This window comes from Streptomyces sp. NPDC001068 (assembly GCF_042897315.1).
GTDB lineage: Bacteria > Actinomycetota > Actinomycetes > Streptomycetales > Streptomycetaceae > Streptomyces.
Window position 1 is genome coordinate 1 of the sequence record NZ_JBIAYD010000021.1, and the last position, 103364, is coordinate 103364.

Annotated in this window: 89 protein-coding genes and 1 pseudogene; 66 read left to right on the top strand and 24 right to left on the bottom strand. The window is 70.1% G+C overall.

Annotation, left to right across the window (positions count from 1 at the left end; genetic code table 11):
* The 3 genes and pseudogenes from ACFY3I_RS39900 to ACFY3I_RS39910 form a co-directional block, all read left to right on the top strand.
* Positions 1-187 (top strand): annotated as a pseudogene (locus tag ACFY3I_RS39900) (hypothetical protein); the annotation flags it as partial.
* Entirely contained in the window at positions 177-779 is a 603-nt protein-coding gene (locus tag ACFY3I_RS39905) for a DUF4913 domain-containing protein (RefSeq protein ID WP_390865842.1), read from the top strand. The pseudogene ACFY3I_RS39900 and the gene ACFY3I_RS39905, both read left to right, overlap by 11 nt.
* Positions 780-851: 72 nt before the next feature.
* Entirely contained in the window at positions 852-18797 is a 17946-nt protein-coding gene (locus tag ACFY3I_RS39910) for a DUF6884 domain-containing protein (RefSeq protein WP_390865843.1), read from the top strand.
* A gap of 64 nt (positions 18798-18861) precedes the next feature.
* Here the strand turns inward: ACFY3I_RS39910 and ACFY3I_RS39915 are convergent, their stop codons facing one another.
* Complete coding sequence (locus ACFY3I_RS39915) at positions 18862-19824, bottom strand: recombinase family protein (protein WP_390865844.1); 963 nt, start codon at positions 19822-19824, stop codon at positions 18862-18864.
* Positions 19817-20437 carry a hypothetical protein gene (locus ACFY3I_RS39920; protein WP_390865845.1) on the bottom strand — a complete coding sequence of 207 codons (621 nt, stop codon included), beginning with the start codon at positions 20435-20437 and terminating at the stop codon, positions 19817-19819. Before ACFY3I_RS39920 ends, ACFY3I_RS39915 begins: the two co-directional genes overlap by 8 nt.
* A gap of 378 nt (positions 20438-20815) precedes the next feature.
* Between ACFY3I_RS39920 and ACFY3I_RS39925 the strand changes: the two genes are divergently transcribed.
* On the top strand, positions 20816-21403 hold the full coding sequence (locus ACFY3I_RS39925; protein WP_390865846.1) for a hypothetical protein: 588 nt from the start codon (positions 20816-20818) through the stop codon (positions 21401-21403).
* Positions 21404-21446: 43 nt separating this feature from the next.
* Here ACFY3I_RS39925 and ACFY3I_RS39930 read toward each other — a convergent pair whose 3' ends face one another.
* Entirely contained in the window at positions 21447-22637 is a 1191-nt protein-coding gene (locus ACFY3I_RS39930) for a hypothetical protein (RefSeq protein ID WP_390865847.1), read from the bottom strand.
* 890 nt (positions 22638-23527) lie between these two features.
* Here ACFY3I_RS39930 and ACFY3I_RS39935 point away from each other — a divergent pair.
* The gene (locus tag ACFY3I_RS39935; RefSeq protein WP_390865848.1) at positions 23528-23728 is read left to right on the top strand and encodes a hypothetical protein; all 201 of its coding nucleotides are present in this window, start codon (positions 23528-23530) and stop codon (positions 23726-23728) included.
* A 53-nt stretch (positions 23729-23781) separates the two neighbouring features.
* Here ACFY3I_RS39935 and ACFY3I_RS39940 read toward each other — a convergent pair whose 3' ends face one another.
* Complete coding sequence (locus ACFY3I_RS39940; protein WP_390865849.1) at positions 23782-25188, bottom strand: Twin-arginine translocation pathway signal; 1407 nt, start codon at positions 25186-25188, stop codon at positions 23782-23784.
* 204 nt (positions 25189-25392) lie between these two features.
* Here ACFY3I_RS39940 and ACFY3I_RS39945 point away from each other — a divergent pair, with 204 nt between their 5' ends.
* From ACFY3I_RS39945 to ACFY3I_RS39965, 5 genes are all read left to right on the top strand, one after another.
* Positions 25393-25539, top strand: a complete 147-nt coding sequence (locus ACFY3I_RS39945) for a hypothetical protein (RefSeq protein WP_388654269.1) — start codon at positions 25393-25395, stop codon at positions 25537-25539.
* 15 nt (positions 25540-25554) lie between these two features.
* On the top strand, positions 25555-26754 hold the full coding sequence (locus ACFY3I_RS39950; RefSeq protein ID WP_390865850.1) for a JmjC domain-containing protein: 1200 nt from the start codon (positions 25555-25557) through the stop codon (positions 26752-26754).
* The gene (locus ACFY3I_RS39955; RefSeq protein ID WP_390865851.1) at positions 26751-27662 is read left to right on the top strand and encodes an aldo/keto reductase; all 912 of its coding nucleotides are present in this window, start codon (positions 26751-26753) and stop codon (positions 27660-27662) included. The genes ACFY3I_RS39950 and ACFY3I_RS39955 overlap by 4 nt, the downstream gene beginning before the upstream one ends.
* Positions 27663-27678: 16 nt before the next feature.
* Positions 27679-28506: a hypothetical protein gene (locus ACFY3I_RS39960; RefSeq protein WP_390865852.1), complete on the top strand. Its 828-nt coding sequence runs from the start codon at positions 27679-27681 to the stop codon at positions 28504-28506.
* 318 nt (positions 28507-28824) lie between these two features.
* A complete protein-coding gene (locus tag ACFY3I_RS39965; protein ID WP_390865853.1) occupies positions 28825-29055 on the top strand; it encodes a hypothetical protein in 231 nt (76 codons plus the stop codon).
* 47 nt (positions 29056-29102) lie between these two features.
* Here ACFY3I_RS39965 and ACFY3I_RS39970 read toward each other — a convergent pair whose 3' ends face one another.
* A complete protein-coding gene (locus tag ACFY3I_RS39970; RefSeq protein WP_390865854.1) occupies positions 29103-29459 on the bottom strand; it encodes a hypothetical protein in 357 nt (118 codons plus the stop codon).
* Between the two features lie 108 nt (positions 29460-29567).
* Between ACFY3I_RS39970 and ACFY3I_RS39975 the strand changes: the two genes are divergently transcribed.
* Complete coding sequence (locus ACFY3I_RS39975) at positions 29568-30104, top strand: hypothetical protein (RefSeq protein ID WP_390865855.1); 537 nt, start codon at positions 29568-29570, stop codon at positions 30102-30104.
* A gap of 1 nt (position 30105) precedes the next feature.
* On the opposite strand, the gene ACFY3I_RS39980 is transcribed toward ACFY3I_RS39975, so the two are convergent.
* The 10 genes from ACFY3I_RS39980 to ACFY3I_RS40025 all read right to left on the bottom strand — a co-directional run bounded on the left by ACFY3I_RS39980 (position 30106) and on the right by ACFY3I_RS40025 (position 39712).
* Complete coding sequence (locus ACFY3I_RS39980; RefSeq protein ID WP_390865856.1) at positions 30106-30978, bottom strand: RNA ligase family protein; 873 nt, start codon at positions 30976-30978, stop codon at positions 30106-30108.
* Positions 30979-31299: 321 nt separating this feature from the next.
* On the bottom strand, positions 31300-31515 hold the full coding sequence (locus ACFY3I_RS39985) for a hypothetical protein (RefSeq protein ID WP_390865857.1): 216 nt from the start codon (positions 31513-31515) through the stop codon (positions 31300-31302).
* 763 nt (positions 31516-32278) lie between these two features.
* Positions 32279-32803 carry a hypothetical protein gene (locus ACFY3I_RS39990; RefSeq protein ID WP_390865858.1) on the bottom strand — a complete coding sequence of 175 codons (525 nt, stop codon included), beginning with the start codon at positions 32801-32803 and terminating at the stop codon, positions 32279-32281.
* Positions 32800-33189: a hypothetical protein gene (locus tag ACFY3I_RS39995; protein ID WP_390865859.1), complete on the bottom strand. Its 390-nt coding sequence runs from the start codon at positions 33187-33189 to the stop codon at positions 32800-32802. The genes ACFY3I_RS39990 and ACFY3I_RS39995 overlap by 4 nt, the downstream gene beginning before the upstream one ends.
* Positions 33186-33938, bottom strand: coding sequence for a hypothetical protein (locus ACFY3I_RS40000; protein ID WP_390865860.1), 753 nt, complete (start codon positions 33936-33938; stop codon positions 33186-33188). The genes ACFY3I_RS39995 and ACFY3I_RS40000 overlap by 4 nt, the downstream gene beginning before the upstream one ends.
* Positions 33939-34292: 354 nt before the next feature.
* On the bottom strand, positions 34293-35192 hold the full coding sequence (gene trpA / locus ACFY3I_RS40005; protein WP_390865861.1) for a tryptophan synthase subunit alpha: 900 nt from the start codon (positions 35190-35192) through the stop codon (positions 34293-34295).
* Entirely contained in the window at positions 35189-36559 is a 1371-nt protein-coding gene (locus tag ACFY3I_RS40010) for a hypothetical protein (protein ID WP_390865862.1), read from the bottom strand. Before ACFY3I_RS40010 ends, trpA begins: the two co-directional genes overlap by 4 nt.
* A 151-nt stretch (positions 36560-36710) precedes the next feature.
* Positions 36711-37958, bottom strand: a complete 1248-nt coding sequence (locus tag ACFY3I_RS40015) for an MFS transporter (RefSeq protein WP_390865863.1) — start codon at positions 37956-37958, stop codon at positions 36711-36713.
* A gap of 166 nt (positions 37959-38124) precedes the next feature.
* Positions 38125-38508 carry a hypothetical protein gene (locus tag ACFY3I_RS40020; protein ID WP_390865864.1) on the bottom strand — a complete coding sequence of 128 codons (384 nt, stop codon included), beginning with the start codon at positions 38506-38508 and terminating at the stop codon, positions 38125-38127.
* A gap of 19 nt (positions 38509-38527) precedes the next feature.
* Entirely contained in the window at positions 38528-39712 is a 1185-nt protein-coding gene (locus ACFY3I_RS40025) for an MFS transporter (RefSeq protein ID WP_390865865.1), read from the bottom strand.
* 1757 nt (positions 39713-41469) lie between these two features.
* Here ACFY3I_RS40025 and ACFY3I_RS40030 point away from each other — a divergent pair.
* From ACFY3I_RS40030 to ACFY3I_RS40050, 5 genes are all read left to right on the top strand, one after another.
* Entirely contained in the window at positions 41470-42174 is a 705-nt protein-coding gene (locus ACFY3I_RS40030; protein WP_390865866.1) for a TetR family transcriptional regulator, read from the top strand.
* A 325-nt stretch (positions 42175-42499) separates the two neighbouring features.
* Positions 42500-43789 (top strand): cytochrome P450, encoded by a 1290-nt coding sequence (locus ACFY3I_RS40035; RefSeq protein ID WP_390865867.1) that lies wholly within the window; start codon positions 42500-42502, stop codon positions 43787-43789.
* Positions 43790-43817: 28 nt separating this feature from the next.
* Positions 43818-44573, top strand: a complete 756-nt coding sequence (locus tag ACFY3I_RS40040) for an enoyl-CoA hydratase/isomerase family protein (protein WP_390865868.1) — start codon at positions 43818-43820, stop codon at positions 44571-44573.
* 191 nt (positions 44574-44764) lie between these two features.
* Positions 44765-45148, top strand: coding sequence for a hypothetical protein (locus ACFY3I_RS40045; protein ID WP_390865869.1), 384 nt, complete (start codon positions 44765-44767; stop codon positions 45146-45148).
* Positions 45148-46377, top strand: coding sequence for a hypothetical protein (locus ACFY3I_RS40050; RefSeq protein WP_390865870.1), 1230 nt, complete (start codon positions 45148-45150; stop codon positions 46375-46377). Before ACFY3I_RS40045 ends, ACFY3I_RS40050 begins: the two co-directional genes overlap by 1 nt.
* A gap of 587 nt (positions 46378-46964) precedes the next feature.
* Here ACFY3I_RS40050 and ACFY3I_RS40055 read toward each other — a convergent pair.
* A complete protein-coding gene (locus tag ACFY3I_RS40055; RefSeq protein ID WP_390865871.1) occupies positions 46965-47540 on the bottom strand; it encodes a GNAT family N-acetyltransferase in 576 nt (191 codons plus the stop codon).
* The gene (locus ACFY3I_RS40060) at positions 47537-48862 is read right to left on the bottom strand and encodes a hypothetical protein (RefSeq protein WP_390865872.1); all 1326 of its coding nucleotides are present in this window, start codon (positions 48860-48862) and stop codon (positions 47537-47539) included. The genes ACFY3I_RS40055 and ACFY3I_RS40060 overlap by 4 nt, the downstream gene beginning before the upstream one ends.
* A gap of 200 nt (positions 48863-49062) precedes the next feature.
* Here ACFY3I_RS40060 and ACFY3I_RS40065 point away from each other — a divergent pair, with 200 nt between their 5' ends.
* Positions 49063-49488 (top strand): DUF6415 family natural product biosynthesis protein, encoded by a 426-nt coding sequence (locus ACFY3I_RS40065; protein ID WP_390865873.1) that lies wholly within the window; start codon positions 49063-49065, stop codon positions 49486-49488.
* Positions 49485-49925, top strand: coding sequence for an ATP-binding protein (locus ACFY3I_RS40070; RefSeq protein WP_390865874.1), 441 nt, complete (start codon positions 49485-49487; stop codon positions 49923-49925). The genes ACFY3I_RS40065 and ACFY3I_RS40070 overlap by 4 nt, the downstream gene beginning before the upstream one ends.
* Positions 49926-50146: 221 nt before the next feature.
* Here the strand turns inward: ACFY3I_RS40070 and ACFY3I_RS40075 are convergent, their stop codons facing one another.
* Both ACFY3I_RS40075 and ACFY3I_RS40080 read right to left on the bottom strand, forming a co-directional pair.
* On the bottom strand, positions 50147-51226 hold the full coding sequence (locus ACFY3I_RS40075) for a zeta toxin family protein (RefSeq protein WP_390865875.1): 1080 nt from the start codon (positions 51224-51226) through the stop codon (positions 50147-50149).
* Positions 51223-51516, bottom strand: a complete 294-nt coding sequence (locus tag ACFY3I_RS40080) for a hypothetical protein (RefSeq protein ID WP_390865876.1) — start codon at positions 51514-51516, stop codon at positions 51223-51225. The genes ACFY3I_RS40075 and ACFY3I_RS40080 overlap by 4 nt, the downstream gene beginning before the upstream one ends.
* Before the next feature lie 300 nt (positions 51517-51816).
* Here ACFY3I_RS40080 and ACFY3I_RS40085 point away from each other — a divergent pair, with 300 nt between their 5' ends.
* The 4 genes from ACFY3I_RS40085 to ACFY3I_RS40100 all read left to right on the top strand — a co-directional run bounded on the left by ACFY3I_RS40085 (position 51817) and on the right by ACFY3I_RS40100 (position 57105).
* The gene (locus ACFY3I_RS40085; RefSeq protein WP_390865877.1) at positions 51817-52797 is read left to right on the top strand and encodes a ParA family protein; all 981 of its coding nucleotides are present in this window, start codon (positions 51817-51819) and stop codon (positions 52795-52797) included.
* The gene (locus ACFY3I_RS40090) at positions 52794-53726 is read left to right on the top strand and encodes a hypothetical protein (RefSeq protein ID WP_390865878.1); all 933 of its coding nucleotides are present in this window, start codon (positions 52794-52796) and stop codon (positions 53724-53726) included. The genes ACFY3I_RS40085 and ACFY3I_RS40090 overlap by 4 nt, the downstream gene beginning before the upstream one ends.
* 2275 nt (positions 53727-56001) lie before the next feature.
* Complete coding sequence (locus tag ACFY3I_RS40095; protein ID WP_390865879.1) at positions 56002-56646, top strand: hypothetical protein; 645 nt, start codon at positions 56002-56004, stop codon at positions 56644-56646.
* 45 nt (positions 56647-56691) lie between these two features.
* On the top strand, positions 56692-57105 hold the full coding sequence (locus ACFY3I_RS40100) for a hypothetical protein (RefSeq protein ID WP_390865880.1): 414 nt from the start codon (positions 56692-56694) through the stop codon (positions 57103-57105).
* 1185 nt (positions 57106-58290) lie between these two features.
* Here ACFY3I_RS40100 and ACFY3I_RS40105 read toward each other — a convergent pair.
* The 3 genes from ACFY3I_RS40105 to ACFY3I_RS40115 all read right to left on the bottom strand — a co-directional run bounded on the left by ACFY3I_RS40105 (position 58291) and on the right by ACFY3I_RS40115 (position 61390).
* Positions 58291-59673 (bottom strand): hypothetical protein, encoded by a 1383-nt coding sequence (locus ACFY3I_RS40105; protein ID WP_390865881.1) that lies wholly within the window; start codon positions 59671-59673, stop codon positions 58291-58293.
* A 407-nt stretch (positions 59674-60080) separates the two neighbouring features.
* On the bottom strand, positions 60081-60659 hold the full coding sequence (locus tag ACFY3I_RS40110) for an AAA family ATPase (RefSeq protein ID WP_390865882.1): 579 nt from the start codon (positions 60657-60659) through the stop codon (positions 60081-60083).
* A complete protein-coding gene (locus tag ACFY3I_RS40115) occupies positions 60656-61390 on the bottom strand; it encodes a GntR family transcriptional regulator (RefSeq protein ID WP_390865883.1) in 735 nt (244 codons plus the stop codon). The genes ACFY3I_RS40110 and ACFY3I_RS40115 overlap by 4 nt, the downstream gene beginning before the upstream one ends.
* A 261-nt stretch (positions 61391-61651) precedes the next feature.
* On the opposite strand from ACFY3I_RS40115, the gene ACFY3I_RS40120 reads away from it, so the two are divergent.
* From ACFY3I_RS40120 to ACFY3I_RS40285, 34 genes are all read left to right on the top strand, one after another.
* Positions 61652-61939: a hypothetical protein gene (locus ACFY3I_RS40120; protein ID WP_390865884.1), complete on the top strand. Its 288-nt coding sequence runs from the start codon at positions 61652-61654 to the stop codon at positions 61937-61939.
* Positions 61936-62199, top strand: a complete 264-nt coding sequence (locus tag ACFY3I_RS40125) for a hypothetical protein (protein ID WP_390865885.1) — start codon at positions 61936-61938, stop codon at positions 62197-62199. The genes ACFY3I_RS40120 and ACFY3I_RS40125 overlap by 4 nt, the downstream gene beginning before the upstream one ends.
* Positions 62200-62281: 82 nt before the next feature.
* Positions 62282-63724, top strand: a complete 1443-nt coding sequence (locus ACFY3I_RS40130) for a hypothetical protein (RefSeq protein ID WP_390865886.1) — start codon at positions 62282-62284, stop codon at positions 63722-63724.
* A gap of 104 nt (positions 63725-63828) precedes the next feature.
* Positions 63829-66177 carry a hypothetical protein gene (locus ACFY3I_RS40135; RefSeq protein WP_390865887.1) on the top strand — a complete coding sequence of 783 codons (2349 nt, stop codon included), beginning with the start codon at positions 63829-63831 and terminating at the stop codon, positions 66175-66177.
* A gap of 203 nt (positions 66178-66380) precedes the next feature.
* A complete protein-coding gene (locus ACFY3I_RS40140) occupies positions 66381-67193 on the top strand; it encodes a hypothetical protein (protein ID WP_390865888.1) in 813 nt (270 codons plus the stop codon).
* 104 nt (positions 67194-67297) lie between these two features.
* Entirely contained in the window at positions 67298-67687 is a 390-nt protein-coding gene (locus ACFY3I_RS40145; protein ID WP_390865889.1) for a hypothetical protein, read from the top strand.
* 122 nt (positions 67688-67809) lie between these two features.
* Positions 67810-68364, top strand: coding sequence for a hypothetical protein (locus ACFY3I_RS40150; RefSeq protein ID WP_390865890.1), 555 nt, complete (start codon positions 67810-67812; stop codon positions 68362-68364).
* Positions 68365-68487: 123 nt separating this feature from the next.
* Positions 68488-68760 (top strand): hypothetical protein, encoded by a 273-nt coding sequence (locus ACFY3I_RS40155; protein ID WP_390865891.1) that lies wholly within the window; start codon positions 68488-68490, stop codon positions 68758-68760.
* Between the two features lie 20 nt (positions 68761-68780).
* Positions 68781-69428, top strand: a complete 648-nt coding sequence (locus ACFY3I_RS40160) for a hypothetical protein (protein ID WP_390865892.1) — start codon at positions 68781-68783, stop codon at positions 69426-69428.
* Positions 69429-69592: 164 nt separating this feature from the next.
* A complete protein-coding gene (locus ACFY3I_RS40165) occupies positions 69593-70237 on the top strand; it encodes a DUF6919 domain-containing protein (RefSeq protein ID WP_390865893.1) in 645 nt (214 codons plus the stop codon).
* A 258-nt stretch (positions 70238-70495) separates the two neighbouring features.
* Positions 70496-70726: a hypothetical protein gene (locus ACFY3I_RS40170; protein ID WP_390865894.1), complete on the top strand. Its 231-nt coding sequence runs from the start codon at positions 70496-70498 to the stop codon at positions 70724-70726.
* A gap of 90 nt (positions 70727-70816) precedes the next feature.
* Positions 70817-71122, top strand: coding sequence for a WhiB family transcriptional regulator (locus ACFY3I_RS40175; protein ID WP_390865895.1), 306 nt, complete (start codon positions 70817-70819; stop codon positions 71120-71122).
* Positions 71119-71745 (top strand): GGDEF domain-containing protein, encoded by a 627-nt coding sequence (locus ACFY3I_RS40180; RefSeq protein ID WP_390865896.1) that lies wholly within the window; start codon positions 71119-71121, stop codon positions 71743-71745. The genes ACFY3I_RS40175 and ACFY3I_RS40180 overlap by 4 nt, the downstream gene beginning before the upstream one ends.
* On the top strand, positions 71742-72410 hold the full coding sequence (locus ACFY3I_RS40185) for a histone-like nucleoid-structuring protein Lsr2 (protein ID WP_390865897.1): 669 nt from the start codon (positions 71742-71744) through the stop codon (positions 72408-72410). Before ACFY3I_RS40180 ends, ACFY3I_RS40185 begins: the two co-directional genes overlap by 4 nt.
* A 110-nt stretch (positions 72411-72520) precedes the next feature.
* On the top strand, positions 72521-73399 hold the full coding sequence (locus ACFY3I_RS40190) for an AAA family ATPase (RefSeq protein WP_390865898.1): 879 nt from the start codon (positions 72521-72523) through the stop codon (positions 73397-73399).
* Complete coding sequence (locus tag ACFY3I_RS40195; RefSeq protein WP_390865899.1) at positions 73396-73821, top strand: hypothetical protein; 426 nt, start codon at positions 73396-73398, stop codon at positions 73819-73821. The genes ACFY3I_RS40190 and ACFY3I_RS40195 overlap by 4 nt, the downstream gene beginning before the upstream one ends.
* A gap of 292 nt (positions 73822-74113) precedes the next feature.
* The gene (locus ACFY3I_RS40200; protein WP_390865900.1) at positions 74114-74866 is read left to right on the top strand and encodes an NUDIX domain-containing protein; all 753 of its coding nucleotides are present in this window, start codon (positions 74114-74116) and stop codon (positions 74864-74866) included.
* A gap of 310 nt (positions 74867-75176) precedes the next feature.
* Positions 75177-75794, top strand: a complete 618-nt coding sequence (locus tag ACFY3I_RS40205) for a hypothetical protein (RefSeq protein WP_390865901.1) — start codon at positions 75177-75179, stop codon at positions 75792-75794.
* A complete protein-coding gene (locus ACFY3I_RS40210; protein WP_390865902.1) occupies positions 75791-76027 on the top strand; it encodes a pRL2-19 in 237 nt (78 codons plus the stop codon). The genes ACFY3I_RS40205 and ACFY3I_RS40210 overlap by 4 nt, the downstream gene beginning before the upstream one ends.
* Complete coding sequence (locus ACFY3I_RS40215) at positions 76024-76332, top strand: hypothetical protein (protein WP_390865903.1); 309 nt, start codon at positions 76024-76026, stop codon at positions 76330-76332. Before ACFY3I_RS40210 ends, ACFY3I_RS40215 begins: the two co-directional genes overlap by 4 nt.
* On the top strand, positions 76329-76628 hold the full coding sequence (locus ACFY3I_RS40220; RefSeq protein ID WP_390865904.1) for a DUF6247 family protein: 300 nt from the start codon (positions 76329-76331) through the stop codon (positions 76626-76628). Before ACFY3I_RS40215 ends, ACFY3I_RS40220 begins: the two co-directional genes overlap by 4 nt.
* Positions 76625-76879, top strand: coding sequence for a hypothetical protein (locus tag ACFY3I_RS40225; RefSeq protein WP_390865905.1), 255 nt, complete (start codon positions 76625-76627; stop codon positions 76877-76879). Before ACFY3I_RS40220 ends, ACFY3I_RS40225 begins: the two co-directional genes overlap by 4 nt.
* 269 nt (positions 76880-77148) lie before the next feature.
* Positions 77149-78615 carry a DUF2637 domain-containing protein gene (locus ACFY3I_RS40230; RefSeq protein ID WP_390865906.1) on the top strand — a complete coding sequence of 489 codons (1467 nt, stop codon included), beginning with the start codon at positions 77149-77151 and terminating at the stop codon, positions 78613-78615.
* A gap of 544 nt (positions 78616-79159) precedes the next feature.
* On the top strand, positions 79160-79480 hold the full coding sequence (locus tag ACFY3I_RS40235; RefSeq protein ID WP_390865907.1) for a hypothetical protein: 321 nt from the start codon (positions 79160-79162) through the stop codon (positions 79478-79480).
* Positions 79481-79578: 98 nt separating this feature from the next.
* Positions 79579-80097 carry a hypothetical protein gene (locus tag ACFY3I_RS40240; protein WP_390865908.1) on the top strand — a complete coding sequence of 173 codons (519 nt, stop codon included), beginning with the start codon at positions 79579-79581 and terminating at the stop codon, positions 80095-80097.
* Between the two features lie 96 nt (positions 80098-80193).
* On the top strand, positions 80194-80796 hold the full coding sequence (locus ACFY3I_RS40245) for a hypothetical protein (RefSeq protein WP_390865909.1): 603 nt from the start codon (positions 80194-80196) through the stop codon (positions 80794-80796).
* A 194-nt stretch (positions 80797-80990) separates the two neighbouring features.
* Complete coding sequence (locus ACFY3I_RS40250) at positions 80991-81974, top strand: hypothetical protein (RefSeq protein WP_390865910.1); 984 nt, start codon at positions 80991-80993, stop codon at positions 81972-81974.
* Between the two features lie 167 nt (positions 81975-82141).
* Entirely contained in the window at positions 82142-82423 is a 282-nt protein-coding gene (locus ACFY3I_RS40255; RefSeq protein ID WP_390865911.1) for a hypothetical protein, read from the top strand.
* An 86-nt stretch (positions 82424-82509) separates the two neighbouring features.
* Positions 82510-82872: a hypothetical protein gene (locus ACFY3I_RS40260; RefSeq protein ID WP_390865912.1), complete on the top strand. Its 363-nt coding sequence runs from the start codon at positions 82510-82512 to the stop codon at positions 82870-82872.
* Positions 82873-82955: 83 nt separating this feature from the next.
* Positions 82956-83600 carry a hypothetical protein gene (locus ACFY3I_RS40265; RefSeq protein WP_390865913.1) on the top strand — a complete coding sequence of 215 codons (645 nt, stop codon included), beginning with the start codon at positions 82956-82958 and terminating at the stop codon, positions 83598-83600.
* A 157-nt stretch (positions 83601-83757) separates the two neighbouring features.
* Entirely contained in the window at positions 83758-84357 is a 600-nt protein-coding gene (locus ACFY3I_RS40270; RefSeq protein ID WP_390865914.1) for a hypothetical protein, read from the top strand.
* Between the two features lie 180 nt (positions 84358-84537).
* Entirely contained in the window at positions 84538-84999 is a 462-nt protein-coding gene (locus tag ACFY3I_RS40275; RefSeq protein WP_390865915.1) for a hypothetical protein, read from the top strand.
* A 266-nt stretch (positions 85000-85265) separates the two neighbouring features.
* Positions 85266-87782, top strand: coding sequence for a DUF6248 family natural product biosynthesis protein (locus ACFY3I_RS40280; protein ID WP_390865916.1), 2517 nt, complete (start codon positions 85266-85268; stop codon positions 87780-87782).
* Between the two features lie 424 nt (positions 87783-88206).
* Positions 88207-89901 carry a DNA cytosine methyltransferase gene (locus ACFY3I_RS40285; protein ID WP_390865917.1) on the top strand — a complete coding sequence of 565 codons (1695 nt, stop codon included), beginning with the start codon at positions 88207-88209 and terminating at the stop codon, positions 89899-89901.
* A gap of 79 nt (positions 89902-89980) precedes the next feature.
* Here ACFY3I_RS40285 and ACFY3I_RS40290 read toward each other — a convergent pair whose 3' ends face one another.
* A complete protein-coding gene (locus ACFY3I_RS40290) occupies positions 89981-90352 on the bottom strand; it encodes a hypothetical protein (protein WP_390865918.1) in 372 nt (123 codons plus the stop codon).
* Positions 90353-90602: 250 nt separating this feature from the next.
* Here ACFY3I_RS40290 and mobC point away from each other — a divergent pair, with 250 nt between their 5' ends.
* Genes mobC through ACFY3I_RS40305 form a run of 3 tightly spaced genes read left to right on the top strand, consistent with a single transcriptional unit; the run spans position 90603 to position 93930 of the window.
* Entirely contained in the window at positions 90603-91004 is a 402-nt protein-coding gene (gene mobC, locus ACFY3I_RS40295) for a plasmid mobilization relaxosome protein MobC (protein ID WP_390865919.1), read from the top strand.
* Positions 91001-92770: a relaxase/mobilization nuclease domain-containing protein gene (locus tag ACFY3I_RS40300; RefSeq protein WP_390865920.1), complete on the top strand. Its 1770-nt coding sequence runs from the start codon at positions 91001-91003 to the stop codon at positions 92768-92770. Before mobC ends, ACFY3I_RS40300 begins: the two co-directional genes overlap by 4 nt.
* Before the next feature lie 17 nt (positions 92771-92787).
* Entirely contained in the window at positions 92788-93930 is a 1143-nt protein-coding gene (locus ACFY3I_RS40305; RefSeq protein ID WP_390865921.1) for a hypothetical protein, read from the top strand.
* 68 nt (positions 93931-93998) lie between these two features.
* Here ACFY3I_RS40305 and ACFY3I_RS40310 read toward each other — a convergent pair whose 3' ends face one another.
* Positions 93999-94985 carry an NlpC/P60 family protein gene (locus ACFY3I_RS40310; RefSeq protein WP_390865922.1) on the bottom strand — a complete coding sequence of 329 codons (987 nt, stop codon included), beginning with the start codon at positions 94983-94985 and terminating at the stop codon, positions 93999-94001.
* 582 nt (positions 94986-95567) lie between these two features.
* On the opposite strand from ACFY3I_RS40310, the gene ACFY3I_RS40315 reads away from it, so the two are divergent.
* The 7 genes from ACFY3I_RS40315 to ACFY3I_RS40345 form a co-directional block, all read left to right on the top strand.
* A complete protein-coding gene (locus tag ACFY3I_RS40315) occupies positions 95568-96044 on the top strand; it encodes a hypothetical protein (protein ID WP_390865923.1) in 477 nt (158 codons plus the stop codon).
* A gap of 2 nt (positions 96045-96046) precedes the next feature.
* Positions 96047-96343, top strand: a complete 297-nt coding sequence (locus tag ACFY3I_RS40320) for a hypothetical protein (protein ID WP_390865924.1) — start codon at positions 96047-96049, stop codon at positions 96341-96343.
* A 10-nt stretch (positions 96344-96353) separates the two neighbouring features.
* Positions 96354-97157: a hypothetical protein gene (locus ACFY3I_RS40325; protein WP_390865925.1), complete on the top strand. Its 804-nt coding sequence runs from the start codon at positions 96354-96356 to the stop codon at positions 97155-97157.
* Entirely contained in the window at positions 97154-98662 is a 1509-nt protein-coding gene (locus ACFY3I_RS40330; protein WP_390865926.1) for a hypothetical protein, read from the top strand. Before ACFY3I_RS40325 ends, ACFY3I_RS40330 begins: the two co-directional genes overlap by 4 nt.
* Positions 98663-98688: 26 nt before the next feature.
* Positions 98689-100110 carry a PrgI family protein gene (locus ACFY3I_RS40335; protein ID WP_390865929.1) on the top strand — a complete coding sequence of 474 codons (1422 nt, stop codon included), beginning with the start codon at positions 98689-98691 and terminating at the stop codon, positions 100108-100110.
* Between the two features lie 2 nt (positions 100111-100112).
* On the top strand, positions 100113-101714 hold the full coding sequence (locus tag ACFY3I_RS40340) for an ATP-binding protein (RefSeq protein WP_390865927.1): 1602 nt from the start codon (positions 100113-100115) through the stop codon (positions 101712-101714).
* A partial coding sequence (locus ACFY3I_RS40345) for a type IV secretory system conjugative DNA transfer family protein (RefSeq protein WP_390865928.1) occupies positions 101711-103364 on the top strand: 1654 nt, incomplete at its 3' end. The genes ACFY3I_RS40340 and ACFY3I_RS40345, both read left to right, overlap by 4 nt.

The window sequence follows — 103364 nt, forward strand, 5'->3', positions numbered from 1 at the left end:
CATGAAGAAGGGCACCGCGCTGCTGCTGGCCACCGGAATGCCGGTCGCGCAGATCGATCTGCGCCCCTGGTACACCGAGAAGGAGATGACCCACATCGGCCCGCAGAAGCTGGCCGAGGAGAAGGCCATCACCAAGCGGGCCGTGGCCGCCTACGAGGATCGGAAGGCCGCCCGCAGTGACGGATGAACACGGCGACCCGGGTCCGCCGCTGGACGTGCCGGTCACGATGTTCGAGGACGTCGAGGACCTCAAGGCCGCCGTGGCCCGGCTGACGGCCCAGGTCGAGGCGCTGACCAAGGTCGAGGGCCAGAAACCGGGCGAGGCCTCCGCCGAGGTCGAGGAGACGGCCGGCGAGGACGCCGTCGAAGCGGCCGACGAGGGCGACCAGGAGTGGCAGTACCCGCCGCTGATCCTGCTGTTGGACTCGCCCGCCTACGACGACGAACTGCGCGCCCTCACCGAGTGGGTGGAAGGCGTCCTCGTACCCGGATACCTCGCGGAGCCGTCTGCCGACGCCCGCTGGTGCCACCTGTGGTTCGAGCACACGCCCGCTGTGGCCCGGCTGCACGCCCTGTGGCTTGCCTGGCAGGAGTGCACCGACCCGGTGAGCTGCGGCTACACCGGACCCAGCGTGTGGCACCGAGACCACCTGGACCCGTGCATGCGCGAGCTGCGCGGGCCCATCGGCCCCTTCGCAGGGTGCACCAAACGCGAGCACGGAGTCGTGCACCGGATGCCGGTGCTCGTGCCCAGCGCATGGCGCCAGGACGGCGCCTGAACGCCCGCAGCTCGCTGAACGCCGGGCATGCCCGGCCCGACTTCGATCACGTACGGCACGGGGAGAGAGCACATGGGGGAACGGTTCGCGACGCCGGAAGACGTACTGAGCTACTGGCGCCTTGAGGAAGGCGACCGCTTCCGGATCGCTGAGACGAAGGACGAGGCAGCCAGCCGCCGACACAACGTCCGCCGCCGCGGTGAACAGGCCAGCGACGCCGAGCTGGTCGGCGAAGCGCTGGTCGTGGCCCGGATCCACTACCCCGACGCGAACCGGTACCGGTGGGGCGTCTTCCACGCCGAAACCGCGCAACCCGTCCTCACGCTGGAGCTGGAGGACGTCAGGCCCTCGGACAACGGTGACAGGGCCCGGGAGCTAGCGCAGGCCCTGGACCAGTGGCGGGACGCGGCGACGCAGGAGCCGTTCGACTGGACGAGCGAGGGCCTGGTCGACCGGCTCCGCTCGCCGTACGGCCGCGGCATGCTCGACCAGGTCCGCGGCACGGACCCCGGGAGCCGCTGGGTGGGCACCGTGTCCGCCGACCCGACGTCCTGGGAGACCGACGACGGGCAGACGTACCGGTACGACCACGACGCGGACTCCGTCTCGGTCTTCGACCCAGACGGGCTGCTGATTGCGCGCGGCGACCGCAAGTTCGACGTGAAGACGAAGAAGAGCGCGACGATCGGCGAGATGCGCGACGGCCGGCACATCGCCGGACAGCGCGTCAGCGACTTCGTCAGCAACGCCGTGTGGCAGCACCGCATCGCCCAGATGGAGCCCGAAGCCCGGGACGACGTCTGGATCTACTACCGCGACCACCGGCCCATCGTGCACGGCACCGACAAGTACGCCGACGACTGGCCCGCCATGAAAGCCCTGCTGCGCTCTGCAGGCTTCACCTGGAGCGGCTACGCGAAGGCCTACGTCACCGCAGGCACCACCCGGAACATCTCCCGAGCCCAGAGCGTCGACCGGCTCGCCCGGGCCCTGTACGAACAGGGGCGCATGGTGGAGATCCGCGCGGATGAGGACCGGCTGCGCGGTGTCCTCGCGCCCGCCGCACCGCCCCCGTCCGCCGCCCCGGTCGCGCCGGCGCCGCAGGCCCCGCCGCTCACTCCGCAGGACCTGACGACCGAGCAACTCACCGCCGAACTGGCCCGGCTGGACGAGGAGCGCCGCAGCGCCGCGTACGGAAGCCCGCGGCACGCGCAGATCGACAAGCAAGTCGCCCTGCTGAAGGCGGAGCACGACGAACGCCAGGTTGTGCAGTTGGCGGACCGGCCCGACCCGGCGGGGATGGGCGACGCCGAGATGGAGGCAGAGCGAGAGGAGCTGCAACCGGCCCTGCGCACCCGCATGTACACGCATGCGTACGCGGACGACACCCCCCTCGGGGCGGCCCGCCGGGAACGGCTCGAACTGCTGCGAGCCGAACACGGACGACGCACGGCCGTCGAGCTGGAAGCCCGCACGCCGGTCAACCAGATGAAGGACGAGGACCTCAAGGCCGAGGGCGTCCAACTCGCCAAGGACCGGCACGCGCCGCCCCGGGAGGCGCGGGACGCCATGGACAGCCGGGTATCAGCGGTCGGCAAAGAACTCGCCGACCGCCGCCTCCAAGTGTGGGGAGAGCAGCCTCCCGTCGACGGGTACGACGACATCGAACTCTCCGAGGCCCTGGAAGCCGTCCGCGGGACGCGGCTGTCCGAGGCCGAATTCGCGGGCTCGCCCCCGGCGAAGGAGCGCGTGGAGAAGGCGATCGATGCACGCCGGAAGGCGCTCCAGGAAGAGATCAAGAAGCGGGACGAGAAGGCCTTCACCACCCTGCTGGAGACGGACGGCCGCATCCGCCTGGAGACCTCCTCCTACACCAGTGACAGCAACACCAGAGTCAAGATCGACAACCGGTGGTACGGCTCCTTCACCGACTTCTACCCGGGGTGGCGGGCGCGGCTGTGGCGCGGAGTGGAGATCACCCACGACGAGGTGTGGCGCACCGATGCCCTGCGCTGGCTGATCGAGCAGTACGAGAAGGACCCGGAGACCCGCGACACCCGCACCTGGGGTCCCTACGCCGACGTCGAGCTGCTCCCGGCGTTCGCCGAGCAGCTCACCGCCCACCAGTACAACGGCCTCTCGCCCTCCGGGGCGGAGGAGAAGTACCTGATCGAGGAGATCGCCGACTCCTCTCGCTCCCAGACGTTCGACGCGTACGGCAACAAGCGGATGATGCACCTCCTCGATCTGCCCGAGCGCACCCTTCCCGCTCTGGAGCAGATGGGGCGTCGCCTGCTCGCATTGATCGACGAAGAGCTGGACTCCGACGACCGCAAGGTACGGGCGAAGGCCAAGTCGGTCCGCCCGAAGATCCTGGCCACGCTGGACGACCTCGTGTCGCTGCTCGGGACACACCGCCTGGAACCCCTGACGGCGGATAATACGAACACTGGTACATCTCAGGACGGAGACACAGACGGTGAGCGACTACGCGAGGACGGCCCGTCGGCACTGGGAGACCTTCCGGCCCCAGGAGCTGGGACAGATGGAGGACCCGGAGGCGTTCTTCCAGGACCTGGAGAGGGACGTACAGCAGCGGATCGCGGAGCTGACCCAGGAGAAGATGGGCGAACCGATGCTGGAGACGGACCCCCAGCGGCGGGCGGGCAAGTTGAAAGCAGCCCAGCAGATGGCCCGGGAACAGGCGCTGAGGGAGATCGTGTTCCTGCCGCCGGAGGAGGAGAGCCGGGACGCGGAGCTGCCCCGCTAACCTTCCGCCCCACCTCCCAGGACGACCTGGCTCCGGCCGGCGAGCGGGCCAAGGCCGCAGCCAACCTCGAAGCCGTCCGCGTCCTCAAGCGTGTACGGGAAGAAGCGCCCCGGCCGGCGACGGCCGCCGAACAGCAGATACTTGCCCGCTGGTCCGGCTGGGGATCGGTCCCCGAGATCTTCGCGGCCCGGCCCCGCGAGGACGACCCCGCGTTCGGGCCGGGCGGCGAGCGGGACGGCGGCTACGCGGCCGCCGCAGCACGCTGGGAAGCCCTCGCGGACGTCCGCGACCCCCTGCGCACGCTCCTCAACGATGACGAGTGGAGCGCGGCCGCCGCCTCCACCCTCAGCGCCCACTACACCCCGCCCGAGATCACAGCCGCCCTGTGGGAGGCCCTGACTGATCTCGGGTTCGACGGCGGAGACGTCCTGGAGCCCGGCTCCGGCGCAGGCGTCACCTTCGGCACCGCCCCCGACACGGCCCGGCTGACCGGCGTCGAGATCGACCCGACCAGCGCCGCCATCTCGCGCCTGCTGGCCCCCGGCGTGAGCGTGCTGAACGAGTCGTTCGCCGACACCGTCGCCCCCGACGGAGCGTTCGACGCCACGGTGGGAAACGTGCCCTTCGCCCGCGTCGCGCTGTTCGACCCGAAGCACAACAAGGGCCGTTACCGCATCCACAATCACTTCCTGGTCAAGAGCGTCGCGTTGACCCGTCCCGGCGGCATCGTCGCCCTGATCACCTCCCGGCACACCCTGGACGCCCTTCTGGCAGCCGCACGCCAGGACCTCCTCGGCGATGCCGACCTGCTGGGGGCAGTGCGGCTGCCGAACAAGGCCTTCGCCCGTTCGGCGGGCACCGACGTCGTCACCGACATCCTGATCCTGCGCCGCCGCATCGAGGGAGAGGGGACCTTCGACCCGGGCACGGAGGGATACCAGGACTCGGACTGGGTGAGGTCCGTCCAGCACGAGATCGGCGAGCACACCCTGCCGGTCAACAGCTACTTCCTCGCCCACCCCGAGCACGTACTCGGCACTCTGACGACGCGCATGGGGGCGCGGGGACCCGAGGTCGCCGTCGACGGCGACCCCGACGTCTCCATCGCACTGCGCACCGCGCTGCGGCAGATCACCGACAGGGCCGTTCTCGCACGGCGCTCGTACACCCCGCACCCCGAAGGACCGCACCGCCCGCACCTCCGGTTGAAGCCCGCGGCCGACCTCCAGGACTTCACCGGCCGCCTGTCCGCAGACGCGGACGGCAAGCTGTGGCAGGCCTCCAGCGACGGCGAACAGACCGCCGTCGACCTGCCCGCCGATCAGCACGCCCAGCTGGCCGCGCTGATCGAACTCAAGGACCTGGTACGCGGCCTCAATGAGCTGGACCGCTCCGGCTCGGACCGGGCCCTTGCCGACGACCACCGGCGCCTGACCAAGCAGACCTACGAGCGGTACGTCGCCGCCCACGGGCCGCTGTCCCGCCCACGGCAGCAGCAGCACGTCACGACCACGACAGACGCCGGCGACGTCACCGGGCTGACCGGCTGGGGGTACTTCCTCAACGACCCGCAGGCCTACGAGGTCCTCGCGCTGGAGATGTGGGAGGCGGGCACCGAGACGGTTCACGTCTCGGAGGTCCTCGATCACGCACCCGCCGCCCGCAGCAGCCTCTTGGGGCAGCACACCGACGACCCGCAGCTAGCGCTGGACACCGTGGTCGCCGAACGCGGCCGCGTCGACCTTCCCCACATCGCCTGGATGCTCCAGGTCGACGAGGACGAGGCCCGCCGGCGCCTGGGCCGCTCCGTGTTCAACGACCCGCTCACGCCCGAACTCCACTACAGCGCCGACTACCTATCCGGCGACGTACGCACCAAGCTGCAGATCGCCCGGCAGGCCGCCCGGCGCGACCCCTCCTTCCAGGTCAACGTCGCCGAACTCGAACGCGTCCTGCCGCGCGAGATGCTGCCCGGCCAGTTCGCCGTCAGCCTGGGCGCCGCCTGGATCCCCGACGACCTGGTGCAGGAGTTCTTCCGGTCGTACCTCGGAGACGCGCACCTGACGATCCAGCACTCCGGCAACGGCAACTGGCACATCCTCAAAGGCCGCGGCCTGAGCGAAGAGGACGAGGTCAAGCACACGGCGGGCGGACTCGCCCCGCTTGCCCTGCTCAACCGGGTCCTCAACGGCGGCGCCATGACCGGCCGCCCGTCGGACGACGAGGAAGCCGCCCGCGCCGTGCGGGTCAAGGCCGAGGAGTGGCGCGACGCGTTCCAGACGTGGGTCCTGGACGACTCCGTTCGCGCCGCCCGGACCGCAGACGTCTACAACCGCCAGATGAACAACCGGGTGGTCCGCGACTTCACCGGCTCGCGGCCCTCCCTCGCCGGACTCGATCCCGACTTCGACCCGTACGACCACCAGTTGGCGGCCGCGGCCCGGATGGCGCATGAGCGCTGCCTGGTCCTGTCCCACGTCGTCGGCGCCGGCAAGACGGGCGCGCTGGCCATCGGCATGATGGCCATGAGGAACAGCGGCCAGATCGACAAGCCCATGGTGGCGGTGCCGAACTACCTGGTCGAGCAGTGGGAAGGAGAGGTCCGACGCCTCTACCCGACCGCCCGGATCCTCACGCTGACCAGCGCCGACCTTGCCGACGGCAAGCGTGACCGGATGCTCCAGTACGTCCGCGCCAACAGCTTCGACATGATCATCGTGTCGCACTCGCTGTTCGACTCGCTCCCGCTGAGCCCGGATTTCTACGAGTTCTACAACAACACCGAACTGCAGAAACTCGACGCGCAGATCCTCCACGAGCGGCGCCGCGAGGGTAAGTCGATCAGCCTCAAGCAGCTCCAGGAGCGGCGCCAGCAGTACGAAGAGGAACTCAAGGCCAAGGCGGCCGCCTACCGCGTGCCCGGCCAGGTCTACATCGACGACCTCGGCGTGGACTTTTTCGCGATCGACGAGGCGCACGAGTACAAGAACCTCGCCGTCCGCTCGAAGATCCCCGGCGCCCGCGTCTCCGGATCCGCCAAGGCCCAGCACCTGCACGCGGTGCTGGAGTGGGCCCGCATGAACAAGCCCAAGGGGCCCATGGGCTGCCTGGCCACCGGCACGCCGCTCTCGAACGCCATCGGCGAACTGCACTCCCTCCTGCTGCAGGCCTACCCGGAACTGCTGCGGGCCCTGGGCATCGAGGAGTTCGACGCCTTCGCCAGCATGTACGGGCGTCTGGTCGAGCGCTTGGAGATGACCGTCGACGGGAAGGGCTTCAAGTCCGTCGAGCGGTTCGCGTCCTTCCACAGCGTCAACTCGCTGCTGCGTCAGCTCTGGCTGCCCGCCGTCGACTACAAGGACGAAGAGGACCTCGGCCTGGTGCTGCCGAGTCTCGCGGGCGGCCAGCCGGAGCTGATGCTGGTGCCCCCCACCGCTGACCAGGAACAGCGGATGCACGAACTCGGCGAGCGGTACGAGGCCTTCCACAAGGGAGGCGTCGACAAGAGCATCGACAACCCGCTGAGCATCAACAACGACGCCCGGGTCATCGCCCTGGACCCCCGGTTGATCGACGCGGAGGCCGAGCCCGGCAACAAGCTCCGCGTGCTCGCCGACCGGGTCGCCGCCGAGTACCACGAGACGAAGAACAACCGCTACACCTACAGCACCGAGGACCTCCGCCCGCACCCCGTAGCCGGCGCCTTGCAGATGGTGTTCCTCAACCACGGCACGCCGGGCGCCAACAACCGCGGCCACTTCAACGCCTACCAGGAGTTCAAGGACCTCCTGATCGCGCGAGACGTACCCGCCGACAAGATCGACTTCATCCACGATGCGTCGCGCGCCGACCAGCGCCGCAAGCTGGTCGCACGCGCCAACCACGGTGGCTGCAACGTCCTGATCGGTTCCACCCAGCGCATGGGCAAGGGCCTGAACGCGCAGAACCGCTGCACCGCCCTCTACCACGCGGACCCGGACTACCGGCCCGCCGACATGAAGCAGAAGGACGGCCGGGCACGTCGGAAGGGCAACCAGAACAAGAACGTCAAGATCGTCTGGGTGGCCACGGAGAAGACCTTCGACTCACGGATGTACGGCATCCTCGCCACGAAGGCCAAGGGTTTCGACCAGCTTTACAAGGCCCGGCTCGACGCCGGTACGGACGAGATCCAGGAAGTCGACGAGGCCCTCGTTCCTTACGAGGAAGCCATGGCGATCATCTCCGGCAACGTGTATCTGATCGCACAGGAGGAACTGCGCAAGCAGGTGCGTACCCTCACCCTGGATCAGAACAACCGGGCCACCCAACGGGCCATCGTCCACCAGAGGGTCGAGCGGCTCAACAAGGAGATCAGCTCCCTGGCCCGCGACATCAACCGGCGAGGCGCCGTCCTGCCGTCCCTGCGCCCGGTCCTCGGGGACGACTTCCGCATCACCCTGAGCGGCCTCGAATACACCAAGCACAAGGACGCGGCCGCACCTCTCACCGATGCTCTGGCAGGGGTCCTGCGGGACCTGCCGGAGAGGCGAGCCTTCAACCCGGAGACGACCCTGGGACAGCTCGGCGGCCGCGACCTCGTCGCGGTGGCCTTCCGCGACGACCGGGGGGAGCCCTTCCTCCGTGTCCACCTGGACGGCCTCCCCGGCTCCCTCAGCCGCTTCGACTCGGCCGAACTGGCCATCCTCAAGGGCGAGACACTCCTGCGGCGCCTGACCAAGACCATCACGGACGCCCCAGAGCGGCAGATCGAGGACCAGGGGAACCGCAGGGCCAAGCAGGAGAGCCGCCACAAGCTGCTCGTGCAAGGCGAGCAACTGCGCGGCCAGGTGCCCGGCCTCGCACGGGTCCGGGAGCGCCTGAGCCTCATCGATGCGCTGGTCGTCGCGCAGATCGCTGTGAACAAGGCAGGCGAGCCCGCCAAGGATGAGTCGGCAACTGCTGCCGAGCAGCGCGCCAAGGCCCTCGCCCGGCGCGATGAGCTTCAACAGCAGTTGGACACCTTCAACGCCACCCCACCGCCGGAGGAGTCATCCGAAGCAGGGGAAGCCCTGCTCGATCTCGATGACCTGCGGCCGCGCGACCCGGCCTCCCTCTCCGCCGATGCGAGGGAAAGCGAAGCCGCGATCCTGCGCGCCCACATCACAGTCCACGGTGACCCGGACGGCAGGGTTACCGACCGTCTCGCGGAACTCGATGTCCCGGAAGTCGCGGGCGCTCTGATGGAGTCGATGGACGGTTTCGTGACCGCGGCGCCGCGCGAAGCGGCCGGACCTTCCCTCGAACGAGCCGACGAGGCCGCCAGCACACCGGCAGCGCCCGACCCAGCGGCCGCCGACGTCACGACCGCCAGTTCGGCACGTTCCGACGAAACGAATCCGGCCGAGGAGCAGCCGACACCGGTGCCGGAGGGGCAGACCGAGGCGACCGACACGGGCGTCGTCACCCCGCCCGCTGCACCGCGGCCCCCCGGCGTTCCTGCAGCGCCAGCCGACAGCTTCTCGGCTTCGGACGAGGAACTGTACAACCAGGTCCCCGGCCTCGTTGCCGGGCCGGGCGTGGTCGAGCCCGGCATGCATGTGGAGTTCTTGCCTGGGTTCAGGCCGGGGGCACGGACCCGGTACCCCCACGGCGGCGAGATCGTGAGTGTGGGCACCACAAACGTCCGGTGGCGCCCTTACAAGTGGCACCAAGACGTCCGCACCCCGCTGGAGCACATGCGCATCGACGCTGGAACCCACCTGAACATGAGGGAGGATGTCCGACGCTTCAAAGCAGCCCGCGACGCCGGGCAGCCAGTGCCACAGACTCCCGACTGGTGCTTTTGGAGCCTTGCCGAGCACCTGGCTTATGCCGGCCGGACCGCCGAACAGCGCCCCGGCCCTTTGGTGATCATTCCGTGCGGGTCCTCGAAACTGGACCACGCGGCACCCGCCGGTGAGCTGTACGTGGGCTCTTACCACCGGAGTTGCCGGGCGGCGGCGGACGCTCTCACCGCGGACGGGGGGACCGTCCTCATCCTGTCCGCCCTGTACGGCCTCGTGCCCTTGGAGCAGGAGATCGAGCCGTACGACCTCCGCATGGGTCAACTGGGATCCGTCGCCGTCGAGAAGCTGCGCGAGCAGGCTCAAGAGCTGGGTGTCGACGGCGCGCAGGAGGTCGTCATCCTTGCCGGGGAGACATACACCGACGCCGCACTTCTGGTGTGGCCGGAGGCCTCAACCCCGCTGGCGGGACTGGGCGGGATGGGTTACCACCTCCAGTACCTGGCCAGGCTTGCCGCCGATCCTTCCGCCACGGTGACTCCCCAGCCCCCGGAGGAGCGGCCTCAGGAGGAGACCACCGAGAGCCCAGGGACCGGCAGCCCGCTGCAGGAGCTGATCGACGGCTTCGGGGACCGTGTGGTGATCGGACACATCGGAGGCCCCCAAACGGGTGCTACGCCCCCCAAGGAGCCTGCGCAACCCCGCACCGAAAAGCCCGCCCTCACGGACGAGACGACCTCCGAGGTGTCCGGAGGGCCCGCGCCGGAGTCCACCGAACACCCGACTGGTGGCGTGGACGACCAGAACCCCGGATCCGGCGGGGACGGGATGGGCACGGCTGACCTGTTCGAGACGTTCGGCCTTCCCCAACCTGCCCGTGTTCCAGCTCCGTCTCCGGAAGTCCCGTCCGAGACCCCGCCCGAGGAGGAGGCCAGCAGCGCCCCGGTCGAGCAGGAAGAGGTCCTGTTCCAGGTGCCTACGGGCGAAGGGGCGTCGGGAGCCGACGGCCAGCCCGGGCCCACGGTTGGTGTTGAGGACCTCAACGCCGCGGCGGTGCTGCGGCACTACGAGCCTCTCCTCGCGGTAGTCGGGCTCAGCGGCGCCGATGCAGCCGCCTACCTCTCCGGTGAAGCCGCCGCCGATCCCGGTTCCGACACCCCCTTCGACCGCCTGATGGACGACATCGGGCGCCGCGCGGACCGGGCCGGAGGCATCTCCCAGCAGGGGCGAGCGGTCACGATGCGGGACGTCAGCGAGGACCGGCACACCCTGCACCGGCACCTGACAGACCTCGCCATCGGGGCAGCCGACGTACGGCAAGGACGCAAGGAGCCGTTCGGGATCGACCTGGCGAGCATCCTGGCCGACCCCGACTCCCGGCTCTCCCTGCCCGACACCCCCGAGTGGCGCCTTGCCGCAGCCGTCCCCACCGGCCAAGTCGTCGTGGCCCACCACCCGGAGACGGGGTACGCCGTCTACAACACCCTCCGCCGGCGCAAGGCGGGGGAGGTGCTGCGAGCGCAGCGCTTCCGGTGGGATCCCGACACCGTCCCGGAGGGGGTGTGGCGCCCACGGACCGGCCAGTCCGAGGACGAGCAGCGCGAGGCTGTCCGCGCACTGCTCGATGCCTTGGCCGAGGCAGGCGTCACGCATGCGACACACGGCCAGATGCCCGGCCCGGCAGAACCGTCCCAGGAGGCATCGCCCACCCCCAGTCCGGCGGAGACAGGAGAGGAGGCCGCCTCCGTCGCCTCGGGGCAGCCTACTGAGGCAGAGGCACAGCTTGAAGAGGCGGCCGCGCGGCCGGGCTCGTCGGCTTCACGCGGTGCCGGGCGGGAGCGCCTGGTCAGTGCGGACGGACGCCTGACGTTCACTCTGCCGGTCGTCCCAGAGGACGCTGGATTCCACCAGGCGGCCGTGGAGGGCTATCAGCGGCGACGTGCCGAGTTTGCCGCCGTCGTCGAGGCGAAGGACGTGCAGGCGGCCCAGACTCCGGAGGAGCGAACCGAACAGCTCACCGAGTGGCGCCGTTCCTTCTCCGGCGTCAACGGGCTGGAGCCTTTCCGGCCGTACGCCGCTCCGCGCCTGATCAAGGGGACGCAGTCGCGCGGGTTCGCCCCCCAGTCGTTCACTGTCGGCTCGTCACTGACCTGGCGGGACGAACAGAGCGGCCTGCAGGTGACCGGGCAGGTGATGTCGCCTGGTGCCGCCCACGACACCTGGTACGTCAGCACCGACCGCAGCGGCCACACGGGTGAGTACCACGTGCTGACCCGGAGCGGGAAGAAGAAGTCCGGCTACCACTACTCCATCAACGGCGCCGCCGTGGACGTGCAGCCCGCAGAAGGGCTCGGGGAGCAGATGCCGTTGGAGGACCTGGCGGGGGTGGACTCCATTCCCGCCCGGCCCATCACCTCGTACGCCGATTACATTCCCGGCGGCATTTGGGCCCCCGTCCGAGAATCGATCCCGGTGACCGTAGGCAAGGCCCGGGCCGACACCGAACTCGGTGAGGTGGCGATCCCTGTCACCGCCGACGGCATCCCCTTCTCAGTGATCGTGAACCGCAACGACGACACGGGCACTGAGACCTTCCAGCCGTGCGTCGTGGTCGACGGCGAAGTCCGTCGTGCCCTGCGGCCGATGGAGACCAGAGGCGAAGCCGTCGACGCCTGCGTGCGGCTGGCCAGAGACGCACGCGAGAACTTCGACAAGCCCCTTCGAGGGCGTGGCCGCGACCACGAACTCACCCTGGCCGCGGACGGCGTGTGCGGCGCCTGCAGTCTGCAGGAGGACAACAACGCCACGAACAGCCTCTACCGCGTCGACAACGGCGATCCCCAGTGCATTGACCACGTCGAATCGTCCTACGGCGTGGAGAAAGCAGATCTGCACGCCCTCGCCGAAGCCGTGCAGCTCTGGACGCTTCGCGTGGCTCCCCAGCAGCCGGCCGAAAACGACACCGTCCCCGAGTCACCCACAGAGGAGACCGCCGAGCAGATGACGGCGGCTGCGCCGGACGAGCCGCACGAGGTCGATCGCGAGGCGCTCCAAGGCGGCAACCGGATCACGGCAGTCGTGAGCGGACTGAGCATCGAGTGGGACGGAGAGGCCTGGGGCCTGCCCCGGCCGGAAACGGCCACCGTCACCGGCACCGTCTTCCCCGGGTACCGCGACTACCGGCAGAACGCCACGCTCCTCGATGCCGTGATCGTCGACCAGACCGGAAAGGAGGTGGCCGCTCCGGACCGCCTCTACCTCAGGAACCTGCCCGCGAAGGTGCAGCTCCTCCCGGCCGAACACCGTGACGACCTTCGGCCCGAGCCCCGCACCGTGGCGCAGGTCCGCCTGGGGGACCTCATCGCAGAGGGCGGGGCGCGAGGCGAGTCCGTCACCGAACTGCGGTACGGCAGCAACCGCAGGGGCAGCGTCACGGGGTTCTCCACCCGCGACGTGGCCACAGGCGCCGCAAACGGCTTCGCCCTGGACTTCACGGACGAGGTCCAGATCGTGCCCCGTGAGCGGCGACGACCGCAGGACGTCGCCGCGGTGTTCGGCCACCACGGCAGCGACCACCGGGTCGCGGTAGAGACCCGGCAGACGTACGAGCTGCACACTGCCGTCACGGAGGTCGCCTCGCGTGTCTGGCCGAACGGCGACACCGGCCCCCAGAGCGAGATCCAGGCACTGAGTGCAGCGATCGGCGCGATCGACGCGGCCGCGAAGGGCGTGGACGCCTACCGGGCCAACGCCGCGGCGATGGAGGCCGCCGACGCTGCCGCGGCCGCGCTATTCGCCGCCACCGACGACGACATGCTCATCCACTATGTCGGCGAGCCGCTCCACCGACTGCGCCAGCACCTGGACGTTCAGGCCCAGCGGCTGCACGCGGACGTGGCCCACCTGATCCAGCGGGCGGCCGCCGCGCCGGCGGCGAACCCGAGCGCCGCCGACGTGTCCACCCCGCACACCCCTGACGAACAGGGCGCACAGGACCAGCCGACCCAACACACCAGGGAAGGGGAAGACGTGGCCTCCCATGGCACGGGCGAGACCGAACAACTCGGCCTGTTCGGCGACCCGGAGCAGGACCCGTCAGTGGGCCCGACGGAGCCGGAGACGGCACCGGACAGCGGGGACCTTGGGGCGCAGCTTCAGGCGGCGCTCATCGAGGGCGAGACGATCGCCCCCGCATCGTTCACCGACGGGCGCGAACCGGCAGCGGGCTGGATCCTGACAACGGCGGCCGGGCACACGTTCCGGCTCCGCCCTGTGACGCACTCCCTCGCGGGTGCGGACCAGTGGGATGCCGGTCACGATGCTGACGCCTCCTACTGGTGGGGCGCGAACGTGGAGGACCGGCCCCTTGCCACCGTGCTGGCGCGGATCCGTGAGGACTCGGCGACCCGCAGCCGGTTCGCTTCCCTGTGGGCCCGGTACGGGCACCTGACGGCGCAGGCCCCCGAGTTCGAGACGACCACGGACCGCCTCCAGCTCGAAGAAGGGGTGTACCTGGTCCACCGGTTCGGCCGCATCGGCCTGATCGCGTCGTGCCGGTGGGGCTGGGAACACCTGACCGACCCGGACGGCGCGGAGGGCCGCACCGGCGAGGAGTGGTCCCGGAAGGGCCCGGACAAGAGGCAGTACGTCTCCGAATGGAAGATCTGGAACTCAGCCCAGGACGACATCCCGAACACGCGGCTACGCGTCTTGGCCCAGCTCACGGACGACATGGCCGACACACCGGACGCGTACTGCGATGCGTCGGCCCCGTACGTGGGCAAGTGCAGCGCGAAGCGCTCGGGCAGCCGGTACACGGTCTCCGTCGTCGATGACCAGGGCAGCGAGCTTGGCTGCTACACCGTGTGCGCCCGGTGCCTGTCTCACCGGCTCCTGCGCGACGAGGACCAGCAGATCGGTACCCGCGACGTACTCAGCCTCGCTGAGGACCTTGCCAAGGGGGATCCGAAGGTCAGCGACCTGCACTGGAACCAGTGGCCCGACCGAATCGCCGAGGTCACCGGGCAGATGCTGTCGGCCGCACTGGAAGCCGGAGAGACCGCCCCGTGGCCCACGCAGGCACTTACGGCTCAGATCATCGCCGAAGCGTGCGAAGCGGGTGATGACCGCGCCATGCGTGAGGCGCGAGCGGAGGCGAGGGTTGCGGGCGGGGACGCGAAGGCGCAGAAGCGGGCGGCGAAGGAGGCGCTCGCAGCCCGCCAGGACAGGCCTGGGCTGGTCGCCCGGCGCGGCGTGACCGACAAGGAAGAAGCGGACGAAGCCGACCGCACGGCCGTTGCGATCCTCGAACTCGCAGGATCGGGATGGGAGGGCAGCGGCGCGGCGCCGGAGTCTGCCGAGCAGGCGACCGAGGCCGTCGCCGTCGACATCAGCGCGCTGACCGTCAGCCCGCGGGTCCACAACGGGGAGCCGTCCTCGTACGAGTTCACCGTCACCGGCCCTGGGCTGACCGTCGGCACGTACAACATCTCCCACGACTGCCAGGGCCCGGGCGCGCGGGGGATCATGTGGCGCGCGTACTGGCACGGCGTAGAGCCGTCGGGTCAGTGGGACGTGATCGGCATCGGTATCGGCAAGGGCGAGAGCGCGGCCCTGGCGGCCGTCGCTGAGCATGCGGCCAACGCCGGCGGGGACGTGACCGCCGGGTTCACCGTCGCCCGCCGCATGCACTACGACAGCGGAGAGTGGCTCCTGCCGGACGTCGGGGAGTCGGAGGCGATCGAGTACAACCCTGACGGTTCGTGGACGATCACCGCCAAGACAGGCGCCCCGTACACGGTCCGCTATGAGTGGGAAGGCCGCACCGCTTCCGGTGATCTGGCTCCGCTCGTAATCGAGGACCAGGCGGGGTCCCTGGTCGCATCCTGCAAGGCCGTCGACGGCTACATGTCCGCATGGGAGCCGATGCTCGAACGGCTTCGCCTCCACGCCACGGCGGTTGCCGAGGAGGTGCCACACGCGACGGTCGTCACCCTTGGCGGGCCGACCCAGGAGTGGGTCGAGGCCTGGTGCGTGTGCACCTGGACCGAACGCGCCGATGTCACCGGATACGCCTACGTCGACCGTTCCCCCGCCGGTGAGGCACTGGCTCTGGCGCACCACCAGGCCCGCCACCTGGAGGCGGCGACAGCGGATGCGGCTCCGCAGCCTGTCGCAGCCGTGGTGACGCCGACGCCGGACGACGCCGCGCAGACCGAAATCGCACAGGCACCGGCCGTCGCTGAACTGCCGGAGCTGGACGCGGTGCTCCTGGACGTGGACCTGCCGCAGCTCGATGCCGCCGAGCCGTACGGCACCGACGAGGAAGCAAAGACAGACATCGACCGGCTGGGCAAGGCGTTCGCGCGATGGGACGCGTTGCCCACGGTCCAGCGCTACTACGACGCCGACCGGCAGCAGCGTCCCGACGGCAGCGACGAGCCGACCAACCCCGTGGCTCAACTCGCGGCGGCCTACCAGGACACCGCGCAGTTCCTGAGCGACAACCCGGCAGGCACGCCGGAAGACATGGTGCGCCAGGTCCACACGGTGGCGGTCTGGAGCGGCGCCCTGGAGGCCGTGGCCGCCGAGGACCTGCGGGGGCCGCTGCGAGAGGTGCGGGAGGCCGCCGCCCTCCTGGCCTCTCGCTCGCAGGCGACGGTGGAGGCCTTCGAGGCAGAGCTGGCCGCCCTCGCCGCGAACTCCGGAGAGCAGGCCGCCGTCGACCTGGAGAGCGCGGCCGCCGAGCCGGGCCCCGACGAACAGGTGTCCGCGGACGTCGACAGCGAGCCGAAGCCCGAGGAGAGCAGCACCGAGCCGGGTCTTGGCGAACCGGCCGACGACACCGATGCAGCAGAGTCGGGAGGGGAGACGCCGATCACGACGGACTCCGACTCGGACGATGCCACAGAGGACGATCCGAGGACGGAGCCTGAGGAAGCCAGCGCACCGTCCTCCACGACGGCCCCCGGACCAGCGGAGGTTCACACGCCGGACCCGGAGGGCGCACAGGAGCCCGCCGCACCGCCGATCGAACCGACCCCGGCGGACGCCGAGACGGACAGTGACGCGAACGACGAGCAGGCACCCGGCCCCCAAGAGGTGCCGCAGCCGCTGGCCGACGACGTGGCAGTCCCAGAGAACGTCCTGCCGGACGCCCATCAACCTGCGGCAGCGACGGACGAACTCCCCGTCGGCCAGGACGACGAGGGTGAAGAGCCCGACGGCACCGACACCCCGAACTCCGCGCCCTATGGCGCCCCCGAAATGGAGGACACAGCGATGACCACGCCCCCCGTGTCGGAACCGGAAGCCGCCGAGGCAGATGCGGTGACGGTGGAAGATCCGCCGGAGCCCCAGCGCTGGACCGACTCCCGTCCGTTCCCTCTCGACCCGGACTTCGAACTACGTCTGTCGGGCTTCGATGGACAGGAAGCCGACTCGGGTGAAGTGTGGTTCCGGGGCGGCCCCGTCGCGGACCTGCAACAGAATGACGACAGGTGGTGGATCGGGAGGAACAGGGACTACGCCCTTCCTCACGACGCCACCGCACCGCTGGCCACGGTCTTCGACGCCGCCGAACAGATCGCGGTCCAGTACTCCGCCGTCATCGGTCACCCCTACGGAGAGCCACCTGTCGCGGCCGTAGGAGACAGCCCCAACGCACTCGCGGACGTTCTGCGCTCCGAGTTGAGCGAAGCCGCCGCGCGGCATGGGCGGTCACTCGTCAGCTTCGCCGAGTTGGTCGCAGACGGGTACAGCACGAGCAACCCCCACGCCGTCGAGATGCTTACGCGGTTGAACACCATGGCCCAGGCCACCTCGAACGCCTACACGGCGCCGCAGATGGCCCACGCCCTGTCCGACGTCTGGCAGGCAGCCGAAGGCTGGCGCGAGAGCCTCCCGTACGACTTCGACAACACTGAACGACAGCTCCTCGGCTACCCGCTCGCCCAACTCCTCGTTGACGTCCGCCGACTGGAAGAGCGGCTGGAGATCACCGGGAACCAGGCCCGTGCAGAAAGGGCCGCCGCTGAACGTGCGGCCGCCGAAGCTGCCCCGGCCGTCTCCCCGCCGGCGCAGGATGCGCCCCAGCAGCCGGTCGAGCCCACCCCGGCAGCAGACACCGGCCGCCCCACCGAGAACCCGACGACCGAAGCACTGACGTCGCAGGACATGCCGGAGGTGACATGGCACGACGTGACGGAGTCCCCGGACGCTGAAGCCTCGGCGCCCGAGGGCGCCGACGTCGAGGTGGACGCGCCCGCTGACGTGCTGCTGAATCCCGAAACCGCCGCCCTCCAGACGTCCGCAGGAACGTCGGAGGCACCAACAGAGGACAAGGACGCGGTCGCCGAGGTAGGGGACGCAGCGACCACCCCGCAGGCCCCGGCCGAAGAGGCAGCGGAGGAAGCCGCACCCGACGAGGATGACGGCCCAACTCCCGACCACGCCGTCAACGCCATCCGTCAGGCACTCGAAGACGCCCTCCAGCAGGCCGACGACCAGGCGGCGCCATCAGTGCAACCCGGCGACCTGCCCCTGTGGACTGGCTCCGAGACTGCACACGCCGACACCGCGGCGGTGGAGGCCCCGAGGGAACCGATAGACGTCCGCGCCGCGTTCGAACCGGTCCTGGAGGCCTGGCAGGAGCACGTGCCGCCGGAGCGCGGCACAGTGAAGGACCTGCTTGCCGACCTCAACGCCGACCTCGACGCGATGCAACGGTCCCTCGCTGAGGCCGCATCCACGGTCCCGCCAGCAGCGCCACCCGCGATCGAAGGCCCGGCAGACACCACCATCGGGGAGCCAGAGGAAGCGACGGTGACCGCGTCACTTCCTCAGCAGGCCGCCGCCGTCAACGTCGCCCTCCAGCAAGCCGATACACACGCCGCCGCGCTCCAGGACTTCCCGGAGTGGCAGAAGATCCAGACGTTGCGCGGCGCGTTCGGCCACCTGGTCAGCGTCATTAAGGAGCGGGCCGGGGAGCAGTTCGACCGGCTGATGGAGGACAACCGCGTCGGCGAGTTCTTCCGCAAGGTCTCAATCAAGGCTTGCGAGAAGGTGGCCGGGTGGGCCCAGGCCGGGGCCGACTGGCTCCGCCGCCGAGGCGAGGGGGCCGACGCTCCAGGCGTCGAAGCGCTGCGGAACGTCGCCGATACTGCCACCGCCTACCGAACTCCCGGCGGGAGGCGAAACGGGCCGCCCCCGCCGGCGGCGCGGGAGCCTGCATCCGCCACGGTGGACATCCCGGCGATGAATCAACTTGGGGAGGCACTGTCCCGGCCGATGCCCGGCGCCAGGGACGGGCGGGGCACACGCGTCTCCGCTGCGGCCGCGCGGGGCAAGTCGACCACGCTCGCCGCAGCGATGGGCCTCGGCTCCGGGAAGAAGAAGCCGGGCGGCCCCACGGAGCAGGCGGGACACCTGCGCCGCAGCGGTGCTGACCCGCAGCAGGATGCGGCCAGGCCGACGCAGCGGTAGGCCACAGACGAGGGCCCGGACCGCCGACGTCGGCGATCCGGGCCCTGATGCTGCCGGTCAGCGCCTACGCTGACATGGCCGTCCCAGCGGTCATCCCCCGTGCTGCTGGGGCGGCTTCGACGCGATCGGCGTACACCCGGTAGGCCTTCCGTCCGGCCGGTGACGCCCCGTCGGCGGCGAGCGCGGCGCACGCTGCCAGAGCCGCCTGGTGCACACCGAGCGGTGCGGCCACCCGCAGCGAGTAGCCCTGGCCCCGGCGGACGGTCTGCCCAGCGGCGAGCGCGATACGGATCGAGTCGTCGTCAACGACGCGGAGTTGCTCGGCGACCAGGCCCGGCACGTCGATCACCACGACCGGATCGGCGGCTGCAGTCTCGTCGTCGGTGACGCCGTCCTGGCCTTGGTCGTCAAGCAGCGCGGACAGGTCCTCGGGAACCTCGCGGACCCCGGCGTCGTCGAGGACACGCCTGATCGTCTTGGGCGACGTGCCGTACTGCCGTGCGAGCGCCTTCACTGCGGCGCCCTTCTTGTACGCGGCGACGACCTTGGCCGCCTGGTCCTCGCTGAGTGCGGTGGGCCGGCCGATCGTCTTCCCGGCGGCCCTGGCGGCGGCGACGCCTTCCACCGTGTTCTCCGCGATCAGCTCGCGCTGGAACTGCAAGACGCTCGCGAGAACGTTGACGACCATCGTGGTCCCCGAGTCGGTGGCCGCGAGGTCGATCCCGGAGAGCAGCCCGGACTCGACCCGCAGGTGCAGGCCCCGCCGGGCGAGCACGGGGCGAAGAGCCAGGACGTCGGCCACGGACCGGAACAGCCGGGCCGCGTCGGCGATCCGAATGGTGTCGCCGACGGCGGCCTCGTCGAGCAGCCTCTGAAACCCGGGGCGGTCGATGGACAGGATGCGGCTGGAGGTCGCTGGATCCTCGTAGACCGGGGCGCCGGCGGCGAGCAGCGCCGCGAGGGAGTGCCGCTGCCGGGCGTCGGTCTGCTTGTCCGTGGAGTGCCGCAGGTACAGGCGGTCAGCCACGGCCTTCACCGAGCAGGCGCGCGACCATCGGGCCTGCGTGGTGGTTGATCTGCTGCACGACCTCGCGGACGACTTGCTGTGCGTCGTCGGTGAGGCCGCGTCCCCGGGTGTGCCGGGGGAGGGGGAGGTCCCAGTCGGCCGCTGGGATCAGCAGGTTGGCGACGGTGAGCACGGCCGGGCTGCCGGGCTTGAGGACGGGTTCCCACACGCGGCTGTACTTGTCGTCGCGGGTCGAGATGTCGTACCGGGTCGTCCAGTCCTGCCACGGGTAGCTGGGCCGGTGATTGACGTTCAGGTCATCGAACCGGAGCGGTACCGAGACCTTGAAGGCGAGGGAGCCGTCGCCGTCCTCGTTCTCGTTCCAGACAGCCTCGATCGACTGGACGTCGGGGCGGAACACCACGTAGTCGATCAGTACGGGCGGTGTGGCCACGCGCCAGGCAGCCGCGGCGAAGTTCTCGGTCGTCAGGGGTGAGTCGGTGCTGTCGTAGTCGTGGAACTCGTCCAGGCGCTGGCTGAGGTAGACGCCGTAGCGGCTGTGGCCGTCACTGGCGCCGGAGCGGTCGCCGTCCTCGTCGACGCGGACAAGGTCGGTCGGTGCCCATTCCGTCATGGTGATCCCCTCGGGTCGGCCTCGCCGGACTGGCGTCGGCGTCCGTTCGCCACCCTAAGGGGGCGAAATAGGGGGGCGCAATGAGTGTTTGGAATCCATTGGATGGAGGACCGGTTTTCACTCTTTTGGTCGACTTGCCGCATTGGATCGGTTCAGGGGGGCGAATCCGACCGTTTCCGCCCCCCCTGCACATCGGAACGCGGCTTTCCCCCCTGTTGTGTCGACGCAACGACCGCCTCACGGGGCGGCCTGCATCGTTGTGTCGACGCAACGAGCGGTCGCGAGACCTGATCTTGCCGTGAATTGTCAGGGGTGCCTGACGGGCGATCAAGTGTCAGGCTAGCCTGACAACTCACGTTGCCGATGCAGGAGGAAGCCATGTGGGATGACGGCCGCGACGGACGCCGTGAGCACGAGGGTCTGGCCCGCGCCCTGGACCAGAGCGGGGCGCCGGACGGAAGAATCTGGAACGGTCACGCCTGGCAGGAGTGGGACTCCTGGGGTGAGACCGGTTTGGTCACCTTCCCGCTTCACGCCGACGGGCCGACCATGATGCGCGCCGAGTGCCAGTGTGTTTGGCACGGTCCGGCCCGCCAGCTCGACGCGGATCCATCGGTCACCGCAGTCGCGGTGAAGGCCGACTGGGAGCAGCACATCGCTACGGTCACCGCGGCGATGTATCCGGTGGACGTCGCCGACGAGCTGGACGACCTGATGAGTCGGCTGTACGCGCTGACCCAGGAGCGGCCGCTCGCCGCCCTGACCGCGCTGTGTGAGCTGGAGCAGAAGATCGAACCGTTGCGGGTGGTCACCGTCGCCCACGCCCGGCACCTGTCGCTGTCCTGGCAGAAGGTCGCCGACGCGCTCGGCGTCACCCGCCAAAGCGCCTGGGAGAAGTACCAGTTCGCCGGGACCGGAGCGGACGTCGAAGCTGCCTACGCGAAGGCTGCCCCGCCGACGTCCTGACGCTCCGCCCCACGAAGGCGGTCCCGCCCGCACGGGAGTTGCCCTACTGCATTGAGACCGTCCCCCAATCCGCGGGTGCGGCAGGAGCGGCCACGTCCTCGTATGTGGCCCTGTATGCCGCGATGTTGTTGGCGTAGTGCGCCCGGCCCGCATCGGTGACGTGCAGGATTCTCAGGCCGTCCGGGTAGGGATCCGTCTCGTGGAAGCTCCGGTAGGGCCGGAACCAGTGGGGGACCTCGGTGTACGCCGCGAGCGCACCCCCGCGGTACTGGAGCAGCTTCGTGGGCGCCGTGGTGCTGCGGGTGATCTGGGTGACCTGGGCGGGGTTCGTGATCCCGTAGGGCAGCGCGGTCAGCTCTTCCGGGGGCGTACTACCAGGGTGCGTGTCGATCCACTGCTTTCGGACCCAGAGGCGCCGGGCGATGTGGGCGTCGACGATGGCGACCAGGAGCAGGAAGGCCGGTCGGGCGAGGAGGCCGCGGGGCTTTCGAACCTTGTGGTCATCAAGGCTGGTATGCGCGTCTACTGGCAGTTCGTCGGGCACTGGAGCGTCGATGTCGGGCCACAGTTCGGCGTAGCAGCGGACGTGCTGTTCGTAGTGCGTCCGGCCGGCGTCCGTCAGCCTGACCCTGTTCTCCGTCGGGGTGATGAGGAGTCCCGGGTTGAGATGGCTTTCGAACGGCTCAGCTCCGGTCTCGACCCGCTTGGTCTCGACGAGGCGGCCGCCCTTGCGGTCCATCTGCTGCAGGAAAAACAGGGCCTTGTGGGAGGGCGCCCGGTCCTCGTACGGGGTGCCCCGGGGCGCGTAGTCGGGCAGTCCGTGAGGCCCGGCCCGGTACAGGCGGACGAGGTTGGACCACAGCCACTCGGAGAGCATTCCGCGCGGGGCGGTCTTCGGGGCGGTATGGCCGAGGCCCGCGCGAGCGGTGGCGCGTCCGATCGTGGTCAGCTTCACCCTGACGCGGGGCACCATGCCGAGGATGGTGTGCACGAAGTCCTCCATCACCTCGATCAGGCCGCGGCGGCGGAGCGCGGCGAGGGATGATCCGGCGCCCTGGTCATGCTCGTCTTGTCGTTCGAGTGCGTACTGAATTCGTGTACGGCCGACGAGGTCTTTTGAGGCTTTGATGCTGAACGTCTGCCAGCGCCATTCGCTGGCTGGTGGGCCGTGGCCCCAGTCGAATGCGCCGCCCTTCTGGGTCGCCTCCGCGTCCTGGTCCGCGTCATAGATCACCGTGAGATAGATCTGCTGGCGAGGGTTCAGTTCGGCCCATAGTTCTGCGGGTTGGGGACGTGACATCCCAGCACGGTAGCGCTGAGCACTGACACTGCTAGACCTACACCGGAATCTATGGGCGCTGTTCCGTGCCTTGCCGGTCCTCCGATGGCGGGGGCGATCCGGCAAGGTTCTCGGAGAGTGCGGAGGCAGCGGCCGGATAGCCTCGGGGTGTGAGTGCCCACACTGAGGGTGTCGTCGCCCAGGATGACGCCGTGTTGAAGTGCAAGACGTGCAAGACGACGATTGTTCGGCCAGCGCCCTGCCAGTTCGCGCCCTTGTGGGATGAGGGCTGGAGGTGGCTGGGCAGTCTCGGCCTCTACTCCTGCCCGGCGTGCCCGCCCGTCGTTGTGGTCGATGAGAGGGGCGTGCACAAGGTCGGTCCGGGAGCCGACATCCCGCGTGGGTGCTCGGCTCTGGGGGAGACCCCCTTGCTGCGGCCGTAGCTCGCGGGGGAGGGGTACCTCGAGGAACGCCGCTCCGCGACGTGCCTCGTGACACCCCTCCCGTTCCGGCCCCCGCCGAACGCGAAGCGGCTGTGCGGATGCCGTCGCTGTTGCCGCTGGGCGGACCGCACCGTCTTGCGAGATCGCGGGTGTCTCCCTTGACCTGCACAGTGGGGGAGACTGGATGGGAGCCCCGGCGGTGTGCGTGTCCGGCCGATGCTGCCCGCCGCCGGGGCCACTGGCCCTTGCCGCCTTGGGGCGGGGGCGTACGTCACCTGCCCGTCGCTTAACGCGGGGGGACATATCGTCACGGTATGGGGTCGGACGGGCATCCAGTTCGGACCGGGATCGTTCTATTCTTCGTTCGAGGTGCCCGCGTGCACCGTGAAGGAAGGGAGATGCATGACCACGAAGGTGCCCCCGGTGGCCGATGCCGATCCGAGCGTGATGGCCTGCGCGGGCAGTCAGGTGGGTCCGTGCTCGGGATGCGGCCGCAAGACGCATAGGTACGGCTCGGGCGGTTTGCCGCTGTGCTCGTACTGCTTCGCTCCGCAGCAGGAGCGATGGGGCAACACCGTGCGCTTCAAGAGCACTCGGGTCTAGCGAGGGGCAGAGGGCTCCCCCTTGCCGCCGTAGGGCCGCGCGGCGCCACCGGATCAGCCGGCGGCGCGGCCATGGGCGTCGACGGGGGGCGTCAGCGTGCGGAGGCGATCTGCCAGGCCTCCGGCAGCGCGTGCGTTGCCCTCGGTGAGCTGACTGGTTAGTCGGGTCAGCCGAGTTCGTGCGGTGGAGCGAAGTCGGGCGGCGGGAACCCGGTCGAGGACGTCGTGGGCCCGCTGGATCGCGTCTTGAGGAGTGTCGAGGGCTTCGGCTTGCGCGAGGACGAGGGAGGCCGCCGCCCAGCCGGGTGTTCCGGGGACGCAGTCGGCCAGGGAGGCTTCCGCGCGGGCTCGCGCGGCGGGCGCCCGGGCGAGGGCCAGGTAGGCCTCCGCCTGGTGGAGGGCGAGTTCGGCGGCATCGAAGCCGAACCGGCCCGGAGTCTCGGGATCTGCGGCCGCTTCGAGTTCGGTCATTGCCGTGGCGAGCGCCCGGTCTGCGTCGTCGCCCCGGCCGGCGGCCGCGAGGGCGGGCAGCAAGGCCCAGGCGTGGAGTTGGGCTCGGACCCGGCCGGTGGGTGCGGCCGCGACACCGCGTTCCGCGTGGCTGACGGCTGCGTCGAGGCGGCCCGCGCTCCGGGCGACCATGCTCTGTGCTCCCCATGCCCAGGCTTCCAGCCGTCGCTCGCCCAGGCGTGCCCCGTACGCGGCGGCCGTGTCGAGGTGGACGCGGGCCCCGCTCATGTCGTCCAAGTGAAACGCGAGGTTGCCCATCAGGGCGGAGAGCCAGCCGACCTGCCGTCGGACGCCGTCGGTGTCCGGGCCGCCCTTGAGGGCGGGCGTCAGGAGCTTGCGGACATCGCGGACCTGCTCGAACAAGATGTGCGGCGGGTGCTTGCTATAGCCGAGTGCGTAGTGTTCTACGGCCGCTTCGGCCAGGTCGACGACCAGGGGACCGCCCTCGGGGCTGGCGAGGAGCGCGAGGTGCAGGCTCTCGCGGACCGCTGGCAGTCCCGCGTCCGTGGTCATCCTCGGCTCCTGTTCGTGCGGGCTGCGCCCGGCGTCGGCGCTGTGATCTAGACCGTAGCGGACCGGGCCCGGTCCGGACGTGCGCCGGTCCAGGCCGAGTTGCCCGGGGCGTGCGCCGTAGGCCCGGCACAGCATCACGGCGTACTCGCCGTCGGGCCACTCGCCGGGATCGTGCTCCCAGCGGCACAGCATCGCCTCCGTCAGGCCGCGTGCCTGTAGGCCCTGCGCCCGGTAGAGCGCGGCAACCTGCGTGAGGGTCTGGGCCCGTGACCAGCCAAGGGCCAGCCGCCAGGCCTCCAGAGCGGTGACCTCCGGCAGCGCCGTCCGGATCTCGGTGACCGTCCTCTCGACGGTGTGGTGCTCGCGCTGGCAGCGCATCCGCAGCCGCTGCGCCGCACGCTGGATCTCGGCTCGTCGAGCACGGGTGACGGTGGCCATGCGATCCCCCGAAGGCAGGCGCGGACGACACAGGCGGGCGCCCGCCCACGGTAGTCGTTCCGTCGCTCTGCGGACGGTGAACGGCATTGCGGGCAACCCGCAATGTCCCTCCCCCGGCACGGCAATGACGGCACGTCACCGGCCGGGCGAAGGTGATGGAGCGGCCGGAGACCCGGCCGCACTCGCACGATCCAGGAGGACACCATGCCCGCGAACATCACCACGACAGGCAGCGCGGCCGGAGAGCCCGCCGGGCTGCTCCGCGGCCGGCGGGCCATCACCGCCGCCCGCAGCCGCTCGGCCATCCCCTCGGACGGCGGCGGCACCGGCAAGAGCGACGGCAACGACTGACGGACTCCAACAGCGATGAGCGAACTGCGCATCGCGGGGCGCCTGGGCCGGGACTTCCTGGCCCAGGCGCTGCACCGCGACTACCGCCACGTGTCCGGCGCCCTGACTCCCCGTGAGCTGGGCGCTCTGTGTTCTTTCGACGTCCTCAACGACCTGGTCGCCCGCCACCGGCTGGAGCCGCCCAGGCTGCGCCTCGCGCACGACGGGGAGATGCTGCCGCTGCACCGGTACGCGGCCGCGGTGACCACCCGCCGCTCGACGGTGTGGCAACGCGTTCATCCCGCCGAGCTGCACGAGCGTCTCGCGGAAGGCGCCTCCCTGGTGGTCGACCAGGTCGACCACTTGCACGAGCCGATCGGCGACCTGGCCGCCGAACTGGAAGGCTGGCTCCGCTCCTCGGTCCAGGTCAACCTGTACGCGTCCTGGACGGCCACCGAGGGGTTCGGCACCCACTGGGACGACCACGACGTCGTCGTGGTGCAGGTCGAGGGTGCCAAGCGCTGGCGTCTGTTCGGGCCCACCCGGCGGGTCCCGCTGCACCGCGACGTAGCCGACCCCGAGCCGCCGCCCGACGTCCCCGTCGCTGAACTAGTCATGGAGCCCGGCGACGTGCTCTACCTGCCACGCGGGTGGTGGCACGCGGTCACCGCCGACCAGGGCCGCTCCTCGTTGCACCTGACGTGCGGCATCACCCCGCCGCACACCGGGAACCGGCTGCTCGCCTGGCTCGCCGACGAACTCCTGGCGAGCGACACCTTCCGCAGGGACCTGCCGCTGCACGCCGACTCCACCGCACGCGAAGGGTTCCTGGAGACCGTCGGCAAGGAGGTCGCCGCCGCGATGGCAGACCCCACCCTGCTGGACCGGTATGCGGCCGCGCAGGATGCCGCCGACCTGGGCCGTATGCGTCCCTCCCTGCCGTACCTGAACGCCGTTCCGGCCGAGCCGGACACGCTGGTTCGACTGACCTCCGGCCGGGCCCGTATCACCGACGTCGCCGTCGACGGCGAGGACCTGGTGCGCATCCGCGCGGCCGGACAGGAGATCGACGCCGCGGCGTCGGCCGCCCCGTTGTTCCGGCGGCTCCTCCACGTCGGATGGCACCGGCTCGATGACCTCGCGGCTGACGCCGGCGTCACGGTCGCGGACGCGGCTGCCGTGGTCACCGAACTGGTCCGGGCCCAGATGGCGAGCATCCGCAGGGGGGCAGCGTGAACGCCACTCTCGCTCTCGGGACGTACCGGATCCCTGCCGAAACGCTCACCGCCGCCGTCCGGCGCGCGGCCGGCGCCCCCTCCGGCTGGATCGACACCGCCCCCAACTACTGCGGCGGGCGTGCCCACCGGCTCCTTGCTCCCGTCCTTGCCGACCATCCTGGCCTGCCCGTCGCGACCAAGGTCGGATACCTCACCGCGCCCGTGGCCCGGGCCGCCCACGCCGCCGGTGTCCTGCCCTCCGCAGGCCTGCGGCACAGCCTCGCGCCCGCGTACGTGCGCTGGCAGACCGACCGCAGCCGGACCGAACTCGGCCGACCACGGCTGGACGGCATGTTCCTGCACAACCCCGAGCACCACCACGGCGACGACCAGGCCGTGACCGGCATACTCCGCGAGGCCTTCGCCGTGCTGGAGGAGACCGCGCAGGCCGGTGGTATCGCCGGATACGGCGTGGCCACCTGGTCAGGGTTCAGCGACGGGCTGTTCACGGTGCCGATGCTGGACCGGCTCGCGGCCGAGGCGGCCGGAAGCTCCGAGCACCACCTACGTCTTCTGCAGCTGCCCGTCAGCCTGGTGATGGCCACTCACCTGGACGAGGCACTGGACGAGACCGGGCCCATCGCGGCGGCCGCCGAGCGCGGATGGGAGGTCCACGCGTCGGCACCGCTGCACGGTGGGGAGCTTCTGTCACTGGCCACACGCGAGATCGCCGACCTCGTGCGCCCCGACGTTTCGGTGGCGGCCGCGTGCCTGGCGGCCGCCGTGTCGTGCCCGGGCGTCACGAAGGTGCTCCTCGCCACGGGGGAGGCGGCACACTGGGAGGAGGCCCTCGCCGTGACCGGCGGGCCCGCCATCCCTCCCGCGACCCTACGGACGGTCCTCGATGTACTCGCCGCCCCCGTCTGACGACGACCGGCTCCGGATGGAGGCCGCACTGAACCGTGCGGCCTCCACGCTGGGCGCCACCGTGCGAGGACCGCAGGCCTGGGGCTGGCACGGCCGCACCCTGGGACACCGCGCCGACCACCCCGAGCACGGCTCGTGCTGGCTGCGCCTGCTGTCCGTCCCGACCGGCAAGGCCGGAGGGAAGCTGTGGGAGGGCACCGAGAGGGCGGCCGCCGCCTTCCCCGCCGTCCGGAAACCGGCTCTGCACGGCATCTACGACTGGACCGGCGACGGGGCCGCCTACCGCGCGGAACTGACCAGCTTCGTCGACGAGCCGGTGCTGTCACCTGAGCCGGTCCTGCACCGCGAACTCGACCTGCCGGAGGCTTGGTTCGCGACGGTCCGCACCACGCTGACGACGATCGCCGCGACCCCCACCGACCGCACCGCGGTACGGCAGCAGTGGATCGACCGCGCCGTCCCCCAGTTCACCGGCCAGCCCGCCCCGGTCATCGAGCACTGGGACTGTGCGCACGGAGACTTCCACGCCGCCAACCTCACGGCCGGCGCCACCCTGCTCGACTGGGAGGGATGGGGCAGCGCGCCTCGCGGGTACGACGCCGCGATGATCTACGCCTACGCCCAGCTCGCGCCCGGAACCGCCGGACGCATCCGCGAGGAGTTCGCCCCGCTCCTCGATGGGCCCGACGGCCGATCGGCCCTCCTGGTCGTCTGCGCCGAACTCCTCCAATCCGCGTCCCGGGGTGACCACCCCGACCTCACATCTGCGCTCAGGGCCCTGGTCAAGGAGGCGACGGCTGGTCACGTGGACCAGTTCGACGCGGCCGCGCAGCCGCTCACCTGACGCCCTGGTGCGTACTGCGGAGCCTGTCGGTCCTTCGACGTCCGTCAGGCCCTCAAGCGCGCCGACGGGCCGTGCCCCTGGTCCGCGGGCGGGAGCACCGCGTGGTGCTCCCGCCCCGGAGGTCACACGACGCGGCGGACGCAGTCCAGGAGCAGAACCGCGACGGAAGTCGTGACGGCCAATGCCCCGGCTACCAGACCACCCGGCAGCACGCCCCGAATTTTCGGCCGACTGCTGTCCGCGAGGGCCGTTCCTCACCTAAGGGGTACAGGGAGGCCCACCGGGGGCCGCCCGCCCCGCACGGAAGGCCCAACGGCCATGCGTACCCTGCGTATCTTCAAGCTGCTCAATCCCGAGGCGCTCCCGGGCGGTCGCGTCGAGGCGCCGTTCCTCTTCCCCGCCACCGAGCGGCCCGCCGGCGCGATCCTCACCTTTACCGTCGACGGCTCCGACGACGTCGTCCGCGTCCGTGTCCTCGGGTGCCTCGTCGACGACGACGTGCACGGTTCCGTCGAGGCCGCCGAGGTCATCGTCGAGGGCGCCCAGTAGCCCATCTCGTACACGCGCCCGGTCTCCCTCGCGGGGGCCGGGCGCTGTCACGCGCTGGGGCGGAGCTTGCGGGGCGCGGGGCGCGGCATGTCGCCCTGGTTGGCTTCGTCGACGCCCCGGGACGGCTCCATGCTGCTGCCGTGCGCGACGCGGAGGCCGGGCTGCGGCCACGCATACCGGTGGACCGTGACCGTCGTGTCCCCCCGGAGGTCGGCCTCCACCAGGTAGATGACCCTGCCGTCCGCGTAGTTCTGCCGGGCCTGGACTCGCGCGTACCGCCACGCCCCAGACGCCCATACGTACAGCGCCGGACAGTCCACGTTCGGCCAGGTCCACACTTCCGGCTGCGGCCCGTCCTCGGTACGCCACGGGCGGGACTCGGTCGGCTCTTCGATCGTGCTCACACATCGACTGTATGCACGCCCCCGCCGACGCCTCTGCCGGGGCCACAGACGCACGGCGCGTGCAGGGGACTCGAACCGCGTTCGGGGGCGCAGCGCTACCGTGGCGCCATGGAACGCCCCACCTTGGACGACGTGCTGTCCGCCGCGCGGGAGATGCTCGTCATGGCGGCGCGAGACGCCACCGGCGAGGAGCTGGCCGCGCCCATGGTGCGCCTGGGAGGGGGCACCCGCGAGGGGCAGGCCCACGTGAATCTGCTGCTCGCCGAGGCGTTCGCCGGTCTCCTTGACGAGGACTGTCCGACCACGTGGCGCACCCTGGAGGGCGTGCCCGACGTGCAGGCCCTCTACGAGATCGCCCACGATCCGCGTGAGGCGCACCGGTACGTCGCCTTGAAGGCGGCCGACGGGGAGGAACTCTCCCTCGCGGACGCGAAGGCACGGATCGCCCGGCACTCCAGCGCCGTCGACCTCGCGATGGTGTACCTGCGAGTCCGGCACCTCGACCCCGAGCAGCTCCCAGTGTTCGTCGACGATGCGCGGAGGGAAACCCCGCTGATGGTCGACCAGGTGTGGGGCGCCCTGTGGGTCGCGTGCAGCACGGTGCGCGCGATGAACGCGTGGCGGGCCGCAGCGGAGACCGACTGAGTCACCGGAGTCGGGTCACCGTGACCACGGCGTGCCGCGTTGTCCCCGACAGGACCTCCACCATGACGTCGGTGTCGACCGCGTCGTACGGCTCCCCGGCGGTCGTCCACGCCCGCCGTCCGGGCGGAGCCCCTTGGAGGAGCTGCGACACCTGCGCGGCGAGCGGCGCCTTCAAGGCCTGCGACAGCCGGATGCGTCCACCGGAGAGGCGTACGGCGAGATGCCGCGGGCGGGCGGCCGGACCGGTGAACCCGACGACCTTCGCGTCCACAGTCTCCGCGTGCCTCAGCTTGCGCCATTGTCTGGTCCCGCCGCGGTAGGTGGAGGAGCCGACCTTGATGACGAGACCTTCCACGCCTTGGTCCTGGAGGACGTCGTACCAGGTGCGCGCCAGGTCGACGTCCGTCGTGGTCGGCACGGCCTGGATCGGCGGACCGATGCCGTACTCCTCCAGGAGGTGCTCCAGAAGCTCCCTGCGGCGCACGTACGGCCAGCCCCGGGTGTCTCCGTGCTCGGGATGGTGCAACACGTCGAACACGGCGTAGTGCGCGGGGTGAAGCCCGGCGAGGCGACGGGCCCGCGCGGGTGTGGAGTTCGCCCGCGACTGAGCCGCGCCGAAGTCGATGCGGCCGTCGACGTACACGATCCCTTCCCCGTCCAAGATCACCTCGGCGGGGAGCTGCATCCCAGCGACCGCAAGATCCATCCACACCGATGTGACGTCACGGCCGGACCGCGTCTGGAGACGCACCGTCTCCTTGTCGCGCCACATGGCCAGACGGTGGCCGTCCACCTTGATCTCGTAGTGCAGATCGGCCCCGATCGGCAGGGTCTGCACGGCCTGAGCGAGAGCGACGGAGACGGGCCAGTCCACGCCCTCCACCTTGCCGCTCGCCTGGGTCGCCCGCCCGCCGGCATGCGCTGTCCGGCTGATGACCGGAGTCGTCGCTACGTGGGGTGCGCCTGGTTCGACGAGGGCTCCGCCGACTTCGCGGCGGTGGAGCCAGGGACTCATCGCCGTGAACGACGATGGCACCTTGTCCGTCCCGATTCCTGTACCTGAGATCGAGGACATCACCGTCGTGGTCGACGCCTTGGAGCGTGCCTGCGACGCGGAGCGGTCGAAGGGCTGAGGCGCGGAGGTGACGTGACGCGGCGACGGCTCAGATTGCCGCGTCACGTCACCTGTTCGCGACTAGTGGGCGACGGCCCAGATCGTCCAGGCCAGGGCGGCAAGCGCCACCACGGAGCCCATGACGAGCGCTCCCATCGACAGGGCGGCCGGAAGGTTGCCGGTCTTGGTCGGGACGCCGAAGTCGTTCCGTGCCTGGGACAGGACCCAGACCTTTCGGGCTGCCCACCATGGGGCGCCGATGACGGCGGCCGCGGTGAGCAATATGCATGCGAGCACGGCAGTGCTACCTCTTCTCAGGGGTGAGGGGAAACGCAGGGCTGGCCTTCGGGCCGATCGCGGAGAACCGCCGTCCGTCGCTGCGTTCGACGATCTGAGTTGCGGTCTCGGCCTCGCTGCTGTCCGGATCAGCAGCGCGGCATCGGTAACCTAGGAGATTTCGGCCCAAGCTGGTGCGCGGAACGCGAGGGTGACGCGAGGGGGACCTGAGCGGCTGCCGAGAAATACCTGGTGAGGGCCCATGGACCGGCGCAAAATTCACGTCGTGGATGGGACGCGGGTCTTTCCCCTCGAATACGCGAAATCGCCTGCCCTGGAGCAGTCCATGCCGGGAAGAACGCGCTGCTCAATGACCTGATGCTCAGGCATGGAAGCAGAACAAAGCCGAGGTCAGACGACCGTCCGGGGGCCGGCGGTTGTGTAGAGGGTCTTAGCGAAGAGGTACTGGTCGCCAGGCGGTGGGCCGGATTGTGCCGTCGACGTCGGTGAAGTCGATCAATGCTTTGCGGTGATGTTCCGTCGCCGCTCAGTACTCCTGGGTATCGGAGCTGTGTTCAGCGACTTTGGGTCAGGCCGGAGGCGAATCGAAGCCGGTCGCCCGGTGTACTCGCGGGCGTCTACAGCTCGGTCACGTAAGAGGTGCGGGCCGCGGCATGTTGCCGCGGCCCGCACCTTCGCCCAACGTGTGCCCCGCGAGCGCCGCCGACAACCGTTACCTGTGACGGCCGTGTCGGAGTTGCCGCTCGCTCGGTCGGAGCTGGAGTCAGGACGTGGCCGCGAGGGCGTACACGAGGAGCGCGGCCGCGAAGGTCACCGGGATGAGCGCCGCGTACGCCGAGGGCCGACGCGATACAGGCTTCCCCAGCGGGAGCGACAGCCGCCCCGGGGGCGGTGTCGACGCCGACAGGCGCGTGAAGCGCCGGTACGCCCGCACGTTCTGCAGGAGGGCGGCCGGGGCGTGGACCAGCAGACTGAGCGGACCCCACCAGCCTTGTTCCAGCGTCCTGGTGGTCATGCTGCGCACGGTGGAGATGCCGCACTGGCGGCACAGGGGATCAGAGACCGTCCGCGTCCGGCCCCACAGGATCGATCCGGCGTGGACGCTGACCTCCGCCTCGATGACCGGCTCGCTGCCGCAGTAGTAGCAACTGGGCCCGGGCGGCCGTCCGACGGAGTGCCAGGGGATCGAGCTACCCGGCGCCCCTTCGGCGAGCAGGCCGGTGTACCAGGAGGGGGGCTCGTAGACCGGCTCCCACTCCTCCTCGGGACCGGCGGCTGGACTCGTCATGACCCCTGCTCTCGATCGCGGCCGTGCCGTGCGCTGGGCTGCTGGTAGTCGGCCTGGGGGTGGAAGTCGGCGGACCACTCGGGATGGCGGTGCCAGGCGCTGTGCGCCGCCAGACGGAGAATCCAGCCCAGGGCGTCGACACGTAGTTGCATCGCGGCATCGGGCAGGTGGCCCTTGCGGGCCTCCCGCCACTGAGGCAGGACGTCGAGGATCCAGAAAAGCGCTGCACGCTCCGCCCGGCACCCGTTCCGTTCAACCTCGCGCATTCGGGCCGCGATGAATTCGCCGAGCCGCTGGTCGCGCTCGCGCTCCCAGACGTCGTGAGCGGAGGCGAACGCGGCCTCGCGCGCAGGATCGGGCTGGAGGTGATCGGCCTCATCCCTCACCGGGAGTCCACCATCCGGTACTCGGCGGTGATGACCTCCGCCTTGCCGCCGGGGTTCAGCCTGGCCAGGCCCAGGTTCTGGAACTCGTCGACGATCACAACGCGGCCGGTCCTGTCGTAGACGGCCTCACTGTCGCTCGGGTTGATCTTGTAGCTGCCCATGTATGGGGGCTTGAGCATCGTCTCCGCCGTGTGTGAACTCGGGAAGACTGCCAGGACGCTCCCGCCGGCGAGGCGAAGGGCGTACACCTCCGGGTGGACGGGCTGCTTGGCGAAGAACCGCTTCGTGCTGAACCCGCTCATCTTGCCCTTGCCGCGGTCCGCGTAGACCTTGCGGGCGCTCGTCGAAGCCGTAGTCGCAGCGAGCCTGGCCCCGGTCTTCTTGCCGCCGGTCGCGAACAGATCGGAAAGGGCGGCACCGACCTGATTCGGCGCCAGGTCACCGACGGCCTTCGCAGGGTCGGCGGGGGTGACGAAGCCGTCCCGGTCGACGGGGATGGAGGGCAGCGGGTCCTTCTTGTCGGTGTAGAGCGAGGCCACGAGCTTGTACGTCGCGCCGACCTTGTCGAAGACCAGGAAGGCCCGGTCCTTCGAACCGGTCGCGGTCGCCGCCACCGCGAACCAGTGGACACCGCTGCTGGCAGCCGGGATGAAGAACTGGCGGTCGCGGTAGAAGAAGGGGCTGCCGTACTGCTTCCGGTCGGCTGCCGACCAGGTCTTCCACTGCCGGTAGTCCGCCGCCGACTGCAAGTTGACCTGACCTCCCTCCACCGTGGACAGAAGGGAGTTCGAGCGCCGGGCGTTTGACTCGTTATTAACCTTTTCGTACCGGTCTATGGTGGCTTGGGCGTTTTCCCTCGTGACGACCCCTGTGGGGGCTGCTGACTTGCTCGGCTTGGCAGCCGCGTCCTGGTCAGTGGCCCCGGGGTTGCATGCGGACAGGGTGAGCGCTGCGGTGCTCATGCCGAGTGCAAGGGCTGCCATCCGGCGACGGCTGATGGGGGCGGATACGGATCGGGCCATGGTGCTGTGCTCCTCCTGGAACGACGGGTGGGGGGAATCGGGTGGTCGGTGAACCGGGACGGCGAGGAACCGTTCCGGAGGTCAGGCCTGTGTTCGCTGCGCCCGCGCCCGGTGGCGGCCGGGCTGGTGTGCGGGGAGCAGCGCCTCGGTGAACGCGCGGCTGGTCGCGGCCGCGGCCGCCACGGGGTCGGTCGGGTTGGCCTGCATGGATCTGATGACGGCGGAGCCGACGACTACGAGGTCCGCCCATCGCGCTGCGGCGCGGGCCTGCGCGGGCGTGGAGATGCCGATCCCCGCGGCGATCGGCAGACTCGTGAGGCTCTGGAGCTGTGCGATCAGGCCGGGCAGGCGCGGGCTGATCGGCTGCGGGTTGCCGGTCACGCCGTCGGTGGCGGGTGCGTAGACCATGCCGGTCGCCGCGGCGACGATGGCGGCCAGCCGGTCCGGTGCAGTCCGCGCAGAGACCAGCGGGATCGCGGCCAGTCCGGCTGCCCGGGCCGCGTCGAGCCACTCCGCCGCTTCTTCCAGAGGCAGGTCGGGGATGAGGACGCCGGAGATCCCGGCGGCCGCCGCCTGGGCGGCGAAGCGGACCGGGCCGAAAGCGTGCACGGGCTGCCAGTACGTCATGGTCAGGAGCGCGGCGGACGAGCTCGCGGACAGTTCCTCCGCCGCCTCGAACAGGTGCTGCATCAGGAACCCGGCGTCGAGCGCGGTGCGGGAGGCCGCCTGGATGACCGGCCCGTCGAAGTGGCCTTCGAAGGGGACTCCCAGCTCGATCACGTCTGCCGACTGCGCCAGCCGATGCAGGGTGTCCATGCTGGTGATCCGGTCGGGGAACCCGACGGGCACGTAGGTGGCGAGGGCGCACCGCTCCTGCGCCTGCGCGGCCGCGATAGCGCGAGTCAGGCCCTCACCCGCCGGCGTCGTTGACGGCCACCACGGCAGGGCAGACGCCGGAGCGGATCCGGCAGCGGCCTTCACTTCGCCGCCTTCACGTAGAGGCCGTCTGCCTCCAGGTCGCGGATCGCCTCGCAGTCCGCGTCGATGGCGGCGTCGGTGTCCGCGACCAGGGTCAGCCGTCCCGGCGAGGTCAGCAGGTCCACGGTGCGGGTGACGCGGGCGCCGGGCCGCAGGGCGCCGACGTGCCCCTTGACCGTCGGCAGGGCGAGCAGGGTCTCCAGCACCGTCGGGTCGAGCGTGCCGTCGTGCGGCGCGATCAGGGAGACCTTGGTGATGCTGCGGCGAGGGCGCCGCCCGTGGGCGTAGAGCCCGGGCCGACCCTGGATGACGGTGTCGACGGCGTCGCGGACGTGGTCGCTGCCGGTGGCCTCGCGCATCGCGATCGGGTCGTAGGAGCCCTCCGGGCGGGCGCCGGTCTCGATCAGCACCGGTCCTCGTCGCGGCACGTACATGACCTCGGTGTGCGCCGGGCCGTAGCTGATGCCCAGGACGTCGAGGACCTTCGCGGTGTACTGCGCGAGCATGCGTGGGATCAGCTTGGAGGGCTGGAGCATCACGAGGCGGTCGTAGAGGTGACCGGTGGTGCGGTGGTCGGCCCAGATCTCCGTGAACGCGTGCCGGGTGATGCCGCTGCCGGGGGCAGGCGAGGACACCGAGTTGACGACGTACTGGGTGCCGCGCAGCCGCTCCTGCAGTATCAGGAACTCGTTGGTGCCGCCGAGCGCGTTGGGGACCTGGTGCAGCTGGTGCCAGGCGGCCTGGAGCTGCTCGGGGCTGCTGACGAAGGCGACGCCGTCGCTGCCGCCGCTGTCGGCGGGCTTGAGGACGAACTCCGCGCCGCTCTGCATGCTGGCCCAGGCCAGTGCGTTACCCAGGTTGTCCGTGCTGAGGCTGCGGGGAGCTTCGAGGCCCGCGTCGTGGAGCGCGGCCGCCATGGCGCCCTTGTCCCGGCGCAGGTGGGAGGTCTGCGGGTCGTTGCCGGGCAGGCCGAGACGGTGCGCGAGGATCTCCGCGATCGGCACGCCGATCTCCGTCCCGGCGACGATGGCCGTCACCCCGGCCTTCCGCAGCGCAGCAGACGTCGCCTGCATGTCACCGTTGTGGACGACGACCTGGCGGTAGCCGTCAGGGTCGAGAGCGCCCCGGTACATGGGCGGCAGCAGAGCATCGGAGGGCCTCACCGCGATGCAGTCCCACCCCCGGGCCACGATCTCTGACAGGTAGTGCTTGCCGGTGCCGTAGGGGGCGACGACGGCGAGGACCCCGTGCGTCGAGTGAGTTCCAGCAGGGGTCTCGACACCTGCGGTGGTGATCGTGGGGACGGTCATCATGTGCTCCAGGTCGGTGAGGTAGGGGCGGACGCGAGTGGGTCCGGTCAGCGCACGCATGCGGTGGTCCGGGGTGCGCCCGGTCCGTATGGGACGGCGGGTGCGGGCAACTTGGGCGGCCGCGCGGCGGCCGGCGGGAGGGGCTCGGTGCTGCCGACGGCGTGCGGTGCGACCGCCGCGGCGTCCTCGGTCTGGTGGGTGCTGGGCGGGTTCATCGGACTCCTCCGGAGGTGGAGCGGGCGGGCGCGGGCGGAAGGCCGTCCGCGATGCGCAAGTGGCGGTGAGCGGCGACCAGGACGAGGGCCCCGAGTCCGGCCCCGGCGGCGAGCAGGGACGCGCCGGGCAGGAGGCCCGCGCCTGCAGCCCCGGCCGCGCAGCCGACATCGAGGGCGGCGACGAGCAGGGCCTGGGCTTCGGTAGCGGTGCCGTGCGGCGCCAGTTCGGCGACGACGGTGAATCCGGCGCTCAGGAGCGGCGCCATCAGCAGGCCGGGCAGGGCGGCCGCCGTGAGCACCGTCGCCGGGGTGGCCGCCAGCGTCATCGGTAGCCAGCTCAAGGCGAACGCGACGGTCAGGACGAGGAGATGCAGGCTGGCCGCCCCGGCCCAAAGGCGCGCTCCGTACAGGAGTCCGCCGATCAGGGCGCCGAGCGACAGGGCGGCAGGCAGGGCCCCGGCGAGCCAGGGAGCGTCAAGGGCGTCGCCGGACTGCGCCGCGAGGGGGGTGATGGCACCCATCGGGACGCCGACGCCGACCATCGCCGCGTACAGGACGGCCAGCCGGGAGGACCTCAGCGGGCCGAGCCAGTCGGGCGTACGGTGCTCCGCCGTCCAGGTGCGCGAGGGCCGGGCGGTGACCACCAAGGCCGTACCGGCACTTCCGAGGAGAGCCGTCGCCAGCAGCGCCCAGGACGAGGACGACGTGAGGGTGATCGCTGCCACGAGCAGCGGGCCGAGCACGTAGATCAACTCTTGGCTTGCCGCGTCCAGGGACAGTGCGGTGCGCCGGTGCTGGGGGGAGGGCATGACGTGGTCCGACCCGAGGATCGCGCGCAGCCCCGCTTCCAGCGGGGGCTTGGCTCCTCCCGCGACGGCAACGGCGGCCGCGGCGTAGGTGAGGTGGTGGGAGCCCGGCACCAGGGCGAGGAGGGCGGCACTGCTCAAGGCGGCGGCCGCGGAGAACGGAGCGGTCTGTCCGTACCGGTCGACGAGGCGGCCGATCAGCGGGCCGCCGACCGCGCTCGACAGCAGATACAGGGCGGCCAGCGCTGCACTCACCGCGAGGCCGAGGCTGCGGGTGCTGAGCAGGATCGCGAGGGGCGCGGTGCCGCAGGGCAGGCGTCCGATGATCGTCCCGGCCAGCAGCCGCGCGGCGTAGGGCATGCGGAGGACGTCGCCGTACGTCGCCTGCGGCCCGGCCGGCACGCGAGCGGACGGGGTGGCGCTCTCCAGGAGAGTCACGATCACTCCTGACCGGGTCGGGCCGGTGGCGCGAGCTGCTGCACGGGCGCTCCAAGGGAGGCGGAGGAAGGAGGGGAGGGGCCGCGTGATCCGGCGGGCCGGTGGCGGCCAGATGAGGGGCGGCCAGCCGGTCAGGGGCCCGGAGTTGGGCCCCTGACCGCGCGGGTCAGACCTGGAATTCGTGCGCTGCGCTGCACTTCACGGGCTTGGAACTGCCCTTTTGCACGCAGACGCGGATCTTCTTGGTGGCGCCCTCGAAGAGGGGGCTCGGGGTCTCGGACGTGCACGCGCCGTCGTTGTGGCTGTCGGTGGCGACGGAGTACCAAGTGCCGGTGGCGCGCGTGATCTGCACGACCGCCTTGTAGCCGTCGGTCTTGATGTCGCAGGCCGTGGCCCGCTGTGAGACGTGGTTGTAGTAGCCCGAGGCACCGTGCCCGCTGGAGTACCACCAGCCGGAGCTTGCGTCGGCCGGCGCGGAGAGGGCGGCGACGGCAACGGCGCCGCCTACGAGGGCGGGCAGCGCGCGCTGGGTAAGACGGGTGATGGACATGGGTGTTGCTCCGCTCGGTTCAGTGGGTGGTGGGGAAGGCCTGCGCGGGGCGGGTTCTGCGCAGGAGCAGTCCCAGGGGCAGGCAGACCGCGGCGCCGAGGACGCCGCAGGCGAAGGTGGTGGCGCCGACGAGGCCGGGCCCTCCGTGGGTGAGTGACCAACCGGCAAGCGCGGGAGCGCAGATGATGGCGGTGGCGAGCGTCGTGCCCCAGATCCCGGCGTAGAGGCCGCGGGCGTGGGGCGGGGTGATGCGGTCGAGGACGGCGGTCGCCGCGACGAACGCCACGATCTCGCCGGGCACGGCGGCCGCCGCCGCCGCGGTGTACTCGACGGTGCTGGTCGCGAGGCCTGCCGAGCCGATTCCGGCGCCCAGGACCAGAGAGCTGACCGCGAGGAGCCGCACCATCGACGTGCCGCCGCGCGTCTTGCGGGCGAGCCACCGGTTGAGGGGCATGGTCAGGAGCAGGACGGCGACCGCGCTCGCGACCTGGGTCCGTCCGTAGTCGCTGGCGGGCAGGCCCTGGCGCTCCATGAGCAGCGGCATGATGCTGAAAAGACCGGCGATCGGGATGAAGGTCGCGGTGCTGGCCAGCCAGAGCAGCCACAGCCGGACATCACGCCGGGCTGATCGGTGGCTGACGGCGGACTGCGCCTGCAGCGCTCGCGCAGGCGCCGGGCGGTCCGGCCGCATGAACCGAGCGGCGATCAGAGCGAAGGCTCCGCAGGCCGCCGCGTTGATCCAGAAGAGGACGGGGAGCCCGGCCCTGTCGGCGAGGAGGCCGCCGCTCGCCCCCGTGACGGCAGCGCCGACGTTGATCGCGAAATGCCTCCAGCCGGTGATGCTCGCGCGGCGCGCATCGTCGGCCACGTCGTCGGCGACCACGGCGGAGATCACCGGACGGGGAGCGTCGTAGACCATGCCCGCGAGGACTGCGGCGACGCCGACGGTGAACGCACTGGTCGCCTGAGCAAGTAGGGGAAGCGTCACGGCAGCGAGGGCCATCGCGCCGACCAGTGTGGAGCGGCGGCCGATGGCATCGGCCAGACGTCCCCAGACGATCTGCCCGGCGAGCCAGCCCAGGCCGAACAGGGCGAGGATCCCGCTGACACCGGTGGTTGAAAAGCCGAGGTCAGAGAGCCGGTAGGAGAGGAACGGATAGCTGAACCCGGCAGCGCGCACGGCGCCTGCACCGACGATCAGCATCCAGATGTGAGCGGTGCCCCGGCGGGTGACCGGGCCTGCTGACTGTTCGGCAACAGGGGGGAAGGCAGGAAGAGTTACGGACACGGCTGTTCCTCGCGTCAAGGAAGAAGCCACGGCATCCGAAGAGCCCGACGTGAGGCTCTGGAGGTCGTGAAAGAGGCCGGTCGGGGTGCCGCCGGAAGACGGCGGCACCCCGCGGGGCCGAGGGCCGCAGGCTTGTGGCAAAGCCCGGGCGCGAAGCCGGCGAACGGCTTGTGCTCGGCCGGAGGGCCCAGTCAGGCAGGAGGCAGGTTCCTGTGACCAGGCGGTAGGAAAGGCGTTAGGGCTGGCGCGGTGGGCGCCCGGCACGCGTGGCCGGGGCGCCGGCGAAGGAATGCGCGGCAGCCGAGGCGGCGTCAGTCTGCGTGGTGCGTCGCGGAAGGCGACGGCGGAGATCGGGCACAGCATCCTCCTGTGAGGTGCTGGGGCGCTCCGACGCAGGGCTGTCAGCCGGTACCGGTTCCCCCTTTGTGGCAGGTATCCGGTGGCCTATCCTGTCCGGCGGCGTGTTCGAGCACGCCGCATGAGCACCCCAGGGCGAATGGATTGGTCTCTGGTGGTGCGCTGCTCGCGGCGGTCGTTTCCCTGCGTCAACAGGGAGGCGGCCGCCGTACTCGTGTCGGGCGGTCCCGCGCCTCACGAGGAGTCGCGCAGGGTCGTTGCCTGCGTCAACAGGAACGACGGACCGCGGTGGTGCTGTGGTGCTGGCTGCGTGTGTCGCGAGCCGTGCTGCGCGTCCGGAGCGGGGCTCCGTCGAGGCGGCGGGAAGCGGCCGGGTGGCCCCTTGGTCTCCTACGGGCGGGTTGAGGGATGAGCCCTGAATGCGAATGGATCCCGCTCCGCGTCGCGTGCCGCTTCTCCACCGTTGCCGATGGGTCGGCGTCCGTTGGCGAATCGCTGCCTCGGCTCAGCCGGGGCGCAACGGTGCTGGCGTTGTGGGCGGATATGACCCGCATTCATGACTTCCCCCTGTGCTTTAGAGACCAGTTCGGCTCATCGAGACCGATGAGTCCTCGAATATCAGCGAACTCTTGCCGCTTTATGGCGGTGATCGCCCACAATGTCCGAGTCTTCTTAGTCCTTCGCGGGACCACCTGGTCTACCGTTTCGGCGCCAAGCATGGAACCCTAAGTGCGGACACGTCAAGCGATCAGTGACCACGTCGCTACAGGGAGGTCCGGGTTGATACCGGTTGGCAGCGAATCGCACGCTCCAGATAGCCGGGCGCCTGGCGCCGCTCGATCGACCGCGTGACGCACTGCCGGACGTGCTCGCCGTGTTCTCGCCTCTCGCGCTGGAGGACTGCCTGCACGGCGGGCCGGATCGCGCGTGGAGCCTCCGCGAGTGGAGTGTGCGGCCGGCCGGAAGAACGGGTCAGCCCGCGCAGCACAGACAAAACATGCCATTACTGCCGTGGAGGAAAGATGCCCCCAGACACCAACTGTGGCCTGCCGGAATCCATGAGCTGGTCGGGCGAGCTGCTCTCCGGATACCGTGTGTGCCCAGTGGGCTGCGAAGCCCTGGAAGTCTTTGAAGAGAAAACCTCGGGTGAGATCACCGTGGATGCCAAATGTGTCGAATGCGGAGGGCCGCTAGAGAACGTCGTCACGCGCGCTCGATACTTCGTCTAGGTGATCTCGGCGCGCCGTTCCGCATGAATGTGACGCTTGTGTCCAGTCGTCGCGGAGGCCGCCGAACATGTGAAAGAGAGATTCTCCGTGTCCGACCCGACCCCCCAGGTCGATCCCGATTCTCCGAAGCCGCGCAAAGTTCAGCAGCGAACAATCGACAACAAGGTGCGCATCGTCGATGCCGCCGCTGTTGAATTCATTGCAAAAGGTTACGCCGGAACGTCGGTCAGCGACATCATTGTGCGAGCCTTCTCGAACAAGAATTTCTTTTACAGTCACTTCCCGGGTGGGAAGCCAGACGTGGCCAAAGAAATTATGTTCATGACGACGTTCGACGGGCAGCAGGATCCACCCCACCCGTTGATGGCCCAACAGATCTATGACATTGCAATGATCCTGGCCTACCGGGCACGGACCGAGGCGCGCATTCTCGCCGCGCTCAAGCTCTCATTCGAGCAAGCCGCGATTGAAGAGTACGGAACGCCTTGGCCGGACTGGGTTGTGTTCAATACGCAGCAGATCAAGGAAGCTCAGAAGAGGGGCGAAATCAGGCCTCACCTTGTCGCTGAGGATGAGGCGCGCCAACTGCCAGGCCTTTGGGCCGGACTGATTCTTACGACCGGTTCCATTGACGGCGGATATGAAAACGTGGAGCGGTACGTGTCGCACGGGTACCGGAACACCATGAAGGCGTGGGCCTTTCCGGAAGTCGTCGCGGACATCGATTTCTCGGTGAATCGCGGAGAAATGCTCTACAAGAAGTTCCTTGAAGAGCAGGAGCGGTCCTCATGAGGACGCGTTCGGGGATGATGGATCTGCTCGCGATTTGACGGAGTGCACGCAGGGCTTTGTCGAGGCGGCGACTCGCGCACTGCGCATACGTGGTCCCGCCGATAACGTCTCCACTCACCTAAGGCGCGTCCTGGCCACCGGTCGGGGCGCGCCTTCCGCTTGCTTTCGGTGCCGGGTCCGTCCACCGGTTCCCTGGCTGCGCTCTTAGCGTAGATAAAACGTGATTCGCACGACAGCCGCGACGGCCCCCCATGCGCATGAACGTTCAACCATGGGGGTATGCACGGACCGCAAATCACGTCGGATCTCGCGATAAGAGGACGAATTGAATTCCGTCGCCATGACCCCGCATGCTCGCCGACGTAAAATCGTTTCGCTCTTTTCCAGGCTGCGTAAAAGCGCGGGGCAGGTGAATCCGATTCCCATCTATGACGAGCTACGGGGGATGGGGGAGGTGATCTCTGCGCCGTGGGGCGGGTTGCTGGTGAACTCCTATGGCCTGGCCCATCAGATTCTCCGGGACAAGCGATGGGCCGTCCCGGACCGCACCTGGCGCAGTCGGCAGGCCGCCGTCACCCGCTGGGACTCACCCGCTTCCCGGCAGATGAGTCATACGCTGCCGCTCCTGAATCCCCCGGATCACACTCACCTGCGCAGACCGCTGGGCGCCGTCTTCGACCGGAACACGCTGGCCGAGCTGCATCGCGCGGCGGAGGAAATGGTCGAGGTCCTCCTGGACGAGTTCACCCAGCGATTGCAGGAGGGGTCGGCGGACTTCGTCGCGATGGTCAGCGAGAAGCTCCCCGTCATGATCATCGGAAAATGGATGGGGCTCCCTCCTGCCGATCATGAACTTCTGTGGGAGCTGACCCACGACCAGGTCTACACGCAGGAACTCTTTCCCACTGCCAGCGAGATCGCGATATCTGACGCGGCGACGGCCCGTCTGCAGGTCTACTTCGCGGACCTCATCCAGGACCGTCGCAGGACGCCCGGGGACGATCCGGTCTCGGTGTGGATCCGAACCTGGGACGACTTGGAGGGCGACCCCGCCCGCACGGACACCGTCGTCCACTCGCTCGCCCTATTCATGATCTTGGCCGCCCTGGAGACCACGTCGCATCTGATCGCCAATACCCTGCGGCTTCTGCTTGAGCACCCCGACCAGTTGGATCTCCTACGGCAAGATCCCGAACTCATCCCGGACGCCGTGGAGGAAACCCTCCGCTACGACGCACCGATACACGTGATCACTCGCGTGGCGGTCGCAGACACCGACCTGGGCGGCGTTCCCATTTCCGCGGGCGAGACGGTCCAGCTCCTGATCGGCGCAGCCCATCACGATCCGGTTCGCTTCACTGACCCTCACCGGTTCGACGTGCGGCGCCGGCGAGGTCGAGGCCAGTCCGGTCATGCATCCCGTTCGCCCTCTCACCTCGCCTTCGGCGCAGGCATCCACTACTGCCTGGGCAACGTCCTTGCCCGGCTGGAGGCAGCGGCCCTCTTGGGCGCGCTTCTCAGTCGACCCATCCGGCTGCGGCTGAGCGCTCCCGCCGAGTGGGCGCCCCGAGTTGCCTTCCGGCGCATTACCTCCCTGCCCCTCACCCTTGCCTGAACCTGTCACGACCCGAGATGTAGGCGCCATGATCAACGACTTCAAGACACTCCGCGTGACCGATGAAGGTCGCATCCTCCGTGTGCAACTGAGCCGACCCGAGGCGGGCAACTCGATATCGGGAGACATGCTCTCGGAACTCCTGGAGCTGCTCCGGGCGCTGGAGGACAGTGCCACGGTGCGCGTGATGGTGCTGTCCGGGGCGGGGAGCGACTTCTGTACCGGTGGTGACCGTTCGGAACTCTCGACACTCCTGGAGCAGGACCCCTCCGGGGGCTCGCTGCGGGCCCTGGCTGCTCGGGCGCACCGGGTGTGTGCGGCCCTCGCGCAGGCGGAGATTGTGACCATTGCGCAGCTGCACGGCGCCGTGATCGGCGCCGGGCTGGGGCTCGCCGTCTTCTGTGATCTGCGTATCGGGGCGGACACGTGCCGGTTCCGGATGCCGGAGATCGGCCTCCGTGTCCCGCCGGCGTGGGGCGGCGTTCTGCCACGCCTCGTGGAGGAGGCCGGACGGGCCCAGGTGCGCAGGCTGCTGCTGACGTCCGAGACGTTCGGCGCCGCCAGGGCGGAGCAACTCGCCATCCTCCACGAGGTCGTCCCGGCCGGAAGTCTTGAGGCTGCAGTCGACGATGCCGCCCGGCTGATAGCGCGTCGTGACCCGGCAACCGTGCGGATCGCCAAGCGGATGCTTGCCGCCGACGCGCAGGGCTCCTCCGGTCTCCTGGACGAGGAGTTGCTGACAGCGGCGGTCTCCCGTCAAGGGCTCCGGCCGCGAAGGATGTGAGGCACAACGTGGAGTGAGGCTGCCCGAAACGGGCCGGACCACCATGGGGCTCCAAGGCCCAGGCGCCCCCAGATCTGCGATCCGGCCAGGAGTCATAGTTCACGCCAACCACTCCCGTTCGTTGTGTCGACACAACGAAACCCCGGTAAGCTGCCGGCGGTTGTTGTTTCGACACAACGAGAGGGGTGCGGGTGAACGACGTCGACATGATGGCCGAGCAGATCGCCGACCTGGTGCGGCGAGCCAGTGCAGCGGAGACGGCCCCCGCCGACCGCATGCATCTGCTCGCCGAAGCGGTCGGCATCGCGGTCGACCCCCTGCAGCAGCTCGAACTGAGCATGCTTGTGGCCGATGTGGCTGGCCGAGCCGCGCACGACGCCGCCGGCCGGGCCCTGCGTGGGGAAGGTCGCCCCGGAGGGAAGGCGGCGAGCTGGGCGCAGATCGGAGCAGCGGCCGCCCTGGCGAAGGACACCGTCTTCCGCCAGTTCCACGGCGGAACGGCACTGTCGTGGTCTCCGGCCGCTCGCGGGGTCAAGCAGGCAGTTCGTCGGCCTCCCGTCGAGGAGGCCCGCTGATGGCAGTCGACCAGAGCCTCAGGGGGGAAGCGCTCCTCCTTGCGGCCGCCGCTGAAGTGCGCTCATGGGACGCGGAGATCTCCGAGGCCCGAGGCCGCCAAGTCCGCTGGGTGGCGGGCGAATATGGCCGGGCTCTCGCTCGCCCCGACCATCCGCTCGACAACGAGGCCCCGGCGCGTCACCTGTTCGGGCGGGAGGCCGTCGACGTCTATCTGGATCTCGCGGCCCGCGGCGAACTGCGCGCCCGCGAGGCGGAGAAGAAGAAGCCGAGCACTGCCAACTCCCGGCAGACCCGAATCGAGGTCCTGGCGCTCCTGGCGAAAGCGGCCGAGGTCTACGCCGACCTGCCGCCGCAGCCGGAAACCGCGCGCAAGCAGCCCGTGCCCGACCGGGCACGTTCACTGCTGCGGACCTCACTCGAAAAGGCCGCAGACCGGCAGGACGCCCGCCCCTCCCAGATCCGGATGCTCGCGATCGGTGCCGTCATCGCCGACACCGGCGCCCGCTCCGGGGAACTGTGCGCTCTCCGGCTCGATGACCTGGCGCCCTCGCTCCAAGAGGTGCGCATCCTCCGCCGGCCGCAAGGATGGAGCGAAGAGAAGGCCTACGTCGAACTGATCGGACTGTCCGGCCTGTCACGGGCCGCACTGCGCCGCTGGCTCGCCGAGCGGCACGCCCTGCTCGCACGAGTCGGGGGCACTGCAACCGCCCTGTGGGTGAGCGTTCACCCCAACCACCGCGGCGACCATCCAGTGCCTCCAGGCACGCCACTGGAGCCGCGCGGCCTCTACCGTGCGTGGGTCCGTGCCGTGAACTCGACCAACGACGACATGGCCGACGAACCGTCATGGGTGCCCCTGCCTGAACGCATGGAGCCGCTACGCCGCGGCGTCTGGCCGAACAGTGCGCCGGCCCCGAGGCGGCCTGACGCTGAACGGGCCGTCGTCCTCCTGGACGCTGTCGCCGAGTGCGGTCGCGCCCTGGCCGATGCCCGGCGCTCCGGGGAGGCGGGCAGTGCGGTCGAACTCCAGGTGCGGCGCGCCTGTCAGCGGGCGGTGCGCGAGGCGTGGGCCGAGGGCATCGAGCACGCCGTGCAGCTCTCTACCCTCGCGGAAGGGGGCTTGAGTGACGATGAGGGGCTCACGGCCGCCGGATGGGAGCGCACACTGCTCCACGCCGTAGACCGGGCAATCGGCTGGGGCCGACCCTCGAAGGCCAAGACCGCCTGACCGGATTCCGTGCCCGTGGGCTCCGGGGGTGCACCCCGGGGCCCACACATTTCTGGACCGGCGACGCATGCGGGTGATCGTCGCCGCAGGGCGTGACCTGCGGGGCGGCGAGGGGAGTTGACCCGGCATGACGTACCGATGGATGACCACGGCCGCCGTGGCGGCCGCGACGCTCGTATCCCTGGCGGCACCCGTCGGCGCCCACAGCGCCCCCGCCGTGAAGAGCGCGGAGGCCTGTACCGCCACGTGGAAGGCAACCCAGCGCGTGGCCGTGCGTCGCCCGGGCTCGTTTGGCGGGCCGGTAGCCACCATGAACTCTCCGGTTCATCACTACCTGCGTAAGGGGCAGGTGGTGCGGTCCTGTATCGCGGCCGTTGCACGCACCGAGAGTGGGCCCGCCTATCGGGCATGCGGAGGCGAAGGGAACCTGTGGCGGATCGTCCCGGGCGGTCAGGCCCCCCAGACCTGCCTGCGCCGACTGTGATGCGGCCGAGGCGCCTGCGAACCGAATCCGAATCCGCTCGCGGTGGTGGGTGCTCGAGGAACGCCGCTCCGCGACGCGCCTCGTGCACCCGGCTCGCGTCCGGTCAGGCCGCTTCGACCTGCATGAGCAGAAGGTCGAAGACCGGTCCGTCGGGCCCGTTGCGGTACGGGCCCGCGTACCGGTAGCCGAGCCGGTCGTACAGGGCACGGCCAGCCGAGTTGTCCGGCCGTACCAGCAGGGACGACCACTCGGGGGCGATGGCGGTCAGGAGCGCGGCGTGCAGCCGCGTCCCGATGCCCTGACCCTGCCAAGGCGGAGCCACGGCGAGTTCACACAGCCCCATCAGGCGCCCGGTGCGGGCCCGTTCGGGAACCTGCGGCACCAGGTCGCTGCCGAACCAGTAGTCCGCGCTGCAGGGGAAGGCGTAGCCGAAGCCGACCATAGAGCCGTGCGCGTACGCGGCGACGAGGGTGAAGCCCTCCTGGTGGTTGCTGACATGACTGAGGACCTGGCGGCGCAGTGCCGGGACGGACAGACCGTCGCTCGCGGCGCCCGGCGTGTCCACGATCTCCGGGTGGGCGTCCGCCCACAGGTCGGCGACCGTGTCGACGAGCGGCGGCACCTGCCCGGGCCCGTAGGTGCGGATCACGACGTCTGTGCGGGTGCTGGGGGTGGTCACGCCCGTCCTCCTCCGATCGCGGTGGTGATGGTGCGGTACTCCTCGATCCAGTCGGCGACCGCAGGAACGCGGCTGTGCCGCTGGAGTGCACCCGCGACGTCGTGCAGCGACTGCAGCAGCCGGTCGGAGCGCACCTCAGGGAGGAACGCGAGGACCTTGCCTGCGGCGTCGGCGGCAGCCTCCGGCTCGGGCCGGTCCCTCACCGCATGTTGGATGGCGACGTCCGCCGTGTACAGGGCGGAATTCCTCGCAAAGGCGCCGCCGTGCAGCAGAACGGCTTGTTCCGCCCCGGCGGCGGCCCGCTCGTGCTGCCCCAGGTCGGCCCGGGCCAGCGCTTCCAGCCCGGCCAGTTCACCGGGCGCATAGAAGTCCAGCCAGGGCGGATCGGCATCGGCGGGCCCCTTCGCGTACAGGTGGTGGGCCCTGACGATCGCCCGGTCCGTCGCGCCGGCGTCACCGATGAGGGCCCAGCCGCGCGCCTCGCGCATGTGCATCAGGCTCAGCAGCCGGTGGGAACCCAGCCCCCGGGCAACGGTCTGGGCGCCCTGCGCGGAGGCGACCGCCTCGCGGGGACGTCCCTGCGCCTTGGCCAGCAGGCTCAGGCAGCCGAAGGCGTGCGCCTCCAGCTCGGCGTCACCCGCGATCCGTGCGGCCGCGAGGGCCTCCCCGTACAGCGAATGGGCATCACCCGGGCGCCCGGAGTCGAAGGACAGCCACCCGGCGGCGATCGAGAGTGAACCGACCGCTGTACGGAGTCTCTTCTCCGTGCCGGAGGTGTAGGAGCCACTCTGTAACCACTGGTAGGCGCGGTGCAGCGCCTGCGAGGCCGCCTGCCGCAGGGCCGCCGAGCCGTGCTCGTGGTCCTCCTCATACAGCTTGGCCACGGCCTTGTTGACCGCGCGAACCTCGCCCGCGCCGACCTTGCCAGGGATCTTTCCCTCGCCGGAGATGGGGAGGCCCAGAACCACGCCCGCCCCATCGCGCAGGAATCCGCGGCGCTCCACCGGATCACTCTCCTCCCGCGGACTGGGCACCGCGGCCGCGGCCGCGGCCGGCGACGGCCCCACGGTCGTACGGAAGCCGAGCTGTTCCATGCTGCGCCCGGTCATCCGCGTGAGGATGCGCCGGTAGACGGACCGGGGGCAGTCGACCTCCCCGTCCTCCCATGCCGCCACCAGTCGCGCTCCGCAGCCCACTGGCTCCCCCAGCTCCTGGCCCGCTCGGCGCACGGCAGCGGCGAACTCCATCCGGCTCATCTGGAATTCACGCTCCCGCACGCGGCGGAAGACCGTGTTGGGAGTGGCGTTGCGGCGGTCGACCATGCCGGGCTCCGGGCGTCGGCGGCTGGGAGAGGTGCGGAGACGGTACCCGCCCCTCATCTGTCCTGTCCCCGGGACTGGGGGCAGTTCACCCTTCCCGGGCGGACTTGCATCGCTCTTGCATCACCGCAGCGTCGCGCCTGCCGGGCATCGCCTGCTTGCGTTGACCGTGACGTGACGACTGCTCAGGACGGGAGAGCGCCGTGGAAGAGGCTGCGAGCAGTGGTGCCGCGAGGACACTCGCGCCGGCACCGCCGTGTGGGCCGGGCGAGCCCGGCATCACTGATGCCATCGACGCCGCGCTCATCCGGCAGACATGCACGGAGGTGCTCTGGGCCGTGCGGCCGGTACCGGAGGCTGAACGGGAGGAAGTCGGTGGCCTACTGCTCGGGCACATGCAGCTGCTCATCCCTGAACTCGCCGCAGCAGTTCCTCTGCTGAAAGGCGCCTGGCGGGACACCGCCGATCACGTCCTCGTCTCCAGTCGCCGCATGCTCGCGGGGGGCGCAGGGCCGCAGCGTGAGGACCTGCACGGACTTGCAACGCAGGTCCGTGCCCTGCTCGACCTGCGGCAGCAAGCGGGTCCCCTTTCCTGCCTGGCCGCCCTGATCACTGAAGGCCGCCCATGATCTACGCGCCGACCGCCCACCCTCGCCAGACCGGGCACCCCGGCTACGAGCTGGAGCTGGAGCGGGCCCCGCAGGCGGCGGAACAGGCACGTTCCCTGGTGCGCGTGGCTCTCGCCTGCTGGAACCTCGAAGAGTACGCGGACAGCGGGGCCCTGCTCGTCTCCGAACTGGTCGCGAATGCCGTCCGCCACGCCTGCGGGCCGGGCATCGAGGTCCACATCGAACGCCCAGCCCATGACCTGCTGCTGTTCGCCGTGGTGGACCAGGCCCCAGAACGACGACCCCAACTGCGCACGCCCGGCCCCGACGACGTGTCGGGCCGGGGCCTACAGCTGCTCAACGAGTTCGCCGACCGATGGGGCTGCGACACCGTCGCCCCCCGGGCAGCCCAGCCGCGCGCCAAGCGGGTGTGGGCGGAGCTTCGGGTCGCGCCTTGAAAGCCAACCGGGACCTGGCGGAGAACGTGCTCCTCGTGCTCGTCACCGGAAGCCTGGTGGCCGTGCTGGTCATCGCGTTGGCGGCGCGCCCGAGCCGTTGACCGCTCCGGCCTGTCCCCGATATGACCAGGAACGCCGAGAGTGCGGCAGCTCCGAAGACGCAGAATCGGGAACTGCCGCACTCTCCCGGCCTCCTCCATCAGCCGGGCTGATACGTGGTCTCACCGGCCTCGGTGTCGCTGCTGCTGCGCGGCCGGGCCGCCTGCTGTACGCGACGGGCCGTCCTGCTGGCCGAGGCCTGTGGAGGGCCCGCGGGTGACCGTTGTAGACCTGCTGCGCGCCGCGTCCGTCCGTACCGCCGGCGTGGCGGGTGAACGCGCCGTCCACACCGGCCCCACCGCCTGGCGCATCGCGTCGTCAGCCGCCGGATGAACAAGCGGCCGGGCAAGGTGCACGATCGCGGTCAACTCTGCGAAGGCCGCCTGACGGTCGGTGCCGGACAGGCGCTCGATCCTCTCGCACGCCCGCCCCATGTTGGCGGCGGCGACCCGCGACTCCTGCTCGGTCCAGGGCCGGTCGCGCTCCCCCGTCACGGCCAGAGGTGTCGCAGGTGAGCGCGTCCACTGCTGCGCATCGTTGAGGTGGTTGGCGTAGACGACCTGGGCGTCCCGCCGGACCACGAAGACACTGTTCGCCAGATGCTCCGCGTCGATGCCGCCACTCGCCCTCACGACCCCTCGGTAACAAGCGTCGTGAATCCCCTGGTCGATCATTCGGCCCTGCCCGAACGCTTCTACCTGCTGGAGGTAGCGATCCAGGGCGCCCAGGCGGCTCATCGACTCGTGAACGGCGACGATCGGCACCTCAACTCGGTATCCGGCCGCACGCAGCCGCGCCGCTGGTTCCTCGAAATCGCGCGGATCGCGCATCGCCGACTCCAGCACGACGTCGAAGCGCTGTGCGATGGCGTAGGCCTCCGCGGCCTCCATCCACCGGTGTCCGTCGACGCTGGTGTAGGCGCCCGCCGTGGTGTCGTCCGCGCGCATCAAGTCGTCGAACTTGGGATGGTAGGGCTTGTACGTGTCGAGATTGATGTTCACGGCATGACCGCGGCCGGAGAGAGCCTGCGTCACCAGCGCGGTGATAGACGTCTTCCCCGCGCCGGTCTGGCCCGAGACGATGACCGCTAACGGATGATCCTGAGGCGTCCCGACCAGGTCGTTGGGCACGATCCGCTCGCGGAAGATCCGCTCGCTCACATCCGCAGGCAGGACGTACCGGGTGCGGTCCACCTCGGTCACGTAGTCCCCCGCAGGGCACGCAGAAGGTCGGCACACTCGGTGGTGAGCGCGTCCACCGCCGCACGGTCGGCGGGAGACAGCTCCCGGCGCCGCCCGGCCCAGGAGCGTTGTTGCTCACTCAGCTCCGCCACGCGATCCGCGTCGCCAACTGACTCCGCCTCACCGATCTGCCGGGAGAGGGCACCCACGACGTGGTTGATCCCCTCCAAGGCCACCTCGTAGGCCGTCCCGTCCTCGGCCGACCAGGTGGCCGCCCCCATGTCCTTCAAGATCGAATCAGACTCCGGCACGACGTCTCCCGTTCTCAGCGCTGAGTGCGGGGGTCGAGATGCCCCGCCCCCTGGCTCGACTCTCGCAGACCAGCGCCCCAAGGGTCGGACCTTTCAACTGCCGTGCTAGGTAAAGGGCTAGTAATGGCGCTAGGTTGAGTCCTATGGACCGGGCTAGCAGTCACGCCATATAGCGCGCTAGCTATCGCCTATCACTCCACCTCTTCGGGCCCATGCGCATGGTCCTGCCGTGTCGCTTCCTAGCCGGCGGATAGTGTCGTTCGCCAACGCTCAAACACCCCAGGAGAAGGAGGCGCACCAGTGCCACCAGTAGAAGTCGCGATGGAACTCGTAGACCTATCCGAGGCCAAGAGAAGCCTCGAACGCCGGTACCAGAACATCGACACGGGCAAGCACGACGCCAAGGTCCTCGCCATCGTCAACGGCAAGGGAGGCGTCGGAAAGTCATCCGTCTCTGCTGCTTTCTCCGCAGCTCTCGCCAAGCTCGGCCATCAGGTCCTGCTCGCAGAGCTGGACGAGCAGGGCAACAACTGCGAAGACCTCGGCATCTCCAACAGCGCCCTGAACGACCGGGGAGCTGCTCAGGCCGCAGCCATCCTCAGCGGCAAGCCCCTGACTCCGACCGGCGAGGCGCGCCCGAACCTGCACGTCGTCCCCGGTGGAGACGAGCTGGAAGAGGTCGTTGAAGAGCTGTACTGCCAGCGGCGAGCAGCTAAGAGCGCCGTCGATCCCGACGACAAGACGGCGTGGACGCTGCTCTACGCGGCCGCGATCGACAACGTCCGCGACAAATACGACCTGATCATCCTCGATGTCGCCCCCGGCTCCGAGGTCCTCCAACTGTCCGCGCTCACCGCCGCCGACTACGTTCTGATCCCTTCGAAGTCCGACCCCTCGTCCCGCAAGGGCCTGCGGGCCGTGGCCAAGCGCTTCGGCGCGGCCGCAGAGGTCAACGACGTCCTCCAACTCCTCGGTGTTGTCCTGTTCGCCACGAACAGCTCTGCAACGAAGGTGCAGGAGAAGATCCGGGAGCACCTGGAGGAGGACCTCAACGGGGCAGCCCCGCTGTTCCAGCAGACCATTCGTCACGTCGAGGCCGCAGCAGTGGAAGCACGGCTTCGCGGACGCGTGCCGCAGGAGCTGCGCAATTCCAAGGAGCTGCCACCGCCGCTGCAGAAGTCCATGGGCGCGCTGGCCACCGACTACCAGTCGCTCACCATGGAGATCCTCCAGGAGATGACGGCGCGCAAGAACAGCGCTGCGGCAGGTGAGGACGCATGAGCGCAAGGGACGACGTCAGCAGCGAACTCCCCGACGGCGAGGCGTTGTCTGCGTTCGCACGCTCGGCCCTCGGCGGCGGCCGGCGCAGGGGAGGAGCGGCTACCCGGACTGCGGCCGCCGCAGCACCCCCCGCCGCGGCCGCACCCGAACCCGTGGACGCCGCGCAGCCCGAACCGGCAAGCGACGCGGGAGCACCGGCCATCCCTCACCCGTCCGCCGACGGCGAGAGCGCGCTACAGAGCGAGGTGAAGCCCAAGCGTGCAGTTACCCCGAAGCGAACGGCGGAGGAGTCGAAGCAGCCGGCCGCCACCCCTGCCGCGCCCTCGGAGCCCGAACCGGAACCGGCTGCACAACGCCCGCAGGAGGACGAGCGGGCACCGAAGGGCGCCGAGGTCGAGGTGCGAGCCGTCGTCGTGCCCACGACGCGGACTTCCATTCCGCCCGGCTTGCAGGCCGGAGGGGTCATCGAGGTCCAGGTACCCGACCTGGGGCCCACCGGCAGCCGCCCCACCCAGTGCACGGTCATGCTCAGCCAGAACGTCCGTGACCGGTTCGCCCGCTACCAGCTCGAAAAGAAGATCGCGGGCGAGAAGGAACCCTCGAACGCCCTCGTCGTGCGCCGCGCGTTCCTCCACGCCCGACGCAACGACCTGCTCGGCCAGATCCTCGCGTCCGTCTATCACCAGGCGATCGAGGTCGACGAGGAGGACTACGACGAGGACGGCATGCTCGGTGATGTCATCGGACGCCGCACGGTCCGCGGCCGACTCCGTGACAACGGGCAGCAGTCTTTCCGCCCGTCCGAGCAGGAGCTAGCCACGTACGACGTGTACAGCCGTGCGTACGGCTTCCCCAACCGGTCCGATTTCGTGGAGGGCATCCTGGACCACTTCCTTCCTCAGCTGCCGGGCCCTGGGCGTCGCCGATGACCTAGCGGTCGGGGCCGTCGTTCCGACCCGGCCCGTCAACGCACGAAGGCCCGGCCAATGTTGGTGGCCGGGCCTTCGTGCGTTCGGAACTGGACGGCAGCATACGGCAGTTGTGGTGTCGCGGGGTCGGCTGGCAGCCCGGTGGGACCAGCAGCGGCGCGCACCAGCCGATGCGCCGGCGGCCGCCACCGCGCTCCGACCTTCGCTCTCGCGCTCGCCGACCGCCTGACCGCCGCTGGCCACACAGTGACCGTTCAGAGGACGTCGTCCAGCGCTGACGCCTGCCCGTCGTCGACGGCACCCCTGCGGGGGAGCGGACGAGGACTGGCAGGTCACCCCTGTCCCACAAGACGTCCCAGAACACGCCTGAGAGGCCCCAGGGGCTCCGTTCCCACCCCCATGGTCCCGGAGGGCCGGTGGCGACCCGGGAGCCGCACAGGGCCGCTCAGAGCGACGCACGACCCCGCTCTTCCAGCTGCCGCCCGTAGGGCGTCCGCTGTCCCATCGGTGGAGACGGGGCGCCCAGGCGCCCCGGCGGAGCCGATTGGGTTGCGTTGAGTCGCCCCGAAGGGGCGTCCGATCTTGTGTTGACCTGCGCTGACGTCCTCAGGTAAGCCCCCACGGCGCGGGCCCGTCATGACCTCAGCCACGGCGAGGCCGTCACCCGGCCACCGGCCGTCACCCCCACGGGTGACGGGCCCGCGCCACTGTCCTCTAACCCCTAACAGGCCCTCGCGCTTTACTTTGGCGGTAGCCGGTCGCTCCGCCTGTCATGCGCCTGCAGCCGCATCGTGGCCGAGGCTCCGACCTGCGCTGTCAGCGTCGGGGGGTCCCCTCCGAAATCGGCCGTGAGGGTGCCACAAGCCCCTGTACCGGCGTAGACCGGTACAGGGGCGAGGCAGGCGCAACGGCCTGTTAGGGGGAGCGGGTGAAGGCATCTCCCATCGAGGCCCGCGGAGCCCGAGAGTGCTTCACCTTCGTCTTTGAGATCTCGTTGGCGACGACACCGGACCTACCGCCCCCGCTGGGCTGAGCACGTGCACCTGAGGAGGAGTCGGAACTGTCTGGCGCTGTGGTGCCATGAGTCGCGGCGAAGCCGCCTCGCACGCCCTGGCTCCCTACTACCGGTAGATAGCCCTCCGGGCGTCACCAGCGGCGCACGCGCCGCAAGGCGCTGTTTGTGTTCTGTCTCGTGTTCTAAGTAACCCCAGTGTTCTAAAGAGGACTCCCGCCTTCCCCGGGTCCCGGAAAACCCGGGTGCCGGGACTGACCAGGGAAAACGAATCATTTCCGCAGGTCAGGCCCGACAACCGAAAACCCGGGTGTCGGGCCTGACCTGGGAAAACGGCTCGCTAAGGGTCTTTCGAGGCGCCGCGGGCGGGGACGACCGGCAGTACCTCAGGGGTCGACCCCAGCCGGATCGGCGCCGGCGGAGCCGGGCGAAGGGGGGGCTGGGCGTCGTTCGGACTTGCCCCTGGCAGGTACTCCGGCCGGGCCGGGCGGGCACGCCGAGAGGCTCCGCATGAGAGGTCTTGTCCGCTGCGGTCGCTGTGAGGGACCGCAGGCGAGTTCGAGCCCACCCGCAGGGATTCACCGGGACAACGTGGCTTGTCGACGTGACGGGCTGAGGACATTGGATCGGTCGGGTGTCGTCGCTGGCGCCGGCGGGGGCTGGCTTTCTGCAGCTGGGGTTGAAGGGTTTCTGTCGAGAGTTCGCGCGGGTAGACGGCGGTCAGCCTCGGTGCAGGTCCTCGGGGGTGAGGTCGAGGAGACCGATCGGGCCCGCTTCTTTAGTAAGAGGCGCCGAGTCGCTCCAGGGCTCTGACCTGCACTTATGGCAGACTCACTGCGGTCCGGCGGACACATTTGACGTTGCAGAATGTTAACGAGCCCAGCACATTCAGCCCCGGAAGTTCAGCTTTCCCTAACTTTCAAAAGTGGGCATCCGGCCCGACGAATGGCCAGGTCAGAACAGTGCGCTCGAAGTCCGGAGCGAGTGGCCGCGGGGGCGGAACGTGTTCAGGTTGGGTTACACAAAGTTCGGGTGAGCCGAATTTTGGGGGCGTGGGGACGCTGAAAGTTCAACTGGTTCGAACTTTCAGCGTGTGGTGGGCGAGGGAGGACCTTGTCGGCGTGGCGGTCCGTAGAAAGTAAGGCTGAGCCTAACTTTGGGATAGCGTGGGATCGCCTGAACAACGAGGAGGTTCCAGTGACATCTGAACAGCCGTCGCGTGACTCGCGACGGCCCCGAGCGGTATCCGCACCCAGCACTGCCGTGTTCGACAGCATCCTCGGCCTGCTGGGCGAGCAGCTCGGAGAGCAACTTGAGCCGGCGACTCCCCCTGCGGCGAGGTCCGGCCGCAAGGTGAGGAGTCTGCACGTCGAGTTCGGAGACGATCCTCGCACCGTGCACGACTTCGCCGGCGGCGACGGCTACAGCCTGGCGAGCAACTGGTTCACGCGGCTGCTCGCACAGCTCTCGGTGGCCAACAGCATCACCAAGAGCCAGCTCTGCGTCTTCCTCTTCGTCGCGAGCGGACAGACGCCCGGCACCGGCGTTGCCCAGTTCACGCAGCAAGAGATCACGGACGGCCTGAACGAGCTGGCGGCGAAGAAGGACAACGCCAAGATGATCACGCGCCCGACCGTGAACCGTGCGGTCAAGGCGCTCTGCGAGTACCAGTGGATCGAACGGGTCGGGAACGGCCGCCTGCGGCTGAACGTCTCGCTGTGGTTCCAAGGGTCGAGTGAGGCCCAGCAGACGGTGATGGCGAAGATCACGGAAGACCACGCGGACGATGAGGACCCGAAGGTCTCCTTCCCCAACCGCATCGGTCCTGCTCTCGTCCACCACCAGGAGGAGCTGGACCTTAGCCTGGACGACGAGGCACCACCTGTCCGCGAGGAGCGCACAGGGTGATATGCGCGCTCTTACTACCGCGACCCGTTACGGAGGAAGGCACCCATGGCCCTTGAAGTGAAGTCGCCGATCGTCGGCGACCGCATCTGGGCGCTGCCCATCGGCGGCGCGCCGGTCAAATTCCTCCAGTACCTCGTCTTCCGCAGTGAAGACGGAGGTGCGCTGCCTAGCCAACGGCAGATGGCCGTCGAGTACGGCGTGAAGCCTCCTACGATCAGCGCCCTGATGGAGCCGCTGTTCGAACTCAACCTCGTGCTCCGTCCCAAAGCCGAAGAGCGAGGCGGCAACACCTACCGGCTGCACCCCTTGGCCAGGAAATACGGCAGCATGGAAGAGATGGAGGCGGCCTTTCGGCAGGCCTTCACGGACATGCGGGCAGGGAAGCTGCCGAGCCTGAACCTCCCGGACAACCAGGTTGCACCGCCGGCGGAGGGCGAACGCAACCTCCGTATCGCCTGACCAGCGCAAATCAAAGGGCCCGCCATCACTGATGGCGGGCCCTTTGTGCCTGAACAACGAGTTGAGACCTCAGTGTACGGGTGAAGACGCGTCGGTGCCGCAAGGCCGTTGCGCCGTCTGAGCCGGTACCCGAGTTCGCCGGGGCGCGTGGCCGCCGGGGGCCTTCGCCAGCCCCCGGACCCCCGCTGCCCCGGCACCGTCCGGCGCGGCCCGCTTGCCAGTTGGTGCGGCCGCGTGCGCGCCGGACGGCACCGGGGACGTTGCCACTGGGGCAGGCCGTCTCGCCCAGGCTGTCAGGATGAGGTCGTGAGCACATCTCGTCGGTCTCTGGGCGCCGGACCTCAGCCCCCTCCCGCCTCGCCGGATGAGGCTGGAGCCTCCCGCCCAGGAACCGTTGCCGAACGGGCGGCACAGCAGCCCACAACCGCTGCTCCGGACCGGCAGACGATGTTCCCCGGCGTACGGCGGTCCCTCGGCTTCGGAACGGATCGCGCCGGCGCCGCAGCTCCCTCCGACGGCTGAGGCCGTGGTCGAGGTGCGGCCGGTCAGCGAGCGTAGGCATCACAGAGATCCCGCACTGACGCCGACACCGGCGCCTGGTGCGCCAGCCCGCACAGTTCACGCATGTCGAAGGACGCTGCGGGCCGCGGGCTGTGTCGAGGCGGTACCCGTCGTGGAGGCGAGGGAGGACGAACCGGGGCAGGGCGCGAGGTGACCCGCGGCCGCGCTGCGGTGCTCGGCCGTCGCTCGGGAACGGGGCGCATCGAGGAACGCCGCTCCGCGCCGCGCCTCGTGACACCCCTCGGCGTGAGTTCGGGGCCGCCCCGACGCAGGGGCGCCGTGGAGACGAGAGCGGTTTCGGCAGACGGCTCGGGCGCCGACGGCAAGAGCGACGCCGTGTGCACGGCGGCCGCCGTCGTCCTCGGCGCAGGGCGGTCGACAGTGACGCACCCCGACGTAAGCAGGACCAGGGCCGCGATGGCGACGAGGAAGAGCGGGCGGGACATGACCCCAGACTGTCGGGGGCGGCCCAGGTGGCATGGGCGCCTCGCGGTTGATCACTGGCACGAGTGACCTTCAGAGCCCGGCCGGACCCCGAGAAGGAGCTGCACGTCGGAGAGTCCGGAAGTCGGCCGCGCCGAACCGGCCGCATCCCCGCGAGGGACACGGCCGGTTCGGCCGCCGTCAGCCGGGCTGCGAGTACGCCGCGAGCTCGGGATGTTCCCGGGCTAGCTGTTCCCGCAGAAGACGGCTCTCCTCCGCCTCCCGCAGTCGCTGCCGCACCGCCTCTTCGTGCTGTGCCCGCTCCTCGGCCGCCTCCCGCTCTCGTCCCGCGTGCTCGCCGTAGGCGTCCTCCAACATCGCGATCCACTCCCCGCGGGCCGCCACCTCGCGGTGGGACTCCGCCTGAGCGAGCCGCTCACGCAACGCAGCAGCGGCCTCCGCCGCCGAATGCTCTTCCTTCCGGCAAGGCCCGCACAAGCCGTCCGCAGGAGCCGCAAAGCCCCTCTTACCCGGGACGAGGCAGATCCGGCACTTCCACCGCTGCTGCTCGGGGCCACCGTCGTGGCCAGCAACGGAGCCGCGCTGGGCGGGCACAGCACCACGCCGATCGTCCTGGCGCTTCGCGCACGTCCGGCACGACGTTTCCGTATCCAGGATCACGCCGTCCTCGCACATCGGTTCCGGGCAGTCCGTCGAAGCACGTACCAGCGCGACCGCGACGCCAACGGGCGACCCAATGCCCTTCCCTCCCGGCAGCACGGCCTCCTCATAGCCGTGCTTCCACCACCGGCGCTTGATCCGCTCGACAAGAACCTCCGGCAAGCGCGAGTCCAGCGCATCCAGCATGGCGTCCCTCAGGACGGCAGGCCGGTACGCGGGTAGACCCAATTCCTGAGGAAACGCCTTCTCCACCGTCTTGATCGCAGCAGACTCCTGCTGAGTCAGCCGCCGCCCCGGGTCCCGTGCCTTCTTCTTCCCGGGCTTCGACGCCGCCGCGCTCCGCGACGTGGAGGGGGCCGCCGGCGCGGCCGCCCCGCTCCCCTGGCCGTCGCGACGACCGCGGGCGTTCCCCGACTCCCCCGTCGCCTGTCCCGGCACGTCGAAGTCGAGCTTCCGGCGTTCTGGCCTCGTCTTTCGCTTGGCCGCAACCTTCGCGGCGTGCCTCGCAGCCCGCTCCCGCGCGGTCTTCGTCGGCGGCTCCAGCTTCACAGTCCGGACGTTCCGCTCCTGCGCGACGCTGTCGAGCAGCTCTCGGATCTCGTCGTCTGTCGCGGGTGTGTCGTAGACCACAACTTCGGTCGCCCACTGGTTGTCCCGCGCCCACTGGATCTTGATCTTGATGACGTACCGCGCGACCTGGAGCAAGCCCCAGGCTCCGGCCAGGCCGTCCCTGCCGTAGCCGTACTTATCGGCAATCTCGGGCAGCGTGATGTCGTAGCCGTCTCTGTGGCGCAGTACGACGGTCAGCAGGCCCAGAGCCTCCAGATCGAGGCTGTTCGCGTCGTCGACGGTCTCGTTGGGGACAGCCGCGAACCTCGGCGGCCGTCCTGAACGCTTCCTCACCTCACACCCCCTCGGGGGGTGGTGAGGGCCGACCCGGACACGGTGATCGTGCCGAGTGGGCGGTTGGTAGTGCGCATCGTGCTGGGGTCTCCCCTGGTATCGGGGAGCCGTGCGACGGTGGATCTATCACCAGATCGAAGGGGCGCGGCGCACGCATGGCTGTTTGGCGCGGCCAGGTCTGGCTATTCTGATATCGGTACCCGGGTTGGCGCCCGGCGTTACCGCCGTCGTACGACTCAAGTGCTGCGGTCTTGGCAGGCCAGGATTTGAGTCAACGTTCGAACCGGAAGCCGTCACCTGTTCCCGCAGGTGGCGGCTTCCGCGTTACGGGGCGCGAGCCGTCATGGTGATCATGGTGTTGTCCTTTCGTCAGGGGAGGGCGAAGCGTTGTGCAGTACGGCTTGTAGTCAGGGCGAGTCGATCACGGGAGCAAGGCTTCCGGCGTAGGTGACATGCGGCTCCTCGGCCCCCGGCTCCTCGAATCGGGAGCGGTGCCGCAGAAGGTCGTCTTCGCTGAAGAACATGGCGTTCGGATCGTCGAAGGTGACGCTGTTGCGCTCCCTGACCCTCTCCCACAGCTCCTCGTGGCTGGCGGGCAAGTACACCAGCGTCACAGCCGCTCCAGCATCGGCTCCGACCTGAACCCACTTCCGGCGATCGTCGAAGGTCCAGAGCCCGTGGTCGAGGACGACATCCCGGCCGGCGGCCAGTTCGGCGCTCAGCTCGGTTGCGACCAGTTCGAGGATCGGACGTTCCCGGACCTTGTACGCCCCCCTAGGGAAGTCCCGCCCGTAGTGGCCGTGTTGGGCGAAGACCCGCTCGTCGGGGCAGATACGCACGAAGCCTCTTGCCTGCAGTTCACGGGCGATCGTGGTCTTACCCGACCCCGGAAGGCCAGCCAGCAGGATCAGCCGTGCCGGTCCGGATCGCTCTGGCAGTGTCCGCATCGTGCGCGTGGTCCCCATCTGCTCGGCAACGGATGTCATCGGGCGGTCTCTTCCCTGGTCCAACGACGGTCGGGACCTCCGATGTCGACGCCGTACTCGATGACCGATTCGTCGCTGTCGATCACCTGCACGGTCAGCACGATGACTGGGGCACGGGTCTCCTCCGGGATCTCCAAAGGCACAGCGTCGGACGGTGTGGTGATGCGAGGCCACATAGTGCTGATGCGGCGTTTAACGGGTCTTCCGGTGTGACGAGTGATCACGTCCACCGACGTGCCGTTCGGCAGCCTCCTGCCGATCAGCAGGTCGGGCAGAGCATCGGCGAAACGGGCCGGAATCCAAGAGGTGGAGTGCGAGACGACCGCGTTCGTGTGCTCGTCTCGGTACGTACGAGAGCGTCGCAGCACCTTCTCTCCCGCCAAGATCCCCAGAGCCTCCGCGACGTCCTCGGGCGCGGCGACAATGCCCGCCATGTGAGAGTCGGAGCGCTCACCGGCCCGCCATGACGAACCAGTCAGCTGACTGCGCTCATCCCGCTCTGTGCCAGTCGCCAGGGAGAGATAGCTCCGTACAACAGTCCCGTGGCCCCGCGAGGAAGCGACCAGGCCCTCCGCCTCCAGCGCCTTGTAGGCCTGATGGACGGTGTTCTTGGACCACTCCCGCTCCCGCGCCAGCTCCTCGATCTTGGGCAGCCGATCGCCCGGCGCGTACTGCCCGCTCTTGATCTGCGCGGCGAGCGTATCCGCGAGGTCTCTCCACTTGGGCGGCATTCAGCTGCTCTCCTCCGTCTCGGCCACTAGTCAACCACAGTCCTGATATTGGGTCACCACTGGCCGCAATATTAGTAATGCGTGGCGTCACGCATTGACATGGTTCCGCAATCCTGCGAATGTCGTTCTCGTCGTCACCGCCCCGTGAGAACGACTCACGAAGCGTGAGGGCACAGCTATGTCAAAACGGGCTCCCCGGCCGCCTGCAAGCCAAGCCGGAGAGCCCGCGTAAGGGCCGAACGAGTAGAGAGGCACGACCCTATGAACACCATCGTTGCAGGTCGCATCGTGGGTAGCGAGGGCGAGTTCATCGAAGCCGCGATGGGCTTCGGTATCGACTTCGACGCCCTCCGGACCGCGCCCTCCGAGCTGCAGTCCGACTTCCTGGAGTTCATGACGGACACCAGTGACCCGGACAACCTCATCGACCGCGAGAACATCGAGCACCTGCGCCGTGCGCTGGGCGTCCGCCCGCCGGCGAATGTGGTGCTGCTGCCCCGGCCTCGCACCGCCGCCCTGAGCGTTGCGAACGGTGGTCGGGCTGCATGAACTTCACGACCTCCAACCCGCGCCTGACCCTCCTGTTCTCCCTGCTGCCCGTGATGCTGGGCCGGGTGCGGCTGTTCGCCGCCCTGGCCGGTGGCGCCTGGCTGTTCGGGATCGAGCTGGATCTCATGGCCCGCGTCGGCATGGCTCTGATCGCACTCGTCGTCATCGCCCTGGACGCGCTTCTCACCTCGTCCAGCGCTCTCGCTTCCCCCACCCTGCGATCGGTTGTCGGCGGCTACCGCGACGAGGGGGCAGCGTGATCGGCCCCACGCATCGCTGCACGACCGAGACCGTCTCCAGCGTCACCCGTGCCCCCCGGCTCGGTCAGGAAAGGAACCACTGATGCCGACGACGACCTACGAGGGCAAGCGTCAGATGGACCGGGTCGAGGTCCGTGCCGCGGCCGGACTGGCCGAGGTGGAGGGGCGCAAGAAGAACGCCCTGACGGACATCGAGATCTCCGAGGCCCGCGACAAGGCCCGCGCCGCCGGGATCCTGCGCAGGCAGGCCGCGAAGACGAAGCGGGTGGAGGAGAAGGCCAAGCGCCGCGAGAAGCGGGCGGCGGCCCGCAAGGGTCGCTACGAGCGATGGACGGCTGCGACGGAGCGCCCCCAGCCGTGGGTGGCGTTGGTCGTGACGACCTCGATCGGCTTCGCCTGCCCCGGGCAGTACAAGGCGGCCGCGGGGCTCGGAGTGTTCTGGCTGCTGGCCACGCTGGTGCCGGTCTTCACCGAGGGCTCCACGTGGGCAATGGCCTGGATGCGTAAGAGCGCGGTGGAGCAGGACAAGCCCACGGGGGTCTACACCCTCATGCAGTGGGTCTTCGCCCTGACGGCGGCCGGACTGAACGCCTGGCACCACTGGGACAAGCCTCAGCTTGCCGTGCTGTTCGCGGCCAGTTCCATCTTCGGCGTCGCCGTCTTCGACATCTACATGCACTTCGTGCAGCACCGGGTCGGCGGCAAGAGCGCGGCGGACATCCGCCTCCAGCTCGTGCGGCGCCTGCGGCACCCTCGCGTGTCCCGCCGTGCCGCATGGCTGCGGTCGGCCGCAGGGATGACGGTGGAGCAGGCGTGGGAGACCGCGTGGCGGCAGATCTACGGCTGCGCGCCGGGCGTCACCAAGGGCGTCTTGAAGCGCTACAACAAGCAGACCGGCAAGGTCGCCGCTCTCGTCCAGGCCCACTCGGCGCTGGACGAGGATGCCTCCCTGGTGCTGTTCGAGGCGCCGCCCGAGCCGGTGCGCGCGGTGCCCGCCGGCGCGGAGTGGATGATCAGCCCCGAGGCCATGCACAAGATCCTCGCGGAGCCCGTGAAGGCCCTCCGTGAGGACGGTGCGAAGCCCGCCGGCGGGAAGGCCAAGAGGGGGCCCGAAGGCTTCGTCGCGGAGGCCGCGCAGGGGGCGCGAGGGACCCGCACGCGCTCCGCGAACGTGCAGGTCGCGCCCAACAACCCCCCCTCCGCGCAAGGCCGTCAGAACGTTGCCCGCGCGGGCGGCGCGCGGCCGTCCTCCGGGGTGCGCACGCTCGCTGCGGAGGCCGCTCGCGCGGCCACACCGGAGCAGGCCGAAGCCGAGAAGCAGGCAGCTAAAGACTGGGTCCTTGCCCGGCTGCGCGCGAACAAGAAGACGACCTGGCAGGACGTGCGCGCGCACTTCAAGGACGAGGTGCCGGTGCCCGAGCGAGTGGTGCGGGGCGAGACGTGGTGCCGGACGCGGATCAAGGAGGCCGAGCGCGTGCACAGCGGCGACGACGCCGCGAGGCTCCGCCTGGCCGCGACGAGCTGACCGCACGGCAGAGAACTGATGAGCGCGAGACGGGGCCGGTCCCTCACCGACCAAGACGATGGCCGCCCCCGTCTCGCCACCCCCGATGAGGAGGCGAGACCAGCATGACCGATACCGACGAGCGGACCGAGAAGAACGGCCGTGACCAGGCCATGGCGAAGGTGTTCCGACTGCCCTTCGTTGACGCCGAGCCCGAGGCATCCGAGACCGCCACGGTCTCGGGTCCCGCTCCGGCTGCCCGCGTCGACATGGAAAAGCCCGCACCGGCGCCGGTCGAAGGAACGGTGATCACCGCCGATGAGTGGAAGGCGGCGGACCCGGAGGGCGACGCCCCCTGGATTAACCCGGCCCTTAAGACCCCGGAAGGCCGCAGTGCCCGGCGCGCGTACCTACGGCGCCAGACCCGCCGACGGGCCCGGCGCTGGGTGTCCAGGCAGCGGACGCCGCGCGGCATTCTCCCCTCCACCTTCCGCGGCGGAGCCCGCCTCCACCAGTGGATCCGCGGGGTGGAAGGCCAGAACGCCGATGCCGCCCGCCGGCACGCCGAGAACCTTGCCCGTGAGGCCGAAAAGGCCGCTCGTCGAGCCCAGTTCTCGCTACTGCACCGAAAGGAGATGCAGAAGGCGTCTGAGCTGGCTCAGCAGAATGCTTCGCTGGCTCAGATCGTGTCGACCGGGGCAGCGATGGCCGCACGCCGGAAGATCATGGAGCGCGGATTCTTCGGCTACGGCCCGCTGCTCGCGATCGACGTAGCCGGGTTCGTGTTCCTGGACGGCGTGATCGGTCTGGGCGCGGGGCTCCTGGTCAACCTCGGTGTCTTGGCCCGCGCCGGACGCACCCCGGACATGACGCCGGAGGAGCTGGCGGAGCTGGAGCGTGCCGAGGCGGGGCTGCCCGAGCGGTTCGAGATGGGCATGACGCCGCGTGCCTTCGAGGCGATGATGTACGAGGCGCTCACCCAAGAACTCGGTGTCGCCGTGCACTCCATGCGAGTTCTGCCGCGCGAGTGGGGCTTCGAGGTCGAACTGGTCCTTAAGAACCAGACCCCGGAGAAGCTGTCGGATGGGCTGGCCCTGCTGGAGGCCTGCCTGCCGGGTGTGCGTACCAACTCGGCCCTGCTCCAGCAGTCGGCCCAGGCCCGCAACGAGTGCACGCTCCGCATCCCCGGGGACGACCCCTGGAAGGCGGTGCCGGAACTGCCCTATCGGGCGCCGAAGTCCATCACCACGCACGAGTTGCACACGGCGCAGACCGGCGCCGACATGTCGGGCAGGGCTCTTGCCCTGCCGGGCAAGCGGACCAGCACCAACACCACCGGCAAGCCCCGTTCCGGGAAGTCCACGGTCCTTCGGGCACGCCTGGATGCACTCACCGCGACGTGCGACCGGATCATCGTCGGCATCGACCTGGGCTCGTACGGGGCAGGCTTCGGCCCCTACCGCAAGGACATGCTGGGAGTGGCCCGCACGCCGGCGGAAGCCCGGGTCGTCCTTGAATGGGCCCTGACTATCGGCATGAACCGTCCCAAGATCTTCACCCGTGCCGGAATGGTCGGGGACTGGGAAGCCAGCCCCGCATTTCCCGGCATCACCGTCGTTATCGACGAATTCCCCGCCCTTGTCACGGCCGCGAAGGCAGAGACCTTCCCCAAGGCCGAAGAAGGCGAGGACAAGCCGATGCGGCTCGACGAGTTGGTGCGTCAGCTCTTCCTCACTTCGGCGAAGTCGGACGTTGTCCTGGACATTGCCACCCACAGCGTCACCAAAGAGAAGGTGGGTGACAACACCTGGATCGCTGAGGTGCCGGTGCAGGCGATGGGCGCGTGCGACCGGGACGACATCGTGCTGATCGCGGGCAAGGGCGCGATGGCGGAGGGGTGGCGGCCGGACCGGCTGGTGCCCGCCATGGGTGATGCCATCAACGACGCCTCCGTGCTGTACCCGCTGGCCGGCGCCGACTACTGCGAACCGATCCCCTACCGGGCCTGCATCGTCAGCGACGAGGAGGCCGACCGGCGGGCCACGGAGCGCGCGGCGGCCGGGCTGTGCGAGCTGGACTCCCTGTCGGCCGCCTTCGTCCGCGGTATCGAGCTGCCCAACCCGGGCGGCAGCGAACCGTGGGAGGACGGCGCTGAGGACCAGGAGCAGACGGTGCCCGTCCTCTTGGAGGCCATCCGCGGGATCTACCAGAAGCTGGGTGACCCGAGCGGCCTGACTGAGGAGGAGCTGTTCGAGGCCCTCCGCGAGGTCAACCCCGAGGTGTGGGACCTGGAGCACTTCGTTCAGAACGACACCCAGATGACCAAGGGCGCCGTCCTGGCCCTTGTGCTCGACAAGGTTCTGGCGCCGCGCGGCCAGAAGTGGACCAAGGAGTCCTACCGCCCCAAGGGCGCCCAGCGAACGGTCAAGGGCTACCGCCTGCTCGACCTCAAGCGGCTCGTCGACGAGGCCTGACCCGTTCCGGAACACCCGGAAACATGCAGGTCAGCGTGGGGGAACCGGCCCGGAACAGGGCCGGAACCCCCGCTCAGGGCCGGAACAGTGTTCCCCCTCCCCGGCCCCGTTCCGGAGCTGTTCCACGGCTCTGACCTGCACGTTTCTCTCCGTTCCGACGCCGTTACGTCCGGAAGATCACGAATGTTCCCCGAGGAGATCCGATGCCGATCCGCCCGTGGCGTGGCCTCAACCCCGACGGAGGCGACCATTACCTGTCCTTCGAGCGCCGCTTCCGCGTCGTCGTCGAGGACCCCGCGCACGCCTGGCGCCAGGCGTGGATCCAGACCGTAATCGTCTGCCCGGTGTGTGAAGCCGAGACCGGCCTGCGGCTGGCGTTCAAGACTGCCGTGGACCTGGCGGTCGAGGCTGCTTGCCCGGTCGGCCACATCTGGGTTGAGCCCCGCGTCGCGGTCTCGCACTGGATGGCCTACTGCCGCTTCCAAGCCGGACAGAGGGAGTCCGACTGGCTGTGGCTGATCCAGGCCGGATTCGGCGAGGAACCGCCCCCGCCGATCGACTACGTCAACGATCTGCGCGGCGCCGCGGTCGAGGTCGCCAAGTACGGCAAGCGCAAGGCAAAGGCGAACCTCCGGCGGAAGTTCCGCAAGGCCAAGAAGCAGGTCGGCAAGCGAGTGCGCAGCGAGGCGATGCGCCCGGTGGCCGCCGCCCTGCGTACGGCATGGGTCATGCAGGCCGGAGGCGTCGAGCCGGTCAAGGCCTCCCGCCGGCGCCCCGCACCCAAGCCCCCGAAAACGCCGCCGATCTCCGCCTACCGCAAGGCCTACGGCGTCCAGGCCCCCGAGAAGGGCCCGAAGTGCCTGGTCTGCGAAGACAGCGGCCAGATCACCGCACCCGGCATCTCGATTCCCTGCACCGAGTGCGGCGGACCGGCCGCCGCCGCACTCGCGGACGCCGAACGTCGTGCAGAGCGCGCCCGCCAGGGCAAAGTCCGCCGCCCCGCCGCCAGCGAGTAGCCCCGGCGCTCCCGCTGGTTCCGAACTCTGTAACTCCCGGACTTCGGAACTCGGCGGCAACGCCCGGTCAACTCGGCCGGATTCCCCACGACGAAGGAGTCACCGTGAACGTGCCCGGCAAGCTCACCGCCCTCGCCGCCCGCCTCACCGGCAGGACCCAGGCGCACGAGACCACCGAGCAGCTCGTCACCGCGCTTGACCGGCAGATCGGTCAACTGACCGACCAGCGCGGGCCCGAGCACCTGGCCGACGCCGCCGCCCTCCCCACCCCGGCCGCCTACCAGCCCGGTCTGATCGACCTGCGCGGCGACGCCTACGACATGGCCCTCTACCTGGACGCGCTGACCACCACCGCCCTGGCGCTCGGCGACGCCGACCTCGCCGACGCCCTGGTCGAGGCCAGCGAGTTCGCGCACGCACTCGTCGCCCGCCTCGCGGCCGCCGCCACCGCCACGATCCCCGTCCCCGCCATCCCGGTCGCCAACGCCGCCTGACCAGCAGAAACAAAAAATAGCCTACAAATAGTGGGCACACGCTAGACAGGCCTACAAAAAGTAGGCATTCTAAGAGTGTGAGCCCGGCCAGGGCCTCGCACCGACGGGAAGGAACCTCGCCCATGACCATGGCCCAGCACCTGAACTCCGCCGTCAACGACGGCCGCGCCCTGCGAACCCGACAGCACATCACCCACGGCATGCGCCTGCTGGGCGACCACACCGGAACCCTCACCATCGTCGTGACCGGCGCCGGGGTCGTCGCCTGGAGCATCAACACCTACATCGTCGTGTTCGCCCCGGTCCTGAACGTCACCTTCGGCATGGCCGTGGTGCTGATCCTGGCCGCGTTCGGTGCCGCCCACACAATTCGGGGCCTCGCGTACGGCTTCGCTGACCGGATCGACCCCGACAGCCGCGACGGTGACGACTTGTGGGACGTCGCCCAGCAGATCGACGCAACCACCAGGGATCTCCTCAACGGTGCCGATCTGGACGACACCAGCATCGCCCTGCAGGCCAGCAAGGTAGTGCCTGCCCTGCGCGGGCTGGTCGGGCTGCTGAGCGTCAAGTACGCCGAGAACGGTAAGCCGGACGAGGCGGCGGCCCTTGAGGAGACCGAAGCGCTGCTCTCCCGCGCCGCCAACTCCCTCGGTCACCGCGACGACGACGAGTGACTTTGCCCCGGGGCGGCCGCCATCCCGGCCAAGGAATTAACCGGCCGCCCCGGGCCCCGAACCCGCTCCAGAACGGAGCAGGAGGAGAACCCATCCTCCCCCATCCCGAAGGAGCACCCCAACATGCCGAAGCCCGACGCCGCCAAGGCCGCCGAAGCCCAGCGCGTACAGCAGGTGCAGCAGCGCCTCGCGGCCGCGAAGACCACCCGCGACCTGCGCAAGGCCGACGCCGAGTTCGACTTCTGGGCCGACGTGGCCGCAGCGATCGACAGGGGCGAGGTCAAGCAGACCGAGGCCTGCGAGGCCATCGACTACAAGCGCGAGTACGTCCGGCGCCAGCTCATCGAGCACCGTGCCCAGGCCGCCGCCCGGGCCAAGACCGACACCACCGACTGAACCACCCGCGAGGAGCCCCGATGTCCAAGCAGCCTTCGGCCCCCGGCCAGATGCCCGCGCCGCAGAGTCCCACCGAGTTCCTGAGCGAGCACCGCGCCTACGCGGGCACCACCGTGGCCGCCGGCACGCTGCTGGCCCTGGCACGGATCTGGAACGCCCAGGGCGCCGAGCACAGCGTCGGAGCCGCTGGGCTGATGCTGGCCTTCGGGGCCGCCTCCGGATTCTTCGCCCTCAGGAACGAGGAGGAGACCGCCACCGCCGTCTTCTCCTCGATGGCGCTGACCTTCGGCGCCCTGTCGGTCGGCGTCTACTCCGACCCGATCGCACCGGCCCTGATCATCTGGATCGTCGCCGTCATCGCGTCCAGCATCCTGATCGCCCGCTCCCGCCGCGACGACCGCCGTGTGGCCACCGCGTACGCGAACGAGATGGCCGCGCTCCAGGTCGACCGAACCGCGGACATCACCATCGCCAAGATCGACGCCAACACCCGGATCGAGGTGGCCCGCGAGCAGACCGCGGCCGCCGCTGCCATCGAGGAGGCCATCGCCCACCGCGCCGCTCTCGCCAGCGGCCCGCTCGACCCGATCGCCATGCTCCGCGCCTCCGGCCAGCTCCCGCCCCTGCACGTCGTCAAGGACGCCGGCGACGAGCGCCGCACGGCCTGAACCTCCCACCGTTGTCCGGCTATCTGCCGGATCACCTCACCAATCGGAGAAGCAGCGTGTTCAAGAACGAATTCCTCCCCATCCTGATCGCGCTCGCGGTCGTGGGCCTCCTCGTCCTCATCCCGTACCTGACCGTCGGCCACTGAGCCGGAAGGGAGCCAACCGTGAAGATCCGACTGCCTTGGATGAGCCGCCTCGACCGGAACCGCTGGAAGGCGGCACAGAACCTCGGTCAACTTGGAGGGCTCATGGCCCTCTGGCTGGAGGGGCACGTCGCCAGTTGGCCCGGCTACCAGCCCAACTGGGGGCCCGACGAAGAGACGCACGAGCTGATCCCGACACTCGCGGCCGCCAACCGCGCCGGATACGTCACCATCGCCTCCCAGCCCGGCTTCGACCCGGTGAAGGCGTACGACGGTCGGATCTGGCAGCAAAGGGCCGCCGTTGAAGGCTTTGTCTGTGACGGAGACCTGCGACGCGCCCTCGTCGAAGCAGCTGGGAAGGCGGGCCTGGAGTACGAGGTCGCCGACACGATGGACACCGGTGAGAAGGGCATCGTCGTCACCCTGCGGGGCGGAAAGCCCCACACCGGCTTCGGCGGATACATCGACGACTGGAACCTGCGGCACACCATCTGGCGGGGCATCGGCATCGGAGCCCTCAACGACGTCTTCCGCTCCGTACGGGTCACCATCGCCGCCCCCGAGTACGGCGTCGCTGCCGGAGAGCGGGTGTGGGAGGTCCTGAACTCGGTGATCGGCCAGGTGTCCGCCGGCGCCGTGGCCCCGACGCGCACCAAGGAGGGCTGACGCCGTGATCACCACTGTGCTGTGGCTGCTGGCCCAGGTCTCGAACACACCATGCGGCTGCGGCGCGGGGTCCGGCTACGGCTGTCCCAGGTGCGGGGGGTGCTTCTGCAACGGCCCGTGCGCCTGCGGCCATTCCTAGCAGGCGGGCCGACGCCGCTGACGGCTGCCCGCGCCGCCACGCCCGGCCCGGGGGAGCGGGGCGGCAAGGGGAGCCGGGACAGCCCCGGTATCCGAAACAGAGAGAAGGAGGTGGACGCCATGGGTTATTGGGAGATCGGAATCCCGACCATCCTGCCCGGCCAGCAGCCGCAGACGGGCGTCCAGGTTTTCACGTACCCGTCAGCCGGATTCCGCAGCCGAGGAGAGGTCGTCGACCAGGTCCGCACGGACGTCGACACCGACCGCGCTATCCGGCACCGCAGGCAGGCGCACGCCGACGTCGCGGCGATGAAGGTCGTCTGGCACGACCAGGTCTGTTCCCTGTTCTGACTTCGCCCCGGGGCGGGCGGCACCACGACCAAGCAGGTCGCCCGCCCCGGGCCACCCGAACCCCCAATAGAGGAAAGGGCAGTGCCCATCATGACCCAGAACGCAGACGGAAAGCCGACTCCGGGCATCGTGATTCCCCTGGCGGCCGACGTGTCGGTGCCCTTCCCGGAGATGACCGGTGACGAGCCGTGCCGCCAGGACCCGGATTTCTGGTTCCCCGAGCAGGGCGTGAACGCCGGTCCTCCCAAGCTGTTCTGCAACACGTGCCCCGTCCTGATCGAGTGCCGTGCGTGGGCTCTGGCCAACCCGGAACTGACCGTCTTCGGCGTCTGGGGCGGCATGGGACGTTCCGAGCGCAACGCCGTGCGCCGCAACGCGATGAAGCAGTCGGCATGACGAACCCGGTGGACATCACCCAGGCCCTCACCGTGCCCGTCCTGGCTGCCGGTTGGGCGCTGCACGCCAGCCGCCTCCACCGGCGTCTGGACCGCTCCCGCCACGACCCGCTCACCGGCTTGTGGACCCGCGACGGATGGACCAGCCGGGCCGAGCGGATCATTCGCCGCCGCCCCCGCGCCGCGGTTCTCCTTGCGGACCTGGACGGCTTCAAGCCCGTCAATGACGTGCACGGTCACGCGGCCGGCGACGCCGTTCTCGCGGCGGTGGGAAGGCGGCTGACCGCCTGGTGCGGGGCCCACGGAGTTGCCGGGCGGCTCGGGGGAGACGAGTTCGTGGCTGTCGTCGAGGACGACGCTCGCCTGGACGACCGGCTCGCCGACCTCGCCGAGCTGCTGCGCGAGCCCGTCGAGCACAGGGGCGTGACGCTCACGGTCGGCGCCTCCATCGGTGCCGCCCGGCTCACCAGTCTTCCCGAGCCGACCCTGACGGCCGCGCTCACCGCCGCCGACCAGGCCATGTACCGGATCAAGGGCCGCACCCGCCGCGGCCGCCGCCTGCTGCTGGCCCCGGCGCTCGCCGCCCTGCGCAGCCTCCCGCAGCGCCTGCACCTCGCGGCATGACCATCGCCGCACTCCGGCGCCTCCTGGACGAGGAGCAGCCGGAGGTCGTCCGGCCACCCGCCCCCCAGCTTCCGCCCCGTCGCATCCACCCCCACAGCAAGGAGAACACCCAGGTGAACGCCTACGACGCCGTGATCCGGTCCATGCACCGGGACGGCCGAACCCCCGAGCAGATCTCCGCGGACCTAGACGTCCCCCAGGAGGAGGTCACCGCCATCATCGCCACCGAGCAGGGCCCCGGACAGCCCGTCCCGGCCCCGGCGCTCGCACAGATCACCGAGTCCCTGCCCGAGGTCGCCGACCTGCTGACGTGGGCCGCCGCCCACGACGACACCAAGGTCCGTACCGACGGAGAGCAGGCCGCCGCCGTCCTTGCCGCGCTCTTCGAGCGCCGCACCGTCGACGCCGAGCTGGAGCAGATCTCCAGCGAGGAGAAGCAGTTGGAGGAACGCCTCGCCGGACTGCGCGCCCGCAAGAACACGCTCCAGCCCGAGCCCGCCGGCACCAAGCGCAAGCGGCAGGAGCGGGACTACGAGCCCAGCGTCGTCCGGGCCTGGGGCCGCGAGCACGGCTACGCCGTGCCGGACCGGGGCCAGATCCCGAAGAAGGTCCTGGACGCCTGGCGCCAGCGCGAGGACGCGCCGCGACTGGCCGCCGTCAGCTGACCGACCCGCACGCACCGCACGACCCCCGGGGCGCGGCCGCCATCCCGGCCAGGACCACACCGGCCGCCCCTGGGGCCCTCCGAACCCAAGACCCAGGAGAGATCCCCGACATGAACCCGATCCCCGAACCGTCCGTGATCGTGCTGATCGGCGCGAGCGGCTCAAGCAAGTCGACCCTCGCCCGCACCTGGCCCGCCGACTACCGGCTGGGACTCGACTCCTACAGGTGGACCGTCTCCGGCGACGCGGGCGACCAGGAGGCCACCGCCGACGCGGTGTTCCTGCTGGACGCCGTCCTGGAGCGCCGTCTTGCCCGCGGACTCACGTGCGTCGTCGACGCCACGAACAGCCGGGCGGACGTCAGGAAGCGTCTGATCGAGGCCGCCCACGCACACGGACTGCCCGCAGCCGCCGTGGTGATGACCACGCCGCTGCGCCAGTGCCTGGCCCGCAACGCCCGCCGCCCGGACAACCGGCGCGTCCCCGACGGCGAAATTCGACGCCAGTACCGGCAGATCAGCCTCGCCCGGCCGGGCCTGCACGCCGAAGGCTTCGACCACGTCGTCACCGACGACCGGCTGATGCGGCTGCGACCGCTGCTCCAGCGGTCCGCCGAGCGCATCCACGCCGACCACCAGGTCGAGGGCGACCACACCGAGCACGCCCGCCGGGTACTGGCCCGCCGGTTCTTCGGCGAAGACCTGGCACAGGCCTTCCACTGGACGCACCTGCGCCCGAACCACGACCCGATCGGCGCCCTCACAGTCGGCGGCGACGAGATCGTCGTTGCCTACCGCACATGGTTCCCCGACCCGATGGACTGGGGATTCGAGGCGCAGGTGCCGTGCCTGGGAGGCTGCTCCGGCCCGGCCTGGGTGCCGGTACGCAGCCCGATGGACCTCCTCGCCGTCTACGACGACGACTTCCCCGAGGACATCGTGCGGTGCGACCGCTGCTCCGCTGGCGCCACCACCCGGGAGGCGGTGTGAGTACCGCGACGAACCCCGACACGGGCGACGGATTCGACGCGCCGACTCCCGACGTGGCCTACGCCGCTGCCCCCGACTTGCGCCAGGAGATGTACGACGTCATGGCATTGGGCGCTGCCCGGGACGGCCGCCGCCGTGGAGTGGTCGTCGTCCCGTCTGCGGCGGACGGGGCCCTCGCAGAGCGCATCTACCTGTTGCGCCGGGCGGCCCTCCTGGACCGCATGGCCATCGACGACCCCGCCCACGGAGCCCGCGGCTTCGCCAACAAGGCCGCATTCCGTCTCGCCGCCTTCGATCGAGACAACGCGCGACTGGTCGCCGGACCGCACGGCCCGATGTCGATCGAGTTCGACCCCGGACAACGTCCGTACGTCCGCCAGGAGTACGCCGCCTGGACCGCCGCCGGTCAGCCCGGCACCTGACCCGCTCACGGAAGGACGCGACATGGGCCGTCGGCAAGACCGGGCGGATCGTCGACGAGGTGGCCCCCGGGCCCCTCACCGAGGGCCGGTGGACCGTCGTCGGGATCGGCCCGTTGATCGGCCCGGTCCTCTGCCACGGCCACGAGTTGCAGAAGGCCTGAGTGCGGACCGGGCTTGCCACGCTCCGCATAAGTTGATTGAATTAGCAGTGTCAGAGCGTTGAAGCCCCGCTCTGGCGTCGCACACAGGAGCCCTGACCAGGAGAAACATGAACGAGCCCCGTACTGACGTCATGACCCTCGATCCTGACGGCTACGCCCCGGTCGACCACCCCGGCGTGACCGTGCCCGACGACCGGCGCCACTGGTCGGTGAACTGGCCGCAGTACGCGCCGGCGGACATCACGCCGCCCGAGCTGCGGCCCGCTTCACTGGCCCGGCAGGTGCCCGACTGGGCCGAGGCCGCCGTGAAACCGACCGACGTGAGCGACTGGGACCTCCGCCGGTCCAGCGCGTTGGTCCCCTTCGAGCTGGACGCGCAGGGCTGGCCCCTCAACCCGCAGGGCCGCACCGGCCGCACCGGCCGGAACCTCGGGAAGTGGGCCGAGAACGCGGCCGCGGACCCGATCGTCGTCGCGGGCCGCGGCGCCCGGCGCCAGGTCCTGCTCATCACCCGAAACGACATCGGGGTGGAGGCCATCCCGGGAGGCATGGTCGACCCGGGCGAGACCGCCCCGGCGACCCTGGTCCGCGAGCTGCGCGAAGAGACCGGCGTCGACCTCTCCGACCACCCGCCGGTCATCCTCGGGCAGGACCTCGTGGACGACTGGCGCAACACGGATCGAGCGTGGGTCGCCTCCACCAGCGCCCTCTACCTGCTGCCCGCCACGGTGACCGCCGTCGCCGCCGACGACGCCCTGGACGCCAACTGGTACCCGTTCGGCTCGCTCGACCAGCTGGACGCCGCAGTCACGGCCGCCGGACGGACGCTGTACGCCGCTCACCGGCCCCTGCTGCAGCGCGCGCTCGATCACCTCGCCAAGTAGCCCCGACTGGGCGGGAAGTACCCGATCCCGTCCCCACTGTCTGTGCAGCACGACAGCATGAGCCCGGGGCCGAGGGCCCCGGGCTCTGCCACGAAGGGAAGCGCATGAGTAAGGCCAGAGTGGATGAACTCCGCGCGATCGTCCGCGCACACAGGCCGGAGACGCCCGACCTCCGCACGGCTATCCGCGCAGCGATAGACCGGCAGGCGTCCGAACTCCGCACTCGGCGGGAGCCGGACGCTTCGGTGAGCGAGTCGACAGGAAGCGAGACCACCATGCCCGCCACCGATACCCCCGAGGAGCCCACACCGTGACCGCCTGGTCCAGCACTGCCCTCGTCGCCGTCGCCGACGACTACGACCGCGAAATGGGCGACACCGGAGCGCCGCTCGACTCCCGCTTCGGCCGCTACCTCACCCAGCACATGGACGGGCTGTGGGACGAGGACCGTACCGACCCGGCCGCCTTCCTCGCGTGGGCCTGGAACGTCGCCACCGGCCCGGTCATGTCCCCCGGATACGTCCGCATCCGCCCCGACCTCCGCTCTGTCCGCCTCACTCAGTCCCAGCACGACCGCAGCCTCCTCCTCCTGATCGAGACCCCCGTCCAGCACGCCCAGCTCGCCCCCGGCGTCCGCCCGCCGTACGTGATGCGCGACTGGGAGCCCGACCGGTACGCGTCCTTCGACGGCAACCACCTGCCGCTACATGACCCCGAGGACGACTCGAAGCCTGCACTGCTGCTCTCCGCCACCCTGCGCCTGCCCGCCGGCGGCTGGACCCTGCACCAGCCCTCTGGGAAGTGGCCCGTTGAGGAACTGCTCATCGACGACGCCAAACAGGCCATCGCCGTCGCCGTGCGCCACATCAACAGGGAGGCCAGTCCGCGCATCGCGAAGCTGATCGGCGACGAGGGCGGCCAGTGGTGAGCGGCCAGTTGTCCCCGGCCGACATGTCGCACGCCATGCTGATCGCCGTCCTGATGCACCACGGCGGCAGCATGGACCTGCCCACGTCCGCCTTCGAGGCCGACGCCCTGGGCGACGGAAGCGGCGCCCACCACGCCGTACAGCTCGCCCCGCTCGACCCCACCACGATGCGGCTGTCCGTCGTCGCCCGCCCTCCCGGCGGCGACGCCGGGATCGAGGTACGCGACGCGTGAGCGTCCGCCTCCCGGGCCCCCTCTACGCCGCCTTGCAGGTCTGCCACCCCGGCCCCGGGGCCCTGCCCGACTGGCTCCACCGCCGCGTCCCGCGGTGCGCGACCGGCACGGTGGTGGAGCTCGCGGACGACCACGAGGAGCAGCTCGCCGACCTCGTGGCAGCGGCCCTGTGGGAGTGCCAGCAGGCCGAGGGTGATGGGGAGCCGTTCACCACCCTGTTCGCCGAGGCCTGTGACGCCTTTCTCGACTCCCTGGCCGCCGCCCGCCACACTCGAACCCAGACGCCGGAAGGATCTGCCCGATGACCGCTCAGCCCGTCCATCAGCCCGCACCGCCGCCGACCCCCGCGGCCGCCGCCCTGCTGCGTCGGCGGATCGCTGCTCACGACCGTGCCGAAGCGTGGACGCCCGCCTTCGAGCGGGACTGGAACCACGCGCTCGACACGGCCCGACAGACCTTCGACCTGACCCCGTTGCACGACACGATCCGAGAGTGGACCGGGCGCCTGGACACCGCTCCCGCCGTCGCCGCCTTCCTCGCAGGCGGTAAGGACACTTCCGACGGTGTCCCGCTGGAGGACATCCTCGGGGCGCGCGGGTGACGGCCTGGCCCGCCCGCCTGTCCCCGAAGGCCTCCGACGTTCTGGTCCAGCTCCCGCCGGAAGTGCAGGAGATGGTGCGCGACGTGCTCGACATCGCCTCCCGCCAGCCCTGGGGATGGAATCAATGGGACGCGACCGACCCCGAAGGGCGAGATCTGCGTCGCGCCGACATCGGCCCGCTCACCGTCGTCTACTTCGTCAACGAGCCGCGCCAGTACCTCTACGTGCTGGACATCGTCTGGGCCGGGTAGCTCCCGGAAGCCCCCAAGCGTCTGGCTGGCACGGAGGCGCGGGCGGCCGAGGAGAGGGCCGGGGAGTCACCCGAATCTGGGTGACTCCCCGGCTCGCTCGCATTCGGGAGAGCGGAGCGGTCGGCGACAACCGGACGGCGTTTCGTCCGGAATGAATCCACTCGCGAATTTCGGAAGCAGTCTCCGCAGCTCGGGACTTCCTCTCCTTACTCACGCGATCCCACTTCGGCGTACGGTGCTGATCGCCCTGCCGAGTTGAAGGAGTCGTTGTGACCGTGCCGTACGCGGAGCCCGTGCCCGAGCTGACCGCGCCGGTACGCCCCAGCCGTGCCGCCGCGGACGCCGACGTCCTCGTGCCCATTCGCGGCGGCCTGAAAGCCGCAGCCGTCGTCGTCGCTGTCAACGCGGCCGCCCTGGCCGCCATCGGCTTCACCGGCTCCTACCGCTCGGTGCGCGACCTCGCGATCACCTGGGGCTGGGACTGGTTCAGCTACGTCTTCCCCGTCGGCATCGACGTCGGGATCATCGGCCTCATTGCCGCCGACCTCTTCCTGTGCGCCATCCGAGCCCCCGCCCCGATCCTGCGATGGTTCGCATGGGTGCTCACCGTCGCCACCGTGGTCTTCAACGCGGCCAGCGGCTGGCCGGCGGACGGCTCCGCCGGATGGATGGACTACGTCGAAGCCGCCGCGCACGCCACGATGCCAGGCCTGGTCGTGGTCATCACCGAAGCCATGCGCCGGGCCATCGCCCGCCGGGCCCGCATCGCCGACGGCCACGAGTACGAGCCGCTCGGGATCGCCCGCTGGGTCCTCGCCCCGATCTCCACATTCGGCGTGTGGCGGCGCATGCGTCTGTGGGAGGTCTACACACGCTCCGCCGCGCTGGACCTGGAGCGGGACCGGCTCACCCTGCGCGACGAACTGCGCGAGAAGTACGGCAGGGGATGGAAGAAGAAGGCCCGGCCGTTCGAGCTGCGCGCCATGCGCGACGCAACCCGAGGCCTGTCGATCCCCGCCCACCTGATCGCGAACGCCGACCTGTCGGCCGCGAACGCTGCCCCCGCGCTCACCGCGAACAGTGCGAACGCTGCCCCCGAAACCCGTGCCCTTGGCGCCCGACCCGCGAACGGCGCGAACGACGGTGCGTACGTCGAGGAGGCGGGACCCGTGAACGACATGTCGACGAACCCGGCGGCCGCGAACGGTCCCCTCATCGACATGGCTACAGCGCGAACGTCCTGGGAGCCGGCGAGCGAACGCCTGCCGGTCCCGGCCGCCGATCCGGCTCGGGCGATCGGTTCTGACCTGCGCGAATCGCACCGCGAACGCGCGACGGTACCCGCAGCAGCATCCTCGCGGACGGTCGTCAGGAGCACCGTTCCCGCCCCGTACCGCCCGGCCGGTCCCGCAGGCGACGACGGCCGCGAACTGGTGGGCGCGAACGCCGGATCCCTCACCGCGAACACATCCGCGTACGCGGCCGCGCCGACCGTGAACGGCGCGAACGGGTACCGCGAAGACGCCGCCGAGGTCACCGCGGGGGAGGGGCGCGAACAGGCCGCCGAGCGCTACACCGAGGACCGCGCCGGGCGCCGGCGCCTGGCGGAGGACTACCTCCGGGCGAAGGATGCCGAGCAGCCGCCGCCCTCGCAGGCGAAGTTCGCGGCCGCAGTCGGTGTCGCGCCCGCCACCGTGTCCAAGGCGATGAAGGAGTGGCGCGAGGACAACGGCTGAACAGTCGCCGTTGTGTCGACCCAACAATGCGTCACCCGGCACCCCCGCCCCGTTGTTCCGGCACAACAGGGTGGGGGTTCCGCGTTCCTGCCGGGTGTCCGCCGTCGGTGGAGACGCGGGGGGCTCCGCCCCCCACACCCCCGGACCCCCCACAGAGGGGCCGCCAGGTTGTAAACGATCTTGCGGCCGGTGGGTGGTGCCGGTGGGTGGGTCGGCCGGGGCGACCCCTCCGCGGTCGGGCACCCGAGGGGACCACGGCCCGCGCCGGGCCGCCAGGCCAAGCCGCCTGCGGCGGTCGCGCAAGCGCGAGCCCGGCACCCCGACCCGGCCCGTGGTCGGCTGACGCCTGCCCAACCGCGGAGGAGCCACCCCGACCGGGCTGGTCGTGTGGCGTTCCGACGCCGGGTGGAACCCTCAAAAGGCCGTCTGAGCTGCGGGTTTGGCTTGACGCAGGCCCCAAAACTTGATTAAATTAGCAGTGTCGGAAAGGGGCGGGAATCCCGGACCGGCATCACTGAGAATCCTCAACGAAACGGACACCCTCATGAAATTCGACATCGATGCACTCGGCGGCAACCTCCAGCTCGAAGACGAGGGGGCCGAACTCCGGCCGGTCTTCGACCCGAGGCTCCGCTACTACATCGTGCAGCTCTGGAAGGACGGAGAGCCCGCCGGAATCCACGGACGGCACGGCAGCTTCCGCTACCCCGACGAGCCGCTCATGGCGGTCGACACCTACCTCGCCGAGAAGGGCATTCGCGCCCTGACCCACGAGGAGAAGGCGTGGCTGTATGCCGGTCTCGTGCACGCCAAGGGCGGCCCGGACTGGGAGATGCTCCTCCTGGCCATCACCCAGGACCAGTAGCCGCAGCCGCGACAGATCTCCGCCGGGATGGGCGGGGGCGGGAATCCCCGCCCACCCCGGCGGCCCCACCGAGAAGCCTCAACTGCCGAAGGAACCTCATGACGAACCCCTGCCCGGCCGCCGCCAACTTCCTCGTCATCGTCGACGACCAGAGCCCGAGGGCCCGCAAGGTGGTGTACGTCGAGCGCCAGGCCGACCAGCCGGAAGCGCGGCAGCTCCAGTGGGACGAGCTGGTGGACGAGTGCCTCGAAGTCGAAGGGCGCGTCACCCTCCTGCTCTTCACCGCTGACAGCAACACCCACGCCGCCCGGCTCGCCGAGCGCGAGTACGCCGTCGGCAATGCCGCTGCCCGCATGGGCGAGGTGATCGACAGTCACCTGAAGCGCGGCAACATCGGGTGGATCGCCATCCGCATCGCGGACGGCGGCAGCGACGGCGAGCTGTACGACCGCTGGGAAACCGCTCGGGCCGCCCAGGCGGACCCCGAGCGATGCACCTACCTCCAGATCTCCCCGGCGTTCCCGTGGACGCCCGGCATGTGCAAGGAGCACCTGGAGTTCGCGCACCACATGCAGCACGACTGCCTGGTTCACGGCGCCCCCACCTGCCGCCACTGACCTACGGCCGCCGCCGGTGACACGGGCGGGGCGGGAATCCCGCCCGCGTCACCGGCCCGGCTGCCCACCACCGAACACCTCAACGAGGAGAGACGCATGACCACAGCGACCCTGGCATTCCGGCTCGGAGAACCCGACTGGGAGTGCCGCTACCCCGTCCTGATCGGCGACGACGTCGTGATCGGCGCCGTCTTCCGCTGGCACCGCGACTGGATCGCACTCACCAGCCAGGGTGATATCAACCTCGGCCGCCCCGAGTCGGGAAACCGCAGCGTCCGCAAGGCCGCCGCGCACGCGGCAGCGGCCCACGTGGTCAACGAGTACGCGAACGGCCGCATCACGGTCATGTCCAGGGAGGCCGTGACGTCCCCCGTGCCCGTCCTCGCCGGGCCGGTGCCCCTGCTGCACCCGCGGATGCCGGAGACCCCGAACAACATCAAGACCGCGAAGGAAGTCACGGCCGTGGTGCGGCAGCTCCGCTTCACGCCGTTCACCGGCTTTGCTGGCAGCGACAACCCCCAGTGGCAGGAGTGCCAGTTGTGCGGCTGGCAGGGCCCGCGCTACTGGTCGCACCAGCGGCGCTACAACGGCCGGAACCCGAGCATCCACCGGCACCCGGCATCGCTGAACCCTCCGGCGCCCGCCGGGTGCGTCGGTGAGGAGAAGGTCCGCGAGCTGATCTCCCTCTACGGGAAGTAGCCGCCGCTCCCGCCCGCCGGGCCCGGAGTCCACCCGGGTCCGGCGGGCTCGAACAAGGCGTCTGAGCTGCGATCGAGGCTTGACCTGAACGTCAATACTTGATTGAATTAGCAGTGTCGAAACGGGGCGGGAATCCCGGACCGGCAACAGGGCCCCCGGGCCGCACCGATCACCTCAACAGTGAAGGGCACCAGATGACGACTCCGACCACATCCCGGCTCGATAGCCTCACGGCCGGCGGGACCAGCGACGTCTTCGGTCGCATCCGCCTCGGCGACGGGAACTACATCAACCTGCGGACCCTGCCCGGCGGCGACGTCATCCCCCAGGTCTACCTGTGGCCCGGCGTCACCGCCCCCGACTCATGGGGCGCGAGCGTCAACGCCTGGCTCCAGGGCGGCGAGATGGGCACCTACTACGCGTACGTCCCCGTCGAGGCCGTCCGCGACCTCATCGTCCAGCACGGCGGTGAGCACGCCGACCAGGACGGGCCCGGCGTGCCGCCGCAGGCACTCGGGGAGACGGCCGAAGCCATCGCGACCCGGGCCCTCGCGGCACGCGGGCTCAAGGCGACCACCGACCGGGATGCGGGCAATTCCTGGCTCGTCATCGACCGTGACCAGGCCGACGACGCCTACCCCAACGCGGCCGGACACGTTGCGCTCTACGTCTACGACCCCAACGGCGACGGAGAGGTGACGGTGGACCGCGCCCCGGACCCCGCCCGCCAGATCTGGGCTGCGGTGGTCACCGACGAACGCGGCCACCAGCGGCTGCTGATCGACTCGCCCGCCGAGCAGGTCGAGGACTGCATCGAGGCCATCGCGCGATGGGTCGCCGCCCGGACGCACGCCGAGGCGGTGAAAGCCCCCCTGGTCCAGCTCCGCGCCGCGGGCATCGAGGGCATCACCAGTTGGGACTCCGGCATCGACTTCGTCTCCATCCGGCTCGATGACGACCGCACCCTCCGCTTCACCGGCACCACCCTGGGCAAAGCGAACGGCATCCGCGACGACGGAAGCATCCGTCACCCCGTCAGCGACCACGCGAGTTGGCGCGTCGAGGTGGAGAGCCCCGCCGGGTCCTTCGACCTGTACGACTCCCACGGCTGCAAGCTCAGCTACGAGGAGGACACCGCCGCCCTCGTAGCCGTCATCACCGCACTCCACCAGCGCTGACCACCGCAGGCCCGGCGGGGGAGCGGGCGGGAATCCGCTCCCCCGGTTACGGCGCCACGCCGAACACCTCACCCGAACCAACTGACCCGACCGGGCCGGCGGGACTCAGGTCCCGCCGCCCCGGCAACCGGCCGCAAGCAAGCCACAGGCTCACCCAAGGAGCACACGTGATATTCACCCTGGTCATTGAGTACGCCCAGGTCGACTTCGAGGCACCTGCGCCGGACGTGCCGGTCACCGTGGGCGCGACCTTCGAACTCCCGCTGGACGGCTACGTCGTAAGCGCGGAGGTCGACGAGGTCACCATCACCTATCCCGTCTCGCGGATCTTCCTGTCGAGCCCGGCCCCCAAGGGCCGGAGCTTCCGGGGGATCGTGGCCGACCTTGAGCGAACCGAGTACGCCAGCAACGTGACCGTTCGGGACCTGGACGACGACGGAGACGACTGACCGGCGCCAGTCCGGTGGGGGAGTGGGCGGGAATCCCGCTCCCCCACCCAGGCACCACCGAACCTCAACGAAGAAGGGCTTATCTGATGACCAGCGCACCGCGACTCGACGGCCTCATTGCCGACCTGCGCAACCGGTTCGAGGACGGCTACAGCGACGACGACATCCGGAGCGTCTTCGGTCGCATCCGCGAGGAGGGCGGCCCGTACCTGGTCTGCGTGTGGGACTACGTCGACGAGTACGGGTTCGGGGGTAACTCCGAGTTCTACGCCGCGGGCGAGAACAGCCATCTCTTCGAGGTCACGCCCGACATCTACCGGTGGCTCAGCGGCCGGGAGGCGACGCCCGGCCCCGTGGACACCTGGGTATGCGCGCAGGTCGCTGAGCCGACCGAATTTCCCGTTTCCGACGACTTCCACAACTACGCCCGGGCCGACCGGGCCGGGTGACCGAAGCCGATCCGGTGGGGGAGCGGGGCGGGAATCCCGCTCCCCCGCAGCACACCGAGAACACCTCAACCAGCGGAGGAAGCATGGACGACAGGTACCAACTGTTCACCGTCGACGGCAGCACGACCCACGGCCCCTATCCGGCGCGCCCGGTCACGTCCTCGTGGAACAGCTACGGCAAGATCGCCGTCACGCGGGGGGTGGCCGAGAAGATCGCGTTCGACCTCAACGAGGGCGACGCGGGATGCGGGCTGACGGCCGAGTGGCGCGGAGCCGACCTCGCGTTCGTCTGGGACGTGCGCCACCGGGGGGACGAGGGAGAAGAGACCGTCACGCCGGGCCCCGACGGGCTGTACGAGATCGGAGGCCTGTGGCCCTGGATGCCGTGGGGCGGCGACGACACCGCCGGCCAGCAAGCCCTCCGGGCGTTGGAGAAGCGGGGGATCATCGCTGACTACGAGTTCTACGACGGACAGGCGTGGCTGGTCATCACCGTCGAGCGGAAGGGCGACAGCCCCGCGGAAGAGGACGCCCGGTGCCTGCTGCTCGCCCTTCACGGCGAGGACCCGTTCGAGGACAACGACATCAACCGCCCGGTCTCCCAGGCGGACCGGTGGCGCGTGTTCCCTGACACTTTCGATACCGAACCGCTGATCGAGGGCTCCGCCGACGAGCTGCACCAGTGCGTCGAGGCCATCCCTCATTGGTTCGGCGCACCGCAGGACTGACCCGCGCCGGCGGGAGACAGCAAGGCGGCCGACGGGGCGCAAAAGCGTGGGAATCCCGTCGGCCGCAGTGCCCGACCACCGAGGGCCCTCAACAGGCCACGAACCGAGCACGTCAACATGGTAGTCGCGTCCCGCACACACCAAGGAGCAGTCACCCGTGAAGACCATCGACGGCCGCGAGTTCGCCACCCGGGCCGAGCTGTCCGCCCGCGCCGGGTACAGGGGCGACGCCACCCTCCGTGCGCTGTGGGCGGAGCGCAAGAGCAACGGGCACCCGCCCGCCCGCCAGGTCGGCCGTGCCCTGTACTGGGACGTCGAGGTATGGGAGCGGTGGCACGTCGAGCACCGGCGCCAGGGCAACGGCGTGGACTACAGCGGCAACGCCGACGAGGAGCTGCCCCCGGCGGACCAGGCCAAGGTCCTCGGGATCAGCGTCAGCGCGATCAGCCACTACCGCGACAACCCGCCGCCCGGGTGGCCCGCGCCCGTGCGCGTGGAGGAGCTGGAGAGCGGCCGTACGCGCGAGTACCGCACCCGGCGCCAGTTGTGGGCGTATGCCGACGCCGGGCCCCGGGCCGGAACGGCAGGCCGCACGCCGGCGACGGGCCCGGACCCCCGGGTCGCCCTGGCGGTCGAGGCCCTGGCCGCCGCGCCCGGCCGGAAAGCGGGGGAGACCGCCAAGGCCCTCGCCGAGCAGCACGGCGGGCATTGGACCACCTGGAGGGCGGCCGTCACCGAAGCCCGCAGGCGCGGCTGACCGGTGCGCTGCGGAGCGGCCGGTCGGCGCCGCGCCCACGGGCCGGGGGCCCGACCGCTGGTTGTGGCTCCGCCTTGACGCAACCCCCGGTGATTGATTGAATTGGCAGTGTCAAACCGGGGCGGGAATCCCGGATCGACACCTGCCGAGGACCTCAACAGCAAGGAGAACGCTATGCCGATGTACGAGCGCACCGAGGACGGCATCACCGCCTGTGTGACCGAGGCGAAGGGTCTGGCCGAGGGGCGCGCTGCGATGCTGGATCGGGTGACCCTGCGGGAGCACGTCCGCATGATCTCCGAGGAGGCCGGTGCCTACGACATCACCTACAAGGACGACCGGCACGTGATCCTGATTCCCGTCGATGCGGTGCCGGAGCCGACCGGGGAGCCGGTTGGCGAGGGCGACGAAGACGGCGAGGGCGACGACTCGGTGTGCGAGGGTCACAGTGGCGACGACGACCACGACCTCCTGCGCGGCGTCGGCATCGGTGAGACGACCTACTGTGACGGCTCGTGCAGGCCGCGGCGGCCCCGCCATCCCTTCGCCGTGATGATCGGCTACAGCCAGGCCCGCTTCGCCGACCGTGGTGCCGCCGAGCGCTGTGCCGCGCACTACGGCTCCACCGTCATTGCCGACTGACCGCACGCGAACGGCCCGGCTGGTGCTGGTCGCCAGCCGGGCCCCGCTGTAACCGGACCCGGCGGCGAATCGCCGCAGAGTCGCAGCCCCGTCGCCCGGTCCGCCTCCCAGTCGGCCGGAGCCTCGGAACCGAAATGAAAACATCGTGTGACCTGCGTGAAGGCCTTGACGCGACTCATGAAACTTGATTGAATTAGCAGTGTCGGAAAGGGGCGGGAATCCCGGACCGGCACCACCGAGAAGCCTCAACGACAGGACCACGGCACATGATCGAGACCGACCCGGGAGAGCCGACCCCCGAGACCTGCCTCCGGGTGGCACGCGAGGCCGCCGCACTCGCCGCCGCCGCCGACGACAAGGCGCTCAGTTCCGCGTGCCGCAGCACCTCCAGCACCGAGGCGCACCGGGAGGAGGTCATGTTCGCGGTGGCACGGGAGGCCGCCGAGGCCGAGCGGCACGCCGCCCGGGCGGAGCAGTGGGCGGCCGACCCGAGCATGCCGGGCAGCTCGCTGCGCTACTGCGCCACCGGCGCAGTCGACTACGCCGTCCGCGCCCAGGAGGCGGCCGGGGTCGAGGCGACGGCCGCCGCGCTGCGCATCGAGCTGGAGCGCAAGCTCACGCCTCAGGAGCGCGCCGGGCGGGAGAGCGAGCACCGCCGCGCCGAGGCCGAGCGGGAAGCCGAGGACCGGGCCGAGACCGGCATGGACGCCGACAACCGCCACCTGGCCCGGATGAACGCCTACGTCGCCAAGAGCATCGTGCCCGCACTCGGCTGGACCGCCGGGCACGTGCGGGTGCTGGAGGCCGCGGAGACCGGCCGCCTGTACGGGTGCGACGGACAGGCCCGGCAGGCCGCCGCCTACGGGGTGTGGAGCGGGGGCCGCAAGGTCAGCCGGGAGCGCACGCAGGCCCTGGGGGACGCCGGGTTCCTCTTCACGGTCGCCGAGGCCGACGGCGTCCAGCGGCTCGTCCTCACCCCCGTGGGGCAGGTCGCCCTGGAGCTGGCACGGCTGCACCCGCAGGGCCTGTACGAGAGCGACAAGGCGGCGTACGAGGCCCGCTTCGCCCGCTGCGCGAAGCGGCAAAAGCGCATGGACGACAAGAAGGCCGCCGCACGCCGTCTTCCGGCCCTGGAATCCAGCATCGTGCGCCGCTTTCGGCGGCCGGTGACGCTCGTCGAGCAGGAGGCCCGCGCCGCGCGCGAGGCCACCGAGCAGTGGGAGGACGAAGGCGGCTACTGCCCCAGCGTCGAGACGCCCCGTCCGGCCGCCGAGGAGAGCACCGCACGGTGCCCCTGCTGCGGGCTGCAGAAGACGACCGTGTCCGGTGTCCTCGCCCCTCACAAGCCCACCCGCGCAGCGGTCGAGGACTGCCCCGGCAGCGGACTCCGCCGCGGCGTTGAACCCCGTGTCGAGGACGCGCCGGCGGCGGCCGCCGAGCCCGCCGCGGCGCCGGTCCCCGCTGGGCCGTCCCTGCCGCCGGGTATGTACTTCATGCCGCTGCCGTCGACTCTCTACCGCGAGTGGTGGGGCATCCAGTGCGGCCGATGCCGTGGAGGCGTCCGCATCCTGCTGTCCGGCGAGTGGCCCGACAAGTTCGAGGCCGCGGACGCGGCCCGCGAGCACTTCGAGGACGCTCACCGCTCGCCCGACGATCTGCTCACCTCGGAGGACATCGCGGAGGTGGAGCGCTGGCCGTTGTCGGCCGCGCAGCGCACCGTGCTGCACTGGGCCGAGCACGCCGAACTCGCCGAGTACGACGACGGTTTCTGGGCCCTGGACTGCGTCCCGGACCGCTGGGACGTCAACAAGCGCGTGTCACGTTCGCGAGTGACCGGACTGTGGGCTGCCGGACTGCTGGACGTGCACCTGGACGGCAACGGCCGCCGCCGTCTCGTGAAGTCACCGACCGGCCGGCGGGTGGCCCGACTGTTGTTGAGCGCGAGGAACCAGGGCTTCGCCGAGCCCGCCGCGAAGGACGCCCGGCTCGCCCCGCTTCCGAAGCGCAGTGGCGGCTACCCGCTGCAGTCCGAGGGTCGCTACTTCAAGGGCGAGCAGCGGCGCGAGCAGGCCCCGGCCCCGGCGGAGGCCGCGCCCGCTCCCGACGCCGCTGAACCGGCACCGGTGAAGCCGCAGAGGGCCGCAGCAGGCGCCGACCAGCCCTTGTTGCGGCGCCTGTTCGCCCCGCGCGCCGGACGAGAGCAGCGGTCCTTGCACGACGTCCGTACGGTCATCCGGCGCCCGCAGCGTGTGCTCACCCCGGAGGAGCGCGAGCGGGTGAAGGACGTGCGGCTGCTCAACCTCCAGGGAGCCCTGATCATGGGCATCACCGACCCGGTGCCCAACGCGTCGCCGATGCCGGAGGACGCCGGAGCGTGGGTGCGTGAGCACGCGTGGCCCGCGCACTTCCAGGAGATGGAGGACCGCTACCCGTTCGGCTTCCGCCGCTGGAGCATGTGCGAGCGGGGCACCTGCTGGAACTGCCTCAACGGGCGGTGTGACATCTGCGTCCACCGGCAGCAGGGCGGCCCGGACGTCGACAAAAACCAGGACTGGGTGACCAACCACCAGGGACGCCACATCGCCAAGTTCATCCCCTGGCCGGGCGGCGAGCCGTGCGTGTGGTGGTGCCGGTGCGAGTGCGACAAGGACGGCCCTGCACCGGCCCGGCCGGCGGGGAAGAAGAGGCCCGCTCCGGCGGCTGCGCCCGAGCCCGCTTCCGTACAGGCCGAGGCGCCCGTGCAGGCGCCCGAAGGGGACGCGGTGCAGGCCGTCTTGTGGTGACGCGGGGGGCGCTGCCCCCCACACCCCCCGGCCCTCTCTCCAAGGGGGCGGGGGGGACGGACGCCGACCTGGCGGTGAGTGGGTGGTCCAGGGGTGGGGGCGGCCGGGGGACTCCCTCGCCGGACGGGCACCCCGAGGGGGCCACAGCCCGCGCCGGGCCGCCAGGCCAAGCCGCCTGCGGCGGTCGCCTTCGGCGAGCCCGGCACCCCGACACGGCCCGCGGCGGCTGACGCCTGCCCGACCGACGAGGGAGCCCCCCGACCGGGACCGTCGTACGGCGCAGCCGCGCCGGGGCAAAAACACGGCCTGACCTGCGCAAACACCTTGACCTGACCCCTTGAACTTGATTGAATTAGCAGTGTCGGAACGGGGCGGGAATCCCGGACCGGCGCCACCGAAAAGCCTCAACGATCAAGGGCCGAACATGAGCGACGTACGAGACGACACCGCAGCGGTGGACGAGGAGGGACGCCCGTACGCGAACGGCTTCCGACCCGCCGTGTACGAGTGGGACGGCTGGGCGTGCGACGTGTGCACCGTGTGCGCGGCCGGGGCCGCCTGCGCCGACTGCCAGGCCTGCACCGACTTCGCCGCCCCGTACCCGCCGCACTGGGCGCGTGATTGGGAGGAGGGCGAGCCGGAGCGCGGCATCGAGGTGTTCGGCGGCCCGGGCGGCATGCCCACCGGGCGGGAACTCGTGGACAACAGCGGCGACTGGGTACTGATCGAGTGGAACCGCGACGCCGCGGCGACCGCCCGGGCCGCCGGTCACTACGTGGTCGAGGCGGACGTCCGCACGCTCGACCCCCGCCACCCGGCCCTGCGGGGCGTGCGCCGCTTCCACGGATCCCCGCCGTGCCAGACCCTCTCCGGCGCGGGAAAGCGCAGCGGGTGGGACTCCGACGAGGTCGCCCAGCTCCACGCCATCATGTGGCAGGCCGGCGAGGTCTTCGGCTTCCTGGAGGTGGACGACCTGTGCAGCCTCTACGGCGGCCCCCACGGCTACTTCGGCGGCGGCGACGTCCTGGACGGCATGGAGGACCACCCCGACGCCGACGGCTGGGGCGAGCTGTGCGGCGGCGGCCACGTGCCCCCCTCCATGAGCCCCGACGACTTCCGGAAGTGGGCGGCCGACGTCGTGACCGACGACCGTACGGCGCTCATGGCCGAGATGCTGATCTGGCCCATGTGCCTGATCCAGATCGGCGCCCCGCTGATCTCCATCACGATGGAGCAGAGCGCGAACCTGCTCAAGCAGTCCCCGGCCCTGGCCGAGGCGATCCAGTCGGAGATCACCGGCGACGGCTTCGGGTGGGCCTGGTGTTCGTGGCAGGTCATCGACGCCGCCGACTTCGGCGCCGCCACCCACCGCGAGCGCGCATGGATGGTCGCCACCCGCTACGACTGGCCCCGCTACGCGGACCAGGTCGACGGCGGCACGGCGGCCCGCGAGATGTGGGGACACGTCCTCAAGCGCACCGGGGCCATGCCGAGCTGGACGCCGGAACTTAACCGCCGGATCGAGCCCTACCAGGGCCGCCCTGCCCTGCCGAAGGTGACCGTCGCGGCCGCACTCAACCTCCCCGAAGACTGGTGGGCCGACACTCGCGGAAAGCGTGGAATCAACCCGGCCACGGGCAAGCCCAAGGGCGGCGGATCCTTCCCGCTCAACGACGTCGGCCCGTGCGTCACCGCCCCTTGGTACGGCATCAAGTTCCGCCCCGCCAACGTCCCCCAGGGCGAGGGCACGCACACCATCACCGCCCCCGAACTCGGCGCCCTGGTGGGCTTTCTCCGGGACTACCCGTGGACCTACATCCCGGTCCGCAAGAACGCCCGTGGCATCAGGAACATCGCGCAGATGATCGCTGACCCCGTGAGCCCTTTCGTCAGTGCCGCCGTCTCCGCCGCAGTCCAGGGAACGGACTGGTACGAGCCGACGATCGCCTACCAGGCGAAGGTGTACCAGCTCCCCACGACACCCGTTATGGGGCTCGCGCAGCCCGCAGAGTTCGGCCAGTTGAGCCTGTTCGCCGAAACCAGCACGACCAGCCTGCTGCACAAGCTGTTCGCCCCGCGCACCCCGGAGCCGACCACCGATTGGAAGCGTGCCGTCTGACAGCCGGACGCGGCGAGAGGAACATGCCGAAGGGCCCCGCATTGCGGGGCCCTTCGGCATGCGCGGGGGAGGGAGCCGGTCAGGACGACACGCCACTGCCCGCCGTCTCCCCGGTCCCGGCAGCCGCAGCCTGCGCCGGGAGCGTCGCCGCCGGCGAGACGTCCTCGGCGGCCGGAGCAGGTGCAGGAGCGGCGGACGCCGTCCCGCGCGAGCGCCTGCGCACCCGGGGCCGCTTCGCAGGCTCGTCGGCACCCAGCTCTTGCAGCTCTTGAGGCGTCCAGCCCGCAGCCTCAGCGGCGACGTAGGCCTTGCCGTAGGGCTCGTCCAGGGCGGCGAGCTGCGCCAGGAGATCACCGCGTTGCGCGAGGATCTGCGCCAGCGGCTCGATGACCTGTTCGCGGGCAGCCGTGAGGGCCCTCATTCTCGTCAGGATGTCGTCAGCGTTTGCCATACGGTGATCGTAGTGTCCCGCGGGTGCGTGACCGGCAGCGCGCACGACAAGCGCCCCGCTCAGGTGCTTCTTTGACGCTGGATCACGACCAAACCGCGCTGGATGATGACGCAGTAACCACCGGCAGCCAGTTGTGGCTTAATGGAACATTAAGCCGGTCTCCGCGACGGACTATGGCGCTCCGCTTGTCCGTCGTGGATGGGTCCGAGGACGGACCGGGGTATGGCAAAGCGATGGCTTGGGGGCCGCGATGCAGCGCGTTCGACGTCGTGAGAGGCAAGATGAGGCGCCGAGGAAGCGGCGTGTGAATCTGGCATTCAATGAGGCTGAGTTGGCGATCCTGCAAGAGGCTTGCCGACGCGAGAACATGGCTCCAGCAGCGTGGGCAGCGCGCGCTGCGCTGGCTGTCGCAGCCGAGACTGTGGTGCCAGTCTCTGTTGACGCCAAAGAGGTTCTGCAGGAGCTGCTCAAGTCGCGTGGGCAACTACGGCGGATTGGGAACAACCTCAACCAGGTGGCGCATGTGCTCAATGCCGATGGCGAAGTTACCAATGCACAACTCAACGCGGTTCTGGCCAGCGTGCAGCATGCTGTGCGCAGAGTTGATGAGGCCACGCTGCAGGTGATGAGGGAGCGGCGGCCGCGCTCGTGATTCCGAAGGAAGCAGAGCCGGGCAACGACACGGCCGGACTGCTCTTCTACCTCTACGGCCCCGGCAAGCGTGACGAGCATGAAGACCCGCACCTGGTTGCGGCCTGGGACTCTGGCATCCCCGACCCCGGACGGTCGGAGGACTTCTCTATCCCCGATCTCGCGATGCTCATGGACGCGCCCGTACGGGCCTTGCTGGGCAAGAAGCCGCCGTTGCACGTCTTCCACGTACCAGTGCGAAATGCTCCGACGGACCGGGTGCTGACGGACGCCGAATGGGCGCGTGTCGCCCGCGAGATGATGCACGCCGCCGGCATCGCCCCGGATAGTGACGATCAGGGATGCCGGTGGGTAGCTGTGCGTCATGCTGCCGATCACATTCACATCGTGGCGACCCGAGCCCGCGAAGACGGACGGCAGCCGGACACGAGCTGGAGCAAACTGCGGATGCAGGAAGCCGCGCGCCGGTTCGAGGTCGAGTTCGGGCTCAGGCGACTGACTCACGGCGACGGCACCGCACGCAAGTGGCCCAAGACTGGAGAGGCGGAGAAGGCGGAGCGTAGGGGGCTGTCGGAGAACCCTCGTAAGACGTTGCAGCGCGTCGTGCGCGAGGCTGCGGCCACGGCCGCCAGTGACGCGGACTTCTTCGAGCGACTGGCCACGGCTGGGCTCCGAGTGAAGAAGCGGATTGCCCCGGACGGCCACGTGACCGGGTACTCCGTAGCACTGCCCGGAGACCGTAACCGCGAGCTGAAGCCGGTGTGGTTCCCGGGAACCCGTCTTGCGGCAGATCTCTCCCTCCCGCGAGTGCGCGAGCGCTGGAGCGGGCCACCGGTGAACACGTCGGTCACGCCGGCGGCGATGTGGCGTGCGGCAGCGGAGAAGGTGGCTGCTGCAGCTGACCAACTAGGCGCCGGTGGACTGCACGAGGGCGCCGGAGACGTCGCGGCGCTCGGTGACTTGATCGCGGTGTCTGCCGTCGTTGCTCCGTATCTGGTACGCAGCCAGATGCGCCGGGCCGCGTACGAGTTCGAGCGGGCAGGCCGGGCCCCTTCCGCGCGGCAGATGGAGGGTCAGGCGCGCGAGCTGTACCGGGAGTCGTCGTACGTTCTGTCGCGGTCGGTGTCGACGGTTGGACGCAACGACACGGTGGCCGCGCTGGGCTTCCTGCTCGCTCTGGTGACCGCTGTGCAGGCATCCCAGCGATGGCACGATGCGCAGGAGCATCGGGCCCAGGCGGAGGCTGCTGGACGGGCCGGGCGGCTGCTGCACGAGGCCGTCGAAGTGACCACCGGTGCGAACGCAGCGCGCGCCTACCGGCCCCGCAGCAAACGGGGAGCGGTCAGCAAGGGGAGCGGGCGTCGTGCGGCCGCGGCGCCCAGTGCCCGGCTGATGTCCGGGGTCGTCCAGGAGGCGGTTGCCGACCACGCTCGCGAGGTCCTGGCTGACCCGGCGTGGCCCGCCCTGCGAGCGCAGTTGGTCGAGGTGGAGAAAGCGGGCGAGGACCCGGCCGAGGTCCTGGCAACGGTCGCCGCCCGACGGGAGTTGACCTCAGCGGACTCCGTTGCGGAGGTGCTTGTATGGCGGCTGGAGGGATGGCGACGGCAGCGCAGCTCCGTGGACGTCGCCTCCGGACGTGCCACTCCTGCCGCGCCCGCCGGCAGCCAAGGGCGGTCCGGTCCGGCCAGCAAGCAGGGGACGCCCCAGTCGGCGCGGCAGACGCCCGGCGAGGAGCAGCAGCGCAAGGGCCCGAAGCAGGGTCGCTAACGAGGGGAGAGCGCGAGATGACGACACCGTCACCCGAGGAACGGGTCTCGGAGGCCTTCACGGAGGCCGCAGGCGAGGCGATGCAGACCGCGGTCATGTCGTACCGGCTGGTCATGGCCATCGCGGACGCAGCACGGCGGCACCAGCAGCGCAGGCAGAAGGGGAAGGAGGAGGACCTGCCGACGGCCGAGGAGGCGGTGTCCGGCGTCGAAGCGGACGTCAAGCGGCTGCTGCCGTCCGAGATCTCCGCCGCGCTGATGACGGAGGCGGACTGGCCGCAGCTCGCGCAGCAGTTGATGGCGCTGCGCGCGGCAGGTGTCGACCTGGACCAGGTACTCCCGCGTGTCGGTGAGATCGTCGTCAACGTGCGCGACCAGGTCGCGGCCGCTGCGACGGAGACGGTCACCGACGAATGGGTTCGGGCAGTACGCGAGACGCTGCCGGCGGGACCGCTGCGCGAGGCGATCCTGACCTCTCCGGCGTGGCCGGAGATGGCGGCGACGATGGCCCGGCTGGAGGAGCGGGGCGTCAACGTCCGCGAGGTCCTGGCTGCCGCCCACAACGAGGTCCTGGCTGTCGACGAAGCCGTCGCGAAGGGCCTGGGAGCCTCCGCAGAGCCCGCGATGAGCCGGGACGCGACGCTGTCGAATGGCCCGCTGACGACCGGGCTGGACCTGCCGCGCGACTACGACCTCTCGGATCGCGAGGCGGCGCTGCGCGACAAGTTCGCCATCCCGTCGCAGGACAACCAGCGGTTCGTCCGGTGGGTGCGGGATGCGATGCCGGACCACACGCAGGCGGCGGACCTGCTGGTGGCACACCGCCAGTGGCCGCTGCTGGCGGCCCGCATGGCGCAGATGGAGACGGACGGCAAACCAGTGCGCGAGCACCTGGCCCGCATCGCCAAGGACGCTTCCTGGGAGGAAGGACCCGGGGCCCAGCTCGGGACGCGGCTCGTGCAGGCCGCCACCGACGCACTGAGCCGTCCGGTCGGGGACACCCCGGGGGAGTCCCGGGTGACGGTGAACACCGCGGCGGCGAGAGCGACGTCGACGAGCGTGGGCCCTACTAAGGCGGCGAAGACCGCCCCGACCGCAACGGCCGGAGTGGCCGCGCACCGTGAGCCCGCAGCCGCCCCGGCACGGGGCAAGGCGAAGTAGCCGCACCCTGTGAAGACGCGTGTGCCGCAGACCCGAACAGGTCTGCGGCACACGGCGTTTTCAGGGGGTCAGGGGCGGGTTGCGCCGTAGTAGTCCCCGTCGGGCATCGCGGATGTCAGGGGAGCGAGTTCGACGTGGCGCCCGGTGCGCGGGGCGTGCACGACGTTTCCCTCGCCCGCGTAGAGCGCGACGTGATAGATGCCGCCGCTGCCGCCGTGTGACCAGAACAGCAGGTCGCCGGGCTTGAGGTCGCTGCGCGAGACGGGCCGGTCGGACGTTGCGCCGTACTGCGCGGCCGCCGTGCGTGGCAGCCGGGTCTTGGGCCAGTACGCGTACTGCACGAGGCTGGAGCAGTCGAAGCCGACGGTGCTGGACGCGACGCAGGACCCGTTGAGGTAGCCGTTGGTGCCGTCGCAGAAGCCGCGCGAGGGCCCGGTGGGGCCGCCGCCGCCCCACGCGTACGGGGTGCCCATCCGGCCGACGGCTTTGCGCAGTGCCTTTGCGCCGGATCCGGAGCCGGAGACCTGGAGGAGGCTCGGGCCCTGGAAGCGGACCATCGTGGAGAGGATGATCTGAACGTAGTTGAAGGTCTGACCGCCCGCGAACGACTTCGGCGGCACCCCCTTGAACTCCTGCACGCGGCCCCAACCGGCGTTGTAGCCCGCCAGCGCCAGGGCCCGGACGTCCCCCGGGTAGCCGGAGGACTTCGCCTGTCGGGTCAGGCTGCACATCATGCGGCCCTGCGCCATGACGGCGTCGCCGATGTCCCACGGGCTTGCCTCGCCGGAGCCGTCGTCGTCGCGGCCCCACGTCGCGAAGGTCGAGGGAAGGAACTGCGCCGGGCCCACCGCGCCGGCGTCACTGGTGGCCTTCTCCGGGCTGGTCTCGAACTTGCTCTCCTGCCAGAGCTGGGCGGCCAGCAGAGCCGGTGTCAGTTCCTGTTCCGGGCAGGCGTCGTCCGCCTTGAGGATCCACTCCCGGAACTCCGTCGGGACCCCGCGCAGCCCTCCGCTGCTGGTCTCGGCGGCCGATGCGTTGTCATCAGTGATGACCATGGCCACCACTGCGAGAAGTGAGAAGACGACGAGTCCTATCGCTGCACCAGCAGCGCCAATGAGCATCTTCACGCGTTGTCCCCCCGTGCCTGCCGCCGTTTGCTTCCCGCCACGAATGAAGGGCGTCGAGCCCCAGCCGGGGCGGCAGCGAATTCGCTGGCCCGCGGCGGTGCAGCTGAAGTCGGTATGCCCTGGCACGTCGGCACGCGGCGAACCACGTCCGACGTGCGGATTTCCGTCGTCGGCCCTATCCGTCAGCTAGTCAGGTAAGTGGACTGTGACGTCTCTTGAAGACCACTCAGTCTCTTGAGCCCGTACGCCTCTCCGTTGACAGGGACAGTCTGAATCCCTTGGATGTGGCAGGCGATATCCCAGCTCACGGCATTGAAGCGGCGATGCGTGTCACGCGTCAAGCACGTGCCGCCACAGGGAGTTGCCTCCCAAAACGGCCGCTATGTCGGAAGTTTCGGGGGACGGGGTGGGTATCTAGCTGACTACTTGGTCCGATTTCACGCTAGCCTCAGTGGCCCCAAGTGCCAACATCGCGACTGAAAAACGACGCCAAATAGGGGGAGTTGCGGCATGTCCGCTCAATCGGTGGCATCAACCCCAAGCACCCGTGCGCCGGTTGCTCTCCGGTACGCGCTGATGCCGGTCAACGGCTCCGGCATCGCCCTGGCAACGGTCGCCGCGATGCTCGATGACGGCGCCGGCGGGAGCCGGGCCAGGGTCCTGGGGGCGGGGGAGTACATCCCGTACGGAGCCGCTCCCGTGCTCGTCGCCGATACGACGCTGTACGGCGCCACGCAGGTGGAGGAGATCCTCCAGCGCTGGGGCTCACTGCCCAAGCCGTGGCTGGTGTGGGTGGCCGACGCCCCCACCCGGCCCGTGCAGGACGCCCGCTTCCTGGTGCGCGCCCTGGAGGGGCGGCTGGCCGGAGTGGCACGGGTGCCCTACCTGCCCGTGCTCCGGGCCGTGAAGGGGCCCGAGAAGGCACTGGAATTCAAAGACGTTCGAGCCGCAGCGGAGAAGCTGCGGCGCACCATGGGAGGAAAGTGAGCATGGCCATGGAACGGGTCGCTACGGCGATGTACCTGGCGGGAGACCTCGTTCCCGCATCCAAGCCCAAGGTCATCCCCGGCATGGAGGGCCCGGTGGGCGAAGTCATCAGCTACGCCCTGTGGCTGCTGATCCTGGCAGGCGTCGGTGGAGTGATCTTCGGTCTGATCAAGCTCGCCACCTCCGACAAGTCGCGCAACTCCGGCGGCTCTGAGCCCTTCAAGTGGATCGGCGGCGGGCTGGTGGCCGTCATCCTCTCCAGCTCCGTGATCGCGATCGTCAACGGCGTCGCGGGCTGAGGCGGGGGACATGGGACGCACCAGGGGGACGTGGAACACCAAGGGCGTCTGGATCGCGGGCAGTGCGCTCGCGGCCGTGCTCGCCCTCACCGGGTACGCGGTGTTCAGCGGAGGCAGTGACGCAGGAACGGACACCCCGGCGGGCAAGGGTGGAGCGAGCCCGAGCGCGCCCGCCTCGCCGGGTCCATCGGCGACCTACGCCCCGCCGCAGGACTGGACCGAACCGGATCAGTGGGCAGCGCTCCCGCGCGGCAAGCGCACCGACTCCCACGGAAGCCAGACCGGCTTCCCGAAGAGCACCGAGGGCGCCGTGGCGATGATGGCGGCCGCCAACGCCACCGCCATCGAGGGCGAGAAGACCACAGTCGACGAGCAGTTGCGCATTTACCGCTCGTACATCGGCAAGGCCGACCAGACGTCACAGAACGCCGAACAGATCGAGCTAAACGCCCAGGCGAGCGACAAGGAACTGGCCCGGCAGATCGGCGTGAGCGCCGGACAGCCGCTGCCCTCGGGCGCGTACGTCCGCAGCACCGTCGTGGGCTACAAGATCATCAAGAAGTCGGACGGCGAGGTCAGCGCATGGCTGCTGTCGAGGGTGGTCCAGAAGGCCGGGGAGATGAAGAAGGAGTCCGGCTCGTACACCCGGACTCTGGCCGGCGCCCAGTGGCAGGACGGCGACTGGAAGCTCACCGGAGCCGCCACCGAGCGAGCTCAGTCGGACGTGCAGGGACAGGCACAGCCCCGGATCGTGGCTCCCGGCGACGCCGACTTCAACGCCTCCGGGTGGACGGCCATAAGGGAAGCCTCGTGACGCGGCGATTCGCCGCGCTGCTGCTCGCCCTGGTCGCGGCCTTGGGAGTGTCGATGTCCGCTCCCCAGCCCGCGGCCGCCGACGGCATCATCGGCAACACCATCGAGGGAGCCTGCCGGATCGGCACCGGCCCGGTGCTGGGGACGATTCTGCACACCGGCGGCAAACTCGCCGGAGTCGGCGGGCTGACTGGCTCGGACATGTGCGACGCGGTCGGCGACGCGGGCGAGAAGGCCGTCAAAGAGGCGTGGAAGAACGTCTGGGACTCGGTCCTCGGCGACATCATCAAGTCCGCCCAGGACGTCACCAAGTGGGTGATCAAGAAGGTTCTCACGTTCGCCCTGCTCGGTCCGAGCGTGGATCTCAAGGGAACGGGCCTGTGGACCGGACAGGCCACGCTCGCGGGCATGCTCACCTGGCTCGGCCTGGTGATCGCCGTCTTCGGGATCATCTGGCAACTCGGCAAGATGGCTGTCACCGGGCAGGCCAAACACGCAGGCCGGGCCATGGCCGGGTGGGTGGAGAACCTGGTCCTGTCCACCGTCGGCGTCAGCCTCTTCGCGATCCTGCTGACCATGGGCGATGCCATCAGCTCCGGGCTGGTCAACGCCACGTTCGACGACGACGGCAAAGCGTACGAACGGATCATCGCCGTCCTGCTGCCCAATGCCGTATCAAATCCGATCACACTGCTGTGCATCGTCACCGTGCTGCTGCTGATCGGATTCATCCAGCTGGTCATGCTCTTCCTGCGGCAGAGCGCCATCCCCATCATCTGCCTGCTGCTGCCGGTGGCCGGAGGCGGCAGGACCGGCGGGGACGTCACCCGCAAATGGGCGCCGAGCCTGATCACCAGCGGCATGGTCATCGTGGCGTACAAGCCCATCGTCGCCGTGATCATCTGCACGGGGTTCGCGGAGTTCGGGCATGCGAAGACGCTTGCCGAATGGCTTCGCGGCTGCGCCACGCTGGTCCTCGCGGTGCTCGCCCCGGGCCCCCTCACGAAGATCTTCGCCCCGCTCGGGGCGGCCGTCGGTGCGGGAATGAGCGCAGGCGGCGCCAGTGGCGCACTGTCGGCGGCCGCCGGGTACTTCGCGGGCAAGTCCAGCGACGGGGACGGCGGCAGCGGTAGCAGTGACAGCCCCTCGAACGCCGTGGAGCACGCCAAGTTGGTCGAGCAGAGCATGGGCAGCCAGGGCGGCAGCGGAGGCTCCGGCGACGGCGCGGGGCAGGGCAGTGACGCGCAGGCGCAGGCCGCCCGTAACGAGGGTGCCCGCGTCCCGGGGCAGAGCGGAGCCGAAGGTGTCCCCGGCGCTGACGCGGCCGCCGCGGGAGCAGGCGCCACCGGTACGGCAGGCGCCGCCGGTGCAGCCGGCGCGTCGGGTGCGGGAGCGGGAGCCGCCAGTGCGGCGGGCCCGGTCGGTGTAGGCATCCAGGTCCTGGACGGCGTCAACGACGCAGTTCAGAGCGCGGGTGGAGCGATGGGCGGGGGACGGCAGCAGTGACCACTCATGAGGTGCCCCAGACCTTGATGGTCGAGGGATTCAGGGCCCGCCAGAGCTTTGGGTTCGGCGGGCTGTCGAGGACCGCGACGATGGTCGCGGCCGCAACGCTCCTGGCAGACGGCCTGGTTGCCACGCTTGCACCGTTGTCCCTGCTGGTCACTTTGCCAGTGACGATCGGGGTGTTCGCCCTCGCGGCCGCCAAGAGGCACGGCATGTCCGCCCTCGCCTACTACTGGGCGAAGTTCGCTTGGAGGAGGGCCGCCCGCTACGACGCCACCTCCTACCGGCGTCTGCTGCTGCCCTACCCCTACGCGCTGGACCTCCCCGGCGTCGGCGCGAGCTCCACCCTCATCCGCGCCCACGACCCGACCACCGGTCGGCCCGTGGGTGTTGTCCACGACCGGGCCACCGGCCACATGACGCTCACGACTTTGCTCGCTCCGGGCGGCAGCCTCATGGCGCCCACCGCGGCGGTGCAGAGCAGCCTGCGCACCTGGGGCTCCGTGTTGGACGCGATGAGCACCGACGAGCAGGTCAAGGGCGCCAGCGTGACCATCCAGATCACGCCGGGGGCAGGAGAGGCCCTCGGTGACGACGTCGCGGGCCGCAAGGACCCGAACGCCCCGCAGTTGGCTAAGCGGATCATTGACGAGCTGGTCCGCACTACCCCGCACGCCACCGCGAGTGTCGCCCCGTGGATGAGCGTCACGGTGGACCCGAATGCGACGGCCAGCCCGCCGGCGGATCTCGCCGAACAGGTCGCCGAGACGCTGCGGGTGGTCGACTCGCTCGACCTGTCCGGCACCGGCACGGACATCGAGCGTCGCGCGAACGACGTCGACCTTCGCCGCATAGTGCGAGCCGCCTACGACCCGGACGTGTTCAACGCCAGGGACGCCGAGTTCGAGGAGCTGACCTGGAGCGAGTGCGGGCCGCAGGCCGCCGACGACGGCTGGGAAGAGTACAGCCACGACGGCGGCATCTCGGTCAGCTGGGTGCTGCGTGAGATGCCCCGGCGGCCCATCCCGTACTCCGTGCTGCTGCCCCTGCTGGCCCCCGGCCGATACCAGCGGCGCATCACCCTCAGCTACCGGGTCCTGGACCCCTTCGAAGGCGAGGCCGTGCTGGAGCGGGAGATCAGCCACGCCCATCAGCGCGCGCAGGCGACCGCAGAGGTCAAGGGCCGCGCCAAGTACAGCCAGCGCGCGGACGCGCAGCGCGCGGAAAGGGCCGCTGCCCAGGTCGCCGGAGGCGCCCAGGTCGTCGACTGGACCCTCATGGTCACCGTCACCGCACGGCGCACCGCCGACCTGCCCGCCGCCCGCCAAGAGCTGGCGCGCGCGGTCAAGGCCACCCGAGGCATCCGCATGAGGCCCGCGTTCGGGGCCCAGGCCGCAGTGTTCGCCGCCGGACTGCCCATCGGATACTCGCCGCTCGTGAAGGACTGACGATGGCACGCAAGCACAAGCCGGCGCCGGTGATCACGCCCAAGCGCGTGACCCAGGTGGCCGAGCAGCCCCCGACCCGCGAAGAGCGGCGGGTACAGAAGCAGTTGAAGGGCCGGTTCGCTCCGCGGCTGGGATGGGGCGGCCGGTTCAGCGGCCGCGCCCCGGTCGAGGACTCCGGCACGGTCTACACCGGCCCAACCACCCAGGCGGCAGGCCTCTACCCGTTCCTCCTGGGGTCGGGCCTGCCGCCGCGCGGTGTGCCGGTCGGACGGGACGTGCTCACCGGTGAACTGGTGTGCGTCGACCCCTCCGGGTGGACAGGCAAGCTGACGACGAACCCCGGTGTATGGGTGATGTCGCAGCCGGGCGCGGGCAAGAGTGCGCTGGTCAAACGCATGTGCCTGGTCTACTCGGCGTACGGCTTCCTCACCTGCGTCCCCGGGGATGTGAAGGGCGAGTATTCCGATCTGATCCGCGAACTCGGCGGCTCCGTCGTCCGCATCGGTGACGGCATCGGCCGTCTCAATCCCCTGGACTCCGGCCCGCTCAAGGGCCACGTGCACACGCTGCCCGTCGAGCGGCGGGAGGCCCTGCTGGACGTCCTCAACGGCCGGCGGTTGGAGACCTTGGTAGCCCTGCTGTCCACGAAGCACGGGCTCGGTAGGTCCCCGAACGAGATCGAGCGTTCGGCGTTGGACACCGCCGTGCAGGTCGCGTCCAGCGCGCAGAAGTCCGGCAGCGACCCCGTCGTCGCCGACGTCGTCCGGGCCCTGCGAGCGGCGCCCGAGGAGCTGCGCACGAAGCTGGCAGCCGAGGGGGAGCGCTACCGGGACCTCACCAGGTCGGTCATCGCCGGGCTGGACAATTTGATCGGCGGCCCGTTGAAGGGCCTGTTCGACGGCCCGACGACCACCCCCTTGGACATCTCGGCGCCCGCCGTGTCCGTGGACATCTCCGCCCTGCGGGCCCGCGGAAATGACGTTGTGTCGGCCGGGATGATCGCGACGTGGGCGTACACCTACAGCGCGATCGACTCCGCCCGCAGCATCGGCCTGATGGATCGCTCCCTCGTGCTTCCCATGGACGAGATGTGGCGCGCCCTGCGCTCCGGGCCCGGCCTGGTGGACGCGATGGACGCCATCAGCCGCCTGAACCGGACCACGAACGACGTGACGATCTACGTCACGCACTCATTGCTGGACGTCGAGGCCCTGCCGACCGAGCAGGACCGGGCCAAGGCCCGCGGCCTGATGGACCGGTGCGACACATGGGTGATCGGTGCGTCGTCCGAGGAGGAACTGACCCGGGTCACCGGCAAGCGGTCCCTCACCGAGCAGGAGCGCATGATGATCGGCTCGTGGTCGTCGGCGACGTCGACCGGGCTCGACATCGACCCGACCTATGACGACGCCGACGGCGGCAACGTCGCTCTGGAGGACGAGGGCTCCCGCCACCCGGGCCGCGGCAAGTACCTCATCAAGATCGGCACTCGGCCGGGGATCGCGGCCGCGTTGGAGCTGACGCCCACTGAACTGCGGCTCTACCGCACGGACACCAACCGGCGCCGGGTCACGACGGTTTCCACGGGAGGTGGCAGCCGATGATGACGGACGACGACCGGGCCTGGGCCGCCGGAGGCATCCTCCTTGGCGGGACGGTCGGGCTGGCCGCATCGACGTGGGCCGGGGCTGCCGCCGGCGCGCTGGTGACCGGCGATGATCCGGCACCCCTGCCGCTGTCCCTGGTGGGCGCGTTCCAGATGGCCACCCGATGGTCGCAGGCCTGGCCGCACTCACAGACCGCGTCCATGATCGGCGCCACCGTGGCGGACCTGGTCGTCACCGCGTTCGTGGTGTGGGGCCTGCGCTGGGCCCTCCGCTGGTTCCACAACCCGCGCAGTCTCGCCACGCTGCACGAGGTGCGGGAGCTGACCCCGATTCCTGCGGCCCGCACCGCGACCCGACTGCGGGCCTCGCTGCGGGAGATGAAGCCCGCGGACATCCCCGCCCGCGACCGGGGCGTGCTCCTCGGCAACCACCGGCCCTCCGGCGTCGAACTGCGCGGATCCGACGAAGACACGTACTGCTCGATCATGGCGCCCCGCGCAGGCAAGTCGTCCGCGCTCGCCATCCCGGTGGCCGAAGAGGCCCCCGGCGCCCTACTGATGACCAGCAACAAGAGCGACGTCTACGCCGCCACCCTCGGCAGCCGCTCGAAGGTCGGCCAGCCCTGGATCCTCGACACGCAGGGCGTCGCCCAGGTAGAGCGCCAGATGTGGTGGGACATGGTCGCCCAGGCGGAGACCCTCGAAGGCGCCGAGCGGCTGGTCAGCCATTTCATCAATCAGATCACCAGCGAGCAGGCCGACCCGTTCTGGTCCCAGGCCGCCGGAGACCTCCTCGTCGGGCTGTTCCGGGCCGCCTGGTGGGAGGGCGGCACCGTCCGCGACGTCATGAAGTGGCTGAGCGACCCCAAGGAGAGGGAGCCGCTGCGCGTCCTCTACCGGCACGAGCCGGTCCTCGCCGAGCAGGTGGATTCCTCGATCAACATCGCGGAAGAAACCCAGTCCGGAATTTACCAGAATGCGCGAACTGCGATCAGTGCGCTCCGCGATGAGAAGGTCCTCGCGTGGGTCACGCCGGACAAGCACCACCCCCGCTTCGACCCTGAGCACTTCGCCCTCAGCAAGGACACCCTCTACCTGATGTCGAAGAAGGGCGGCCCGGCCAGCGCGGTCGTCGCCGCCCTCGCCGACGCCGTCTTCACCGCAGGTGCCGAGGCGGGCGAACGCAACGGCGGCCGCCTGCCCGAACCGATGCGCGCCGTGCTCGACGAGGCCGCGAACATCTGCCGCATCAAGGACCTGCCCGACCTGTACTCCCACCTGGGCTCCCGGGGGATCACCCCGATGGTGATCCTCCAGAGCTATCGCCAGGGAGTCGCCGCCTGGGGCGAAGTCGGCATGGACGCGATGTGGAGCGCGGCCACGAAGAAGATCATCGGCGCGGGCGCGGACGACCCGAAGTTCGTGCAGGAGGTATCGACGCTGACCGGCGCCCACTTCGTCGAGCGCGGCTCGTACTCCAAGAGCAAGGACGGGCAGAGCCGCAGTTGGTCCGAGCAGCGCGAGCAGGTCCTCGATCCCGCCGAGATCCGCGCCATGAAGAAGGGCACCGCGCTGCTGCTGGCCACCGGAATGCCGGTCGCGCAGATCGATCTGCGCCCCTGGTACACCGAGAAGGAGATGACCCACA

Excerpts from the sequence above, each read along its gene's own strand:
- ACFY3I_RS40290 (WP_390865918.1), bottom strand. The coding sequence starts at position 90,352 with ATGGCAAACGCTGACGACATCCTGACGAGAATGAGGGCCCTCACGGCT.
- ACFY3I_RS40320 (WP_390865924.1), top strand. The coding sequence starts at position 96,047 with ATGGCCATGGAACGGGTCGCTACGGCGATGTACCTGGCGGGAGACCTC.
- ACFY3I_RS40180 (WP_390865896.1), top strand. The coding sequence starts at position 71,119 with ATGACGAACCCGGTGGACATCACCCAGGCCCTCACCGTGCCCGTCCTG.
- ACFY3I_RS39940 (WP_390865849.1), bottom strand. The coding sequence starts at position 25,188 with ATGGCCACCGTCACCCGTGCTCGACGAGCCGAGATCCAGCGTGCGGCG.
- ACFY3I_RS39945 (WP_388654269.1), top strand. The coding sequence starts at position 25,393 with ATGCCCGCGAACATCACCACGACAGGCAGCGCGGCCGGAGAGCCCGCC.
- ACFY3I_RS40130 (WP_390865886.1), top strand. The coding sequence starts at position 62,282 with ATGCCGACGACGACCTACGAGGGCAAGCGTCAGATGGACCGGGTCGAG.
- ACFY3I_RS40110 (WP_390865882.1), bottom strand. The coding sequence starts at position 60,659 with ATGACATCCGTTGCCGAGCAGATGGGGACCACGCGCACGATGCGGACA.
- ACFY3I_RS39935 (WP_390865848.1), top strand. The coding sequence starts at position 23,528 with ATGACCACGAAGGTGCCCCCGGTGGCCGATGCCGATCCGAGCGTGATG.
- ACFY3I_RS40245 (WP_390865909.1), top strand. The coding sequence starts at position 80,194 with ATGACCACAGCGACCCTGGCATTCCGGCTCGGAGAACCCGACTGGGAG.
- ACFY3I_RS40305 (WP_390865921.1), top strand. The coding sequence starts at position 92,788 with ATGACGACACCGTCACCCGAGGAACGGGTCTCGGAGGCCTTCACGGAG.
- ACFY3I_RS40240 (WP_390865908.1), top strand. The coding sequence starts at position 79,579 with ATGACGAACCCCTGCCCGGCCGCCGCCAACTTCCTCGTCATCGTCGAC.
- ACFY3I_RS40150 (WP_390865890.1), top strand. The coding sequence starts at position 67,810 with ATGACCATGGCCCAGCACCTGAACTCCGCCGTCAACGACGGCCGCGCC.
- ACFY3I_RS39950 (WP_390865850.1), top strand. The coding sequence starts at position 25,555 with ATGAGCGAACTGCGCATCGCGGGGCGCCTGGGCCGGGACTTCCTGGCC.
- ACFY3I_RS40280 (WP_390865916.1), top strand. The coding sequence starts at position 85,266 with ATGATCGAGACCGACCCGGGAGAGCCGACCCCCGAGACCTGCCTCCGG.
- ACFY3I_RS40010 (WP_390865862.1), bottom strand. The coding sequence starts at position 36,559 with ATGCGTGCGCTGACCGGACCCACTCGCGTCCGCCCCTACCTCACCGAC.
- ACFY3I_RS40265 (WP_390865913.1), top strand. The coding sequence starts at position 82,956 with ATGGACGACAGGTACCAACTGTTCACCGTCGACGGCAGCACGACCCAC.
- ACFY3I_RS40325 (WP_390865925.1), top strand. The coding sequence starts at position 96,354 with ATGGGACGCACCAGGGGGACGTGGAACACCAAGGGCGTCTGGATCGCG.
- ACFY3I_RS39965 (WP_390865853.1), top strand. The coding sequence starts at position 28,825 with ATGCGTACCCTGCGTATCTTCAAGCTGCTCAATCCCGAGGCGCTCCCG.
- ACFY3I_RS40115 (WP_390865883.1), bottom strand. The coding sequence starts at position 61,390 with ATGCCGCCCAAGTGGAGAGACCTCGCGGATACGCTCGCCGCGCAGATC.
- ACFY3I_RS40175 (WP_390865895.1), top strand. The coding sequence starts at position 70,817 with ATGACCCAGAACGCAGACGGAAAGCCGACTCCGGGCATCGTGATTCCC.
- ACFY3I_RS39960 (WP_390865852.1), top strand. The coding sequence starts at position 27,679 with ATGGAGGCCGCACTGAACCGTGCGGCCTCCACGCTGGGCGCCACCGTG.
- ACFY3I_RS40235 (WP_390865907.1), top strand. The coding sequence starts at position 79,160 with ATGAAATTCGACATCGATGCACTCGGCGGCAACCTCCAGCTCGAAGAC.
- ACFY3I_RS39990 (WP_390865858.1), bottom strand. The coding sequence starts at position 32,803 with ATGACGAGTCCAGCCGCCGGTCCCGAGGAGGAGTGGGAGCCGGTCTAC.
- ACFY3I_RS40070 (WP_390865874.1), top strand. The coding sequence starts at position 49,485 with ATGATCTACGCGCCGACCGCCCACCCTCGCCAGACCGGGCACCCCGGC.
- ACFY3I_RS40135 (WP_390865887.1), top strand. The coding sequence starts at position 63,829 with ATGACCGATACCGACGAGCGGACCGAGAAGAACGGCCGTGACCAGGCC.
- ACFY3I_RS40285 (WP_390865917.1), top strand. The coding sequence starts at position 88,207 with ATGAGCGACGTACGAGACGACACCGCAGCGGTGGACGAGGAGGGACGC.
- ACFY3I_RS40160 (WP_390865892.1), top strand. The coding sequence starts at position 68,781 with ATGTCCAAGCAGCCTTCGGCCCCCGGCCAGATGCCCGCGCCGCAGAGT.
- ACFY3I_RS40340 (WP_390865927.1), top strand. The coding sequence starts at position 100,113 with ATGGCACGCAAGCACAAGCCGGCGCCGGTGATCACGCCCAAGCGCGTG.
- ACFY3I_RS40185 (WP_390865897.1), top strand. The coding sequence starts at position 71,742 with ATGACCATCGCCGCACTCCGGCGCCTCCTGGACGAGGAGCAGCCGGAG.
- ACFY3I_RS40170 (WP_390865894.1), top strand. The coding sequence starts at position 70,496 with ATGGGTTATTGGGAGATCGGAATCCCGACCATCCTGCCCGGCCAGCAG.
- ACFY3I_RS40220 (WP_390865904.1), top strand. The coding sequence starts at position 76,329 with ATGACCGCTCAGCCCGTCCATCAGCCCGCACCGCCGCCGACCCCCGCG.
- ACFY3I_RS39925 (WP_390865846.1), top strand. The coding sequence starts at position 20,816 with ATGTGGGATGACGGCCGCGACGGACGCCGTGAGCACGAGGGTCTGGCC.
- ACFY3I_RS40315 (WP_390865923.1), top strand. The coding sequence starts at position 95,568 with ATGTCCGCTCAATCGGTGGCATCAACCCCAAGCACCCGTGCGCCGGTT.
- ACFY3I_RS40050 (WP_390865870.1), top strand. The coding sequence starts at position 45,148 with ATGGCAGTCGACCAGAGCCTCAGGGGGGAAGCGCTCCTCCTTGCGGCC.
- ACFY3I_RS40260 (WP_390865912.1), top strand. The coding sequence starts at position 82,510 with ATGACCAGCGCACCGCGACTCGACGGCCTCATTGCCGACCTGCGCAAC.
- ACFY3I_RS39910 (WP_390865843.1), top strand. The coding sequence starts at position 852 with ATGGGGGAACGGTTCGCGACGCCGGAAGACGTACTGAGCTACTGGCGC.
- ACFY3I_RS40155 (WP_390865891.1), top strand. The coding sequence starts at position 68,488 with ATGCCGAAGCCCGACGCCGCCAAGGCCGCCGAAGCCCAGCGCGTACAG.
- ACFY3I_RS40060 (WP_390865872.1), bottom strand. The coding sequence starts at position 48,862 with ATGGTCGACCGCCGCAACGCCACTCCCAACACGGTCTTCCGCCGCGTG.
- ACFY3I_RS40335 (WP_390865929.1), top strand. The coding sequence starts at position 98,689 with ATGGTCGAGGGATTCAGGGCCCGCCAGAGCTTTGGGTTCGGCGGGCTG.
- ACFY3I_RS39920 (WP_390865845.1), bottom strand. The coding sequence starts at position 20,437 with ATGACGGAATGGGCACCGACCGACCTTGTCCGCGTCGACGAGGACGGC.
- ACFY3I_RS40125 (WP_390865885.1), top strand. The coding sequence starts at position 61,936 with ATGAACTTCACGACCTCCAACCCGCGCCTGACCCTCCTGTTCTCCCTG.
- ACFY3I_RS40040 (WP_390865868.1), top strand. The coding sequence starts at position 43,818 with ATGATCAACGACTTCAAGACACTCCGCGTGACCGATGAAGGTCGCATC.
- ACFY3I_RS40250 (WP_390865910.1), top strand. The coding sequence starts at position 80,991 with ATGACGACTCCGACCACATCCCGGCTCGATAGCCTCACGGCCGGCGGG.
- ACFY3I_RS39975 (WP_390865855.1), top strand. The coding sequence starts at position 29,568 with ATGGAACGCCCCACCTTGGACGACGTGCTGTCCGCCGCGCGGGAGATG.
- ACFY3I_RS40120 (WP_390865884.1), top strand. The coding sequence starts at position 61,652 with ATGAACACCATCGTTGCAGGTCGCATCGTGGGTAGCGAGGGCGAGTTC.
- ACFY3I_RS40310 (WP_390865922.1), bottom strand. The coding sequence starts at position 94,985 with ATGGTCATCACTGATGACAACGCATCGGCCGCCGAGACCAGCAGCGGA.
- ACFY3I_RS40140 (WP_390865888.1), top strand. The coding sequence starts at position 66,381 with ATGCCGATCCGCCCGTGGCGTGGCCTCAACCCCGACGGAGGCGACCAT.
- mobC (WP_390865919.1), top strand. The coding sequence starts at position 90,603 with ATGCAGCGCGTTCGACGTCGTGAGAGGCAAGATGAGGCGCCGAGGAAG.
- ACFY3I_RS40020 (WP_390865864.1), bottom strand. The coding sequence starts at position 38,508 with ATGTCCATCACCCGTCTTACCCAGCGCGCGCTGCCCGCCCTCGTAGGC.
- ACFY3I_RS40100 (WP_390865880.1), top strand. The coding sequence starts at position 56,692 with ATGGCCCTTGAAGTGAAGTCGCCGATCGTCGGCGACCGCATCTGGGCG.
- ACFY3I_RS40190 (WP_390865898.1), top strand. The coding sequence starts at position 72,521 with ATGAACCCGATCCCCGAACCGTCCGTGATCGTGCTGATCGGCGCGAGC.
- ACFY3I_RS40025 (WP_390865865.1), bottom strand. The coding sequence starts at position 39,712 with ATGCTGATCGTCGGTGCAGGCGCCGTGCGCGCTGCCGGGTTCAGCTAT.
- ACFY3I_RS40275 (WP_390865915.1), top strand. The coding sequence starts at position 84,538 with ATGTACGAGCGCACCGAGGACGGCATCACCGCCTGTGTGACCGAGGCG.
- ACFY3I_RS40090 (WP_390865878.1), top strand. The coding sequence starts at position 52,794 with ATGAGCGCAAGGGACGACGTCAGCAGCGAACTCCCCGACGGCGAGGCG.
- ACFY3I_RS40200 (WP_390865900.1), top strand. The coding sequence starts at position 74,114 with ATGACCCTCGATCCTGACGGCTACGCCCCGGTCGACCACCCCGGCGTG.